Origin of the sequence: Bradyrhizobium sp. DOA9 (assembly GCF_000617845.2) — a bacterium.
In the GTDB taxonomy this organism is placed as follows: domain Bacteria; phylum Pseudomonadota; class Alphaproteobacteria; order Rhizobiales; family Xanthobacteraceae; genus Bradyrhizobium.
Genome location: NZ_DF820425.1, coordinates 851846 through 964593, shown reverse-complemented (window position 1 = coordinate 964593; position 112748 = coordinate 851846). Strand labels below are relative to the sequence as shown.

Below are 112748 nucleotides of genomic sequence, written 5' to 3'. Positions count from 1 at the left end.
CGAGCATCCGGTCGTGATCGTCGGCGCGGGCCCAGTCGGGCTGTCGCTCGCGATCGATCTTGCCCAGCGCGGCCAGCGCGTCGTGCTGCTGGATGATGCCGACCGCATCGGCGAGGGCTCGCGCGCGATCTGCTTCTCGAAACGCTCGCTGGAATATTGGGACCGGCTCGGCGTCGGCGACCGCATGGTCGAGAAGGGCGTGGTGTGGAGTGTGGGGCGGATATTCCATGGCGAGTCCCAGCTCTACCAGTTCAATCTCCTGCCGGAAGACGGCCACAAGCGGCCGGCCTTCATCAATCTCCAGCAATATTACGCCGAGGCCTACCTGGTCGATCGCATCAACGAGCTTCCGGAGGTCGACCTGCGCTGGCGCAACAAGGTGACGGCGCTCGAGCAGCGCAACGATTCCGCGCTGCTGACGATCGAGACGCCCGAGGGCGCCTATCGCCTCAATGCGCAATATGTCATTGCCTGCGACGGCGCGCGCTCCTCGCTGCGGCAGATGGTGGGCGCGGAATTCGCCGGCCAGGTGTTCGAGGACCAGTTCCTGATCGCGGACGTCAAGATGACCGCGGAATTTCCGACCGAGCGCTGGTTCTGGTTCGATCCGCCGTTCCATGCCGGGCGTTCGGCGCTCTTGCACCGGCAGCCCGACGACGTCTGGCGCATCGACCTCCAGCTCAACCGCTATGCCGATCCGGTCGTCGAGAAGAAGCCGGAAAACGTGCGGCCGCGGATCGCGCGCATGCTCGGCCACGAAAAGTTCGAGTTCGAGTGGATTTCGCTCTACAAGTTCCAGTGCCGGCGGATGGACCGCTTCATCCATGGCCGCGTGATCTTCGCCGGCGATTCCGCGCATCAGGTCTCGCCGTTCGGCGCGCGTGGCGCGAACTCGGGACTCGAAGACGCCGAGAATCTGTCCTGGAAGCTCGATCGCGTGCTGCGCGGCAAATCGCCTGCGAGCCTGCTGGAGAGCTACCATCTCGAGCGCAGCATGGCGGCCGACGAGAACATTCGCGAATCCACCCGCTCGACCGACTTCATGGCGCCGAACTCGCACCAGGAGGCGCGGCTGCGCAAGGCGGTGCTGTCGCTCGCCAAGGAGACCGAGTTCGGCAAGCGCATGGTCAATGGCGGCCGGCTGTCGGTGCCGTGCAGCTACGATACGCCGCTGTCGTCGCCCGATGCCGAGACCTGGGCCGGTGGGCCTCGTCCCGGCTGTTCCATGCTCGATGCGCCAATTGCCGAGCGGGGCTATCTGACGGATGCCTTCCGCAAGGGCGGAACAGACTTCACTGTGCTGTCGTTCAGCAATGGCGCGGCGCTTGATGCGCCCGACGGCGTCAAGACTATCCGCATCGGCGGAGAGGACGGACTGGACGATCGCTCCGGCCTCGTCGCCAGGCGCTACGATGCGGCGCCGGGCGCAGCCTATCTGCTGAGGCCCGATGGTTACGTCGCGGCGCGCTTCCGCCATCCGACGCGCGAGGCAATCGCGGCGGCGTTGTCCCGGGCCGAAGGGCTGAATTGAGGTTCCGCATGCCGCTCTCCACCAGCTCGAACTTCGCGCGCCCCGACGACGCCTTCCGCGCCATCGTCGAGGCGCATCGCGGCCTGACCGAGGAGCAGAGCGCCGATTTCGACGCGGCGCTGGTGCTGATCCTCGCCAACCATATCGGCGACATCGACGTGCTGCGCGAGGCGATCGGGCTCGCCAAGCGTCGCATGATCGACGGTCAGCAACAACAACAGCAGCAACAATAACCTGGTAAGGACGAATTGATGGCGAAGAACTTCGCATCCACCGGCGATCTCTCCGAGAAAAAGGTCACCTTTTCCGAGATCGGCACGGATCTCTATGCCTTCACCGCCGAGGGCGATCCCAACACGGCCGTGATCGTCGGCGACGATGGTTGCCTCGTGTTCGACGCGCAGGCAACGCCGGCGATGGCGAACAAGGTGATCGAGCGCGTCCGCACTGTCACCGACAAGCCGATCAAATATGTCGTGCTGTCGCACTATCACGCCGTGCGGGTGCTGGGCGCCTCCGCCTATCATGCGCAAGGCATCGTCGCCTCGCAGGAGACTCACCGGCTGATCGCCGAGCGCGGCCAGCAGGATTGGGATTCCGAATACGGCCGCTTTCCGCGGCTGTTCCAGGACGCGCAGAGCATTCCCGGCCTGACCTGGCCGACGCTGACTTTCGAAGGCGAGATGACGATCTATCTCGGCAAGCGCGAGGTGCGGCTGATGCAGCTCGGTGCCGGCCATACTTCGGGCGATATCGTCGCCTGGGTCCCCGATGCGGAAGTGATGTTCTCCGGCGACCTCATCGAATATCACTCCGCCTGCTATTGCGGCGATGCGCATTTGCGCGAATGGCCGATGACGCTGAACGAGATCCGCAACTTCAATCCGAAGGCGATCGCGCCGGGCCGCGGCGATGCGCTGAAGGGCACCGCCACGGTGCGCGAAGCCATCGCTATGACGCGCGACTTCGTCACCTCGCTCTATGGCGCCGCCGAGATCTCGGTCGCCAGGGGACGCAGCTTGAAGGAATCCATGGCGGCGACGCGCGAGGTGATGGATCCGAAATTCTCGAGCTTTGCCATCTACGAGCACTGCCTGCCGTTCAACGTGTCGCGCGCTTACGACGAAGCATCGGGTATCGACGACCCCGTGATCTGGACCGACAAGCGCGATCAGGAAATGTGGGCCGCCCTGCAAGGAGGAGGATAGTCATGAACATCAATACCTCGCCTGACCAGATCATCCGCAGCTCGGCCCAGGTGACGCCGGGCTACATGTCCGGCTTCGGCAATTCTTTCGAGACCGAGGCGCTGCCGGGCGCGCTGCCGATCGGGCGCAACTCGCCGCAGCGCTGCGCCTACGGGCTCTATGCCGAGCAGCTCTCCGGCTCGCCCTTCACCGCGCCGCGCGGCAGCAATGAGCGCTCCTGGCTCTACCGCATCCGCCCTTCCGTGAAGCATTCCGGCCGCTTCGAGAAGGTCGATGCCGGCCTGTGGCGGTCGGCGCCGTGCCATGAATACGACCTGCCGATCGCGCAGCTGCGCTGGGACCCGACGCCGCTGCCGAAGGAGGAGGTCACCTTCGTCCAGGGCGTGCAGACCATGACGACGGCGGGCGACGTCAACACGCAGGCCGGCATGGCCGCGCATGTCTACCTCATCACCAAATCGATGGTGGACCAGCATTTCTACGATGCCGACGGCGAGCTGATGTTCGTGCTCCAGCAGGGCAATCTGCGCCTTGTCACCGAGTTCGGCCGCATCGATGCCGAGCCCGGCGAGATCGTGGTGATCCCGCGCGGCGTCAAGTTCCGCGTCGAGATTCCGAACGGTCCGGCGCGCGGCTATCTCTGCGAGAATTACGGCGGCGCCTTCACCCTGCCGGAGCGCGGGCCGATCGGCGCCAATTGCCTCGCCAATGCGCGCGACTTCCTGACGCCGGTCGCAAGCTACGAGGACAAGGACACGCCGACCGAGCTCTACGTGAAATGGGGTGGCTCGCTGTTCAAGACCACGTTGCCGCATTCGCCGATCGACGTCGTCGCCTGGCACGGCAATTACGCGCCCTACAAGTATGATCTGCGTACCTTCTCCCCCGTCGGCGCGATCGGCTTCGACCATCCCGATCCCTCGATCTTCACGGTGCTGACCTCGCCATCGGAGACGGCAGGCACGGCGAACATCGATTTCGTGATCTTCCCCGAGCGCTGGATGGTCGCCGAAAACACCTTCCGTCCGCCCTGGTATCACATGAACATCATGAGCGAGTTCATGGGCCTGATCTACGGCGTCTACGATGCCAAGCCGCAAGGCTTCGTCCCCGGCGGCATCTCCTTGCACAATTGCATGCTGCCGCACGGCCCGGATCGCGACGCCTTCGAGCACGCCAGCAACGGCGAATTGAAGCCGGTGAAGCTGACCGGCACCATGGCCTTCATGTTCGAGACCCGCTATCCGCAGCGCGTCACCGCGCATGCCGCGGAGTCCTCGACGCTGCAGGACGATTATGCCGATTGCTGGAAGGGCCTCGAGAAGAGGTTCGATCCGAACAAGCCGTGATGCCTCTTACCCTCCCCTGGAGGGGGAGGGTCGCTACGCATGCAGCGAAGCGGAATGCGTAGCGGGGTGGGGTGACGGTCTCTCCGCAACGAACACTGCCCGTGTTGAGAGATCACCGCACCCCGTCTCATATTTCGCTGCGCTTGATATGAGCCGACCCTCCCCCTCCAGGGGAGGGTGACACCGTCACCGCCGTGCCACGGGAAACCAATGCCCCACCCCAACGACCCCAGCCTCCGCTCCTTCATCGAGGTCGATGCTTCGTCCGACTTCCCGATCCAGAACCTGCCCTATGGCGTGTTCTCGACCGCTTCCAATCCGACGCCGCGGGTTGGCGTCGCGATCGGCAATTACGTGCTCGATCTCTGGGAGCTGGAGCAGGATTCCCGGCTCGACGTCGGCCCGCTCGGCGTGTTCTCCGGCGCCTCGCTCAATCCCTTCATGGCGCTGGGACCGAAGGTCTGGACCAAGACCCGCGCACGCATCAGCGAGCTGTTGCGCGCGGATCATCCGGAGCTGCGCGACAATGAGGAGCTGCGCAGGCAGGCCCTGGTGCCGATGCGCGATGCCAAACTCCACATGCCCTTCGCCGTCTCCGGCTACACCGATTTCTATTCATCGAAGGAGCACGCCACCAATGTCGGCGTGATGTTTCGCGGCAAGGACAATGCGCTGCAGCCGAACTGGCTGCACATGCCGATCGCCTATAACGGCCGCGCCTCCACCGTCGTCGTCTCCGGCACCAGCGTGAAGCGGCCGCGCGGGCAGCTGAAGCCGCCGAGTGTCGACGTGCCGAGTTTTGCGCCGTGCAAGCGGCTCGATTTCGAGCTGGAGATGGGTGTCGTGATCGGTCAGCAATCGCCGATGGGCGGGATGCTCACCGAGGCCCAGGCCGAGGAGATGATCTTCGGCTTCGTGCTGCTCAACGACTGGAGCGCGCGCGACATCCAGCAATGGGAGTATGTGCCGCTCGGCCCGTTCCTGGCAAAAGCCTTCGCGACCTCGATCAGCCCGTGGGTGGTGACGCGCGAGGCGCTCGAGCCGTTCCGCCTGAACGGGCCCGAGCAGCAGCCGGTGCCGCTGGATTACCTCAAGCAGACCAGGCCGCAGAACTACGACGTCGAGCTCGACGTGTCCTTGCGCGCCGCCGGTGCCAATGCGCCCGCGAGCATCAGCCGCACCAATTTCAAATACATGTACTGGTCCTCGGTGCAGCAATTGATGCACCACGCCTCGAGCGGCTGCGCCATGAATGTCGGCGATCTCCTCGGCAGTGGCACCATCTCCGGCCCGGAGAAGAGCCAGCGCGGCAGCTTGCTCGAGATCAGCTGGAACGGCACCGAGCCGGTCGAGCTGCCCGGCGGCGCCAGGCGTTCGTTCCTGGAGGACGGCGACAGCCTCGTCATGCGCGGCTGGTGCCAGGGCAACGGCTATCGCGTGGGATTTGGCGAGGTCGAAGGGACGATCGTGGCGGCGGAATAGCCGAAGGCGCCACAACCTCCGTCATTGCGAGCGAAGCGAAGCAATCCAGAATCTTTCCGCGGCGGCAGTCTGGATTGCTTCGTCGCAAGGGCTCCTCGCAATGACGTGGAGAAAGCCTACCGCCTCTCCGGCGGGGTGTCCTTGACCCGCGCGCAATGCGCCGCGACATCCTCCACGCTGTACTTCAGATGCACCCGCTTGTCGGACGGGACCTGCTTGGCCGTGCACACGCCCGGCCGCCATTCCTGCGCCGGCCTGATCGGGCGCGGGGCGAAGCCGCCGCCGCAATTCGGGCAGACATTGAACAGCCTGGTCTCGACGCAGTCCGCACAGAACGTGCATTCATACGAGCAGATCCGCGCATTCGTCGCCTCGGGCGGCAGGTCGCAATCGCAATATTCGCAGTTCGGTCGCAGCTGGAGCGCCATGTCGAATCTCCGCAAGTAGAGCTGCGATCATCGCAGATCGGGCGCCGCTGGCGAATGCCGTACTTCCCTCGATTTCAGCCGGGCTTGATCTCCTTCAGCGGCAGCTTCGCGCTCTCCTTCAGCCTATCAAGCACGATTGAGGATCGCACATGCGCCACGCTCTGGTGCGGCATCAGCACGTCGTTGACGAGGTGGGAGAGGCCCTTGAGGTCGCGCAGCACGGCTTTCAGCACATAATCGGCGTCGCCCGTCAGCGAATAAGCCTCCTGGATCTCGTCAATCCGGTTCACCAGCGCGCGGAAGCGTTTCGAATTGTCCGGCGAGTGGGTCGCGAGCCCGACCTGGATGAAGGCGATGACGCCGAAGCCGAGCGCCTCGCTGGAGAGGTCGGCGTGGTAGCCCGCGATCACCTTCTCCTCCTCCAGCCGCATCCGCCGCCGCGAGCATTGCGAAGCCGAGAGGCCGGCGAGCTCGGCCAGCTCCTGGTTGGTGAGGCGGCCGTCGTCCTGCAGCGCGCCCAGGATCTTGAGGTCGAAGGCATCCACGGAGATCATGCGTGTTTTGTCCATTTGATGCACGGATCGTGCATACGATAGCCCAATCCTGCCCCGTTTGCACGCTCCTTGCGCGCCCCATGAAGGATAGTTCCTGCCAGTAGCAATCTGGGAGAACACCATGGGTCCGTTTCCGCACGATGCACCGCCGGCCACGATCAGTGCCGACAACCCGATGGGCACCGACGGCTTCGAGTTCGTCGAATACGCGCACCCTCATCCGCAGGAGCTGCACGCTCTGTTCAAGCTGATGGGCTATGCGCCCGTCGCGCGGCACAGAACCAAGAAGATCACGGTCTATCGTCAGGGCGACATCAACTATCTCGTCAACGAGGAGCCCGGCACCCACGGCACCGAGTTCGTCGCCGCGCACGGCCCCTGCGCGCCGTCGATGGCGTTCCGCGTCGTCGATGCCAAGGCGGCCTACGACCGCGCGATCGCGCTCGGTGCCGAGCCGGCCGATGTATCGTCGGCGCGCAAGACGCTCGACGTGCCCGCAATCAAGGGCATCGGCGGCAGCCTGCTTTATCTCGTCGACCGCTACGGCGCCAAGGGCTCGGCCTATGATGCCGAGTTCGAATGGCTGGGCGCGCGCGATCCCAAGCCGCATGGCGCCGGCCTGTTCTATCTCGACCATCTCACCCACAACGTCCATCGCGGCCGCATGAATGTCTGGGCCGGCTTCTATGAAAAACTGTTCAACTTCCGTCAGATCCGCTTCTTCGACATCGAGGGCCGCGCCTCCGGCCTGTTCTCGCGCGCGCTGACCAGCCCTGACGGCAAGATCCGCATTCCGATCAACGAGGACGCCGGCGATTCCGGCCAGATCGAGGAATACCTCAAGACCTATCGCGGCGAAGGCATCCAGCACATCGCCTGCGGCTGCCGCGACATCTACCGCACCATCGAGGACCTGCGCGATGCCGGCCTGCCGTTCATGCCGTCGCCGCCCGACACCTATTTCGAGAAGATCGACGCGCGCCTGCCCAGGCATGGCGAAGACCTCGCGCGGCTCAAGCAGAACGGCATCCTGATCGACGGCGAGGGCGTGGTCGATGGCGGCCAGACCAAGGTGCTGCTGCAGATCTTCTCGTCCAACGCGATCGGCCCGATCTTCTTCGAGTTCATCCAGCGCAAGGGGGACGATGGATTCGGTGAGGGCAATTTCAAGGCGCTGTTCGAATCGATCGAGGAGGATCAGATCCGGCGCGGGGTGCTGAAGGTGGGGAACGCGGCGTAGGCTGCCGTTCTCAGTGCCGCAGGTGGGCAAAGCGAAGCGTGCCCACGTCCTGCCTAATTGATGCGAAGACGTGGGCTCGGCGCTTCGCGCCTTTGCCCACCCTACGCGAGCTTTGCCGGCGTCAGATCTATCGCTTCCACGCCGCCATCACCGCCCCGATCTCCGCCGCCTCCGGCTCGCGCGCCGCCGACGGCGTGCGCGAGAAGCGCGGGGCCGGTGCCGGCTGCTTCACGCCGTGGCGCTCGATGAAGACGTTGCGGGCGACCATGTGCGGATGCTGTGTCGCCTCCGACATGGTCAGCACCGGCGCGAAGCAGATGTCGGTGCCTTCCATGATCCTGCACCAGTCCTCGCGCGTCTTGCTCTTGAATACCGCCTTCAGCTTCTCCTTCAGCGCCGGCCAGGCCTTGCGATCCATCTGCGCGTCGAAATCGGCGTCGGTGAGGCCGGCATGCTCGCGCAGCAGCGCGTAGAATTGCGGCTCGATCGAGCCGATCGAGACGAAGTGCCCGCAGGCGCATTCGTAGACGCCGTAGAAATGCGCGCCGCCGTCGAGGAAGTTCTGGTTGCGCTGCTCGGTCCAGCGGCCCATCGTGGTCATGTCGAAGAAGAACGACATCAGCGAGGCCGCGCCGTCGCACATGGCGGCGTCGACCACCTGGCCCTTGCCGGATTTCTGCGCTTCCAGCAGCGCTGCGAGCACGCCGACGACCAGATAGAGCGCGCCGCCGCCGAAATCGCCGACCAAATTGAGCGGCGGCACCGGCGCCTCCTTGGTGCCGATCGCGGCGAGCGCGCCGGTGATGGAGATGTAGTTGATGTCGTGACCGGCCGCATTGGCGAGCGGGCCTTCCTGGCCCCAGCCGGTCATGCGGCCATAGACCAGCTTCGGATTGCGCGCGAGCACGACGTCCGGGCCGAGCCCGAGCCGCTCCATCACGCCGGGGCGAAAACCTTCGACCAGCGCATCCGCGCTCGCGAGCAGGTCCAGCACTTGCGCGATCGCCGCCTTGTCCTTGAGGTCGAGCTCGATCACCTTGCGGCCGCGGCCGGCCACCGACTTCATGCTCTTCCTCGCGCCGACGCGGTCGAGCGTGACGACGTCGGCGCCCATGTCGGCCAGCATCATGCAGGCGAACGGGCCCGGCCCGATGCCGGCGAATTCGACGATGCGGAAGCCGGAGAGCGGGCCGGAGGTGCGGACAGTCGAGGTGGGGGCTGGTTTGTCGAGCACGTTGTTGCTTCCTCGGGTCGCGGGCGCATGCGCCTGATGCGGCAATCGCCCCTGACGTTTCTTCTGTTGAGCGAGTTAATCGGCCGATTAACTTTTCCTGCCTTCACGCCGACGAGGCAAGCTGTTTTCATGCCGCACGGCCAAAATAAAACGGCGCGCACCGAAGTGCGCGCCGCGGAAAATTTGTGTCGAGGCGCTATCAACGCGCAGCGGTGACCGCGCGTTGTGCCATCACCTTGATCAGATTGGCACGATACTCCGCCGTGCCGTGGATGTCGGCCAGCAATCCGCTCGCCGAGATGCTGACGCCGTCGATCGCCGACGGCGACCAGTTCGCCTTCAGCGCGGCTTCGATCGCGCCCACCCGCATCACGCCTGTTTGCGAGGCGCCGGTGGCGGCGACGCGAACCTCGCCCGACTTGGTCTGCGCCACGAACACGCCGGTCAGCGCGAAACGCGAGGCCGGATGCCGCATCTTCTCGTAGCCTGCCTTCGCCGGCACGGGGAACGACACGGCGGTGATGATCTCGCCGTCTTCCAGTGCCGTCGTGAACAGGCCCTGGAAGAAATCATCCGCCGCAATCGACCGCTTGTTGGTCTTCACGGTGGCGCCGAGCGCGAGCAGCGCCGCCGGGAAATCCGCGGCCGGATCATTGTTGGCGATCGAGCCGCCGATCGTGCCGCGATAACGCACGGCGGGGTCGCCCAGCACCGAGGTGAGATAGGCAATCGCGGGGATTGCCTTCTTCACATCGGCATTGGTCATGATGTCGTAATAGGTCGTCGCGGCCTTGATGGTCAGCGTGTCGCCCGACAGCTCGACGCCTTGCAGCTCCTTGATCCTGCCGAGGTCGATGACGTCAGAGGGACTGGCGAGGCGCTGCTTCATGACCGGAAGCAGCGTCTGGCCGCCGGCGAGGAATTTCGACTCGCTGCCCTTGGCGAACAGGCTGACGGCTTCGTCGACCGAGGAGGCACGATGATATGTGGTCTGGTACATGTTCGTTCCTCCCTCTTAAGCCGCGTGGATCGTGCGCCACACCCGGTCAGGGGTTGCGGGCATTTCCAGATTGTTCTTGCCGATCGCATCCGTGATCGCGTTGATCACGGCCGCCGATGCGCCGATCGCGCCGGCCTCACCGCAACCCTTGATGCCCAAGGGATTGCCCGGGCACAGCGTCGTGGTGTGGGACAGGTTGAACGACGGCACGTCGTCGGCGCGCGGCATGGCGTAATCCATGAACGAGGCCGTGACCGGCTGGCCGTTGGCATCGTAGATCGCGTGTTCCAGCAACGCCTGCCCGATGCCCTGCACGAGGCCGCCATGGACCTGGCCCTCGACGATCATCGGGTTGATCAACCGGCCGAAATCGTCGGCCGCGACGAAGTTGACGAAGGAGGTCTTGCCGGTGCCGGGATCGACCTCGAGCTCGCAAATATAGGCGCCGGCCGGGAAGGTGAAGTTGGTCGGGTCGTAGAAGGCGCTCTCCTTCAGGCCCGGCTCCATCCCGTCAGGCAGATTATGCGCGGTGTAGGCCGCGAGCGCGACCATCGGCAGGGCGATGGCCTTGTCGGTGCCCGTCACCTTGAACTCGCCGTTCTCGATGACGATGTCGGCTTCCGACGCCTCCAGCGCGTGCGCGGCGATCTTCTTGGCCTTGGATTCCATCTTCTCCATCGCCTTCAGGATCGCGGTGAGGCCGACGGCGGCCGAGCGCGAGCCGTAGGTGCCCATGCCGAACTGCACCTTGTCGGTGTCGCCATGGACGATCGAGACCTGGCTGATCGGAACGCCGAGGCGCTCCGCGACGAGCTGGCAGAACGTGGTCTCGTGACCCTGGCCGTGGCTGTGCGAACCCGTGAGGATCTCGATGGTGCCGACCGGGTTGACGCGCACTTCGGCCGATTCCCACAGGCCGACGCCGGCGCCCAGGCTGCCGACCGCCTTCGACGGCGCGATGCCGCAGGCCTCGATGTAGCAGGACACGCCGATGCCGCGCAGCTTGCCGTCGGCTTTCGCCTTGGCTTTGCGGGCAGGGAAGCCCGCATAGTCGATCGCCTTCATCGCCGCGTCGAGGGACGCGTTGAAGTCGCCGGTGTCGTAGGCCATGATCACGGGCGTCTGGTGCGGGAACTGGGTGATGAAATTGGTCCGGCGCAACTGGGCCGGATCGACGTTCAGCTGCCGCGCCGCCGTTTCCATCAACCGTTCGATCAGGTAGCTCGCCTCGGGTCGGCCCGCGCCGCGATAGGCGTCGACCGGCGTGGTGTTGGTGTAGACGCCGATCACCTCGGCATGGATCGCCGGGATGTTGTACTGGCCCGACAGCAGCGTCGCGTAGAGATAGGTCGGCACCGAGGACGAGAACAGCGACATGTAGGCGCCGAAATTGGCGTAGGTCTTCACCTTCAACCCGGTGATCTTGTTGTTGGCGTCGAAGGCCATCTCGGCATGGGTGACGTGATCGCGGCCATGCGCGTCGGTGAGGAAGGCCTCGGTGCGGTCGCCGGTCCACTTGACGGGACGGCCGACCTTCTTCGAGGCCCATAGCGCCACCATCTCCTCGGGATAGATGAAGATCTTGGAGCCGAAGCCGCCGCCGACGTCGGGCGCGATCACGCGCAGCTTGTGCTCGGGCGCGATGTTGTAGAACGCCGAGAGCACGAGACGCGCGACGTGCGGGTTCTGCGACGTCGTATAGAGGGTGAAGTGCTCCTCCGCGGTGTCGTAATCGGCGATCGCCGCGCGCGGCTCCATCGCATTCGGCGCGAGGCGGTTGTTGGTGACGTCGAGCTTCACCACATTGGCGGCTTTCGAGAAGGCGGCATTCACTGCGCCCTCGTCGCCAATCACCCAATCATAGACCTGGTTGCCGGGAGCCTCGGGATGAAGCTGCGGCGCGCCGGGCTTGATGGCGGCGCGCATGTCGGCGACCGCGGGAAGCTCCTCGTAGTCGACCACGACGGCTTCCGCCGCGTCGCGCGCCAGATTCTTGCTGTCGGCGATCACGACGGCAACCGCCTGTCCGACGAAGCGCACCGTTTCCGGCGCCATCGCCGGCCACGCGCCCATCTTCATCGGGCTGCCGTCCTTGGAGGTGATGGCCCAGCCGCAGATCAGGTTGCCGACCTTGTCGTCGACCAGCTGCTGTCCGGTCAGCACCGCGACCACGCCCGGCATCTTCAGCGCCGCGGACGAATCGATCTTCTTCACCTTGGCGTGCGCGTGCGGGCTGCGGATGAAATAAGCATGGGTCATGCCCGTCAACTTGATGTCGTCGACGTAACGGCCCTTGCCGGTAATGAAACGCTTGTCTTCCTTGCGCACCACGCGTGCGCCGATGCCTTCAACACCCATGTCTGGTCCTCCCCAGGAATTTCCTTGACCGCGCCGTCCAACGAGGGCTGCGACGGTGGTTCTTGTTTCGAGGCGCGCCGCTTACTCGGCCGCCTGCGAGACCTTCATGCGGCCGGCCGCATCCAGCACGGCCTTGACGATATTGTGATAGCCGGTGCAGCGGCAGATATTGCCTTCGAGCTCGGTGCGGACGGTCGCCTCGTCGAGCTGTCCACCATGGCGCTGCACGATGTCGATCGCCGACATGATCATGCCCGGCGTGCAATAGCCGCACTGCAGGCCGTGATTGTCGCGGAAGGCGGCCTGCATCGGGTGCAGCTCGTCGCCCTTGGCTATGCCCTCGATCGTGGTGACGTTGGCGCCGTCGGCCTGCCCTGCCAGCATGGTGCAGGATTTCACCGCACGGCCGTCCATGTGCACGACGCAGGCGCCGCATTGGCTGGTGTCGCAGCCGACATGGGTCCCGGTCAGGTTGAGGTGATCGCGCAGGAGCTGGACCAGCAGCGTGCGGTCCTCGACATCGACAGCAACGGCCTTGCCGTTGACTGTCAGTTTGACTGTAGACACTTGAAGTCCTCCCAAAGTGATTTTGATTGGTTCTAATTAGAGACAGCGCAAACGAAACTTTGCAACTGGGTTTTTGCTGGCCGCGGTCATGGAAGGGTCATCGTGACGACCGTCGACGATGCGCGATTCGGCCCCGATGCCGCGCGCCGTCGCCATCACGTGCTGCGACGTTGCGGAAGACACGCGGAAAAAAGTCGCCGCTGGCATCTCTCGATCGCGTGCCTGGCTGCCACCATAATAGGCGCCTGACCTGGTCGCGCGTGCCGTGGTCATTCCTGCCGCTTGCCCCTGGACTTCGGTTTGGTCGTGCGTCCTTCCTCCCTCGAATGCCTTGCTCGTTGTGGGAATAGGAGCATGCGCCCCCGCCTTTGTAATCGCGATCTTGGTAGTAGGACGAGGCGACTTAAGCCTTTGATTTTGCTTATGGCAATGCAGCGAAATCGTGCCCGGCGAGGCCGGCGGGCGAGCCGCGTCGGCCATGGCCGCCTAGTACTTCCTGGCGATTGAACGCGGCCGCGCGTCCTCCTAGTCGAGCCGTACAGTCAACAGCAACAAGGGTGGAAGCGATGCAGATGAACGACAGTCAGCGGATCCCCGCGTCGAAGGCGACGGTTTGGGCTGCGCTCAACGATCCTGATATTCTCAGGCGCTGCATTCCCGGCTGCCAATCGCTCGAGATGGCATCGCCGACCGAGATGACGGCGACCGTGGTGCTGAAGGTCGGGCCCGTGAAGGCGACGTTCAGCGGCAAGGTGACGCTGACCGATATCGATGCGCCCAACGGCTATCGCATCGTCGGCGAAGGCGCCGGCGGCGTCGCCGGCTTTGCCAAGGGCGGCGCGAAGGTCAGGCTGGAAGAGGAAGCGCCCGACGTCACCATCCTGCATTACGAGGCCGATGCGCAGATCGGCGGCAAGCTCGCACAGCTCGGCTCGCGATTGATCGATTCGACGTCGCGAAAACTCGCCGCGAACTTCTTCGAAAGTTTTGCCGGCGTGGTAGCGCCATCATCGTGATCGATGCGCGGCAGGGCTATTGCATTCGAGACTCTTTCCTGCAGCCATCCGTCGAGACGCCCGCTTTTGGGCGCCAGGATGAGGCCGGAGCGCGCGGCAGCAGTTTCAACGAGCGCTGGTGCTGACTAGCCTCATCCTGAGGGGCGTGTAAGCGCCGTCTCGAAGGACGAAGCGTGCGCGCAGGCCCAGCGCCGCAAGTATGCGCGACAGCCTGCGCCGCGCGCAGAGGATCCGGATTGCGGCGCGATGTTGCCCAAATCCGATGGCGCATTTCGAGCTGCGCAATAGGGGCAAGACGCGAGGCGGGACAACGAGATGAGCGGCGAAAGCCGCCGATGATTTGCACTACTACCTTCCGCCTATACTAAGCGCGAAACGGCGATGCTGTAATTTCGAACGATGGCTCGCAGGCGAACTGCCCATCAGAGCGCAACGCGCTCAGGCGCCCAACGAGGCGTGCACAACAACACCGCGGAGGGATACATGACCTTTGGAACGAAGGGCTTCTTGGCCGGCATCTCCATGATTGCGATGCTTGCCGCCGTTACACCGGGCGTTCGCGCCAACGAGACCGTGCTCAAGGCGCAATCCGATTCGAATCAATGGGCCGTTGCCGGCCACGATTACGGCAACACGCGCTTCAGCCCGCTCAAGCAGATCAACACCGAGAACGCCGGCAAGCTGACGCTCGCTTACTCCTTCTCGCTGGCGTCGCTGCGTTCGAACGAATCCTCGCCGATCGTCGTCGGCAACACGCTGTACGTTTCGAGCTCGTGGGGTCCGAAATACGTCTATGCGCTCGATGCGGCGACGGGGCAGCGAAAATGGACCTGGGAGCCCGAAATCCCTGAGGACGTGCTGCAATACGCCTGCTGCGACGTGAACAGCCGCGGCGTCTCCTATGCCGACGGCAAGATCTTCGTCGGCCGCCTCGACGGCAAGCTGACGGCGCTCGATGCCGCGACCGGCAAGTCGCTGTGGACGGCGAAGGTGGTCGACTACAAGCAGGGCTCGGTCATCACCTCGCCGCCGCTCGTCGTGCGCGACAAGGTCATCACCGGCTTCGGCGGCGGCGAATACGGCGTGCGCGGCGCGCTGCTGGCCTTCGACATCAACACCGGCAAGCAGGTGTGGCAGACCTACACCGTTCCTTCGCCGGACGAGCCCGGCGGCGATTCCTGGAAGGGCGACTCCGCCCAGCATGGCGGCGGCGCGGCCTGGCTGGTCGGCTCCTACGATCCGAAGACCGACACGGTCTATTGGGGCACCAGCAATCCCGGTCCGTGGAACACGGCGGTGCGTTCCACCGGCGACGGCAATTTCGGCAAGCTGACCAACCTCTACACGGCCTCGACGCTCGCGCTCGATCCCAACACCGGCAAGATCAAGTGGCACATCCAGACCACGCCGGCCGATGCCTGGGACTATGACGGCGTCAACGAAGCCGTGCTCGCGGATCTCAAGATCGGCGGCAGCACCGTTCCGACGCTGATGAAGGCGGACCGCAACGGCTTCTTCTTCGTCGCCAACCGTGAGACCGGCAAGGTGTTGTCGGCGGAGAAATACGTGTTCTCCAACTGGGCCAAGAAGTGGGACGTCGCCACGATGCGCGCGGTCGAGGATCCCGACAAGCGGCCCGGGCCGAATCATCCGGCCAAGGACATCTGCCCGAACCTGATCGGCGGCAAGAACTGGCAGCCGATGTCGTTCAACCCGCAGACCGGCCTCGTCTACATCCCGTCCAACAACGTCTGCATGGACTGGTCGGTCAGCGATGTCGCCTACAAGCGCGGCGTGTTCTATCTCGGCGCCGAATTCCCGACCAAGGAAGGCCCCGGCGGCTTCCTCGGCGAGCTCGTGGCCTGGGATCCGGTCGCGCAGAAGAAGGTCTGGTCGATCAAGGAAGACCTGCCCTTCAACGGCGGCACGCTGACCACCGGCGGCGGGCTCGTGTTTGCCGGCAACATCCGTGGCGACTTCCGCGCCATCGATGCGAAATCCGGCAAGGTGCTCTGGAGCAAGAATCTCGGCTCCGGCATCGGCGCGGGCCCGGTGACCTATCAGGTCGACGGCAAGCAATATGTCGCCATCGTGGTCGGCCGCACCGCTGCGCTGCCTGCGTTCCTGGGCGAGGTAGGAAAGAAGATGACGGCCGCAGCTCCCGAGGGCGGTTCGCTCTTCGTGTTCTCCGTCCAGTGACAACTCGCGCGCGTATCCTCGAGGTGACGGGATACGCGCGCGCTTTTTCCAGACTTGAGCTGCGGCATCGGGCGATGCCTGGTGCCGCCGCGCCTGGCTCAACAAACTCCGGCGCAACAAAGCCAACGCAAGGGAGACGAGGATGCGTCCGAATCATTCCGCCACCGGTGCGAGCCGACATCGCGCTATCGCAGGCCTGCTCGCATGTGCCACTGCTGTGCTGATGGTTCCGGCCTCGCCGCTGCAGGCCGAGGAAGCGCAGCCGTTCCGTCTCTGCGCCGATCCGACCAACCTGCCATTCTCGAGCGACAGCTCGTCGAAGCCCGGCTTCTATGTCGAGATCGGACAGGCCCTGGCGCAGGCGCTCGGCCGGCCGATCGCCTATGACTGGTACAAATCCTATTTCGGCAAGCGCACCGTGCGCGTCACGCTGCTCGGCAAGCAATGCGACGCCATGATCGGGCTGCCGCGGTCGGAGGATTTCATGGGCCCGGCCATGATCTTCTCCGACACCTTCGTGAAGGAGGGTTATGCCCTCGTGGCTGCCAAGGAATCTGCGAAGGGCGCGGCGATCGGCGGCATCGACGGCCTCAAGGGCAAGCGTGTCGCCGTGCAGTTCGCCAGCACGCCGCAAAACCTGCTCGCGAGCCGCGACGACATCCAGAAGGTGACGGTGCTGTCGCCCGAGGAGGGCATGCAGGCGCTCGACCAGGGCAGGGCCGACGTCGCCTTCATCTGGGGACCGGTCGCCGGCTGGCTGAACAAGACCAGCTACGACGGCCGCTACCAGATCGAGCTCACCGAGGGCGAAGGCCTGTCATGGGATGCCGCCATCGGCTTTGCCAAGACCTCGACCGAGCTGCGCGACCGCGTCAATGCCGTGTTGCCGCAGCTTCAGGGCAAGATCGGCGAGCTCGCCGTGAAGTACGGTCTGCCGAGCGGCACGCCGGTCCGCTTCGGCGCGGGGCCGGCGGCGGTGACGACGGGCACCGGAAGCGGAGCCGGCATCGCCCAGGTCGCCAATGTCGTGGCGACCGAGACCAAGGGCGATGCGGTCGCGCCGGGCAGCGAGGCCGTCGGCGCGGGCAAGGAGATCTTCAACGGAACCTGTGCGCATTGCCACGGTCCCGATGCGATCCAGAGCGAGCGGAAGATCGATCTGCGGCTGCTGCGTCACCGCTACGGCGACGATATGCGCGAGAAGTACTGGACCACCGTGCATGAGGGACGGCCGACCAAGGGCATGCCGGCCTGGAAGGAGGTCTACACCGATGACCAGATCGACAGCATCTATTCCTTCCTGCTGACGGTCCAGACCGAATCGAACGACTGAACGGTCTTGACCGAACCCGCTGGGGAGGATGTGGTAGCGTCCATCCGGCACCATCCCGGTGCCGGGCGGATGCCGGATGGTTCCGCCTCTTCCGCTGCGGCGGCGGATGCCCATACGGTGCAGCATTCGGCGATGCAGTCCTGTGAAGGCGCCATGACCAGCTTCCTGATCGTCGACGATCATCCGCTGTTTCGCGAGGCGCTCGGCAATGCGGTGCGGCTGGCCTTGCCGGAGGCGCGGATCTTCGAGGCGGTGTCGATCGAGGATGCCCTTCATATCCTGACGGCCGAGCAGGGCGAAGGCATCGACCTCGCGCTGCTGGACCTCTCGCTGCCGGATGCGACCGGCTTCTCCGGCTTTCAGCGCCTGCGCGAGGCCCATCCGCGCCTGCCCGTCGCCATCGTGTCGAGCGAGGAGGACCAGCGCGTCGTCCGCGAGGCGCTGGAGCTGGGAGCCGCCGGTTATCTGCCGAAGTCGCTGTCGAAGCGCGAGCTGGCGCAATCGATCGAAGGCGTGCTGAACGGATCGGTGTCGGTGCCGAAGGATTTCGTGGCGACGCCGCAGCGGCGGCGGGCCGAGGCCAGCAAGGCGCTCGAGGTCAAGCTGCGCGAGCTGACCCCGCAGCAGCTTCGCGTGCTCGAGCTGCTGCGGCGCGGCTATCCGAACCGGCAGATCGGCCAGGAGCTTCAGCTCGCCGAATCCACGGTGAAGGCGCATATCACCGAAATTCTGCGCAAGCTCGGCCTGTTCAGCCGCAACAAGGCGATCATCGAGATCGGCAAGGTGGAGCTGCCGGATCCCAAGGCCCGGCCTTATGCGCGGGCCGACCGCGGGCGGCCGCAATGAGGCGCAAGGTTCCGCTTGATCTGGATCAAGCCGGTCTGGTCCGGCTGGGACATCCTCGTCTCGGCGTCGATCCCGTCGATCATCTGGCCGATCAACCAGGAATGGCTCACACGTGATGCGGTTTCTGATCGTCGAAGACCATCCGTTGTTTCGCGAGGCTCTCGAGGGCGCGCTCCAGATGGTGGCGCCGGCCGCCGAGATCCTTCAGGCCACCTCGATCGACGGTGCGCTCGAGCAGGCCGCTGCGGCTGCCGAGCTCGACCTCATCCTGCTCGATCTGTCGATGCCGGGCACCACGGGCCTTTCCGGCATCATCCGCATCCGCAAGGCCTTTCCCAGGATTCCCGTCGTCATCGTATCAGGGCATCAGGATCCGCAGATCGTGGCCGGCGCCTTGTCGCTCGGCGTCTCCGGCTACATCCTCAAATCGTCCTCGAAGCAGGAGCTGGCGCAATCGATCGGCGAGGTTCTGCGCGGCGCGGTCTGTGTCCCTGCCGCCTATCGCGCTCTGGTCCGCCCGCAACGCGCTGTCGGCCCCGCGCAGGATCTGCTGAAACGCCTGCACGAGCTGACGCCGCAGCAATTGCGCGTGCTCGAAATGCTCAAGCGCGGCCTGCAGAACAAGCAGATCGCCTTCGAGCTGAACATCTCCGAGACCACGGTGAAGGTCCACGTCTCCGACATCCTGCGCAAGCTCAACGTGCTGAGCCGCACCAAGGCCATCGTCGAAATGTCCCGGATCGATTTCGCGACGCTGGCCGGCGAGGGCGCTCCGCCACGGCGCGAGCATGCTCCGCCGGATCAGCAGTGACTTGATTCACCGCTTTTGGCCATCCGGGGGCGTCACAGCCGGCAGGTAATTCACTGACACGTCAAAGCCATAGCATGCTGTAAGATGCTACCGGTACTGTGCATGGGGTTGTTTTCCGACTTTGGTTGCGCGCGTCAGCTCAGCAGGAACGACAGCAGCGCCCGCATCTCGGCCGGCTTGATCGGCTTCTTCAGCACTTCGAGGCCCTGCAGGCTCGCCTGCTTCGCCGCCTGTTCGGAATAGTCGGCGGTGATGATCATGGCGGGCGTGTCGAGCTTCAAATGCTCCCGCACGTCGGCGATGGCGGAGAGGCCGCTCTCGCCATGATCGAGATGGAGATCGGCGATCACGACGTCTGGCGCGCCGCCGAGCTCGCTGAGGCGCACGAGCGCGTCCGCACTCGACCGCGTGGTCGCGACGTCGCAGCCCCATCCCTCCAGCAGCGCGGCCATCGCCTCCGAGCCGTTCGGATCGTTCTCGATCAGCAGGATCTTGGCGCCTTCGAGCCCGCTGTAATCGTAGTGACGCGCGGCGGGCACGACCTCCTGCACCTCGTCGGCGACTTCAGTGAGGTCGGCCGGCTCCAGCTCCAGGGTGAAGGTCGATCCCCTGCCGAGCTGCGACGACAACCGCACCTCGTGCCCGAGCTCGCTGGCGAAGCGGCGGACGATCGAGAGGCCGAGCCCGAAGCCGGCCTGGTCGGCCGCCGTGGCGTCGCCGCGCTGGAATTCGCGGAAGATCGCCTCCTGCTGCGCCTGCGCGATGCCGGGCCCGGTGTCGGAGACCTGGACGCAGATCTGCCCGCTGCGATGCCGGCATCCCATCACCACGCCGCCGCTGCGGGTGTAGCGAATGGCATTGGCGAGCAGGTTCTGCAGGATCCGCCGCAGCATCATCGCATCCGACCTCACCGCCAGCTGTGAGGTGCGGATGCGCAAGGACAGGCCCTGCCGCGCGGTGACCGGCTCGAATTCGTTGCGGAGCTGCTCGAACAGGGGCGCCAGCGCGATCGCGCGCACGTCGGGCTTGAGCGCGCCGGCGTCGAGCTTGGCGATCTCCAGCAGCGAGCGCAGCAGGTCCTCCAGCATCACCAGCGAGCGGCTGGCCTGGTCGATCAGCACGCCCGCTTCCTGCGATTCCATCATCTCCGTCAGCGCGGACAGGGTCAGGCGCGCCGCATTGAGCGGCTGCAACAGGTCGTGGGTGACCGAGATCAGCACCGAGGATTTCAGCGAGCTTGCCGCCTCCGCCTGCTGCTTGGCGCGGTAGAGCCCCTCATTGGCGCGCTCGACCGAATGCAGCGCCTCGCGCAATTGGTGCGTCCGGTCGCGAACCTTGTGGTCGAGCGCGATGGCGGTTTCGAACAATGAAAAGGCGTTGAGCTGCTGGTCCATCGAGCGCTCGACGCGCGACATCAGCGCGGCATTTATCTTCCTCAGCTTGGCGGCCTCGCGCCTGAGCTGGTCGACCGCATCGGGTCCCTGCCACATGTCGGTCACGACGGCCGCCTTCCGATCGCAACCCCGGTAAAGGTCTGGTTCACATGCATGGAGCCGAACTGCTCGCCATAGGTGTGAAAGCCGACCACGCGGTTCTGCCGGTACAGCTCGGACATGTCGCGGGCGAGCTGATGCTGCTCGGCATCGAGGCGGCGGAACAGGCACTCGAAGCCGATATAGAGCGAGACGTCTCCGATCTGGTCGCGGATATCGGCGAACGTCTCGCGGGCCGCGCCGACCAGGCTGCGCGAGGTCGCCGCGGTCAGCACCATGCCCTCGTCGATGGCGCAGAAGAAGTGCAAGGAGCCGTCCGGCTCGACGCGCTGGATCGAGCGCGCGTAATAGGCGCCGCCGACGCGGACCAGGACCGGATGCGAGGCGAAGGAGAACGGATCGAGCTTGGCGTCCATGATGCCGACCACGCGCGAATATTCCTGCGCGGCAGGCTCGGCGTTCAGCTCGCGGACCGTTCGGTTTTCGATGTCCGCCTCGGTCACCACCATCTTCTGCGCCAGCGGCTCGAAATTGTCGCATTTGAAGACGCGGAACGGCAACGAGGTGTTGAGCAGGATCAGCAGGGCGGCATTAGTGTGCGCCTTGCCACCGAAGAACACGAACGTCTTCTCGAAGCGCAGCCCGTCGCCCGCGGACCCGCCGACGACCGGAATATCGTCCAGCGATGCATAGAGCGCGGACATCACCGCTTCTTCGCGGCGGCACAGGCCGTCGATCAGGACCAGGCCGAAGGGACTGCCGCGCTCGACCTGCGGCGTGGCCCGCAACAGCTCGTGACGAAGCTCGCCGCCGATCCTGCGGCCGTCCTCGACGCGGAAGCTGTCGAGGTTGAAGATCGGCCGTACCGCCGCGGAGAAGTCGGCGCGGCTGAATGCCAGCGCCACCACGCTGTTCTCGTCCCAACCGTCGGGGGCAAGCTCGCCCGCGGTGGTGCAGCCGCAGACCTCTGTGTCATCGAAATGACGGCTGATCTCGGCGATGAAGCGATCAGGGTCGTAGCTCGGAGAGAGGAACACAAGGATCAGCGCCAGCCCGTCGGACGGCAGCTGGGCCGCCAGCTCGGCCACGGCGTCATCGACGCTCGCGGCCTTCGACTTGGCCACGGCAACGCCCGACGCACCGCCAAACCGAAAATCGGTTTGCCCCACTCCGTTTCTCCCTCGAGGCTTGGTCTGGTGCCAAGTCCCTGACAAGTGCCTGATAAGTATTCGAGAGTAGGGCGTTTTGCAGGTCGCCGCAACACGGCACCCGCTCCCCGCGGGGCCCGGACGGATTTACCACCCCTTGAGGATTCTGCCCTAATTTTGCGCATGGTTCGGAGCGGGCTGCTTCCGGGCCGCAGAATGCTGCAAGAACATGGACTGGGGGTTGGGAATGTCCGGGCGTACCGCGTCGCCGTCGAAACGTGCACTATTTCCGACCCTCAGGTTCCGCGCAAAGATCATCCTCAGCTTCGCCGCCGTGCTGGTGATCTCCGCCGGCAGCATGGCCTTCGCCTATTTCGGCTTCGAGCGGGTCGCCTCCGGCGTCGGATCCTACCGCAGCAGCGTCTCGGAGGCCGATCTCGCCCGCAATATCGACCGCGAGCTGCTCGCCTATCGTTCGGCCGCCAAATATTTCGTCGTCACCGGCAAGGAAGACGACGCCAAGGCGGCGCTCGATTCCGAGGCCAGCCTGAAGAACGCCATCGACCAGGCCGTCAAGGCCGCCACCAAGCCGGCACGGCAGGAAAGCGTCGGCAAGCTCGCCAAGGAGTTTTCCAACTTCTCCGCCACCTTCGCCAAGGTGCTCCAGGCCAAGCGCGACAGCGCGCTGCTGGTGCAGAACCAGCTCCAGCGCAACGCCAACCTCCTGAAATACAAGCTCGACGATATCGGCAACAACGCCTCCGACGCCGAGGCGCAGGCCATTGAGTTCGGCACCAAGCAGGTCAACGCCCAGTTCCAGACCGCGAGCGCTGCAGCCACTCAGTTCGTGTTGACCTCCGATCAGGCGATCGCGAACAGCGCGCTGGCGCGGCTGAAATTCGTCGAGAACTCGCTCGGCGCGGTCTATTCCATGGACGACAAGGTCGTCGCCGGGCTGAAAGATGCAAAGGGGTTCCTCGGCGCCTATCGCGAGTCGCTGGAGAAGCTGATCGCCAACGCCAAGCTGGTCGATGACCTCGTCACCGAGATGAACGGCTCGGCCGGTGCGATCCAGCAGGGCGCCACCGTCATGAAGGTTGACCTCGTCGCCGAGCAGCAGCGGCTGGATTCGGAATCGGAGGCGACCATCGGGCGGACCGAGCAGCTGGTGCTGATGCTGGCCGTCGGCGGCACGCTGCTCGGCGCGGTCCTCGCCTTCCTGCTCGGCACCGGCATCTCGCGGCCGATGATCGCGATGTGCACGGCGATGCGCGAGCTCGCTTCGGGCAATTTCGACGTCGTGCTGCCCGGCCTGGGGCGCAAGGACGAGATCGGCGAGATGGCCGGCGCGGTCGAGGAGTTCAAGATCCAGGCCGTTGCCAAGGCCGAGCGCGACGCCGCCGCGAGCGAAGTGCAGAACCGCGAGCAGGCCGCAAGCCGCCGCGCCGAGCTGATCCGCTTTGCCGACGATTTCGAGAGCGCCGTCGGCGCCATCGTCTCCAACGTCTCGGCCTCCGCCGTGCAGCTGGAATCGGCGGCCTCCACCCTGACCCGCACCGCCGAGACCACCCAGAGCCTGTCGAGCCAGGTCGCCGGCGTCTCCGAGCAGGCCTCCTCCAACATGCAGTCGGTCGCGACCGCGACCGAAGAGCTGTCCGCCTCGGTCGAGGAGATCGGCCGCCAGGTGCGCGATTCCAGCCGCATCGCGGAGGCTGCCGTGATGCAGGCCAAGGAGACCGACGGCCGCATCGGCAAGCTGTCGCACGCCGCACAGCAGATCGGCGAGGTGGTCAAGCTGATCACGGCGATTGCCGAGCAGACCAATCTGCTCGCGCTCAACGCCACCATCGAGGCCGCCCGCGCCGGTGAGGCCGGCCGCGGCTTCGCGGTCGTGGCGAGCGAGGTGAAGTCGCTGGCGAGCCAGACCGCGAAGGCGACCGACGAGATCTCCTCGCATATCGCAGGGATGCAGGGAGCGACCGCCGAATCGGTTGCCGCGATCAAGGAGATCGGCGCGACCATCGGCCAGATCTCGTCGATCTCGACCTCGATTGCGAGCGCGGTGGAGCAGCAGGGCGCCGCCACGCAGGAGATCGCCCGCAGCGTCCAGACCGTGGCGCAGGGCACCCAGACCGCCGCCACCGACATCGGCCAGGTCAACCGCGGCGCCGCCGAGACCGGCTCGGCCTCGGAAGAGGTGCTGCACTCGGCCAAGACGCTGTCGAGCGAAAGCACCCGTCTCCGCGCCGAGCTCGACCGCTTCATGGGGAATATCAGGGCGGCGTAGGTAGGCGCGCCTTAACAAATCCCTACGTCACCTAACCGCCAGTTGCGGCGCCACAAATTTACCGCAGCTTATCCTTTGCCGGTTACCGTGCACATGAGTCGGGAAGCGGGCTGCTTCCGGGCTGCGCCTGGTTTTCCGCGAATGGAATGGGGTGGGGGAATGTCGGTCAAGTCCAAGTCGAGCCAACCAAAGTCGAGCCAATCGAAGTCGAACCAATCGAGGCTGCCAACGCTGCGTTTTCGCGCAAAGATCATCCTCGGCTTCGTGGCGGTGCTCGCCATCCTCGCCGTCAGCATGGCGTTTGCCTATTTCGGCTTCGAGCGGATCGCAGGCGCCGTGGCCTCCTACCGCACCAGCGTTGCGGAAGCGGACCTGGCGCGGACGGTCGATCGCGAGCTGGTCGCCTATCAGGGGCTGGCGCGGGCCTATACCCTGACCGGCGCGGCCGACGACGAGACTGCGGCCAAGGCCGCTGAGGCGAATCTGAAGAACGCGATCGCGAAGTCGATGGCTGCGACGACCGGTGCCGCTCGCCGTGAGCAGGTCGGTAAGCTCGATGTCGAATTCCAGAGCTTTACGAAAGTCTTCAGCGAGATCATCACGCTGACGCGCGAGAACAGCAAGATCGCGGCCGACGAGCTCAACAGTGTCGGCAATAAGATCCGTTTCAAGTTCGACGATCTCGCCGACACCGCGGCGCTGGCGGGCCTTTCCTCGGTGCAGACCACGGCCAAGGACATCACCTCGCAATATCTGGCGGTCTCCACCTCGGTCAGCGCCTTCGTCGCCAAGCCGGAGCCGAAGACCGCCGACGGCGTCATCGCCCGCATCAAGTTCCTCGAGACATTGCTGGTCTCCGTCTACGCGAACGACCAGAAGATCACGGATCGCGTCAAGGAGATCGGCGATCTCCTGAAGCAGTACCGCGCCTCGTTCGCAAAGCTGACCGAGAACGTGAAGGTCATCGTCAAGCTGAACGGCGAGATGACCAAGACGGCGGCGACCATCCTCAAGCTCTCGGCCGAGCTGCGGTCGGATCTCACCACCGACCAGCAACGCATCGAGGCGAGCGCCAATGCGACGATCGTAGACACCGAGCAGCTGATGCTGATGATGGCGCTCGGCGGGCTGGCCATCGGCATCGTGCTGGCCTTGTGGCTCGGCAACGGCATCTCGCGGCCGATGATCGCGATGTGCAAGGCAATGCGCGAGCTCGCTTCGGGCAATTTCGACGTCGTGCTGCCCGGCTTGGGGCGCAAGGACGAGATCGGCGAGATGGCCGGCGCGGTCGAGGAGTTCAAGATCCAGGCCGTTGCCAAGGCCGAGCGCGACGCCGCCGCGAGCGAAGTGCAGAACCGCGAGCAGGCCGCAAGCCGCCGCGCCGAGCTGATCCGCTTTGCCGACGATTTCGAGAGCGCGGTCGGCGCCATCGTCTCCAACGTCTCGGCCTCCGCCGTGCAGCTGGAATCGGCGGCCTCCACCCTGACCCGCACCGCCGAGACCACCCAGAGCCTGTCGAGCCAGGTCGCCGGCGTCTCCGAGCAGGCCTCCTCCAACATGCAGTCGGTCGCGACCGCGACCGAAGAGCTGTCCGCCTCGGTCGAGGAGATCGGCCGCCAGGTGCGCGATTCCAGCCGCATCGCGGAGGCTGCCGTGATGCAGGCCAAGGAGACCGACGGCCGCATCGGCAAGCTGTCGCACGCCGCACAGCAGATCGGCGAGGTGGTCAAGCTGATCACGGCGATTGCCGAGCAGACCAATCTGCTCGCGCTCAACGCCACCATCGAGGCCGCCCGCGCCGGTGAGGCCGGCCGCGGCTTCGCGGTCGTGGCGAGCGAGGTGAAGTCGCTGGCGAGCCAGACCGCGAAGGCGACCGACGAGATCTCCTCGCATATCGCAGGGATGCAGGGAGCGACCGCCGAATCGGTCGCCGCGATCAAGGAGATCGGCGCGACCATTGGCCAGATCTCGTCGATCTCGACCTCGATTGCGAGCGCGGTGGAGCAGCAGGGCGCCGCCACGCAGGAGATCGCCCGCAGCGTCCAGACCGTGGCGCAGGGCACCCAGACCGCCGCCACCGACATCGGCCAGGTCAACCGCGGCGCCGCCGAGACCGGCTCGGCCTCGGAAGAGGTGCTGCACTCGGCCAAGACGCTGTCGAGCGAAAGCACCCGCCTCCGCGCCGAGCTCGACCGCTTCATGGGGAATATCAGGGCGGCGTAGGTTCGGGGCATGGAGCCTTGCGCTATCCTCTCCCGCCGTCGTCCTGGACGACGGCGGAGTAAAGAGCACGACTCTCACTCCCTTCCGAACGCGCGCTTCAGCTCGACCTTCGCGCGCTCCAGTCGCGTGCGCTGCGTCTTCGGCAGCGTCTTGCCGGCGCGGTTGATGTAGAAGGTCAGCATCGACAGCGCCGAGCGATAGGCGCCGGCCTTGCGTCGCGAGCTGTGCTCGGCCGAGCGCTTCAACGAGGCCGCAATCCTCTTTGCGCTGGTCAGCTTGAACACCCCTTGCTTGAGGTCGAGCGCATCGCTCTCCTGTGTCACGCGCCGCGACCAGCGCCTTGTCGCGCGTTTCGTGCTCTTGGGCGCGGCCCCGCTACGCCGGGTGCTCGCCTTGCGTGGGCTGCTGTTTCGAGAATGTGTCGTCTTTCTGACCTGAGCCATGCGCCAACTCCTTGCGGCTCCAGCGGAAACGAGCGGTGCTCGCTGGCGTTCCCGCGGAACCCGGCCCCATCGCAAACGTTGTCGCAGGTGGCAGGCAGAATGCCGCACCCCCATGATCGGATCGACCCCGTCCACGTCGTGTGAACCGGGGCCGCTTCCATTGATCAGACGCAACAACCCGATGGAATTGCAGCAAAGCCCAGCGCTGAACTATGCACCGATAGTCCCGGCGGCGGCCGCGACCGACCGCATCATCGAGACCAGCATTCCTGCGCGGCTCGATGCGCTGCCGTGGAGCGGCTTTCACACGCGCGTCGTGCTCGCGCTGGGCATCACCTGGATTCTCGATGGCCTTGAGGTGACGCTTGCGGGTGCGCTCTCGGGGGCGCTGAAGCAGAGCTCGTCGTTGCATTTCACCAATCTCGATCTCGGCATCGCCAACTCAGCCTATCTCGCGGGCGCCGTGCTCGGTGCGCTCGGCTTCGGCTGGTTGACCGATCGCATCGGCCGCAAGAAGCTGTTCTTCATCACGCTCGCGCTCTATCTCTCGGCAACGGCCGCGACCGCGCTGTCGTGGGATGTCGCGAGCTATGCGCTGTTCCGCTTCCTCACCGGCGCCGGCATCGGCGGCGAGTACACCGCGATCAACTCGACGATCCAGGAACTGGTGCCGGCGCGCTATCGCGGCTGGACCGATCTCGTCATCAACGGCAGCTTCTGGATCGGCGCCGCGATGGGCGCGGTCGCTGCCATCGTGCTGCTCGATCCTGCAACGATCGGGCCCGATCTCGGCTGGCGCCTGGCCTATCTGATCGGCGCCGTCCTCGGCCTCGTCGTGCTCTTGATGCGGATGTGGATACCGGAAAGTCCGCGCTGGCTGATGATCCACGGCAGGCCGGACGAGGCCCACGCCATCGTCGACGGGATCGAACGTTCGGTGATCGGACACGGCCAGGACGCGGGCGAGGGGCGCTTCCCGAAGATCCGCCTGAGAATGCGCGATCACACGCCGATCGCCGAGGTGATCCACACGTTGTTCTCGGCCTACCGTCAGCGCGCGCTGGTCGGTCTCGCGCTGATGAGTGCGCAGGCGTTCTTCTACAACGCCATCTTCTTCACCTTCGCGCTGGTGCTGACCGATTTCTACGGCATCCGCTCCGATCACGTCGGCTGGTATTTGTTGCCATTCGCTGCCGGCAATTTCCTCGGGCCGCTGCTGCTCGGCCGACTGTTCGACACGCTCGGCCGCCGCATCATGATCATGTTCACCTACGGCGCATCGGGCGTGCTGCTGGCGCTGTCGGGCTATCTGTTCTCGATCGGCGTGCTGAGCGCGCAGGGGCAGACCATCGCCTGGATGGTGATCTTCTTCTTCGCCTCGCCCGCCGCGAGCGCGGCCTATCTCACCGTCAGCGAGACCTTTCCCCTCGAGGTCCGCGCGCTGGCGATCGCGGTGTTCTATGCGGTCGGCACCGGCATCGGCGGCGTGATCGGGCCGGCCCTGTTCGGCGCGCTGATCGACACGGGATCGCGCACCAGCGTGTTCGCCGGCTATCTGCTGGGGGCCGTCCTGATGATCGCGGCTGCGATCGTGGCGTGGCGCTATGCCGTCGCCGCCGAGCGCAAATCGCTCGAACATATCGCGCGGCCGCTCGCCTTTATGGAGTAGACTGATGAAATCGGAACTTGCGGAAATGGCGTTGGACCAGAAGCGCACCATGCCTGACGAGGACGAGACGCCTGAAACGGTGCCGGTGCCGCATGCGCTGGTGCCGCATCTCGATGAAATCGCCATTCTGCTCGACATCGACGGCACGCTGCTCGAGTTGATGCCGACGCCGCGCGAGGTGTGGGTGCCGCCGGGCCTGTCGGAGACACTGAAGCATCTGACCGAGCGTACCTCCGGGGCGCTGGCGCTGGTCAGCGGCCGCTCGCTCAACGACATTGACCTGATCTTCGCGCCCGACGTGTTTCGCGCGGTCGCCGGCCATGGCGCGGAGATGCGGCTGGCGGTGGACAATGAAGCGGATGCCGTGCACGCGCCGCCGCTCGACAAGGAGCTGAAGCGGCGTCTCGCTGCGATCGCAAAGCTTTCGCCCGGCATCCTGCTCGAGGACAAGGGCTATTCGCTCGCGCTGCATTATCGCCTCGCGCCGCATGCGGAGAAGGCGATCTACGAATCCGTCTCGCTGATCCGGGCCGATCTGCCCAATGCGCCGATCGAGGTGCTGCCCGGCAAGTTCGTCTGCGAGATCAAGCATTCCGGATTCACCAAGGCGAGCGGCGTGCGCGAATTGATGAAGCACGAGCCGTTCAAGGGGCGTCGTCCTATCTTCATCGGTGACGACGTCACCGATGAAACGGTGTTTGCCATCATGCCCGACATGGACGGGCTGGCGTTCTCGGTCGGTCGCCGCGCCATGGGTGTGAATGGCCATTTCGATGCGCCGGCGGATGTGCGTGCGTTCCTTGCCCACCTGCTCGATCCCAGGTGAAACCAAGGCAGCGCCATCTCGCAGACATAAAGGCTGGCATCGCTGCGCCATTGCGCGCCGCAACGCATGCTGCGCAACCGGACCGGAAACGCTGTTTTTCTACGCTGAAATTACCGGGTTCCGCGAGGGAAACCAGTTCCAACGCACACGCCCGATTTTGGTTTCAATTGGTTGAAACGATGATCAGGAACCATATTGATGAACGGCAGTTAAATGGGGCGGAATGAACAGGAGGGGACGACCTGTGAACTTGATTGTCGTTTCAAATCGCGTCGCCCGCGGCAAACCCAACGAGCCCATGACGGGCGGCCTTGCGGCGGCATTGCTTCCCGTGGTGGAACATTCTGGTGCGATCTGGGTCGGTTCCTCCGGCCGGGTCCGTGATGGCCATCAGAAGGAACCGTTCGCCGAGATCGAGGCGCTCGGGACAGGCGCGATTGCGACGCTGGATCTGCCGGCGGCGCATTACGGCGGCTATTACGAAGGCTTCGCCAATTCGGCGCTGTGGCCGGCGCTGCACTCGCGCAGCGATCTGATTCGCGTCTCGCGCGAGGACTATGTCAGCTATCGCGAGGTCAACGCCTTCATGGCGCGCGCCTTGATGCGTTTCCGCAAAGCCCGGACTGCGTTCTGGGTGCAGGACTATCATTTCCTTGCGCTCGGCGCCGAGCTGCGCGAGCTCGGCGTCGATGATCCCATCGGCTTCTTCCTGCATACGCCGTGGCCCGTCACTGCTGTGATGCAGGGCGTGCCCAACCATCGCGAGCTGATCACGGCGATGCTAGCTTACGATCTGCTCGGCTTCCAGACCGAGGAAGATCGGCAGAACTTCCTCTCTTATGTCGGCGGCGAACTCGGCCTCGCCATCGAGGACGGCATCGTGACCTCGCAACACGGTCGCACGCGCTGCGAAGTGTTCCCGATCGGCATCGATGCGGAGAAGTTCGCCGCCTATGCCGCGAAGTCGGCCGCGCATCCGGACGTGTCGCGGCTGCGCCGCAGCCTCAACGGCGAGCGCCTCGCGATCGGCGTCGACCGGCTCGATTACTCCAAGGGTCTCGTCAACCGCATCAGTGCATTCGACCGGCTCTGGACCGAGCAGCCGCAGTTCGCCCGCAGCATCTCGCTGCTCCAGATCGCCAACCCCTCGCGCGGGGGCATCGAGGCCTATGGCAATCTCCAGAACGAGGTCGCGCGGCTCGTCTCCGACGTCAACGGCCGCCACGGCGAGGTCGACTGGACGCCGATCCGGTATCTGAACAAAGGCTTCAGCCAGGCCGTGCTCGCGGGCCTCTATCGCACCGCGCAGATCGGCGTGGTGACGCCGCTGCACGATGGCATGAACCTCGTCGCCAAGGAATACGTGGCCGCACAAAACCCCGCCGATCCCGGCGTGCTGGTGCTGTCGAAGTTCGCCGGCGCCGCCAACGAGCTCGACGCCGCGCTGCTGGTCAATCCGCATGACATCGACGGCATGGCCCGCGCGATCGCGATCGCAGCCTCGATGCCGCTCACCGAGCGCAAGATGCGCTGGGACGCGATGATGAAGAAGCTGCGCGGCCACACCATCCAGCAATGGTCCGCCGATTTCGTCGCCGAGCTCGAGAAGTGCCGCACCGAGAAGGCCGCCGTCGCGCCGCTCGCAGCCCAGCCGCCGCAGGCGCTGCGCTGGCTGAAGTCGGCGATATCAGGCGTGCGGTTGATCTAGTTCGTCTCCTCTCCTCACAAGCGGGGCGAGGTGAGAACGACAGCCTCAGTAGCAATACGACACGCCGTCCAGGACCGCGCATTGCCGCTTGTTCGGTGCGTTCGGATCGTCCAGCGGCACCACGCCCTTGCCCTGACCGACGAACACGCCGGTCCCGACATGCACCGAGCTCTTGTTGCCGATGATCACGCTCTGATGCGGCGCCGAGCTCGAGCGCGTGCCGTCCGGCCAGAGGATGGCATTGCCCGAAAGCACCCCGCGGCGGCCATCGTCGCAGCTGACGTCGACGCCCTGCCGGGTGCAGGCTTGGGCAAGGGCGGGGGTGGCAAAGGCGGATCCGAGAGCCGAAATCAGGCTCAAGGCGGCGATGGTCTTGCAGATGGTCATGGCGTCCCCGGTCGGGTTTGGCGGCTTGCCATGAATCGTCGCGCCAGAGCCGCCCGCGGTTCAGGCGGCAGGCCAACCCAGGCAGGTGTGAAGCCGGATATAGTGCTGTAAATACAATAAGTTGCGGAAAATCGCCGGATTTGGCCCGCGATCCCTTGCAAAATCGCCGGCGCCCCTTCAAGAGAGGGCGCTCCGGAGAGATGGCCGAGTGGCTTAAGGCGCACGCTTGGAAAGCGTGTGTGCGGGAAACCGTACCGTGGGTTCGAATCCCACTCTCTCCGCCATCACGTCGTTTAGCATCGGTCCGTTGCCAAGCCGTTAGCAGCCGCATCACACGCGGCCGACGCGGCGAACGAACTGCCAAACCATCTGCTCGTCAACGAGCCATCATTGTCAATCCAGGGGATCGGTGGCAATTGCGGCAGGTAGGATGCATACGGCATGACTTTCGCAAGCGTCACTCGGCCCGGAAACCGTGTGAGGAACACCTTGTTCATTCCCCCGTCCAGTCCGCTGTAGATCGGGGCGGCCGGCAAATTGTCTTCAAGCAATCGCGCATATTCGAGCTCGTCGGCGCGCCTCTTCTCGAGCGCCCGCCGCGCGATGTCCGGATTGACGACGAAGGGGGGACATTTTTCGCTGGGGTTGAACACTGGCGACGGGGAATTCGGCGGAGCTTGCGCATCGAAGACATAGCGGCGGTCGCACACATCAACCCTTGGTTCGAGTCGCGTCGTCTCGAAATGATCGTTGCCGATCTTGAGCATTTTCCAGAAGGCCAGGTTGGGACTGTTTCGATGCCGCGCCAGATTTGCCGGCGTCAGGCGGAACGGATAGGCCTGGACCTGGAAGGACGGGCGGCCGCCGAGGAATGTGTCGCGCGCCAGCGCATAGATTTCGCTGATCTGTTCGTCGGTCATGGCATAGCAACCGCTCGACCAGCAGTCGCCGTGGATCATGAGGAAGCTGCCATTGCGCTTGTGCGCCTTGTCGAACGTGTTGGGGAAGCCGAGGTTGATCGAAAGATAGAAGTTGGAGTTGGGGTTCATCAACTCGGGTGTAATCGTGTAGAACCCTTCCGGAGCCTGTCGGTCGCCCTCGTACAATTTCGGCCCGAGATCGCCCGACCACCGGCAGATCGGATAGGTCTTGAGGATCTGGAAGCGGCCGTTCGCGTCCTGTTTCCAGACCTCGAGCTCGGCCTCCTCCTTGAAAAGACGCACGAGGATAGGTGAATATTTCGGCATCTTCTTCTGCTCGAGCAGCGCGAGCAGCTCATCAGGCAGTTCCCTCGTCGCCTTCGCCGGCAACGGCTTGCTGCTGTCGCCAAGACACATGACCGGCGTCAAGGCCGCGGCAAAAGCCGCCGCCAGCACAAGGGCACGTCGGATCATGGCGCGGATCACTGCTGTGCCTCCAGCCTTTCCGATCGCGCGCCGCTACGTCTCGAACCCGACGAACACCGTCGCTTCCTCGACGGACTTTCGCTCCGACACCACCGCATTCGCTGGAAAAGTTTCATCCGGCCAGCCCAGCGCGATGCTTTTCATGATGACCTGATCGTCGGCGATCCCTGCGTGCTCGCGCACCACGGGGGATTGCATGATGCCCTGGCTGTTGATGACGGCGCCGAGCCCGCGGGACCAGGCGGCATTGACCAGGGCGGTCGCCACCGCGCCGCAGTCGAAGGGCGTATCGTCGCTGCCGTCGAGCACGCGATCATAGGTGATGATCACGCAGACGGGCGCGTCGAACTGGCGGAAGCCGCGCAGCACCCAGTCCTGGCGCTTCTCCATGTTGTCGCGCTCGATCCCCATTGCGGAGAATAATTGCTTGGCGACGCCGACCTGCCTGTCGCGGTGCTTGCCCGCAAAGGCCTGGCCCGTGCGGAACTCGCGCGATTGCGGGATGCCCGCCAGCATCCGTTCGGTGTTGCCGGCGCGGATCCGATCCAGCGGTTCGCCGGTGATGACATAGAAATTCCAGGGCTGGGTGTTCATCGATGACGGCGCGCGCATCGCCAAACCAATGATTTCCGCAATCAGCTCCTTGGGAACCGGATCCGGCTTGTAGCCGCGGATGCTCCGGCGACCGAGGATGACGTCATCGAATTGCATTTGTGTGGAATTCCCCTGACAAGTTCTGGTCAGGATTTTCGCGGAAAATTCCTGATCTTTCAATGCGGATTGACGACGGCTTTCGCCGCGATCGCACTTCACCCCACCACCTTCCATCTCCCGTCCCCCGCCCGCTTCAGCGTAGGGTCACTCACCCGCACGTGCTCGGCGAGGAAGTCGATGAACGCGCGCACGCGCGCCGGCAGGGGCGCGGTGTGGCCGACATAGACGGCGTGGATGTCCTCGCGGTCGCCGGGATTGTAGCTTTGCAGCACCGGCACGAGGCGGCCGGATTCGATGTCGGGGCCGATGTGGAAGAGGGCGAGGCGGGCGAGGCCGACGCCGCCGAGGCAGAGGCGGCGGGCGGCTTCGCCGTCGCTGGCGCGCGCGACGGGTGGCGGCATAGCCTCCTCCGTGCGATCGCCGCGCTTGAACGGCCATCCACCGCGCATGCGCGGAAAAGTCCAGCCGATGCCGCGGTGCTCGGTGATATCCGCCGGCGTCTTCGGCGTGCCGCAGCGGGCGAGATAATCCGGCGTGCCGACCACGACCATGCGGCTGGTGCCGAGCTTTCGTGCGATCAGACGTGACGCACGCAACGGGCCGACGCGGATGGCGACGTCGGCGCGCTCCTGCATCAAATCGATCGTCGTGTCCGTCAGCACGAGGTCGAGCGTGACGTCGGGGTGCTCCTTCAGAAAGTGCGGGATCAGCGGCATCAGATGCAGCATGCCGAAAGGAACGTTGCTGTTCACCGTAAGGCGCCCGCGCGGCGTCGCGCCGGACGCGGCCTCGCGTTCGGCTTCCTCCATCTCGGCGAGGATCCGCACGGCGCGCTGATAGAACGCCTGGCCCTCCTCGGTCAGTGTCAGCTTGCGCGTTGTGCGGTTGACGAGGCGCGAGCCGAGCCGGGCCTCAAGGCGCGACATCAGCTTGCTGACGCCCGACGGCGTCAGGCGCAGCTTTCGTGCGGCCTGCGTGAACCCGCCGAGATCGACGACGCGGACGAAGACCTCCATCTCGGCGGAGCGGTTGGTGTCGAAGCGAGCCATGTTGAATTCACGTCATAAATGATTGGATTGCGGACATTCTAATGATTTCGCGTGGACGCCGCTATCTGCGTGGCTCGTCTCATCCATCGGAGCCACGCATGCCTCCTGCCGTCCTCGCGCTCACCGCCGGTGCCTTTGGCATTGGCACCACCGAATTCATCATCATGGGCCTGCTGCTGCAGGTCGCCGCTGACATGCACGTTTCGGTGCCGGTCGCGGGCCTGCTCATCTCTGGCTACGCGCTCGGCGTATTTGTGGGAGCGCCAGTCCTCACCCTGGCGACGCGCAAAATGCCGCGGAAAACCGTGCTGCTGGCGCTGATGGCGATCTTCACGATCGGCAATGCGGCTTGCGCGCTGGCGCCCACTTACGAATTGCTGATGGCCGCACGCGTGCTGACCTCGCTCGCCCACGGCACCTTCTTCGGTGTCGGCTCGGTGGTGGCCACCAGCCTCGTCGCCGAGGACAAGCGTGCCTCTGCGATCGCCACCATGTTCATCGGCCTCACGGTCGCGACGCTGCTGGGCGTGCCCTTCGGCGCCTGGTTCGGCCTGATGCTCGGCTGGCGCGCGGCGTTCTGGGCCGTGACCGTCATCGGGGTGATCGCCTTTGCCGTGGTTGCAGCCCTCGTGCCCGGCCATGTCGGCAATGGCGACAAGCCGGTCTCGCTTGCCGAGGAAGTATCGGTGCTCGGCCGCCCGCAGGTGCTGCTCGGTCTTGCCATGACCGTGTTCGGCTTTGCCGGCCTGTTCGTCGTCTTCACCTATATCCAGCCGATCCTGACGCGTTTCACCGGCTTTTCGGACGCCGCGGTCTCGCCGATCCTGCTGGTGTTCGGCATCGGGCTCGCGATCGGCAACGTCGCCGGCGGCAAGTTCGCCGACCGCGGCCTTGGCGGCGCGCTGATCGGCACGCTCGCCGCGCTCGCCATCGTGCTGCTTGGGCTCGCCGCCGTGCTGTCGGTCAAGATCGCGGCGATCGTGCTGATCCTGCTGCTCGGCATCGCGGCCTTTGCAACCGTCGCGCCGCTGCAACTGCGGGTGCTGGAAGCCGCCGGCCCCGGCGGCCGCACGCTCGCCTCCAGCCTCAACATCGCCGCGTTCAATCTCGGCAACGCGCTTGGCGCCTGGGCCGGCGGCGTCGCCATCGAGCGCGGGCTGGGCCTCTCGGCACTGCCGCTGGTTGCGGCCGGGATCACGGCCGTTGGTCTCGTACTGGCGCTGTGGAGTCTCCAGCTCGATCGCACGGCGACCGCAGTCGCGGCGTGCCCGGCGGAATAGGGGAGCGATCATGGAATACCGACATCTCGGCGCTTCCGGGCTCAAAATCCCCGTCCTCAGCTTCGGCACCGGCACGTTCGGCGGCCAGGGTCCGTTGTTCTCCGCCTGGGGGCGCAGCGGCGCCGATGAGGCCCGCAGGCTGGTCGATATCTGCCTCGATGCCGGCGTCAACCTGTTCGACAGCGCCGACGTCTATTCGAACGGCGCCTCCGAGGAGATCCTGGGTGCTGCGATCAAGGGGCGCCGCGACAAGGTGCTGATCTCGACCAAGATGAGCCTGCCGATGGGTGACGGTCCGCTCGATGCCGGCTCGTCGCGACAGCGGCTGCTGGCCTCGGTCGATGCGGCGCTGCGACGGCTCGGCACCGACCATATCGATCTGCTTCAGCTCCACGCCTTCGACGCATTCACGCCGATCGAGGAGGTGCTGTCCACGCTCGATACGCTCGTGCGCGCCGGCAAGCTGCGCTATGTCGGCGTCTCGAATTTTGCCGGCTGGCAGCTGATGAAGTCGCTCGCCATCGCCGACCGGCACGGTTGGCCGCGCTATGTCGCGCACCAGGTCTATTACTCGCTCGTCGGGCGCGACTATGAATGGGAGCTGATGCCGCTGGCGCGCGATCAGGGCGTCGGCGCACTGGTCTGGAGCCCGCTGGGCTGGGGCCGGCTCACCGGAAAGATCCGGCGTGGCCAGCCGCTGCCGCAAGGAAGCCGCCTGCATGCCACCGCACAGTTCGGTCCGCCCGTGGACGATGCGCGCCTCTACGCCGTCGTTGACGTGCTGGATGCGATTGCTGGGGAGACTGGTCGCACCGTGCCGCAGGTCGCGATTGCCTGGCTGCTCTCGCGTCCTACGGTCTCCTCCGTGATCATCGGGGCACGCGACGAGGCGCAGCTACGCGACAATCTCGGCGCCGCCGGCTGGTCGCTGAGCGCGGACCAGATCAAGCGGCTCGATGAGGTCAGTGCGGTGATGCCGCCTTATCCGTACTATCCCTACCGCGTCCAGGAGGGCTTTGCGCGGATCAATCCACCATTGGTGTAGGAGCTCGCTCATAGAAGGCTGCGAATTGCGACAGAGCGTCGCGACAATGCGCCATGCAGAAACGCGCCTGTACATGGTCGCGTGACCTCCATAACCTCCGCCGCGCAATTTTTAGGAGATGCGGCGTGGCGAAGAAGACGGCGACCAAGAAGAAAAGTGTGTTGAAGAAGACGGCGAAGGCTCCGAAGAAGATGGGCTCCGGCCGCAAGAGCGCCGTCGCCAAGCCGGCCAGAAAGGCCGCCGGCAAATCGGCGAAGCCGCGCCGTCCGAAGGGGCCGGCCTGGCAATGGTCGGCCGTGGAGACCGCGGCTGCGATCCGCTCCGGCGCCATCTCGGCGGTCGAGGCGGTCGAAGCGCATCTCGAACGGATGCGCACCGTCAATCCGAAGCTGAACGCGGTCGTCGTCGATCTCTCGGAGGAAGCACTCAAAGCGGCGCACGCGGCCGACAGGCAGCGCGCAAAGGGCGGCGATCTCGGTCTCCTGCACGGAGTACCCATCACCATCAAGGAAAATGTCGACTACGAGGGTCGGCCGAACTTCAACGGCGTTCCCGCCAACAAGGATCTGATCGCGCCATCGGATTCGCCCGTGGTGCGCAACCTGAAGAAGGCCGGCGCGATCGTCATCGGGCTAACCAATACGCCGGAATTCTCCTTCCGCGGCTTTACCGATAATCCCCTGCACGGGCTGACGCTCAACCCCTGGGATCCCGAGATCACCTGCGGCGGCTCCTCCGGGGGCGCGGGCTCGGCGGTCGCAGCGGGCATCGGCACCATCGCCCATGGCAACGACATCGGCGGCTCGCTGCGCTGGCCGGCGCATTGCAACGGCGTTGCCACCATCAAGCCGACGCAGGGCCGCATCCCCGCCTTCAATGCCAGCGCAACGGCGGAGCGGCCGATGCTGGCGCATCTGATGTCGGCGCAGGGGCCGCTCGCACGTCACGTCGCCGACGTTCGTCTCGCGCTGGAGGCCATGAGCCAGCGCGATCCGCGCGATCCCTGGTGGGTACCGGCACCGCTGATCGGTGCGAAGCCGAAGGGACCGATCAAGGTCGCGCTGGCCAAGATCCCCGAGGATATGGACGTCGATCCCTCCGTCACGGCGGCGCTGCGTCAGGCCGCGGATCATCTCGAGCGGTCCGGCTACCGCGTCAGCGAGGTCGAGGTGCCCGATATCGACGGGGTCTGGCAGACCTGGTGCGACATCATCACGAACGAGACCGTGATGATGCAGGAGGCCGCCATGCTGAAGATCGCCTCGGAGGATTTTCACAAGGCTTGGGGCGGCATGAAGGCCAAGGCCAACGTGCTCGATCTCAAGGGCTGGATGCAGGCGACCGCCGCGCGCAGCGGTCACATCCGCGCCTGGCAATTGTTTTTCGAGCAATATCCGGTGGTGCTGGCGCCGACCACGGTGAAGCCGACGCCGGGTCCGCGCGAGGACACCGTCAGCCCCGAACGCGTGCGCGAGATATTCTGGGGCGAGATCCGCTTCATCTCCGCCATCAACGTGCTGGGCCTGCCCGGCGCGGTGGTGCCGGTGGCGCTGCATGACGGCAAGCCGATCGGCGTGCAGCTGATTGCCGGCCGCTATCGCGAGGATCTCGCACTCGATGCCGCGGCCGCGATTGAGAAGCGCGTCGGCGTGCTCGCACATCGGCTGTGGGAAAAAATGGCGTAGCGGCGGGGACTTTCGCCCTCTCGCCTAGCGGGCCGCCTTGTGGGAGAGGTGGCTCGCCGCGCAGCGGCGAGACGGGTGAGGGGTGTCTCTCCGCGAGCTCAATAGAAAATGGTTTCGCGGAGAGAGACCTCTCATCCGGCGCTTCGCGCCACCTTCTCCCACAAGGGGAGAAGGAAGCTGAGCAAGGCGTGCAGTGAAACATTAATGCAGATTAACCCAAATTTCAGCCAATCCGCGAGCAAGCATTAGGGTTACTTCCTCGATCTCTAAGCGAATTATTGTCCGCTTTACCACCCGCCTCTAACACGAGGACGGCGGACAACGCACATGCCTCATTCCAGGCCAATAAGTGCGGCCCGCTCCACGCGGAGGTGGCACGATGCGCAACGAGACGATCGCTATTCACGCCGGCTACGAACCCGAAGCCACCACGCACGCGGTCGCCGTGCCGATCTACCAGACCGCGGCCTACGCCTTCGACAGCGCCGATCACGGCGCGGCCCTGTTCAATCTCGAGGCCGAAGGTTTCCGCTACAGCCGCATCGCCAATCCGACCAGCGCAGTGCTGGAGAAGCGCATCGCCCAGCTCGAAGGCGGCGTCGGCGCGCTGGCGGTCGCGACCGGGCAGGCGGCGCTGCATTTCGCCTTCGTCAATGTCGCCGACCACGGCGGCAACATCGTCTCCGTGCCGCAGCTCTACGGCACCACGCACACACTGCTCTCCCATATTCTGCCGCGGCAGGGCATCACCGGTCGCTTCGCCGATAGCGACGGACCGGATGCAGTTGCGAAGCTGATCGACGAGAACACTCGCGCGGTGTTCGCCGAGACAATTGGCAATCCCGCCGGCAATGTCTGCGACATCGAGGCGTTGGCCAAGGTCGCGCATGCGCACGGCGTGCCGCTGATCGTCGACAACACCGTCGCAACCCCGATCCTGCTCAAGCCGTTCGACTACGGCGCCGACATTGCCGTGCACTCGCTGACCAAGTTCCTGGGCGGTCACGGTACCACGCTCGGTGGCGCCATCGTCGATTCCGGAAACTTTCCCTGGGCGAAATATGCCGACCGTTTCCCGGCCTACAACAAGCCCGACGCCTCCTATCACGGTCTGGTCTATGCCGAGCGCTTCGGCCGCACTGCCTATATCGAGCGGGCGCGGAGCGTCTATCAGCGCACCATGGGCTCGGTGCTGTCGCCGTTCAACGCCTTCCTGCTGCTTCAGGGCATCGAGACCGTGGCGCTGCGCATGGAGCGCCATGTCGAGAACGCCCGCAAGGTCGCCGAATTCCTGCGCGTCGATCCGCGCGTGGCCTGGGTCAACTACACCGGTTTTCCGGACAGCCCCTATTATCCCCTGGTGCAGAAGTACCTGAACGGCAACGCCTCCTCGCTGTTCACCTTCGGCATCAAGGGCGGCATGGAGGCCGGCAAGACGTTCTACGATGCGCTGAAGCTGATCACGCGGCTCGTCAATATCGGCGACGCCAAATCGCTCGCCTGCCACCCGGCATCGACCACCCATCGCCAGATGTCGGCGGAGCAGCAGCGCGCCGCCGGCGTGCTGCCGGAGACCATTCGTCTGTCGATCGGCATCGAGCATGTCTCCGACATCATCGAGGATATCGACCAGGCGCTGGAAAAGGCCTGCCCGTTGGCGCGCCGCGAGGCTGCGGAGTAGGCGGCGCCGTCCATGACGATCTTGATCGACAAGGATCAGGTCATCGCGGGCCCTACGCTGGTGCCGGCCGCGCACGACCTCGCGCGCGATCCCGGCGCCGAGCTCACCATCGGCCTCGTCAACAACATGCCGGATGCCGCGTTGAAGGCGACCGAGCGGCAGTTCACGAAGCTGCTTCAGGCCGCAGCAGGCTCGCGCCGTATCCGTTTCCACTGCTTCTCGCTTCCCACCGTGAAGCGATCGCCGGAGGCGAAGTGGCATGTCGAGAGCGAGTATTCCGATCTTTCCGATCTCGAGCGCGGCAAATTCGACGGGCTGATCGTGACGGGCGCAGAGCCGATCGCGCCCGAGCTCGACCGGGAGCCGTACTGGCGCGACCTCACCAACCTGGTCGACTGGGCCAAGGCGAACACGCGTTCGACGATCTGGTCGTGCCTTGCCGCGCATGCCGCGGTGCTGCATCTCGACGGCATTGAACGGCGGCGGCTGCCGGCCAAATGCCACGGCATTTTCGCTTGCGACGTCGTGGCGGACGATTCCCTGACGCGCTCCGCGCCTGCGCCGCTCAAGGTCTCGCATTCACGTCTGAACGCGATCGCCGAGAGCGACCTCGTGCGGACCGGTTATCAGGTGCTGACGCGGTCGGAGGAGGCCGGCGTCGACGTCTTCGTTCGCCAATATGCCAGCCGCTTCGTGTTCTTCCAGGGCCACCCGGAATATGACGCACTGTCGCTCCAGCGCGAATATCTGCGTGACATCGGCCGCTATCTCGCGCGGGAGCGGGAGAACTATCCTCACCTGCCGGTGAGTTATTTTGACGCAGCAACAGAAGAGAAGCTGGCTCGCTTCGAGAGGAAGGCGGCACACCAGCGCCATCCGGCGCTCAGCAACGAGCTGCCCGCGCTGAACCTGCGTGCCGATATCGGCGCTGGCGACGCGGCGGCGGTGCTCTTCCGCAATTGGTTGCGCTATCTCGGCGCGGACGCCGACGCGACGATCTCGGTGCGCTAGCTGAAACGCTCTTTGTTCGGCGTTAGGATTACCCGGTCGTTAGGCTTGCTTCGATCTGCGTACGAATGTTTCAGTAGGGCAAGAAGACATCACGGGAAACGCAGTCGTGTGGTCGGCACTGAAGGGACGCGTGAGCAATCGGCTGGCCCGGCATTTCCGCGCCGCGCCGCATCGGCTGCCTGCGCATGCGCCGATGGTGAGCTTCACATTCGATGACGCCCCCGATAGCGCCGCAGGCGAGGGCGCCGAGCTTCTGGAGCGGCACGGCGGGCGCGGCACCTATTACCTCGCCGGCAGCCTGATCGGTCGGCCGTCGGAGTATTGGCATGGCTTGTCGGATGACGCGATCGTTCGACTTCACCGCGCCGGGCACGAGATTGCCTGCCACACCTTCTCGCATCGGAGCTCGGCCACGCTCGACGAAGCCGCGATGGCGCGCGAGATCGAACGAAACCGCAGTCATATCCACGGCATCGATGCCTCGATCCAGCCGCAGAATTTCGCCTATCCCTATGGCATCGCCTCGGTCTGGCGCAAGCCGCAGCTGGCAAGAGCCTTCCGCTCCGCGCGCGGCATCCTTCCCGGCGTCAACAGCGGCATCATCGACCTCCAATTTCTGCGCGCCTCGCCCTTGATCGATCGCGAGATCGACACGGCGGGGATCGATCGCTATTTCAACGATGCGGTCTTAAGCGGCGGCTGGCTGATCTTCTACGGCCACGACGTCACCGACAAACCGAGCCCCTATGGCTGCACGCCGCATCTGATGCGTCATGCGCTCGAAGCCGCCGCCAAGCGCAACATGCCGATCGTGACGGTCGCAGAAGCCCTGCAACGGATCGGGGCGTAGCCCTTTTTCACCTCTCCGCGCTTGGGAGAGGCAGTTGCGTTCGACCATTCGGCAGAGGTCGTCATGCCCGGGCTTGTCCCGGGCAGCAACGTTGTTGGTGCTACGTGGAGAGGCGTGGATGGCCGGGACAAGCCCGGCCGTGACGCTGTGGGTCCTGTCAGTGCCCAGCCCGATGATAACCCGGATCGCTTGCGAGGAGAGGGAGAAGATGGCCTTGCCACAGCCACACCAGCATGCGACTGGCCTTGTGACGAATCCCACGGCCTGATCCGCTCCGCCCATGTCCGCTCCCTCCACCGCTCCGCTGTCTGCGCCGGCCAACGGCCGCGATGCGCTGTCGGTGCTGCATTCCGTGTTCGGGCTGCCGGGTTTTCGCGGCGCCCAGGGCGAGATCATCCGGCATGTCACAGGTGGCGGCAATTGCCTCGTGCTGATGCCGACCGGCGGCGGCAAGTCGCTGTGCTATCAGCTTCCGTCCCTGCTGCGCGAGGGCTGCGGCATCGTGGTCTCGCCACTGATCGCGTTGATGCGCGATCAGGTCGCGGGCCTGCTGGAGGCCGGGGTCAATGCCGCCGCGCTGAACTCGTCGCTGACGCCGCAGCAGGCGTCCGACATCGAACGCCGCCTGCTCGCCGGCGATCTCGATCTGCTCTATGTCGCGCCGGAACGGCTGGTCACGCCGCGCTGCCTGTCGCTGCTGGCGCAGGCCAAGGTGGCGCTGTTCGCGATCGACGAGGCGCATTGCGTCTCGCAGTGGGGTCACGACTTCCGGCCCGAATATGTCGGCCTTTCCGTCATCGCCGAGCGCTTTCCCGATGTGCCGCGCATCGCGCTGACCGCGACCGCCGACGAGCTGACGCGCAAGGAGATCGTCGAGCGGCTTCAGCTGACGGGCGCGCCGCAGTTCGTCTCGAGCTTCGACCGGCCCAACATCCGCTACGAGATCGTCGACAAGCGCAATGCGGTGTCGCAGTTGAAGGACTTCATCCGAGAGCGCCATATGGGCGATGCCGGCGTTGTCTACTGCCTGTCGCGCAACCGCGTCGAGGAGGTCGCCGCCGCGCTTGCCGAGGCCGGCATTGCGGCGCTGCCCTACCACGCCGGGCTCGACGGAGCGGTGCGCTCGCGCAACCAGGACCGCTTCCTCAACGAGGACGGCATCGTCATCGTCGCGACCATCGCCTTCGGCATGGGCATCGACAAGCCCGACGTGCGCTTCGTCGCCCATCTCGACCTGCCCAAGAGCATCGAGGCCTACTACCAGGAGACGGGACGCGCCGGCCGTGACGGCAAGCCGTCGACGGCCTGGATGACTTACGGCCTTTCCGACATCGTGCAGCAGCGCCGCATGATCGACGAATCGGCCGGATCGGAGGATTTCAAGCGGGTCTCGATCGGCAAGCTCGATGCGCTGGTCGGCCTCGCCGAGACGCCGCATTGCCGCCGCCGCCGATTGCTCGCCTATTTCGGCGAGATCGTGATGGGCGAGAGCTGCGGCAACTGCGACAATTGCCTGACGCCGCCGAAGATGCGGGACGGCAAGGTGCTGGCGCAGAAGCTGTTGTCGTGCGTCTACCGCACCGGCCAGCGTTTCGGTGCCATGCATTTGATCGACGTGCTGGTCGGACGCCTGACCGAGAAGGTCACGCAGTTCGGTCACGACAAGCTGTCGGTGTTCGGCGTCGGACGCGAGCTCAACGAGAAGCAGTGGCGCACGGTGCTGCGTCAATTGGTGGCGATGGGTCATTTGCGCAGCGACAGCGAAGCCTATGGCGCGCTCAAGCTGACGGAGTCTTCGCGCGGGGTGCTGCGCGGCGAGACCGAGGTCTGGCTGCGCGAGGAAACGCCCGGCACGCGTGTTCGCGTCAGCCGCGCCAAGTCGCGACGCGGCGACCTCGCGCCCGGAGCGAGCGCGCCGCAAGGCGACGTCGATCCCGAATTGCGCGGGCGGCTGCGGGCCTGGCGGTCAGAGGTCGCGCGTGAACGCGGCGTGCCGGCCTATGTGGTGCTGCACGATGCAACGATCGACGGCATCGTCCGGGCCTGGCCGACGACGCTGGACGAGCTGCGCAACGTCCCCGGAATCGGCGACAAGAAGCTAGAGCATTACGGCGACGACCTGCTGCAGATCGTCAGGGCGCGGTAGGGCGCGCCCTATTCCCCAGTCGTCATCCCAGGGCGCGACTTCGTCGCGCCCCAGGGACGACAGAGGAGCTAGCCGTTCCGGAACGCGTAGCCGTAGCCGTTGAGCGCCGGGGCGCCGCCAAGATGGGCGTACAAAATCTTCGCGCCCTTCTCGAAATGGCCCTTTTTGGTCAGGTCGATCAAGCCTTGCATCGATTTACCCTCGTAGACAGGGTCGGTGATCATCGCTTCGAGACGCGCGGTGAGGCGGATGGCCTCCTTGGTCTCTTCCGAGGGCACGCCATAGGCTGGATAGGCGTAATCCTCGACCAACACGACGTCGTCGGCAACGATGTCCTTGCCGAGCTCGACGAGCTTTGCCGTGTTCTGCGCGATCGAGAGCACCTGCGCCTTGGTCTGGGCGGGCGTGCAGGAGGCGTCGATGCCGATCACCTTTCGTGCACGGCCGTCGGCGGCAAAGCCGACCAGCATGCCGGCATGGGTGGAGCCGGTGACGGTGCAGACGACGATGTAGTCGAACTTGAAGCCGAGCTCGGCTTCCTGCTTGCGCACCTCCTCGGCGAAGCCGACATAGCCGAGGCCCCCAAACTTATGCACGGAGGCGCCGGCGGGAATCGCATAGGGCTTGCCGCCCGCGGCCTTCACTTCCTCGATCGCCTGCTCCCAGCTCTTGCGGATGCCGATGTCGAAGCCGTCGTCGACCAGGCGCACGTCGGCGCCCATGATGCGCGAGAGCATGATGTTGCCGACGCGGTCATAGACGGCGTCCTCGTGCGGCACCCAGGCCTCCTGCACCAGGCGGCACTTCATGCCGAGCTTGGCCGCGACCGCCGCGATCATGCGGGTGTGGTTGGATTGCACGCCGCCGATCGAGACCAGCGTATCGGCATTGGAGGCGATCGCATCGGGGATGATGTATTCGAGCTTGCGCAGCTTGTTGCCGCCATAGGCGAGACCGGAATTGCAGTCCTCGCGCTTGGCATAGATCTCGACATTGCCGCCGAGATGTTTTGACAGCCGCTCCAGCTTCTCGATGGGCGTCGGGCCGAAGGTCAAAGGATAGCGCGGAAATTTGTCCAGCTTCATGGGTCATCCCGATTGGCGTTGGTGTTGGCAGCTGCCTAGCATCGCGTCGGAAAAATGTGCTCTCGAATATTGCGCCAATGCTGCGCAACTTCTTGCGGAAGAGGCGACATGCACTAATGTTCCTTCCAGAATAATACCAATTAATGAAAGCTTCTTTCATGGCCGCCCGACTGGACCGCACTGACCTTAAGATCCTGAGATTGCTTCAGAATAACGGCCGGCTCAGCAATGCCGAGCTGGCCGAAACGGTCGCCATCAGCCCCGCCACCTGCCATCGCCGCACCCAGCGCCTGTTCGAGGACGGCTTCATCCCCACCGTGCGCGCCATGGTCGCCCCGAAGAAGGTGGCCAAGGGCACCCTGGTGATGGTCGGCGTCGTGCTCGACCGCTCGACGCCGGAAAGCTTTGCCACCTTCGAGCAGGCGATCGCAAAACTGAAATTCGTGCTCGACTGCCACCTCGTCGCCGGCGATTTCGACTACTTCCTCAAGATCCGCGTCGGCGACATGGAGGATTTCAACCGCATCCACGGCGAGCAGCTGATCGCGCTCCCCGGCGTGCGCCAGACCCGGACCTTCTTCGTGATGAAGGAAGTCGTCGACAACGCGCCGCTGGAATTTTGAGCGGGCGTGCCGTTATTGGACGGTGATCGAATAGGTATCGACGTCGCGGCTGCCCCTGCCGGTGATCATCTCGATGGTGAAACTATCCGGGCCGCGATAGCCCGGATTCGATCGGTAATTGACCTCGAAGGCCTTGATCGGCCGTCCGGTGCATGGCGTACCGCCGCCGCGGGCGAAGCGGTTGATCTCGATGCGCGAGTCCACGGTGCGCGTCGTCAGCTTGCCGTGCTGCGGCTTGGTCAGCAGCTTCACCATGCCGCCATTGCCCTCGCAGTTCTTTCCCCACGAGCGGTAGTGATGCATTCTGACCGTTGTTCCGGACGGGACCGTCCGATCGAATTGCATCGCATGCGCCGGTCCGATCGTTGCCCAGAGCAGGCCCAGCATCGCGATCCAGGCTTCAAATTTCATTCCGTAAGCCCCAGCATCACGGCAATGTCAGCATATCGCAAGCGTTCTGCCAAGCCACTCGGCCGTCCCGGAAACTCACTTGCCTTGCGCGCGCACACGCGAGCCTCGCGGCTGGTCTTTCGAGCAGGAGCGTTATTCAGCGCACTTGATGCGCGATCCGCATCATGAGAGATTCGTATGATGCAGACATTCCCCTTCCGCCAGCACGATCCGGCCGGGCCAGCCTATCGGCGCGGCTGGGTCGACGACGCCGTGGCGGCGATCGAGGCCGACCAGTGCCGCACCGCCGACACGCACCTGATCCGGCTGATCGTGCCGGCGCTATCGGGCATCGACATCTACCTGAAGGATGAGTCCACGCATCCGACCGGCAGCCTGAAGCATCGGCTCGCGCGCTCGCTCTTTCTGTATGCGCTCTGCAACGGCCACATCCGCGCAGGCACGCCCGTGGTCGAGGCCTCCTCGGGATCGACCGCGGTGTCGGAAGCCTATTTCGCAGAGATGATCGGGGTGCCCTTCTACGCCGTGATGCCGCGTACGACCTCGGCGGAGAAGATCGCCGCGATCGAGCATTATGGCGGCAATTGCCATTTGATCGACGACGGCCGCGCGCTCTATGCGGAAGCAGCCGCGCTCGCCGGCCGGCTGAACGGCCATTACATGGACCAGTTCACCTTCGCCGAGCGCGCCACCGACTGGCGCGGCAACAACAACATCGCCGAGTCCATCTTCACGCAATTGGCGGGCGAGCCGCGGCCGATTCCGGACTGGATCGTGATGGGCGCCGGCACCGGCGGCACGTCGGCGACCATCGGACGTTATCTGCGCTATCGGCAATATCCGACGCGGCTGTGCGTCGCCGACGTCGAGCATTCCGCCTTCTTCGATTGCTTCCGCGCGCAGGACCGCTCGCGCGTCTGCGACCGCCCGTCGCTGATCGAGGGCGTCGGCCGTCCGCGCTGCGAGCCCTCCTTCGTGCCCGGCGTGGTCGACCGCATGATGAAGATCCCGGACGCGGCAACGATCGGGGCGATGAACGTGCTGTCGCGCCGGCTGCGCCGCCCGGTCGGCGGCTCCACCGGCACCAACTTCCTGGCGCTGTGCCGGCTCGCCTCGGAGATGCGCCAGGCCAACGTCACGGGATCGCTGGTGACGCTGATCTGCGATTCCGGCGAGCGCTACCGGCAGACCTATTATGAGCCGGAATGGCTGAAGGCGCGCGGTCTCGATCCCGCGCCGGCCGAAGCGGCGCTGTCGTCGTTCCTTGCGACAGGTGATCCGCTGATGCTCGAGGTCGACGACGTCGTCAATCCGCAAGTGCATAACGCGCTGAGCTAATACGGCCGGCACCAGTCAGGGACGATCCCTGCCTTTGGGCCAGCGCGGACCGCCTAGGCGCGTACAGTGGAGCAGATAAGGGCCCTGTTCGCGCCACGCATCGGTCTTGGCAACCTCTTGCCATCCGCATTTTTCGGGATCTCGCTCAAAGTGCTTTGGCTTCGTTTCAATGAAAGGGCCGGTCTCCATTTCGATCTTGTCGATCTTCCAATCGTAGACCAAGGCAGGTGCGCCCGGCTGATGCGCCTGGCTTTCAAAATAGAAGAATGGGTCTACTCCAATGGAGATTAGTCCTTCCAACCATTCGTCCAGGCGAACATTGTCAGGAGGCTTTCCGTCGCAATACATGAGAATGCCGGCGTCTAGTACCCACCAATCCTCTTGTGCGTGCACGACTTGGCCGACGACTTGGTATGAAGTCTCCACTATTCGCTCGACTGATGGAGCTTTGCGGTCAAATCGACCGCACTTCGAAAGCGGAACTATCGGGTAGAATTCGAGCGCGAATGACACGCTTGTCGCTTGCGCGAAATCGCCGTAGTTGCCGTCCTGAATAACCCAACTATCAAGTCCGACAATCAGATTGATCATTCGATGACATGCCAATAACAGACTACTGGGACATAGCATGGTTGTGCGGATATCTCTACACTACTTAAATCGCCCGGTCGTCACGGCAACTTCACTTGCCTCGCGTGTCCCTGCAGGCGACGGTTGCGTCTTCTCAACGAGGAGATCCCGCCGTGCGCCTTCCCATTCTCGATCCGAAAGACCTGAGTGCCGAACAGAAGCCGCTCTATGACGACATGCGGGCCGGCATGCAGGACCACTTCAAGGGTTTCGTGAACATGCGCGAGGACGGCGCGCTGCTCGGGCCCTGGAATCCCTGGCTCCGCGAGCCGCGCTTCGGCAAGCCGGTGTGGGAGCTGGTCAAGGCGATCGCCTCGAACCCGCTGCTGCCCGCGGCCGTACGCGAGGTCGCGATCCTCGTCACCGGCTCGCATTTCCGCTCCGGTTACGAGCTCTACGCTCATGTGCTGGTGGCCGAGCAGCGTGGTCTCTCCGACGAGAAGCTCGCGACCATCGTCGCCGGCCAGCGGCCGGTGGACCTCACCAGGCAGGAAGCCATCGCCTACGACATGGCTTCGGCGCTGGTCAGCGGCGGCGTGTTGCCGGAGCTGACCTGGCGTGCGGCCGTGAAGGAATTCGGCGAGCACGGCGCGGCCGAGCTGTCCTATCTCGTCGGCGTCTACTGCATGGTCTCGGTCACGCTTAACACCTTCGATGTGCCGGTGCCGGACTAAGCCTGACCCCTTCGACTACTCTGCCGCCTTGCTGGCGGGCGGCGCAGGCACGAAGGCGACGCAGCGATTGCGGCCCTCGGCCTTGGCCTGGTAGAGCGCGTGATCGGCCGCGGCCATCAGCGCATCGATGCCGGACATGCTGACGGTGGCCTCCGCGATGCCGATGCTCACGGTGACGCCGAACTGCGCCTGATGCGCGTTCAGCAGGATCGCCATCGCGCGTTTGCGGATTCGCTCGGCGACGAGCCAGGCGCGTGACAGGCTGGTCTCGGGCAGCAGAACCGCGAACTCCTCGCCGCCGAGGCGGCCGACGAGATCGGACTTGCGCTTGCCCTCGTTGCATGCGGCTGCGACGGCCTTGATCGCTTCGTCGCCGACCGCGTGACCATAGCGATCGTTCACCGACTTGAAATGGTCGATATCGAGCATCAGGACCGAGACCGAGCGGTAGTAGCGCTGGAAGCGACTCCATTCCGCATCGAGGGCCCCGAGGAAATGCCGACGATTGTAAAGCCCCGTGAGCGGATCGGTGGTCGCCAGTCGCTCCAGCATGGCGGCTTTGTTGGTGAGATCGGTGATGTCGACATAGGTCAGCATGCGGCCGCCGTTTGCCATTGTGGTGCAATGGGCCCTGATCCGCCGCCCGTCAGGCGTCTGAAGGTCACGCACGTGATCGCCGGCCTTGACCTCTGCGAGCCGCCTCGCCGGAAATCTCGTCAGTTCATTTGCGGGAATGTTCGGCGCACTCGCGCGTTGAGCCCGGCTCACCAGCGATGAATAGGCCGGTCGGCTTGCCGCCTCCTGCTCGCTCACTTCCCAAAACCGCCGCATCCGTCGATTCATGAAGCTGGCGTTGAGATCGTGATCGAGCAGCAGCACGCCGTCCTCGACATTCTCCAGCGCATCGCGCAGCAGCTTCAGCTCGTCGGAGGCGCGCACGATATCGGTGACGGGCGTATAGGTCAGCATTCGCCCGCCGTCCGGCAGCGGCGTACATTGCATGCGAACGACGTCGCCGCCGGAGCGACGCAGATCGAGCGGCGACGCGTCACCGGCCTGAACGTGACGGACCCGCCCGGCGACGTAGGCCTCGAGTTCGGCCGGTGGAATCTCGTAAGCGAGTGTATCGCGGCCATGATGCATCAGGGTCACGAAGGACGGATAGCTGTTGGCGACCTCGTCCGGCAACAACCACATCTGCCGGAATGCGCGATTGATCAACCTTGCGCGCAGATCTGCATCCAGCAGCACGATTCCGAGCGGTACGAAATCAAGCGCGGCGCGCAGCGCGAGCATCTGTCCGCGCATGAGCGCATCGGACGAGCGTCCGCGCTCCTCGCCGGCGGGATGCTCGACACTGTCCGGTTGCTCGATCGCGACGCCGACCTGGCGGTCCGAGCGCCAGATCACACGGCAGGTCAGCACGTCGCGCCCCGCGATCCTGAGCTGGAATTGCTCGGGCACGCCGAGGCCGCTCTCCATCTCCAGCGTCGCCGCCTCCTCGGTCAGCCGGCGCACGACGCAATCAATCGACGACTGGCCGAAATTGAAGAAAATCTTCCCAGAAAGCAACGTCCGTTCCGAAACCAGATGGGGCATCCGCAGCCTCCCAAACGAATACGATGCGAAAAGCCGGGGTAGTTTCGCGCAAGCTTCTTTGCGGCGGTGTAACGCAAGCGATGTTCCGGAATGAGGATTAACGATCGGTTGACGCCCGATGCTGAACGCTGTCCGGTCGGTCAAGAGCTCCCGCCGCACCTGACCAGGAGTTCCTTGCGAACGCAGTCAGTTGCGCACCGCATAGAGCGGCGTGCGCAACGTCAGCTGGTATGACGGCTTCGGCATCCAGGCGATCTGCGCGGTGATGCCGAACAGACGGTTGTCGTTGTCGTCCATGCGGTCGAGGTCGAGGCGCAGGGTCGGCTGGGTGAAGGACTCCGCTATCGTTCGGCCTGCGAACTGCGCGCCGCCGAAAGACTGTATGCCGAGGCGCCCGGTGAACTTCCAGTTGCTCGGCCATTGATAATAGCCGCCGGCATAAAGGATCGTGTTCGGCCGGATACTGGCGAACGGGCTGGCGATGGTGGTGTAGGTATATTGCATGCCGGCCAGCCAGCCCCGCGTCTCGTCCTCGTCGAGTGCGTAGTCGAATTCCACGATGTTGTTGAAGGAATTCGTCATGCCCTGCTCGTTGGGCACCGACTGCGTCAGGGTCGATTGCAGCGTGATGGTCGGGATCTTCCCGCCATTCTGCTGGTAGAGATCGGCCTGCACGCCGATGTTCCAGCTGGTGATGTCGAAGGACGACCAGCCGCCGCCGATGTCAATGGTAGATCCCGACACGCCGCCATAAAGCGAGACGCGGTCGCTGACGTCGACGGTCAGCGGCAGGTCGAGGCCGACGGCCTTTGCCGCCGGCAAGCCGTTCGGCAGCGTTGTACCGCGTTGCGTCGCCAGTGCTCCGAATGCGGCCGAGAGCGAGGTGTTGCCGAAGCCGAGCCCGAGCGTGCCCGCCGGGATCGTCGCATAGATGGTGCGAAGGTCGAGATAGATGTTCGGCACCGCCGGCTTCGTCGGCTTGTCCTCCTCATCGTCGGCCGCGAAGGCGGCGCCTGCCGGGATCGCCAGGCAAAGCAGTCCCGTCGCGGCAGCGCGCAAGGCCGGACGACGGGATTGGTTGCGAAGGGGCACGTGACGATCCGACGCGTGGCGATTTGATGGCGAAACCGCTGCTAGATGGAACGTGATCGCTTGCTTGGTCAAGCTCTATCCGCAAGCGATGGACGGCATGGATATGTGCGGTTACCCTGCCGTGATCGCACCGACACACTCGCCCGCCACAGTGCCGGCCGAACAATGGAGGACGACGCCATGAACACGTCACGCCGCATCCTGCTTACCGGTCTGGCGGGGCTCGCCGTTGCTCCGAGTGCTGCGGCGGCCGCTGCACCCAGGGCCGAGCCGGGCGAGGTGACGGTCGCGGAGGAGCGCTTCGCGCGCACGATTGCGGCAGCGCATGCGCCCGACCTTGCCTGCGCATGGCAGGCGGAGCGTTACGCCAATGCGCACTGGCCGGAATATGTCGCAGCAGCGCGCGCGGTGATCGGCGCGCGCGCGTGATCAAGCGCGCTCACCTCTTCACCGCCCGCCGAACCTGCTCGCCGATCTGCGACAGCACGAGCTGTGCCTGCGGCAGGATTGCGCCCATGGCGTGGAAGTTGTGGACCATGCCATCATGGCAAACATGCTCGACCGCGACCCCCGCGGCCAGCAGCTTGCGGGCATAGGCATTGCCCTCGTCGCGCATCGGGTCGTATTCGGCGGTGTGGATGATCGCGGTCGGCAGGCCTGTGAGCCGCGTTGCCCGTAAGGGAGAAACGCGGGGGTCGGCGGTGTCGATGCCGTCGGGCAGATAGTCGGAGAGATCGGCTTCGATCGTGACGCGGTCGATCAGATGGCCCTCGGCAAAGGCCTCGCGTGAAGGCGAGGTTTCCTCGAAATCCAGCACCGGGCAGATCAGGCACTGGGCGGCGATGGAGAGGCCGGCGGTCTGCGCCGCATTCTGGCACACGATCGCCGCCAGTGTGGCGCCGGCGGAATCGCCGCCGATCACAAGACGGTCGGCGTCGATGCCGAGCGATGCCGCCTCGCGTGCGACCCATTCGGTGGCGGCGATCGCGTCCTCGACCGCGGCGGGGAACCGGTGCTCCGGCGCGAGCCGGTAGTCGATCGACACGAGCCGGCATCCGGTGGCATGCGCCAGCGCTGCCGCGATGCGGTCGTGCGTGGCAATGCTGCCGGCGACGAGCCCGCCGCCATGAAAGAACACGAAGCCCGGTGTGGGCGCTTCAGTGCCTGCCGGCGTATAGAGGCGATAGGGCAGCTCGCCGCCCGGGCCGGTCAGCATGCCGTCGGAGGTCGTCACATCCGGCGCTTCGGCACGTGCGAACTGCATCAGCTTCGCCAGCGATTGCCGCCGCGCCTCCACGCTCGGCTGGCTCCGCGCCTGCGGCGCAGCCGCAGCCATCATGGTCAACAAACGCTTTGCGAGCGGATCGAGCGGCATGGGGCACTCCACATCGTGGTCAGTATTATAGCCGGTTTGCACTTTCTTACCCTCCCCTGGAGGGTGTCCAAATCCCGCAGCAAATCGTTTAGAAATTGGGACAATAGTGCCGGATGGTTCGAAAGGAGGCCAGTCATGGCCGAGATCAGGAAGCCCATCGACTACTCGCCGAGCTGGACCTTCTTCGAGGGCAAATGGCGCGAGGGCAACGTGCCGATCATGGGGCCGCGCACCCATGCGGCCTGGCTCGGCTCGATCGTGTTCGACGGCGCCCGCGCCTTCGAGGGCGTCGCGCCCGATCTCGACCGTCACGTCGCTCGCGCCAATCAATCTGCGATCAGTTTCGGCCTGAAGCCGGTGGTCGATACCGACACCTGGCTGACGCTCGCGAACGAAGGCATCGCGCGCTTTGCCGGAAATGCCGAGCTCTATATCCGTCCGATGTACTGGGCGCAGAACGGAAGCGGCGGCGGCGTGCTGTTCGACCCCGAGACCACCAATTGGTGCCTGTGCATCTACGAGGCGCCGATGCCAAAGCCCGTCGGCAACGCCATCACCCTGTCGCCGTTCCGCAGGCCGACGGCCGAATGCGCGCCGGTCGAAGCCAAGGCCGCCTGCCTCTACCCGAACAATTCGCGCGCGCTGGCCGAAGCTGCGTCGCGCGGCTTCCAGAACGCGCTGATGCTCGACATGCTCGGCAACGTCGCCGAGTTCGGCAATTCCAACGTGTTCATGGCCAGGGATGGCGTGGTCTTCACGCCGGTGCCGAACGGCACCTTTCTCAACGGCATCACGCGCCAGCGCGTCATCAGCCTGCTTCGCGCCGACGGCGTCACCGTGGTCGAGAAGACGCTGCGCTACGCCGACTTCCTGGCCGCCGACGAAATCTTCTCCACCGGCAATTTCGCCAAGGTCGCGCCCGTGATTCGCATCGACGAGCGCGAGCTGAAGCCGGGCCCGTTCTACGCCAAGGCGCGCAAGCTCTACTGGGACTTTGCGCATGCCGTGAAGATGGCGGCGTGATCGGGACTATCCGTCGTCATGCCCGGGCTTGTCCCGCCGTAGCGGCTTCGGCCGCGCAGGCGGGACAAGCCCGGCCATGACGAGAACTATTTCTGCCGCCGAAACCGGCTGAACTGAAATGCCTGCGTCGAACCCCACGGCGTCTGATGCGTCTCGCTCCGCGTCTCGACCAGTACAAAGTCCCGCCCGAGTTCTGCCGCAAGGCTCGCGCTGTCGTGGCGTTGCACCGGCAAGCCGCTGCATTTCTCGGGACCGTCGGGTGCAAACGTCGCAATGATGACGTGGCCGCCAGGCTTGACCGCCGACCGCAGGCGCTCCACGTAAGCCGCCCTGTCGCGCGGGTCGGTCAGGAAGTGAAACGCTGCGCGATCGTGCCAGACATCGTAGGTCCTGGCCGGACGCCACGTCGTGGCATCGGCAACGATCCAGTCGACCGTCGAAGCGGCCTGACCGATGCGCTTCTTCGCTGCCTCGAGCGCATTGGCAGAAAGATCCAGGACGGCGATGTCGCGATATCCGCCCTGCAACAGCGCATCGACAAGCCGCGATGCGCCGCCGCCGATATCGATGATGGCCAAGTCACGATCGGAGCCACGATCGGAGGCGGCTGCGCGAATCATCGCGAGCGAGATCGCGGGGCTATCCTGATACCAGCTGACCTCGGCCTCGCCCTTGGTGGCGTAGACCTGGTCCCAATGGGTGCTTCGGTCAGACATGGCTGCCCTCCCGCATACAGGGGCCGGCGCGAACGAAAGACTATTCGTCCTTCTTCGACATCCGCTCGAGGCGCTCCTGCATTTCCTTCATCTGCTGGCGCAGCTCGTCGATGTTGCTGTCCTTCGGCGCCTCGGCATTCGCATCGGGTTCCGGCTCGGGAGTGGTGGCCGTGCGGGGCGCAGCGAACGGCTTGAACATCGAGAAGGTCTGCTGGAACAACTCCATGTTGCGGCGGACTTGCTCCTCCAGCGGAGCAAAAGGAGTGCCGGACAGCGTGTTGGCGATCTGCTTGCGGAACTTCTCCTGCTCCTGGGTAAGGGTCGCAATCGACTGCTCCAGATATTTCGGCACCACCATCTGCATGCTGTCGCCATAGAAGCGGATCAGCTGGCGGAGGAAGGTGGTCGGCAAGAGGTTCTGGCCGGCCTTGTTCTCCTGCTCGAAGATGATCTGGGCGAGTACGGAGCGGGTGATGTCGTCGCCGGTCTTGGCGTCATAGACCAGGAAATCTTCGCCGTCCTTGACCATGGCGGCGAGGTCTTCCAGCGTCACATAGGTGCTCGTTCCGGTGTTATAGAGCCGGCGGTTCGCGTATTTCTTGATCGTGGTGGGTTGGTCTGATTTCGCCATGGGCTCTCACTTGCAAAACGCGGAGAACGGGAACCTGTCGGCAATGCCGCAGGGCGGGAAGAGTACGCAACGCAACAAAATAAGCATTTTCAAAGGGCTCACGCTACCGTTTTGTGCGGCACGGTTAATTGCAGAGCAAAATCCTGCTTGCGAAAACGCCAAGAACGCTATTTTGAATGCGCTGCGGCACGAATTCGGTGCTCGGCCGATTGACATGCCTCAACGACGTTAACAGGATGACTGACGAGACTGACGGGCCATTTGCAAAGCGCCCGCCTGCCCCTTTCTTCAGAAACTCAAGCCCCAGGAGATGCCCATGTCAGACGATGTCGTCATCGTCAGCGCCGCCCGCACCCCGGTCGGAAGCTTCAACGGAGCCTTCGCGACCCTTCCCGCCCATGACCTCGGCGCCGTCGCCATCAAGGCCGCGCTGGAGCGTGCCGGCATCGAGCCCGGCCGGGTCTCGGAAGTCATCATGGGTCAGATCCTGACCGCGGCCCAGGGCCAGAACCCGGCCCGCCAGGCTTCCATCGCCGCCGGTATTCCGGTGGAGAGCCCGGCCTGGGGTGTCAACCAGCTTTGCGGCTCGGGCCTACGTACGGTCGCGCTCGGTTACCAGGCACTGCTCAACGGCGATTCCGAAATCGTGGTCGCCGGCGGACAGGAATCCATGAGCATGGCCCCGCACGCCCAATATCTGCGCGGCGGCGTCAAGATGGGTGCCGTCGAGTTCGTCGACACCATGATCAAGGACGGTCTGTGGGATGCCTTCAACGGCTACCACATGGGCAACACCGCCGAGAACGTCGCGCGCCAGTGGCAGATCACCCGCGCCCAGCAGGACGAGTTCGCGGTCGCCTCGCAGCAGAAGGCTGAGGCGGCGCAGAAGGCCGGCAAGTTCAACGACGAGATCGTCCCCGTCACCATCAAGACTCGCAAGGGCGACGTCGTCGTCAGCGCCGACGAATATCCGCGTCACGGCGCAACGCTCGACGCGATGGCCAAGCTCCGTCCCGCTTTCGAGAAGGACGGCACGGTCACCGCGGGCTCGGCCTCGGGCATCAACGACGGCGCTGCCGCCGTGGTGCTGATGACCGCCAAGCAGGCCGCCAAGGAAGGCAAGAAGCCGCTCGCGCGCATCGTGTCCTGGGCACAGGCCGGCGTCGATCCGAAGATCATGGGCTCGGGCCCGATCCCGGCCTCGCGCGCCGCGCTGAAGAAAGCCGGCTGGAGCGTCGGCGATCTCGATTTGATCGAGGCCAACGAAGCCTTTGCGGCACAGGCCTGCGCGGTCAACAAGGACCTCGGCTGGGATACTTCCAAGGTCAACGTCAACGGCGGCGCGATCGCGATCGGTCATCCGGTCGGCGCGTCGGGCGCACGCGTGCTGGTGACGCTGCTGCACGAAATGCAGAAGCGCGATTCGAAGAAGGGCCTCGCCACGCTGTGCATCGGCGGCGGCATGGGGATCGCCATGTGTGTGGCGCGCGACTGACGACGACCTTGCACGCAGCTGACGCGTGCGCCGCACACGTCAGCGCGTGCGTTGCACGCGACTAAAAAGGCAGCGGTTGCAAATCAAATATTCTTCGCAACCCGTCAAGCCTCGACTAAAGACAAACGCCCGGCTCGATGCCGGGCGTTTTGTTCTTGATGTCCGTCAAACCACCCGCATAATCCCTAGTTAAAAAACGATCACGTCAGAAGCGTCCGAAGGGTCCAAGGAAGAGGGAAGGAATACGACATGGCACGTGTTGCATTGGTGACGGGTGGTACGCGGGGCATCGGTGCTGCGATCAGCAAGGCGCTGAAGGCCGCCGGCTACAAGGTTGCGGCGAGCTATGCCGGCAACGACGCGGCCGCGGACAAGTTCAAGGCCGAGACCGGCATCGCAGTCTACAAATGGGACGTCAGCAATTTCGACGCCTGCGCCGAGGGCGTGAAGAAGGTCGAGGCCGAGGTCGGCCCGGTCGACGTGCTGGTCAACAATGCCGGCATCACCAGGGACGGTGCCTTCCACAAGATGAGCCTCGAGCAATGGAACGCCGTGATCGGCACCAATCTCGGCTCGCTGTTCAACATGTCGCGCCAGGTGATCGAAGGCATGCGCGGGCGCAAGTTCGGCCGCATCATCAATATTTCCTCGATCAACGGCCAGAAGGGGCAGTTCGGACAGGTCAACTACTCCGCAGCGAAAGCCGGTGAGATCGGTTTCACCAAGGCCCTGGCGCTGGAGAACGCCAAGGGTGGCGTGACCGTGAACGCGATCTGCCCCGGCTACATCAACACCGAGATGGTGCAGGCAGTGCCGAAGGACGTGCTGGAGAAGGCGATCCTGCCCCTGATTCCGATCGGCCGTCTCGGCGAGCCCGAAGAGATCGCACGCGCCGTCGTGTTCCTCGCCGCTGATGAAGCCGGCGCCATCACCGGCTCGACGCTGTCGGTCAACGGCGGCCAGTACATGGTGTGATGCGATCGCATCACGCAGGCTGATATTGTCCACATCGTCGTGCCCGGGCTTGTCCCGGGCATCCGCGGCCTTACAACAGCCGTCGCCACGGAAGAACGTGGATGGCCGGGACAAGCCCGGCCATGACGGAAACATGGGCCGATGACTCCCCGCACTGCCACGCTGATCGGCTTGACCGCGATCCTGATGTGGTCGCTGCTGTCAGTGATGACGGTGGCGACCGGAAGGATCCCGGCGTTTCAGCTCGCCGCGATGACGTTTGCGATCGGGGGTCTCGTCGGTCTGCTGACCTGGATCGGGCGGACCGGGGCGGCGAAAAGCCTTAAGCAACCGCTCGCCGTCTGGGTCGTCGGCGTCGGCGGCCTGTTCGGCTATCACGCGCTGTACTTTCTCGCGCTGCGCTTTGCCCCGCCGGCCGAAGCCGGCCTGTTGAATTACCTGTGGCCGCTGTTGATCGTGCTGTTCTCGTCATTCCTGCCGGGCGAGCGGCTGGCGGCGCATCACATTATCGGCGCCGTGCTCGGCCTCGTCGGCACGGTGCTGCTGTTCGACGGCAACACCTCCGGCTTCGCCCCGGGGACCGTGCCGGGATTGATCGCAGCCTTCATCGCGGCGTTCGTCTGGGCGGCCTATTCGGTGCTGTCGCGCCGGCTGAAAGCGGTGCCGACGGATGCGGTCGCGGGCTTCTGTCTTGCCACGGCCGTCTTGGCCGCGCTGATGCACGGCCTGCTCGAGACCACGGTCTGGCCGGAGACTGGCTTGCAATGGCTTTCGGTCATCGCGCTTGGCATCGGCCCGGTCGGTGCCGCCTTCTACGCCTGGGACATCGGTATGAAGCGCGGCGACATCCGCGTGCTCGGCGCCGCGTCCTATGCGACGCCGCTGCTCTCGACGGGTTTCCTCATCGCCGCCGGTTTCGCCAAGGCCAGCGCCAACATCGCATTTGCCGCGATCCTCATTGCCGGGGGCGGCCTCATCGCGGCCAAAGACATGGTGCTGCGGAAGCGATGATTGAGTGGTGCTACGGCTCCCAGCCGGGCGGCGCGAGCTCGAAGCCCGCGAACTCGAAAGCGGGCGCCACGGTGCAGCCGACCAGTGTCCACTCGCCCGTGGTTTCCGCCGTCTGCCAGGCCAGTGCAGGCACGATCGCCTGCGGCCGCTCGCCACCGACGAGGTCGGCACCGAGCCGCACCTCGTGCTGCGAGCAGCCGTCATGGGCGATGCGCAGCGTCAAAGGGCTGCCGGCGTAATAGTGCCACGTCTCGACCGCGTCGACGCGATGCCAATGCGAACGCTCGCCGCGCGCGAGCAGGAAGTAGATCAGGGTCGAGCGCGAACGCCCGTTGGCGTCCGTGCTCTGGTCGCGAAACGTCTCGCGATAATGTCCGCCTTCCGGATGCGGGCGGAGTTCGAGGCGCGCGATGATCTCGGCTGCGGTCGTCATCGATCCTCGTCGGGGATGTGTTCTTCAGGACTTGTTCTTCAGGATTTGTTCTTGCGCTCGCGCAGCTCGCCGAACACCGCCGCGGGATCCGCGCCCTTCATGTGCAGCCTGGCCGCGACCGCCGGCTCGTCGGCGCGCAGGAACACGTTGGCGCGCTTCTCCTCGCCGAGCAGGGAGGGAATGGTCGGCTTGTTCTCGGCGCGGAGCTTCGTCACCTCCGCCGCGCGCGCCTGAAGCGCCGCGTTGTCGGGCTCGATGGTGAGCGCGAACTTGACGTTGGACGCCGTATATTCATGGCCGCAATAGAGCCTGAAGTCGTCGGGCAGGGCGCGCAGCTTCAGAAGCGAGTCCCACATCATCGGATAGGTGCCCTCGAACACGCGGCCGCAGCCAATCGAGAACAGCGTGTCGGCGGCGAACACCGTCTTCTCATTGTCGAACACGTAGGAGATGTGGTCGAGCGTATGGCCAGGCGTCTCGACGACACGCGCGAGCAGATTGCCGATCCTGACCACGTCGGCATTGGCGACGCGCTGGTCGACGTTCGCGATCTTGGTGGTCTTGTCGTGCGGCGCGACGACGCGGCAATTGTATTTCTGCTTGAGCTCGGCAACTCCGCCGACATGATCGCCATGATGATGGGTGATCAGGATGTCGGTGAGCTGCCAGCCCTCGCGCTCCAGGGCCTTGAGGATCGGGCCGGCCTCCGGCGCGTCGATCGAGGCCGTCGCTTTGGTTTCCGCATCGTGGATCAGATAACCGAAATTGTCGTTTAAACAGGTGAAAGTACGAATTTCGGCGGCCATGTCATCTCCATCGCGCTCAGCCCCGCCAGACAAATATGGCGTTAACGTTGCCCAGGCAATGCAATATTCCGCGCGCAGCGGCGCCCTCGCGCATGTTACATTGCCGTCATGACCATCGACGTCGTCGACCTCCGCGAGTTCTATTCCCGCCGCCTCGGCATCGTGGCGCGGCAAATGATCAATCGCGGCATCAGGGAGCGCTGGCCTAACGCCGACGGCCAGCGCGTGCTCGGCATCGGCTATCCCACACCCTATCTGGGCTTGTTCCGCGAGGACGCCGAGCGCTGCCTCGCCTTCATGCCGGCGGCCCAGGGGGTCCTGAAATGGCCGACGGGACGGCCCGCGCTGGCCTCGCTGGTGGACGAATTCTCATTGCCGCTTTCCGAGGCCGCGGTCGACCGCATTCTCCTGGTGCACGCGCTGGAGATGTCGGACGATCCGGCCGCGCTGCTGCGCGAGGTGTGGCGCGTGCTGTCGCCCTCGGGGCGCGTCATCGCCGTGATCCCGAACCGGCGAGGGGTGTGGACCCGCACCGACAGCACGCCGTTCGGTCACGGCCGGCCCTATTCGCGCTCGCAGATCACCGAGCTGTTCCGCCAGACCTGGTTCACGCCGACGGCCTGGGGCGAAGCACTGTTCATGCCGCCTTACGCCGGCGGCTGGGTGCTGAAATCGGCGCAGATGTGGGAGCGTGCCGGCGCCGCGCTGTCGCTGCCCTTTGCCGGCGTCCACATCGTGGAGGCGACCAAGCAGGTCTACCGCGCGATCCCCGCCAAGCGCGAGCGGGCGCGGCTGATTCCCTCACTCGCCAAGCCCGTGCTGGTGCCGTCCTCGACGACGGTAACGCGCAGCTGAAACAAATCGTCCCGGCGAGGCCGGGACGATCAAGTCAGAAAGTCAGAAGAGCTTACTCGCCCGGGGCGACCTCGTCGCTGGAAGCGACTGGAGCGGCCTCACGCTCCGGGCGCGGGCCATGCGGCCGGCGCCGCCGGCGCGGATAGCGCTCGCCGCCACCGCCACCCTCGAAGCCGCCCTGACTGCCGTTCACCTGCGGCTGCGCGCCGGTGATGAAGGAGGGCAGGCGGTCGACGCCGCCAGCATCGGCGATGACCGGTTGCGGCTGGTTGGCGGGTTGTGGCTGCGGCTGATATTGCGGCTGCGGACGGTGATCGCGTTCGCGGTGCTCGCGCGGCTGCTGGTTCTCGCGCTGATAGGGCGGCTGGTTGTCGCGCGGCTGGTGATCACGCTGGTGATGATCGCGCTGGCCGTCACGGTCGCGCATGAAGGGCTGCGACTGGGGCTGCGGGACGAAGCCGGGCTCCTGGCCGAAGGCCGAGAAATTCTCGCCGTCGTCCTCGCCGTCGTCGCTGCTGGCGATGGGCTCGTCGCCGCGCGGCTGCTGATTCTGGCGGAACTGCTCCTGGGCCGCCGCGATCAGGCGGAAATAATGCTCGGCGTGCTGATAATAGTTCTCGGCTGCAACGGGATCGCCGGAGGAGCGCGCATCACGCGCAAGCTGGAGATATTTTTCGGCGATGTGCGAAGCGGTACCGCGAATCTTGATGTCGGGTCCGTTGGACTCGTAGACCCGGGTCATCGGGTTCTGGCCGCGCCGGTTGTTGTTGTTATTGTTGTTGCGGTTGCGCATCCGCTGCTTGTTTTGACCGTTTCTCATGTCCTGCCTTTAATTCCAGCCCTAAAGGTTGCACGCTTTACTGATTGCTAGGAGTGACCTGGTGACAGCGGTTCACATGTCTCGCGCGCACCGCACGCAAGAGCGGATCCGACCCTGCCGATGTTCGTCGACCGTCGCGTTCAACAAAGACGCGTTCCCCACCCGCCAGCATCCATTGCCAGCGAACCCATTCATTTCGCCTGCCGAAACAAGCCCAGCTTTCTTGCGTAAGTCTTCAAGCGCAATATCAGGCTTTCGTTCACGTTGCGGTCGGAGAGAGCAGCGCAGCTCCACTGGCCATCGCGCTCAAAGGACCTGCGGCTTGGAACCTTCAAATCAGTAAAGCTCTCGCCCGAGAGCCCGGCTTTCGCCCGTAAGTCTACGGGGCCGGCACCGATGTGTTGACCGGAACGTAGTCGTTCCCACGGGATATTCCAAGAGCTTTTTGCGGGCCAATCCGGCTTTTATGGGGGCATTTTTCGAGCCGAAACGGCCCGCGAAATGCCCGCCAGGTCGGCCTTGGGTGGCCTGTCCAGCGACAACGCGGCGGCCCTCATCAAGGTTTCAATATTCTGGGCCTGGCCCCGTCCGGCCTCGACGACCAGGGCGCCGCCAGGGGCGAGGCGCTCGCTCGCCTGCGGGATCAGGGCGCGGTAGGCATCATATCCGTCGTTGCCGCCGTCGAGCGCCAAATGCGGGTCGTGCTCGCGCACCTCGACGCTCAATCTCGGAATTTCAGCCGAGGGAATATAGGGCGGATTCGAGACGATGAGGTCGAACGGGCCACGGAGCGCCGCGGCGTAGGAGCAGGCGACGAAGGCGGCGCGGTCGGCGAGGCCCAGCGCGGCGGCATTGCCCCTGGCAGTCCCGAGCGCGTTCTGGCTGAGATCGGTGCCGACGCCGAACGCATCCGGGATTTCGTGCAGCAGCGCGAGCAGGATCGCGCCGGAGCCGGTGCCGATGTCGGCGATGCGCGGCGGGCGAGAGGCCTTCCGCTCGCGAAGAATTTCGAGCGCGAGCTCGACCACGGTCTCGGTATCGGGGCGCGGCACCAGGGTTGCTTCCGACAGGCGGAACGGCAGGCCCCAGAATTCGCGCGTCCCGAGAATGCGCGCCACCGGCTCGCCGGCGATGCGGCGCTGTGCATGTTGCGCGAGCCTCGATGCTTCAGCCGCAGTGAGGGGACGGGCCGCCTGCGCGATCAGGCCGGTGAGGTCGAGGCCGAGTGCTGCGCCGATCAGGATGCGTGCGTCGAGTTCGGCTTCGTCGAGCCCTGCCGATCTCAGCTGCGCGGCCAGCGCGCGCCGCGCGCTCTCGATGGATTGCCCGGTGAAGGGGGTGCTCACGTCTCAGGCCGCCGCGCCTTGCGCAGCGAGCTGTGCGGCCTGGTACTCCGTCGTCAGTGCGTCGATCAATTCACCGAGCGCTTCACCCGCGATCACCTGGGGCAGCTTGTAGAGCGTGAGGTTGATGCGATGGTCGGTGACGCGCCCTTGCGGAAAATTGTAGGTGCGGATGCGCTCGGAGCGGTCGCCGGAGCCGACCTTCTCCTTGCGCTCGGCCGAGCGCGCCGCCTCGACGCGTTGCCGCTCGGCGTCGTAGATGCGCGAGCGCAGGATGTTCATGGCGGAGGCGCGGTTCTTGTGCTGCGAGCGGCTGTCCTGCATCATCACCACGATGCCGGTCGGGATGTGGGTGATGCGGATCGCCGATTCGGTCTTGTTGACGTGCTGGCCACCGGCGCCCCCTGCGCGCATGGTCTCGATGCGCAGGTCGTCGTTCTTGATGTCGACGTCGACGTCCTCGACCTCGGGCAGCACGGCGACCGTCGCGGCGGAGGTGTGGATGCGTCCCTGCGTCTCGGTGTCGGGCACGCGCTGCACGCGGTGCACGCCGGATTCGAATTTCAGCTTGGAGAACGCGCCGCGGCCCTGGATCTCGGCGATGATTTCCTTGTAGCCGCCGACGGTGCCTTCGCTCGCGGAGATCACCTCGACCTTCCAGCCCTGCAGGTTCGCGAAGCGCTCGTACATTCGGAACAGGTCGCCGGCAAACAGCGAAGCCTCGTCGCCGCCGGTGCCGGCGCGGATTTCCAGCATGACGTTGCGATCGTCCATGGCGTCCTTGGGCAGGAGCGCGACGCGGATCTTCTGGACCAGCTCATCGATCTTCGGCGCGAGCTCGTCGCGTTCGGCTTCCGCCATGCCGCGCATCTCGGCATCGGTGGCGGGATCGGCGATCAGCGCCTCGGTGTCGGCGAGCTCCTTGACGGCGGAGCGATAGGCCTTCACCGCCTCGATCAGCGGCGTGAGCTCGGCGAGCTCGCGCGTGATCTGCACGTAACGCTCGGAGGCGAGCTGTCCAAGCGATTCCGCCTCGAGAGAGGCATGATGTGCAAGGAGCACGTCCAGTTTGGCTTCGGGAAGTGACGACATCGGTTCAGTCTCAAAGGGCGGAAGAAGGCGAGGGCGGCGGAAAGCGGACGACAGGCCCGCTACAACGCAAGGCCCTCGGCCTCGGCAAATTCCGTCAGCTTCTGCCGGATCGAGACGCTGCCCGCGGGCGCATCCAGCAGAGGGCCCAGCATCGCTTCGGCCTTCTTGGCGTCGAGGTCGAGCACCATCGCCTTGACCGGGCCGAGCGCGGTCGCCGAGAGCGAAAGCGAGCGGTAGCCCAGCGCGATCAGCGCCAGCGCGCCGAGTGGCTTCGAGGCCATTTCGCCGCAGAGCGAGAGCGACTTCTGCGCCGCGTGCGCTTTGCGTGCGATGTCGCGCAGCGCGCGCAGGATCGGCGCCGACATGGTGTCGAAGCGCTCGGACACCTTGGCATTGCCGCGATCGACCGCGAACAGGAACTGGAAGAGATCGTTGGAGCCGACCGAGATGAAATCGACCTTCTTCAGCAGCTCGTCGAGCTGGTAAAGCAGGGCCGGCACCTCGACCATGGTGCCGATGTCGATTCGCTCGGGCAGCGTGTGGCCGTGCTGGCGCAGATAAGTCAGCTCGCGCTCGACCAGCGCCTTGGCCGAGTCGAACTCGGCGACCTCCGAGATCATCGGGAACATGATGCGCAGCGCGCGGCCGCCGCCGGCGCGCAGCAGCGCGCGGATCTGGCCGCGCAACAGGCCGGGACGGTCGAGCCCGAGCCGGATCGCGCGCCAGCCGAGCGCGGGGTTTTCCTCGATCACCGCTTCCATATAGGGTAGCGCCTTGTCGCCGCCGATATCGAGCGTGCGGAAGGTGACGGGCTTGGGTCCGGCGGCATCGAGCACGGTGCGATAGAGCGCGAGCTGGTCGCTGGTGCGCGGCAGGCTCTGACCGACCATGAATTGCAGCTCGGTCCGGAACAGGCCGATGCCGGCGCTGCCGGTGTCCTCGATATGCGGCAGGTCGATGGCAAGACCTGCGTTGATCATCAGCTCGATCTTCTGTCCGTCCCTGGTGACGCAGGGCCGGTCGCGCAGCGCGAGGTACTGCGCCTGGCGGCGGGCACGGAAGCGCACCCGCTCGGCGAAGGCGGCCTCGATCTCCTGCGACGGGCGCACATAGATCGAGCCCGAGGTGCCGTCGACGATGATGGCATCGCCGGGATCGGCGATGCCGGGCGCGTTCGGCACCTCGCCGACCGCAGGAATGCCCAGCGCCCGCGCCACGATCGAGACGTGCGAGTTGGCGGTGCCTTCCTCCAGCACGATCCCGCGCAGCCGCTTGCGGTCGTAGTCGAGCAGCGCCGCCGGGCCCATCGCGCGGGCGATCACGATGGCGTTGTCGGGCAGCTGCTCGCGGGAGGGCGCATGATCCTGGCCGACCAGCTGCCGCATCAGGCGGTAGCCGAGGTCTTCCAGGTCGTGCAGCCGGTCGCGCAAATAAGGGTCGGTCGAGCGCAGCATGCGCGCGCGGGTGTCCGACTGCACGCGCTCGACCGCGGCTTCCGCAGTGAGGCCGGTCGCGACCGCCTCGTGCAGCTTGTGCGACCAGCCCTGGTCGTTGGCGAACATGCGATAGGCTTCCAGCACCTCGCGATGCTCGCCGCCTTCGGCGACGTCGCCGCGCTCCAGCATGCGGTCGAGATCGGCACGCAGCTTCGCGAGCGCGGTATCGAGCCGCTTGATTTCCTTCGGCAGATCTTCGGCGATGTAGTCCTTGATGACGACGCGGGGCTCGTGCAGCACGACATGGCCGAGCGCGATGCCCTCCGACAGGATGGCGCCGACCTTCTGCGCCGAATGGCGCGCCGCCGGCTCCTGGCCCGGCTGAGCCAATGCCGAGAGCTCGCCCGAGGCGATCAGCTCGGCCAGCACCATCGCGGTCGTCTGCAGCGCCTCGAGCTCCTCCTCGACATAATTGCGCTTGGCGCGGTTCTGCACCACCAGCACGCCGAGCGTGTTGCCGGCGCGCAGGATCGGCACGCCGAGGAAGGAATGGTAGATTTCTTCGCCGGTCTCGGGCCGGAACGAGAAGGCCGGATGGCTCTGCGCGTCGCTCAAATTGAGCGGCGTCGCCTCGCTGGCGACCAGGCCGACCAGGCCCTCATGGGCACTGAGCACGGTATGGTGCACCGCCTCGCGGTTGAGGCCCTCGGTGGCGTAGAGCTCGAGCGTGTTGTCGATGCGCAGCACGTAGACCGAGCACACCTCGGCCACCATGTTGGCGGCGATCAGCACCACGATCTTGTCCAGCCGCTCCTGGGCCGAGACCTGCTCCGCCATGGTCTCGCGGAGCCGTCTCAACAAGACGCGGGGACCTCCCGACGCGCTCCGCATGAACCGTCAATCTCCTCCGTCTGCCCGGCCCGGCGGTATCGGCCGGCGGCTGGACCAAAATTCCAGAAAAACAACCAAATTGTTTGTCCGGCGCAGGCACAAGCCCAAAATCCACGGGAGATTTTGCGCTCGTACCGAATCAGCGCCGCCCGAACTGGGACACAGTCTGCGGCAGCCCACCCTGTCCGCCGTATAGCGAATTGAGGCTTGTTTTGCCAAGCAAAACGCCTGCCAAGCGCGAAGGTGTGTACACCTTCGCGTTTGCTGCGACCGCTAAGAGAAAATTAGCCTAGGCATGCTCCGGACAGTGCGAAGCGGTATTCCAGAAAGACCATCAGGCCTGATCGAGACCGTAGAGCGTGTGCAGGGTCCGCACCGCAAGCTCGGTATAGGCGGTGTCGATCAAGACCGAGAATTTGATCTCGGAGGTTGTAATGGCCCGGATGTTGATGTTCCGCCCCGCAAGGGCCGAGAACGCCTGGGCGGCGACGCCGGCATGGCTGCGCATGCCGCTGCCGATCACCGAGATCTTGGCAACGTCGGTGGCGGTATCGAGCCGGGCATAGCCGATCTTGGCCTTGGCGGCGGTAATCGTATCCTTGGCGCGGGTGTAGTCGGCGGCCGGCACCGTGAAGGTGAGGTCGGTGGTCTTGCCGTCCTCGGACACGTTCTGAACGATCATATCGACGTTGATGTTGGCATCAGCCAGCGGGCCGAAAATCGAGGCCGCAACGCCGGGCTTGTCCTCGATCTGGCGCACCGAGATCTGAGCCTCGTCCTTGGAGAAGGCGATACCGGTGACGACGTGGTTTTCCATGATCTCCTCCTCGCCGCAGATCAGCGTGCCGGGCGGCTGGTTGGCATGCGGGTCGATATCCTCGGGCTTGTCGAAGCTCGAGCGGACGAAAATCGGCATGTTATGGACCATGCCGAGTTCCACCGAGCGGACCTGGAGCACTTTGGCGCCCTGCGAGGCCAGTTCCAGCATGTCTTCGAACGCGATCTTGTCGAGCCTCTTGGCCTTCGGCACGATGCGCGGGTCGGTGGTGTAGACGCCGTCGACGTCGGTGTAGATGTCGCAGCGGTCGGCCTTGACGGCGGCGGCGATCGCCACGGCCGAGGTGTCGGAGCCGCCGCGGCCGAGCGTGGTGATGCGACCCGTCTCGGGGTTGATGCCCTGGAAGCCGGCGATGACCGCGACCTCCTTGCGCTCCCTGAAGCGCTTGATGATCTCGCTGCCGTCGATGTCCTCGATCCGGGCCGAGGCATGGGCGTCGCTGGTCTTGATCGGGATCTGCCAGCCCTGCCAGGAGCGGGCCTGGATGCCCATGCCCTGCAGCACGATGGCAAGCAGCCCGGACGTCACCTGTTCGCCCGAGGCGACCACGGCGTCATATTCGCGCGCGTCGTGCATCGGCGAGGCCTCGGTGCACCAGGCCACCAGCTCGTTGGTCTTGCCGGCCATCGCCGAGACGACCACGGCCACTTCGTGGCCGGCATCGACCTCACGCTTCACATGGCGTGCGACGTTGCGGATACGTTCGATATTAGCGACGGACGTGCCGCCGAATTTCATCACGAGGCGGCTCATGACGACGCGTGCATTCCTTCATAAGGATCAGTATGGTGACCCGCACTGGACGGGTGCCTCGCGGTCACCGACGCGCGTATACAGAGCGCCGGGGTCCGGGGCAAGCGGGTTCCTGCGGGGGCCGGGCGGGGTAGTGGGTTAACCGAGGTCATGGCGCGTTACATCGATGAGATCCTGCAGCCGGGCGAGCGGGTGCTGTATTCGACCAATGCGCACTGGATCTTCTACTTTCCAGCCATCGTGGCCTGGATCGTGGCGCTGGCCCTGCTGATCCTGTCGCGCCAGGCGGCCGTCGACTGGCTCGTTCTGTTTTGCCTCGGCGCCGCTGGTGTCGCGGCGCTGGCGGCCCTGTATTGGACCGTGAAGGGCTGGTTCCATCGCTTCACCACCGAGACCGACGTCACCAACCTCCGGGTCGTGCACAAGACCGGATTCATCAAGCGCCGCACCTTCGAGATGGCGCTGGACAAGGTCGAGAGCGTCGACGTCGACCAGACCATTCTTGGACGTATTCTGAACTACGGCGACGTGACGATTCGCGGCGTCGGCGAGGGGATCGAGACGATCAAGACCATCGCCTCGCCGCTCGCCTTCCGTAGTTCGATCACCACGCGGTAGGACCGCGCCCAACCATGAGCATGCAGCAAAATACCTCCCTCATCGCCCAGCCGGGCTCGACCGTCGACGCCGCCGAGATCGCCAAATTCTCCAAGCTCTCGGCGGAGTGGTGGGACCCGAAGGGCAAGATGGCGCCGCTGCACCGGATCAACCCGCTGCGGCTCGGCTACATTCGCGACGCCGCCTGCCGCAAGTTCGAGCGCAACGTGCGCAGCCTCAATTGCCTCGCCGGTCTCCGCGTGCTCGACATCGGCTGCGGCGCCGGCCTGCTCTGTGAGCCGCTGTCGCGTCTCGGAGCACAGGTCATCGGCATCGATCCCTCCGCGAGCAACATCGCAGCGGCGAAGCTGCATGCCGACAAGAGCCATCTGGCGATCGACTATCGTTGCACCACCGTTGAGGAGATCGACCCGCGCGAGCGCTTCGACATCGTGCTGGCGATGGAAGTGGTCGAGCACGTCACCGACGTCGGCGTGTTCCTGAAGCGCTGCGCCGCGATGCTGAAGCCGAACGGCCTCATGGTGGTCTCGACGCTGAACCGCAACTGGAAGAGTTTTGCGCTCGCCATCGTCGGCGCCGAATACGTCCTGCGCTGGCTGCCGCGCGGCACGCATGAGTGGAACAAGTTCGTCACGCCCGACGAGCTGACGAAATACCTGCTCGACAACCGCCTCGTCATCACCGAGCAGACCGGCGTCGTCTACTCGCCCTTCGCCGACAAATGGTCTCTGTCGTCGGACATGGACGTGAACTACATGGTGGTCGCGGAAACGATGGTGTGAGGCTATTGGTCGGCGCGAGCATCGCTCCTATGACGTGGGCGTGATTGACCTGCTTGAGCGCAAGCGGCAGGTTGACCGTCTCTTCCTCGCGCCCGCCATCCCATGTTCACCATCGCCAGCCTCTGGATTCCCTTCACCATCATTGCCGCGCTCGGGCAGGTCGCGCGCAATGCGATGCAGCGGTCGTTGACCAAGCCGCTGGGGACCTGGGGCGCGACCAATATCCGCTTCCTGTTCGGCTTTCCGTTCTCGCTGCTGTTCCTGGGGCTGGTGCTGGTCGCGACCGGCGATGATCTCGGCGCGCCGCCGACCGTGTTCTGGCCGTGGCTGCTCTTGGGCGCGCTCAGCCAGATCGTCGCCACCGGCCTGATGCTGCTCGCGATGAACGACCGATCCTTTGTCGTGACGACGGCCTATTTGAAGACCGAGGCGATCCAGACCGCGATCTTCGGCTTCGTCTTCCTCGGCGATCACCTGACCTGGCTGAAAGTGCTGGCGATCGTGATCGCCACCATCGGCGTCATCGTCACCGCGCTGCGACCCGGCGGCGAGAAGAGCTTTGCTGAGCTGAAGCCGACCATCACGGGCCTCGTTGCAGCAGCGGCCTTCGCGCTCTCCGCAGTCGGCTTTCGCGGCGCCATCATCAATGTGCCGAATGTCTCCTTCGTGACCGCGGCGTCAATCACGCTGGTGCTCGGCCTGTTCGTGCAGACGCTGGTGCTGACGATCTATCTGCTCTGGCGCGCTCCAAAGGTGCTGCAGGCGATCCTCGACTTGTGGAGGCCCTCGATGCTGGCAGGCTTCACAGGCGCCCTCGCCTCGCAATTCTGGTTCCTGGCGTTCGCGCTGACGGCGGCCGCCAATGTCCGAACGCTCGCTTTGGTCGAGGTGCTGTTCGCGCAAGGCGTGGCCTATTACTCGCTCAAGCAGCCGATCGCGCCGCGCGAGATTTTTGGGATTGCGCTGATTGTGGTTGGCGTGGCGGTGCTGGTGGGGGCCTAATTCCTGTCTTCCGGCAGGGTCGGCAGCGGTGAGACCTCTATACCTTCCTCGATCAGCGACTTCGCCTCTTCGGGCGAGGCTTCGCCGTAGATCGGGCGGTGCTCCTTGTCGCCGTAATGCATGGCGCGGGCTTCGTTGGCAAAGCGCTCGCCGACATTGTCGGCGTTCTTGACGATGTGGTCACGCAGCTCCTTGAGCTTGGCGCGCAGCTCGCGCTCCTGGGCCATCAGCAGCGAGGTCGGTCCTGACGGCGCAGCCTCCGGCGTGGTCGCGGCCACGGGCTCCGGCGGCGGGGTCGCGCGGCCGCGCCCCTTCTTGCCGACGATGCGCGGCGCCATGATGGCCTTGTCGACCTTGGCTGAACCGCAGATCGGGCAGGTCACGAGCTTCCGCCTCACCTGCGAATCATAGGCGGACGAGCTCTGGAACCAGCTCTCGAAGTCGTGGTCGCGGTCGCAACGTAGCGCGTAGCGGATCATGCCGATCCCCGCACGAGGTGCAAATGGTCCGGCCCCGCCTTGGGATCGGAGACGCCGAAGCGGCGGCCGTGCTGGAGCGAGGGAATCGCCCGGCGCGCGGTCTCGACCTTGGCCGGGTCGATCTTGGCCATGATGATGCCGGGCTCGACGTCGCCCTCGGCGAGGATCTCGCCCCAGGGGTCGATGATCAGCGAGTGACCATAGGTCTCGCGCTTGTTCTCGTGCAAGCCTGCCTGCGCGGCCGCGAAGATGAAGCAGCCGGTCTCGATCGCGCGGGCGCGCAGCAGCACGTGCCAATGCGCTTCGCCGGTCTTGCGGGTGAACGCCGACGGCACGGTGATGAAATAAGCGCCGCTTTCGGCCAGCGCGCGGTACAGCGCGGGGAAGCGCACGTCGTAGCAGATCGTCAAGCCGACGCGGCCCCAGGGCAGATCCGAGATCACGGCGGTCTCGCCCGGCTGGTAATTGGCGGATTCGCGATAACTCTCGCCGTCGGGCAGCTCGATGTCGAACATGTGGATCTTGTCGTAGCTCGCGAGCACATTGCCCTCGGGCCCGATCAGGAAGGAGCGGTTGACCGCCTTCTCCGGCGAGAAGCGCAGCGCCAGCGAGCCGACATGGAGGTGAATCTTCAGCTCCGCCGCGAGCGCCCGGTAGGCCTTCAGCGAGGCGTCGTCCTCTTCGCTCTGGAGATGCTCGAACAATGCCTTGCGGTTCAGCTGCATCATGTTGCTGACTTCCGGCGTCTGCACGTAATCGGCGCCATTGGCAGCCGCCTGCCGGATCAGCTTCGTGGCCTGCTCGAGGCTCGGCCCGGGCATCAGGCCGGTGCGCATCTGCACCATGGCGGCCGTGAACGTGCGGTTCTCGCTCATGACGTGGCCTTTACGCTTTCGAGCATGCCGTCGAGCTTGCCTTCGCGGTCGAGTGCATAGAGGTCGTCGCAGCCGCCGACATGGGTGCCGCCGATCCAGATCTGCGGGAAGGTCGAGCCCTCGCCGGCGCGGCCGTACATTTCCTGGCGCCAGGACGGGTTCTTGGCGACATCGAATTCGGTGAAGGTCGCCTTCTTGCGGGCCAACAGCGACTTCGCGGCGGAACAATAGCCGCAACCCGGCCGGGTGTAGATCTCGACAGCAGCAGTCATGTCGTCTGGCGCTCTCATGTCATGAATTCATTGAATTATATGGGACGTGGGCCGCTCTCGACAACCCGGGCAAAGACCAGCACGTCGACCTGGGCTGCCTTGGCGCGGAGCAGGGCCCGCGCGCAGGCGTCGAGCGTCGCCCCTGACGTCAGGACATCGTCGATCAGGACAACGCGGCGGCCCTGGACCTCGGCCTGCCGGTCGGGAGATACCTGGAATGCGCCCTGCACATTGGTGGCGCGCTGGGCCCGCGACAGGCCGATCTGCTGCTCGGTGGCACGAACCCGCCGCAGCACGTCGCCCCGCACCTTGACCCCGCTCTGCCGCTCGATCACACGGGCGAGCGCTCCGGACTGGTTGTAGCGGCGCCGCCAGGCCCGCCGCCAATGCAGGGGCACGGGCACCAGCATGTCGGCGCCGGTCAGCAACTCGCTGCCCGCGCGCGCCATCCAGCGGCCCATGGCAGGCGCCAGATCGGTGCGGTCCTGGTACTTCAGCGCATGCACCAGCGAGCGCGCGACGTCGTCATAGCGCACCGCCGCGCGGGCCCGCTGATAGGCCGGCGGGCTCGCGATCGCCTCCATCGACAGCATGTCGGGGCCGGGGTCATAAACGAAGGGAATGCCGAGCCGCGGGCAATAGGGCCGTTCGATGAATGACAGTCGGGCCCAGCACGCGGCGCAGACGCCCTCGCCATCGACCGGCTCGTGGCAGGATACGCACTGTGTCGGCAGTGCGATGTCGAGCGCCAGCCGCGGAAGATGCGCAAGCGCGTCGCGGCAGGCGCCAAAGGCGCCGCGCAGGTGGCTGGCAATGGAGCGTGATGCCTGGCCATCCATCGAGCTATGGCTCTTTCGGGAGCACAGGTCGGAAAAACGATCGCTCGTAACGGCGGAAGCAGCGCGTTTGTTTTGCGAAGGCGATCGCCTTCTGGACGTCAGGATCTTCGGCGCTGTCTTTCCGATATTGCTCGTACGCCGCGAAGCTCGGGAAGCTGAACATCGCCAGCGCGACGTCGCTCGCCCCTTCCGACGGCAGGAAATACCCGTGGTGAACGCCGCCGAATCTCGGCAGCAGTTCCAGCCACATTCTGCCATAGGCCTCGAATTCAGTGAGCTTGTCCGGAGGGACCTCGTATCGCAGGTAACAAGTGATCATCGTGCGATGCTCCAGCGTGCCACGAGCCCGGAAGGCTAGCGTTCTACCACAGCAGGCTCAAGCCCCGAGCGCCAGTCTCGTACCTCGGACGTGCCGAAGAGATTGCCAGAGCCGCCGGGATCGGCGTAACCAGCGGCATGGCTCAGAATTCCCAAACCCCGCCCGCTTTGTTCGATCGCGCCTTGCTGCATGCGCGGCAGCGGCGCGCGCAGGCGCTAGGTGCGGCGAATTTCCTGCTCGATCGTGTCGCCGAGGACATGTCCGACCGGCTGGCCGCGGTGATGCGTGAGTTTCACGCGCCTGCCGATCTCTGGACGCCCGGTGAGGGGCTTGCCGGACTGCGCGCACATCTGCCTTCCATCGAGCGGATTGTGCCCGACGCGGCCGGTGCGGAAAAGCTGCCCTTCGCGCCAGAAAGTCTCGATCTCGTCGTCTCGGCGCTGGCGCTGCAGTTCGTCAATGACCTGCCGGGCGTGCTCGCGCAAATCCGCCGGGCGCTGAAGCCGGACGGCCTGCTGCTTGCTGCCATGATCGGCGGCGACAGCTTGACCGAGCTGCGCCAGGCGTTTGCCGCGGCTGAAGCCGAATGCGAGGGCGGCGTGTCGCCGCGCGTGGCGCCGTTCGCCGACCTTCGCGACATCGGTGCGCTGTTGCAGCGCGCGGGCTTTGCGCTGCCGGTGACCGACGTCGACCGCGTCGTGGTGCGCTATGCCAATGCGTTCGCCTTGATGCAGGATCTGCGCCGCATGGGTTCGGCCAATGTGCTGATCGAGCGGCGGCGGACACCGACGCGCCGCTCGACGCTGCTGCGGATGGCCGAGATCTACGCCGAGCGCTTTGCCGATGCCGACGGCCGCATCCGCGCGACGTTCGACATCGTCTGGCTTTCGGGTTGGGCCCCGCATGCGAGCCAGCAGCAGCCGCTCAAGCCGGGATCGGCGAAAGCGAGCCTGGCAGAGGCGGTGAAGAAGGCGGGGAAGGAGTGACGCGGGGTACAGACTGCATCACATCAACAAATCGATCAGATGCGGGATCAGCGGAATGTCGGCGGGCGGCATCGGGTAGTCGCGCAGCTTGTTGGCGCGGACCCAGGCGAGGTTCTGGCCTTCGCGTGCGGCGACCATTCCCTCCCAACGCCGGCAGATGTAGAGCGGCATCAACAAATGGAAGGTCTCGTAGCCGTAGCTGGCGAAGGTGAGCGGTGCGAGGCACGGCTCGGCGACGTCGATGCCGAGCTCCTCATGCAGCTCGCGGATCAGGCTCTGCTCCGGACGCTCGCCCGGTTCACACTTGCCGCCGGGAAATTCCCAGAGGCCCGCCAGCGTCTTGCCCTCGGGACGCTGCGCGATCAGAACGCGTTTATCGGCATCGACCAGCGCGCAGGCCACCACCAGTGTCAGTTTGAGATCGGCCATGCGTGTCTGTCGCTCGCTGATGATCGTCCGCAACGGTTTGTTAACCTCGTTGCGGTCCAAGTTTCCAAGGTCTCCATAAGTCATATTTAATCCACGGCTCCTAGGGTGGGAACTCTTTAAACCACTCCAGGCCAATCCATGCGCGCTGTGCCTTCGGTTCTCTTCCGCCGGTTCGTCCACGACCGGCGCGGCAATATCGCGGTGATTTTCGCTCTCGCCTGCGTCCCCCTGATCAGCGCGGTCGGCTGCGCCATCGATTATTCGCGCGCGACGCTGACCCGGTCCAAGCTTCAGGCTGCCGCCGATGCGGCCAGCGTCGGCTCGATCGCCAAGGCCTCGCCGGCCTTCAAGGCTGCCGGAACCATGACTGGGGACGGCTCGATCTCGGTCGGCGTCACGGACGCCCAGAACATCTTCAATGCCAATCGCGCCAGTCAGTCCGGCTACACGCTGACTAGCCTCACGCCGACCGTGGTCAAGTCCGGCTCGACCGTCACCGCGACGGTTTCGTTCACCGCAACCATGAGCACTATGTTTCTCGGCGTGATCGGCAAGTCCGTGATGACCTTGAGTGGCACGTCGAAGGCGACGGCCAGCATGCCGCTCTATATCGATTTCTATCTGCTGCTGGACAATTCGCCGTCGATGGGCGTCGGTGCGACCCCGGCCGACGTGCAGAAGATGGTGGACAACACGTCGGACAAATGCGCATTCGCCTGCCACGACCTCAAGGACAAGAACAACTATTACGACCTTGCCAAGAAGCTTGGCGTGACCACCCGGATCGACGTGCTTCGGAGCGCCACCGAGTCCTTGATGGATACGGCAAACGCCACCGAGACCTATTCAAACCAGTTCAGAATGGCGATCTATGATTTCGGCGGCTCTGCAAGCTCGCTCGGCCTGCGCAGCCTGTTTTCGTTGTCGGCCTCTCTCTCCAGCGCCAAGACGGCGGCCGGCAAGATCGACTTGATGTCGGTGAACGGCCAGAACGAGAATAGCGATCAGGATACCCCATTCACCACGGTCTTTCCTGCGATCAACGGCGAGATCAGCTCCCCCGGAAGCGGCACGTCGTCCAGCCCGCTCAAATACCTGTTCTTCGTGTCCGACGGCGTGGCCGACGAGAGCAACACCGGATGCCTGAAACCGCTCTCGGGCAGCACGCGGTGCCAGTCGCCGCTCAATCCTGCGCTTTGCAAGACGATGAAGGATCGCGGCGTCAAGATCGCCGTGTTGTACACGACTTATCTCGCGCTGCCGACCAACTCCTGGTACATGAAATGGATCGATCCGTTCAATGCCGGTCCCTATGGCCCGTCGCCGAACAGCCAGATCGCACAGAACATGCAGAGCTGCGCTTCGCCGGGCCTGTATTTCGAGGTCAGCCCGACGCAAGGCATCGCGGAAGCCATGAACGCCCTGTTCAAGAAGGCGGTCGCAGACGCGCGGATCTCCGCGTGACGGCTTTGACGGCATTCCGGGTTCTCGCTTCGCGAGCCCCGGAATGACAAGCGCAGGACCTACGACCTGTAATCCCCGTTGATCGCCACATATTCCTTGGTGAGGTCGCAGGTCATGACCCGGTCGCGGCCCTTGCCGAGGCCGAGCGAGACCAGAATCGCGATCTCCGGCGCCTTCATCGCTTCCGACACCTGCGCTTCGTCATAATCGGGATCGCGCGCGCCGCGCTTGGCGACCCTGATGCCGTTGAAGGAGATCGAGAGCTTGTCGCGATCGGCCGGCTCGCCGGCCTTGCCGACGGCCATCACCACGCGGCCCCAATTGGCATCCTCGCCGGCGATCGCGGTCTTCACCAGCGGCGAGTTCGCGATCGACATCGCGATCTTGCGGGCGGAGGCCTTGGTCTTGGCGCCCTCGACGGTGATCTCGACCAGCTTGCGCGCGCCTTCGCCGTCGCGGGCGACCTGCTCGGCGAGATTGGCGAGCACCTGGTTGAAGGCCTTGACGAAGGCCTTCAGGCGCGGGTCGCTGGCACGGCTGATCTTCGGCGCACCGTGCTCGGCGGCGACACCGGTCGCAAACGCCAGCAACGTGTCGGAGGTCGAGGTGTCGCCGTCGATGGTCACGGCGTTGAACGTGTCCTCGACGCCGCTCTTGAGCAGCGCCTGGAGCGCGGCGGGCGCGATCGGCGCGTCGGTGAAGATGAAGGACAGCATCGTCGCCATGTCGGGCGCGATCATGCCGGCGCCCTTGGCCAAGCCGTTGATGGTGACCTTGGCCTTGCCGAGCTTGACGGTCGCGGTCGCGACCTTCGGGAAGGTGTCGGTGGTCATGATCGCCTTGGCCGCGGCGAGATAGTCGCCGGGCTCGGCGGCTTCGGCGAGGCGGCCGAGCACGCCGTCGAACTTGGTCGCGTCCAGCGGCTCGCCGATCACGCCGGTCGAGGCCAGGAAGATCTCAGCCTCGCTGCAGCCGACCGCCTTGGCCGCGATCTTCGCGGTGAGCGCGGTGGAGGCGCGGCCGGTCTTGCCGGTGAAGGCGTTGGCATTGCCGGAATTGACCACCAGCGCGCGCGCCTTGCCGCCCTTCAGCCTGGCGCGACACCATTCCACCGGGGCCGAGGGGCACTTCGACTTGGTGAAGACGCCGGCGACCGCGGTGCCCTTGTCCATCACCGCGAGCAGCACGTCGGTGCGGTTCTTGTAGCGGATGCCGGCTTCGGCCGTCGCAAGGCGGACGCCCGCGATCACAGGCATATCAGGGACGGTTTTGGGGGCGAGGGGGGAGACGGAGGAGGACATCGCGGGCGCCTTGATGGGGTCTGGACATGCAGATGGCCGGGGGAGCCCCGGCCATTGCGACGTTAGATACTCTTGGCGTCCGCGAAGTGACAGCGAATTCTCACTTCTTCGCCGGCGGCGCCATCTTGCTGTCGGCCGGCTTGGCCGCGTCGGCCGGCTTGGCGTCCGCCGCCGGCTGGTCCAGCCGCTCGACCTTGGCCTCGGTGCGCAGCTTGGCGACATACTCGGCCTGAGCCTTGCGGGTTACGTACTGCTCGATCTGGGGCTTGACCTGCTCGAAGTCGGGCGCCTTGCGGTTGCGCTTTTCCTCGACCTTGATGATGTGCCAGCCGAACTGCGACTTCACGGGATCGGAGATCTTGCCCGGCTCGAGCGTGAAGGCGACGGTCGAGAATTCCGGCACCATCTGCTCCTTGGTGAAGAAGCCGAGGTCGCCGCCGTCGGCCGAGCCGGGATCCTTGGATTTCTTCTTGGCGAGCTCGGCGAAATCGGCGCCCTTGTCGAGTTCGGCCTTCACCGCCTTGGCCTCGTCCTCGGTCTCGACCAGGATGTGGCGGGCGCGCACCTCCTGCTCGCCGGTGATCTGCTTGGCGGCCTCCTCATAGACCTTCTTCATGGCGTCCGGCGTGGTCGCGGCCTTGCCCTCGCTGGCGAGCAGGCTGTCCATCAGGAGCCGGTTGCGGGCGAAGGCCAGGCGCTTCTTGAACTCCTCGCCGTCGGCGATCTTCTTGTCTTCGGCAGCCTTGCTGACGATCTTCATGTCGATCAGGAAGGACAGGACGTTCTCGTCCTTGGTCGCCGGATCCATCTGGGCGAGGCTCGGCCCGAGTTCCTCCTCGGCCATGGTGACGTCGCTCTTCTTGATTTCCGCGCCATTGACCTTCGCCAGCACCGGATCATCGGCGGCCCGGAGCGGGCCCGCAAACGCCAGGGACAGCGCCAGAGCGAGGCTGCCAGCCAGGGCGGACGCATAGCGGTAGCGCTGGGTTACCGGGAACGAGGCGGTCATGGAAAATCCTTATGTTGAAGCAGGGGGCTGCTCGAGCGGGGCGGACACTCGCCCAATCAGGGGGGCTTGGCAACGCGAAAAGTCTGTCAAAATGATGAATTAGCCGCAATGCGCTCGCCGTTGACAAGGCCCTGACCGGGCCATATCTCTGCCCGGTCGCGACCATGGCGATGGCGTTTATTTTGCTGCGTTTTTGGCCGTTGAACCCAGACTTGCCCAATTCCCACCCATATGGCGGACGACCCCCGCAGTCCGGGCTCTGACGCCGCGAAGCGTCACGGTGAGTTGATAGGCAGGCGGGTGACAACTTCTTGGCTGCAACGCGGTTAAATCGCGAACACAGGAACTAGGCATGATCGGCGCGCTCGCCCGCAAGTTTTTCGGCTCCGCCAACGACCGGCGGGTGAAGGGATATCAGTCCCGCGTCAACGCGATCAACGCGCTGGAGCCGGAGGTCTCGAAACTCTCAGACGAGGCGCTCAAGGCCCGCACGGCGGAATTCAAGCAGCAGCTCGCCAACGGCAAGACGCTCGACGATCTCTTGGTCCCAGCTTTCGCCACGGTGCGCGAGGCCGCCAAGCGCACGCTCGGCCAGCGCCATTTCGACGTCCAGCTGATCGGCGGCATGGTGCTGCACGAGGGCGACATCGCCGAGATGAAGACCGGCGAAGGCAAGACGCTGGTGGCGACGCTTGCGGTGTATCTCAATGCGCTCGCCGGCAAGGGCGTCCACGTCGTCACCGTCAATGACTATCTCGCCCGCCGCGACTCCGGCTGGATGGGCCAGATCTACGGTTTCCTCGGCATGACCACCGGCGTGATCGTGCACGGCCTCGATGATGCCGAGCGCAAGGCGGCCTATGCCTGCGACATCACCTACGGCACCAACAACGAATACGGCTTCGACTATCTGCGCGACAACATGAAGTACCGGCTCGAGGACATGGTCCAGCGGCCGCACTTCTTCGCCATCGTCGACGAGGTCGACTCCATCCTGATCGACGAAGCGCGCACGCCGCTGATCATTTCCGGTCCGCTCGACGACCGCTCCGATTTCTACAACACCATCGACGGCTTCCTGCCCAAGCTCGACAAGACCGATTACGAGGTCGACGAGAAGCAGCGCACTGTGACGCTGACCGAAGGCGGCATGGAGAAGATCGAGACGCTGCTGCGCGATGCCGGCCAGCTCAAGGGCGAGTCGCTCTACGACGTCGAGAACGTCTCCGTCGTGCATCACATCAACCAGGCGCTGCGCGCCCACACGCTGTTCACGCGCGACAAGGACTACATCGTCCGCGACAACGAGGTCGTCATCATCGACGAGTTCACCGGCCGCATGATGCCCGGCCGCCGCTATTCGGAAGGCCTGCACCAGGCGCTGGAGGCCAAGGAGCACGTCCAGGTCCAGCCCGAGAACCAGACGCTGGCCTCGATCACCTTCCAGAACTACTTCCGCATGTACGAGAAGCTGGCGGGCATGACCGGCACCGCCGCGACCGAAGCGGACGAATTGTTCGACATCTACAAGCTCGAGGTTGTGGAGATTCCGACCAATCTGTCGATCGCGCGCCTCGACGAGGACGACGAGGTCTATCGCACCCAGCAGGAAAAATACCACGCGATCCTCGCCGAGATCGAGCGCGCCAATTCGCGCCTCCAGCCGGTGCTGGTCGGCACCGCCTCGATCGAGAAGTCGGAAGTGCTCGCCGAATTCCTCAAGAAGAACGGCTACAAGCAGATCGACTTCGGCAAGGAGGGTGCGCTCGACAAGCTCTATGCCGCCGCCCGCGCCGGCAAGCCGGCCAAGCTGTTCGCGGTGCTGAACGCGCGCTTCCACGAGCAGGAAGCCTATATCGTCGCCGAGGCCGGCGTGCCCGGCGCGATCACGATCGCCACCAACATGGCCGGCCGCGGCACCGACATCAAGCTCGGCGGCTCGCTGGAGATGCGCATCCAGCAGGAAACGACCGAGATCACCGACGAAGCGGAGAAGGCATCGAAGATCGAGCAGATCAAGGCCGACATCGAGCACTTCCGCGACATCGTGCTGAAGGCCGAGGAGACCGTCGAGGTCGAGCCGGCGAAGGGCTCCAAGCCCGCCAAGACCGTGAAGAAGCCCGGCGGCCTCTACATCATCGGCTCCGAGCGCCACGAATCCCGCCGCATCGACAACCAGCTCCGCGGCCGTTCCGGCCGTCAGGGCGATCCCGGCCGCTCTAAATTCTTCCTGTCGCTGGAAGACGACCTGATGCGCATCTTCGGCTCGGACCGTCTCGACAGCATGCTGCAGCGTCTCGGCCTGCAAGAGGGCGAGGCCATCATCCATCCCTGGATCAACAAGGCGCTCGAAAAGGCGCAGCAGAAGGTCGAGGCGCGCAACTTCGACATCCGCAAGAACCTCTTGAAGTTCGACAACGTCCAGAACGACCAGCGCAAGGTGATCTTCGATCAGCGCGTCGAGCTGATGAAGGACGAGAGCGTCGCCGAGACCGTCGCCGACATGCGCCACGCCTTCATCGACGACCTCGTCGCCAAGCACGTGCCCGAGCATGCCTATGCCGAGCAGTGGGACGTCGCGGGACTGAAGGACGAATTGAAGCGCGTGCTCGATCTCGACCTGCCGGTCGACGAATGGGCCAGGGAAGAGGGCATCGCCGACGAGGAGCTGCTCAACCGCATCGAGACCAAGGCCGACGAGCACATGGCGGCCAAGGTCGCGCAATGGGGTCCCGACGTGATGCGTTACGTCGAGAAGACCATCCTCCTGCAGACGCTGGACCATCTCTGGCGCGAGCACCTGATCATGCTCGACCATCTGCGCCAGGTCATCGGCCTGCGCGGCTACGGCCAGCGCGATCCGTTGCAGGAGTACAAGACCGAAGCCTTCAATCTCTTCCAGGAGATGAGCGCCCACCTGCGCGAGGCCGTCACGGCGCAGCTGATGCGCGTCGAGATCGTCCCGCCGGAGCAGGAAGCCCCGGTGCTGCCGCCGATGGAAGCGCACAAGTTCGACCCCAACACCGGCGAAGACGAAATGGCGCTTGCGAGCGTCACGCTCGGAGCGCAGGCCTCCGACGCGGCGCTGCGCGATCCCAAGAACCCCGCCAGCTGGGGCAAGGTCGGCCGCAACGAGGATTGCCCGTGCGGCTCAGGCAAGAAGTACAAGCACTGCCACGGCAGGTATGCGTAAGCCTCAGCGCGGCTGAGGCGCGAAGCTCGCGCCTCACGCGCCGCATCGTCGGCTGGTTGTGTCACTCTCAGCCGTGCGCCGCCCTCAATTCGAGCTGTCGATCAAGCTCTCCAGCAGCCGCTTCAATTCGCTCGTTGACTTGTCGCCGTAGCTCTCCAGGATGTGCTCCTCTTGGTCGACCGCGAGCGAGTTGAGCTTCTTGCACAGCACCTTGCCGCGGTCGGAGATGAACATCAGCACCTTGCGGCGGTCGTTCGGGTCCTGCACGCGATAGACCAGCGTGTCGGAGACCATGCGGTCGATCATCTTGGTCAGAGTCGGATGGTTGAGCAGCACGGCGTCCGCGAGCTCGCCCATCGAATGGCCCTCGCCATCCGACAGCACTTTCAGGATGCGCCATTGTTCCACCGGCACACCCTCCTTGCTCAACCGCAGTTCGAGCTGCCGGTTGATTTCCCGGTTGGCTTGCGCGAGCAGGTAGGCGAGGTGTTCGGTGATCGGGGAATTTTGTTTCGGCGGTTTTGCCACGGCTGAGACTTCGCCTTGACCCAAATGAGTGAATGTCTTGCAATCGATGCTGCATCTATATGCACTTCAATTCTTGAATATTCAATATTTTCAAAATAGGATCATTGCCCAACAAAAGGGCGGAAGCCGCGGCCGCCTGCTCAATGTGCTTTCAGGTCTGGTCTCAGACAGGAGTTGGCGTGCGCGCGACGGTGAACTTCCCGGCTCACGGCGGTCCGGCGTTACCGCCGTCCCTGCTGTTCAGGAATTTGTCGTCATCGGCGGCGGATTTCGACCTGTCTCCGGTCGATGCGCATTTCATGAGGCGGCGCGGCGCGCGCAACAAGCTGCGCATCGGCAATTTCCTCACCTTCACCGGCTCGCCCGGGATCTGGGGCCCGACCTCCACCAACAGCGCGATGCTGGCGGTGGCCGAGATCAACAAGCGCGGCGGCATTCTGGGCCGCGAGCTCGAGCTGTCGATCTACGATTCCGGCGGACCGATCGAGGAGGTGGTGCGCCGCGCCGAGCAGGCGATCGCCTTCGACGAGGTCGATCTCATTATGGGCTCGCATATCAGCGCGGTCCGCGTCGCGCTGCGCAAGGTCACCGGCAACCGCATTCCCTACATCTACACGCCCGTCTATGAGGGCGGCGAACGCACGCCGGGCGTGATGGCGATCGGCGAGACGCCGCGCTGGCAAAGCCGGCCCTCGATCCATTGGCTGGCGGAGGTCAAGAAGGCGGCGCGCTGGTACCTGATCGGCAGCGACTATGTCTGGCCCTGGCAGTCGCATCGCGCGGTCAAGCGCTACATCAAGGAAGCCGGCGGCCAGGTCGTCGGCGAGGAGTTCGTCCCCGTAGGCGAGGACAATCACGAGCCGCATTTGGCGCGCATCCGTGCCGCCAAGCCGGATGTGGTGCTGATCTCGCTGATCGGTACCGACAGCATCACCTTCAACCGCGCCTTCGCCGAAGCGGGCCTCGCCACCTCGACGCTGCGGCTTGCAGGTGCGATGGACGAAACCGTGCTGCTCGGCATCGGCGCCGACAATACCGAGAATCTGTTCTGCGCCTCCGGCTATTTCAACGGACTGGTCTCGCGCGCCAATGACGAGTTCCTCAGTGCCTATTATTCCATGTTCGGTGCCAACGCGCCGCCGGTCGGCTCCGTCGGTCAGTCGAACTATGAGGGGCTGCGCTTCCTGGAATCGGTCGCCAACCGCGCCGGATCATTGGCCTTTCGTCCGCTGCTGAAGGCCGCGCGCAACACCGTCTATTCGGCCGGCCGCGGTCCCGTGACGCTCCGCGATGGCCGCGCCGAGATGCCGATGTACCTCGCGGAAGCCGACGGTCTCGACTTCAGGATCATCAAGACGCTCTGAGCGACGGCTGCCGATACGCCGCAGCGGCCGTGCCGAAATAATACTTGAAAAGGAAAATATTTCCGTCTCTAGTAACGAAGTGAAGCCGGTTGCCCGTGTCCCTGAAGGCGCGAGCGAGAGGCTTTCCATCAGTGCCAGGGATCAAGAAGCCTTCAAGGAGAGCGCCGTGACAGTTGCCCTTCCCACGCCAGCCCAACTTCGCAGTGTCGCCGAGCAATGCGGCCTTTCGCTCACCGATGAGGACGTCGCCTCGTTCCGCGGTCTCATGCAGGGCTCGATCGAAGCCTACAATCTCGTTGCGGCGATGCCGGACGAACTGCCCGAAGTGAAATATCCGCGCACGCCGGGCTATCGGCCCTCGGCGGAGGAGAACCCGCGCAATGCCTGGTATCGCAAGTCGACCGTGAAGGGCGCCGCTGGCGGCAAGCTCAAGGGCAAGACGGTTGCGCTGAAGGACAACATCATGCTGGCCGGCGTGCCCATGACCAACGGCTCGTCGACGCTGGAAGGCTATGTGCCCGATTTCGACGCCACCATCGTCACGCGCATGCTGGATGCCGGCGCCGAGATCAAGGGCAAGGTGCATTGCGAGCATTTCTGCCTGTCCGGCGGCAGCCACACCGGCTCCTACGGGCCGGTGCACAATCCGCACAAGATGGGCTACTCCGCCGGCGGCTCGTCGTCGGGCTCGGGCGTCGTGGTCGCGCTCGGCGAGGTCGACATGGCGATCGGCGGCGACCAGGGCGGCTCGATCCGGATGCCGTCCTCGTTCTGCGGCGTCTACGGCATGAAGCCGACCTGGGGCCTCGTCCCCTACACCGGCATCATGCCGATCGAGATCTATGTCGATCACACCGGCCCGATGACGGCGACCGTCGCCGACAACGCGCTGCTGCTCGAAGTGCTCGCCGGCGACGACGGCTATGATCCCAGGATCAAGGCCCCAAAGGTCGAGGAATACACCAAGGCGCTCGGCCAGGGCGTCAAGGGCATGAAGATCGGCATCCTCAAGGAGGGCTTCGAGCAGCCGACCGCCGAGTCCGCGGTGAACGAAAGCGTGCGCGAGGCTGCAAAGCGCTTCAAGGATCTCGGCGCCACCGTCGAGACCGTCTCGATTCCGATGCACCTCATGGGCGGGACGATCTGGACTCCGATCGGCACCGAGGGCCTGACCCAGACCATGATGTTCGGCGACGGCTACGGCCTCAGCCGCGGCGACCTCTATTCGACCTCGCTGATGGATTTCCATCGCGGCTGGCGCCGGCAGGCAGACTCGCTGTCCGAGACCACGAAACTATTCATGCTGCTCGGCACCTACATCAACAACAATTTCGGCCCGCGCTTCTACGGCAAGGCCCTCAACATCTCGCGCCGGCTGACCGCGGCCTATGACAAGGCCTTTGCGGATTACGACCTGCTGCTGATGCCGACGACGCCGATGAAGGCGACCAAGCTGCCGGAGCCCGATGCCAGCCGCGAGGACTACGTCGCCCGCGCGCTCGAGATGATCTCCAATACCGCGCCGTTCGACATCACCCATCACCCCGCGATGTCGCTGCCCTGCGGCATGGTCGACGGCCTGCCGGTCGGCCTGATGCTGGTCGGCCGCATGTTCGAGGAGACCACCATCTACCGTGCCGCCCATGCCTTCGAGCAGATCGGCGACTGGAAGAAGATGTGAAGAAACTTTCGATTCAGACGAGCGGAACACCATCACATGGCTAACGCGTTCGTCGCGGCGTTCGAGATCCTGAGCTTCGGCGCGATCATCGTCCTGATCGTGCTGGGGCTCGGGATCATCGCCAGCATGATGGGCATCTTCAACTTCGCGCAAGGCGAGTTCGTCCTGCTCGGCGCCTACATCACCTATCTCGCTTATGCCAAGGGTTTGCCGATCTGGGCGGGCATGGTCGCGGCGCCTTTCGTGGTCGGCGCGCTCGGCTTCGTGCTGGAGGCGCTGATCATCCGACGGTTCTACGCAGCGCCAATCGTTGCCATGCTCGGCACCTATGCGCTCGGCCTGATCATCCGCGAAGCCGTCCGCGGCCTGATCGGCGGCTTCTATCTCACCGTGCCGGAGCCGATCGGCGGCTCGATCGACATCGGCGCCATGCACATCTCGGCGTGGCGCTTCACCATCATCGTCATCACGCTGCTGGTGATGGGTCTCTGCTATCTCTTGCTGTCGCGCACCAGCTTCGGCCTGCGCGTGCGGGCGACGCTGGAGAACCCGTCGCTGGCGCGCGCCTCGGGCATCTCCACGCCGCTGATCTACGGCGCGACGTTCGCTTTCGGTGCGGCGCTGGCCGGCCTTGCCGGCGCGCTGATCGTGCCGGTGTTCAGCCTGTTTGCCGATCTCGGCCTGCGCTTCCTGATCCAGGGCTTCGTCGCGGTCATGGTCGGCGGGGTCGGCTCCTTCATCGGCCCGGTCGCGGGCGCCGGTGTCATCGGCACGCTGAGCGCGGCGCTGCCCTGGGTGATGGCGCCCGTGGTCGCCGACGTCCTCGTCTTCGTCCTCGCCATCGTCTTCATCAAATTCCGTCCGCAAGGTCTCATCGCTGGAAAAGGGGTTTAATCACATGCTCGATCGTACTCAGCTCACGCGACGTCGTTTCCTGTCCAATTTCGCCTTTGCTTCCGGCGCGGTCGCAACCGGCGTCGGCAGCTGGGTGATCCCGGCGCCCTGGGCCAATGCGGCCGAGGCGCCGATCAAGGTTGGTATCGCCACCGACCTCACCGGCCCGATCGCCTATGCCGGCAACGCCGACGCCAATGTCGCGAAAATGGTGATCAAGGAGATCAACGCGGCCGGCGGCCTGCTCGGCCGTCCGCTCGAGCTCTACATCGAGGACACCGCCTCCAACGAATCCGTGGCGGTCGGCAACGTCCGCAAGCTGATCCAGCGCGACAAGGTCGACATGGTGCTCGGCGGCATCACCTCCTCGATGCGCAACGCGATCAAGGACCCGATCGTGGCGCGCGGCAAGACGCTCTACATCTATCCGCAGCTCTATGAAGGCAAGGAGTGCACGCCCTATCTGTTCTGCACCGGCCCGACGCCGGCGCAGCAATGCGACGAGTTCATCCCCTGGCTGATCAAGAACGGCGGAAAGAAGTTCGCGCTGCCCAGCGCCAATTATGTCTGGCCGCATACGCTGAACGTCTACGCCCGCAAGGTGATCGAATCCAATGGCGGCGAGGTCGTGTTCGAGGAATATTACCCGCTCGACCAGGTCGACTTCTCCGCGACCGTCAACCGCATCATCTCCAACAAGGTCGACGTTGTCTTCAATACCGTCATTCCGCCCGGCGTCGGCCCGTTCTTCAAGCAGCTCTATGAAGCGGGCTTCCTCAAGAACGGTGGGCGTCTCGCCTGCGTCTACTACGACGAGAACACGCTCAACATCAACCAGGCAGCCGAGATCGAGGGCCTTGCCAGCTGCCTCGACTATTTCAAGGTGCTGACCAAGGAGAACCCGTTCGACGCCAAGATCCAGGCGGCCTATGAGAAGGATTTCCCGGGCAACTTCCTGTTCGCCGCCGGCAGCGCGGCCACCGGCACCTATCGCGGCCTGAAGCTGTGGGAAGCCGCGGTCAAGGAAGCCGGCAAGATCGACCGCGACTCGGTCGCAGCCGCGCTCGACCATGCCAAGATCGCCGAAGGTCCCGGCGGACCGGCCGAGATGGTGCCCGGCAAGCGGCACTGCAAGATGAAGATGTACACCGCGGTCGCCAAGAGCGGCAATTACGAGATCGTCGGGCGCAGCAACGGCCTCGTCGATCCCAAGGAATGCTGATCTTCACCTCTCCCGCAGGGAGAGGTCGGATCGCATCGCAAGATGCGATCCGGGTGAGGGGATCGGGTCTCACCGTGCGCTGCGGCCCCTCACCCGGATTGCTGCGCAATCCGACCTCTCCCCGCTGGGGAGAGGTGAACCTCGCCGTGACTAACGCGGCTGACTCTCACGATGTTTAACTCGGAATGCTGAAGCCGATGAGTGTGGTAAGAGAGGCCATCGTCGCCGACGCGGACGACGAAGCGGACGGTGCGATGGCTGAGGGTGCAGCGGCGGAACGGGCCAATGACCGCGCCAAGGCAGGACCAAAAATCCTGCCCATCGTCGAGGGCCTCGTGCTTCTCGCGGCGCTGCTCGCGCCGCTGGTGCTGCAGGACTATCTCACGGTGTTCGCGACGCGCGTGATCATCCTGGCGCTGTTCGCGCTGTCGTTCGACCTGGTCTGGGGCTATGCCGGCATCATGAGCTTCGGCCAGGCCCTGTTCTTCGGCTCCGCCGGCTACGGCGTCGCGCTGCTCGCGCGCGACCTCAACGTCACCAACATCTTCCTGGTGCTGCCGGCGGGAACGCTGATCGGCCTCACCTTCGCGCTGCTGCTCGGCGGCTTCCTGCTGCTGGGACGGCATCCCTCCAGCGTGATCTTCGTCTCGCTCGGCACGTTGACCGGCTCCTACGCCGCCGATCGGCTCGCGCGTGGCTGGTATTATCTCGGCGGCCAGAACGGCATCCCCTCGATCGCGCCGATGTCGCTTGGGTCCTACGACTTCACGGAAGGGCCGGCGTTCTATTACCTCGTGCTCGGCATCCTCGTCGTGGTCTACCTGCTCTGCCGCTTCCTGGTGCGCTCGCAATTCGGCCTTGCGCTCGCAGGCCTGCGCGAGAACGAGCAGCGCATCGCCTTCTTCGGCTACAAGGCGCAGCACCTGAAGGCGATCATCTTCACCATCGGCGGTGCCGTCGCCGGTCTCGCCGGCAGCCTCTATGCCTTCCACGAAGGTTTCGTCTGGCCCAACATGGTCGGCGTCGTGGTTTCGACCCAGGTCGTGCTCTACGTCCTGTTCGGCGGCTCCGGCACGTTGATCGGCGCCGTCATCGGCGCGGTGATCGTCGAGGGCGTCAGCTTCTGGCTCTCGGACAATTACCGCGACATTTGGCCGATCATTTTGGGCCTTCTGCTGCTCCTCGTGATCCTGTTCCGTCCGCTTGGACTGATCAGCTTTGTGCTCGGCGAGCGCGAACGGGTCGGCAGCTTTGGCGCCAAGATCAAAGAGAACGTCAAGGAGACGCGCAATGCTCCTTGAGGCCGCCGGTATCAAGAAGGTCTTTGGCAAGCTCACCGCGCTCGACGGCGCGGCGCTCTCCGTCGGCGAGAACGAGTTTCACGGCCTGATCGGCCCCAACGGTTCGGGAAAAAGCACGCTGATGAAGTGCATCGCCGGCGCCGAAGTGCCGACGCAAGGAAAAGTCTCCTTCGTCAACACCGACATCACCGCATTCACGCCGACCGAGCGGGCGCGGGCCGGCATGAGCCTGAAATTCCAGATCACGTCCGTGCTGCCGTCGCTGACGCTCTACGACAACATCCTGCTCGCGCTGCAGGCGCAGTCCTCGCTGTTCGACCTCGTGTTCTCGCGCACGCGCGGTGCGTTGCACGACCAGGTCATGACCATGCTGACGCAATTCCGCCTCGCCGACCGCGCTTTTGATGCTGCCGCCGCGCTGTCGCACGGCCAGCAGCAATGGCTGGAGATCGCGATGGCACTCGCCGGCAAGCCGAAGCTGCTGCTGCTGGACGAACCCACCGGCGGCATGAGCCTGGAGGAGCGCCGCGTCACCGGCGAGCTGCTGCAGCCGATCAAGCAGCATTGCTCGCTGGTCATCGTCGAGCACGACCTCGATTTCATCCGCGACATCTGTGATCGCCTCACCGTGCTCGACCAGGGCAAGGTGCTGGCGTCTGGCACGGTGTCCGAGATCCAGGCCAACCAATCCGTCCAGGAGATCTATCTGCGCCGTGCCTGAATTTTTGGACATCAAGCATCTCGACGCGGGCTATGGCCGAAGCCAGGTCCTGTTCGACGTCAGCCTCGGCATTCCCTGGCGCGGCGGCGTCGCCGTGCTCGGCCGCAACGGCGCCGGCAAGACCACGCTCATGAAGACCATCGTCGGCGAGCTGCCGGCGTGGAAGGGCGAGGTCGCCTTCGACGGCCGCGACATCAGCCGCCGCGCCACCCAGGAGCGCGTCCGCGCCGGCATCGGCTACGTGCCGCAGGAGCATTCGGTGTTCGCGCGCCTGTCGGTGCGCGACAATCTCGCCGTCGGCTCGCTCGCGAGCAAGGACGCCTCCGCAATCGACCGCGTGCTCGCCATCTTCCCAAAACTCGGCCAGCGCCTCGACCAGCCCGCCGGCACGCTCTCCGGCGGCGAACGCAAGATGCTCGCGATCGGCCGCGCCATGCTGGGCGATCCAAAACTGCTGCTGCTGGACGAGCCGACCGAAGGCGTCTGGATCGGCGTCATCGAGGAGATCACCGAGCGCCTGATCGAGCTCGCCAAAACCATCGCCGTCATCATCGTCGAGCAGCACCTCGACCTCGCGCTCCGCGTCGCCGATTACGCCTATGTGCTCGACCGCGGCCGCGTCGCGCTGCAGGGCGAGGCCGGCGAGGTGCGGGGCAATCCGGAGCTGATGCGCTATCTGGCGCCGTAGGGATGCGCGTGACGCGCGACCCTCGCACGCCGACCTCAACTGTCGTGCTCCGCGAAAATGGGAATTGACAGCGGAGACTGCGGCGGCGTCGGATCCTCAATTCAATTGTCAAACAGCCGAACGTGACATCGCGATCCCGCGGCGTATCGCGCCCGGGTTTTGCTTCGCTTCTGACGCCCTTCGAGTCGGAAGGGCGCAGGGAAGGCCGGGTACCGGCTGGCACCCGCGAGCCCCTGTGCATGATGCGTAGAGTAGACGCTCACAGGGGAGACACAGGTGCAGCACGATAACCGGCCTTCCCTGCGCAGTGGTTTGACGGCTTATGTCGCGCTCTCCTCGGGGAGCGTTGCACTTTTGCCCCCGTCGCCTCGCCAGATCGCTGATGTCGGCCACCCGGTTGGGCACCCGCACCACCGCGAAAGACTTGACGCCAGCCTACGGGCGCCAGGACCACACGATTTTGCCGTACGCTGGCCCTGCTTGGCCTTTCGGCTTCGCAAGGGCACGGCAGCGCCGTCGTACCGCGCCCGCTGATCGCTCACGGGGACTACCCGCCCTGCGACCGCATCTGGCGCCAACGCCGCCCGCGTCCACCGCAACCCACCCCACGAACCGTGACGATCGCGACCCGCCCCTTCCGGAGGGATGAGATGGCGTGGAGGATAGGGTGTTTCGGGGGTTCGGGTAAAGAGAAATGTCAATTATCCGAGGCGATCTCATCCCAAGCGGCTGGGTGTATTGCCGAACGCTGAACCTTTCAGCTTACGCCTCATGCAGAGGTCGCGATTGAAATCGGCCCTTTCCCGCAATCGATCGGTTCGTCGGCACCTCACGCTCATGTGTTCGCAGCGACGTCATCCATTCATTGAATTACGGTCGTAATTTAATATTATGTCCGTAATGGCATTGAGCTGGACCGCTGTTGGGCGGCGGCGGATGCCGCCAAACAGCTCCTGGCGAGGATTTCATGGACGACACGACCACCGCCTCATCGCGGCAAGACGAAGATGTCAGCTCGCTTGGGCTCGCAGCCGCTGCAGCAGCGGTTCGCAACGGCGACATTACCTCGGAAGCCTACACCGCGGCGCTTTTGCAGCGCACCCGAGCGCTTGCCGAACTAAACGCCTTCATCACCATCGACGAGGCGGAGGTGCTGGAGGCCGCGAGAGCCGCAGACAAGGCGCGTGCGACCGCATCGACAGCCCCGCTTCTTGGCGTGCCGTTTGGGGTGAAGGACAGCTATTTGACGAAAGGGCTACCTACCAGCCTGGGGATCGAAGGTCTGGCTGATTTTGTTCCGGGCGAAGATGCTCACGCTGTACGGGCCATCAAGGGGGCGGGCGCGTTGATCTTCGGCAAGAACAACCTCGTTGAGATGTCTTACGGCTTGACCGGTCACAACGCGCGTTACGGTCAGGTGAAGAACCCGCACTCACGGGACCGCATGTCAGGCGGCTCCTCAAGCGGCTCCGCCGCATCCGTGGCTGCTGGGCTCGTTCCCGCATCCCTGGGCGGTGACACCGTTGGGTCCATCCGGGTGCCTGCATCGTTCTGTGGAGTCGTGGGCTTCAAGCCAACTACCGGGCGTTGGCCGCGCAACGGCGTTGCTCCCATCTCCCATACACTCGACACGACTGGCGTATTCGCCCGAAGCGTTGAGGACTGCATTCTGGTGGATCAGGTCGTGACCGGTGAACAAGATGTCGGACCCTTGGGCGGCGGCGACGGCCTGAGGGGAATCCGGCTGGCCTTCGCGCCGCGACAATTCTTGGATCTTGTTGACCCGGAGGTCGAGACCCGATTCCGCGCGGTGGTTCGGCGACTGCAGGACGCGGGCGCCGAGGTCGTTGAAGTTGACCTTGGCGACGACTTCAATTCTCTCGTCCAAACCGCCACATGGGGCATCTTCGCTCATGAGACGATGAGCACCATCTCGGAATTTCTTCGCCGCCATGAGATTCCGGCCACGTTCGAGGCCATCTACGCCGGCCTCAAGCCCGAACTTCGGCAGGCGTGGGCACAAATCGTCCTACCGAGCGGCCCAGGTGCTACCTCGGTAGAAGATTATCAGAAGGCGCTCAACGTGAGCCGGCCCGAAATTCAGCGCCGGCTCGACACGGCGTTCGTCTCTCATGGGGCCCTGGCCATTCTGCAACCGACCACGCCCTGCACGGCGCCTTCGATTGAGGAGCAGGCGACCGTCCAAATTGCGGGGCAGAACGTCAGCTACCTCGCTTTGGCGAACCATACCGTGTCGGCAAGCAGCGTGGGACTGCCGGGTATCAGCGTTCCTGTTGGCCTGTCTCGCGCGGGGCTGCCAATTGGGCTCGAGCTGGACGCCCCATTGGGAAGCGACCGGCGGCTCCTAAATCTTACCCGCGCAATCGAAGGCATCTTGGGTGCGAATTTCAGTGCGATCTAGCGTCGTGGCCGCCTCGCGCGACGAAGGGCCGACTGGCATATCGATGGAGTGGAGAGAAGATGCGTTTCGAGAAAGGACACAAGGCCGCGACGCGACGGCATATCATCGATGTCGCGTCGAAGTGCATACGCCGAGACGGTATTTCCGCCGCTGGGATTGCCGGGATCATGGGCGAGGCTGGGTTGACCAAGGGCGCATTCTCTCCGCACTTCGAGTCCAAGGACGCACTCGTTCGCGAGGCGCTTGAGAGCGCGCTCGCAGACCAACAAAATCGGCTCGATGACGATCAGTGCAGGGGCCCGAACCTTGAAGGTGCGATCCGCAGATATCTGAACCGCGAACATCTCAAAGACCCGGCCGGCGGCTGTCCTTCGGCGGCGTTGCTCCCAGAAATCGCCCGCCAGCCTTTGTCTACGCGGCGGGACTACGAGAAAGCGCTACGAAGCTACGTTTCGTCGCTGGCCGCACTCCTGCCGGATGCCGACGCTGCAGCGAGCCGCCGCCGCGCGACCGCCATCTTCGGCCTCATGGTGGGCACCCTCCAGTTCGCGCGGGCCGTCCCCGACATTGTCCAGGCGGAGCAAATCCTGGAAGGCGGAGTTGAGGCCGCATTGCACTTGGCGAGAGTTTGATCCTGCCAGACTGGGAAAGGACGGAGGCGCGGCTCCTCGCCGCCTACCTACTTCACCGCCGAGAACCGGCTGTCGAACGAGTTCGACTGCACCACCGGCGCGGCGCCTGATATCATCGGGGCATTGTCACCCGCGCCGTCGCTCACCGACGGCTTCAGCGCGGGCCGCGTCGCGGCGAGGCGGGTGTCGGGCTTCGGCGGCTCGGCCGGCTTGGCGGCTGCTACGGCCGGCTTCGGCGCATCCTTGGTCTTGTCCTGCCCCGGCACGAAGCGAGTCACGGCGGCCTTCAGTCGCGAGGCGGCCGTGGCCGGCGTCGTGGAGGTCTGGGCGGCCGGGGCCACGGACGCGGTGGCCTGCGGCGCGGGCGTTGCGGTCGCGGTGGTGTCGGCGGTGCCGAATCCCATCTTGCGGCCGAGATTGGAGAAGAAGCCGCCGCCTTCAGACTTCTCCGCGGGCGCCGCCGAAGCGACGCGGGTGTTCGCGGCAGGCGCGCTGACGGCGACCACGGGCTCTTCGCGCGGCGCCGGCGCGCTTGCCACCGCATCGAGGTTCGGCTTGGGCGGGTTGACGTGGCCGGGGATCGTGCCCGGCGCCTTGGCCATGGCGAGCATCTGCAGCGTGGTGCCTTCGGCGCCCTCGGACAGTCCGGTCGAGCCTTCCGGAATCTTCGCGGCGAACACCTTGTTCATGCCGCCGTCGATGCCGGTGTTCATGCGCGCCACCGGCGTGCCTTTGGCGACGAGCCTTGCGACCGCGGCCTCGTCCTGCTGCTGCTTCTCGCGGACGGCGCTGGCGATCTCCTCGGGGATCACATAGGCCGGGCACTTGGCCGAGGCGTCGAACACCGGGTCGCGCTTGGCGTCGGCCGGCCTCGCCGCGTCGAAAACGTACTTCTTCTCGCAGAAATCGACCTTCGGCTCCTGCCGCGTCACCTCGAAATGATCATAGCCTTCCTTGATCATCTTCCAGAACGGCATGTTCGGATTGTTCCGGTGCCTGGCCATGTTCACCGGCGTCATCTTGAACGGATAGGCCTGCAGCTGGAACGCCTTCTGGCCGCCGAAGAAGGATTCGCGGCCGAGCGAATAGATCTCCGCGATCTGCTCGTCCGTCATCGCGTAGCAGCCGCGCGACGAACAATCGCCGTGCACCATCAGCTGCGAGCCGGTGCGGCCCAGCGCCTTGTCGAAGGCGTTCGGATAGCCGGTGTTGAACGAGAGGTAATAGGACGATTGCGGATTCATCTGGCTCGGATTGATCGAGTAGAATCCCTCCGGCGCCTGGCGGTCGCCCTCGCGCACCTTGGGGCCGAGATCGCCCGACCAGCGGCAGATCGGATAGGTCTTGAGCAGCGCGAACTGGCCGTTGCGGGTCTGCTTCCAGACCTCGAGCTCGGCTTCCTGCTTGAACAGGCGGACCAGGATCGGCGATTGCAGATCCATGTCTTTCTCGGCCATCGCGGCGATCAGCTTGGGCGGCACCGGCTGATTGGCCTTGGCGTTGGTCGCGAGCGAGACCTGATCGGTGTCGCAGCCGGACAGCAGAACGCCGGCCGTCATCAGCGCAACCGAAGCCAAGAGCGCGCGAGCAAGCGAACGAGAAATCAAGATGGACCCCACACCGTGCCGGGCATTGCAGCGCGAACCCCAATTCTTTGAAGCGCAATCCGACCGGAAAACCACCCGCCGCGGCGGGCTCGTTCAGACCACGCTCCAGCGCTTATGCCCTGAAGCCATTGATTAAAATTCTAACCTCTGGGTCATCTGGTCGCAACCCGAGCGGGGATCACGAGGGCGTTGGCCCAGTGGCATGGTCAACGAAGACTAAATGGACGCGACTTGGGACGGAACTTGGGCCTTCCTTGGCTTTCGGGCCGATCCGGACTCAGATCGCCGATTTGGGCAAAAAAAGGGTTAAGGCGGGGTTACCGGCGGGCTCTTCACCTCCCCCGCTTGCGGGGGAGGCCGGGAGGGGGCTCGCGCCGCATTGGGAGCGTCGCGAGAGGAGAGACCCTCGCCCCAACCCTCGCCCGCAGGCGGGGGAGGGAGCGCACCGCCGTCGCGGCGCGAAATTAGCCTCAATCAGCCCAATTTCCGGCCGATATCGAGGAATTTCTGCCGCCGCATCTTGCGGATGGCGTCCCCGTCGAAGTTCCGGAGCTCGTCGAAGGCCTTGGCGATGGCCTCGCCGGTGGTGGCGATCATGGCGGCTGGGTCGCGGTGGGCGCCGCCGACCGGCTCCTTCAGGATGGCGTCGATCACGCCGAAGCGGAGCATGTCCTGGGCGGTGATCTTCATGTTGTTGGCGGCTTCCTGCGCCTTGGTGCCGTCGCGCCAGAGAATGGAGGACGCCGCCTCCGGCGAGATCACGCTGTAGATCGCGTGCTCGAGCATCAGCACCTTGTTGGCGGTGGTGATGGCGATGGCGCCGCCCGACATGCCCTCGCCGGTGATGATGGCGACGTTCGGCACGGTCAGCGCCAGGCACGCGTCCGTCGAGCGCGCGATCGCCTCGGCCTGGCCCCGCTCCTCCGCGCCGATGCCGGGATAGGCGCCGGCGGAATCGGCGAGCGACAGCACGGGCAGGCCGAAGCGTTCGGCCATCTCCATCAGCCGGACGCATTTGCGATAACCTTCCGGCCGCGCCATGCCGAAATTGTGCCGGATGCGGCTCTCGGTGGAATCGCCCTTTTCCTGGCCCATCACGCAGATCGGCTCGCCACGGAAGCGGCCGAAGCCGGCGACCAGCGCCTCGTCCTCGCCGAACTTGCGGTCGCCGGCGAGCGGGGTGAACTCGGTGATCAGGCCCTTGATGAAGTCGTTGAAATGCGGCCGCTGCGGATGCCGCGCGACAAGCGTCTTCTGCCACGGCGTCAGGTTCGCATAGAGATCGGCCAGCGCCTGTGCCGCCTTGTCCTCGATCCGCCCGACCTCGTCGCTGATGTCGGTGCCGGTGGCGGCGAGCGCGCGCAATTCGTCGACCTTGGAGTCGAGCTCGGCGACGGGCTTTTCGAAGTCGAGATAGCTGCGCATCTGGTCTTGCATCAACTCAATATAAGGGGACGGGGCGCGAGAAGCGAAGCGGGTTGCGGTGGTGGAAAGAAGTGTAGCGTCTTCAACGAGTTGGCTTGTGTGCTGGTGGCGGTCGGCCAAATCAGCCGTGAGGCCCCGGCTCTTTCCGCGGAGATCTGGCCGAAGTCAAGGCGGTTAGTTCACCTCTCCCGCTTGCTTGCGGGAGAGGTCGGCGCGGAGCGCCGGGTGAGGGCTTTTTCCTCTTGGGGAGTGTCCCTTCGCGGAAACACCCTCTCCCCAACCCTCTCCCGCAAGCGGGCGAGGGAGCGCACCTCCCGAGATCTTACTTCTCCCCCAGCGGATGCAGGTCGCGCACCAGGCTCTTCAGCCGCTCCTCGACCACATGGGTGTAGATCTGGGTCGTCGAGATATCGGTGTGGCCGAGCAGGGTCTGCACGATGCGCAGGTCCGCGCCGTTGTGCAGCAGATGGCTGGCAAAGGCGTGGCGCAGCACGTGCGGGGAGACCAGCCGGGCCTGCAAGCCGGACGCGACCGCGAGCTCCTTGAGGTCACGGGCAAAATGCTGGCGCGTCAGATGTCCGCTTTCGCCGAACGAGGGGAACAGCCATTTCGAGGCGGGGACACTGTTCTTCTTGTCGCCTTTCGCAGCTTCGGTCGCGGCGAGATAGTCCGCCATCGCCTGCCGCGAGGCCTCGTTGAGCGGCACCAGCCGCTCCTTGTTGCCCTTGCCGCGCACCACGATCATGCGGGCGTCGCGCTTGGCCGCCGAGCGCGGCAGTGCCACCAGCTCGGAGACGCGCAGGCCGGTGGCGTAGAGCACCTCGAGCAGGCAGTAGAGCCGGAGCGCCCGCAGCCGTTTCGAGGGCGAGGCATCTTCCGCCACGCTCAATTCCCTGGCGCGGCGGAGCATGCGGTCGACATCGGCGATCGACAGCACTTTCGGCAGGCCGCGGCCGCGCTTCGGGCCAGACAGGATCGCGGCGGGGTCATCGCCGCGGATGCGCTCGTTCAGCAGGAAACGGTAGAGGTGCCGCATCGCCGACAGCCGGCGGGCCACGCTGGTGGACTTGAAACCGCGGGTGTCGAGGTCGGCGAGATAGTCGCGCAGGACTTGCGTCTGCGCATCCACGAAGGTGTGGCCGGCCCGGCCGAGAAATTCCGAGAAATCGGTGAGGTCGCGGCGGTACGCATCGAGCGTGTTGGGGCCGGCGCCCTGTTCCGCCGCGAGCATGTCGAGGAACAGGCCGGTGAGCTTGGTGTCGGAAGGCTTGATGGGCATGCCCCGGAGCCTAGAGCCTATTTCTTGAGAAACTTGTCCGGCGGGATCGTCACCGTCATTTCCCGTGGCTTCGGATTGACGAAGTTGGCCAGCGCGAAGACCGCAGCATAGACGATGCCGGCGATCACGGCGACGACCGTCAGGAAGCGGAACAGGCTGGGCATCGGGAAAGGTCTCGGGGCGTGGCGAATTAACCAATGAAATCATCCAACATGTTCGCCGTTTCGTGGCAAGAGTCCTCTGGCGAGGGCCCCCATGGGGTCGTATAGGTGGCCAAACCATGCCGCATCTGGCGGCAGTTCGAGCGAGATCCAGTCGAGCGAGACGATGTCCGACGCCGCGTTGCCGCTTCCTGCTTCGCCCGAGGCCGACATCCTGTCGGCGCTCGGGACGCGCTCGATCGTGCTCGTCGGCATGATGGGGGTGGGCAAATCCACCATCGGCCGGCGGCTCGCGGCCCGGCTCAAGCTGCCCTTCGTCGACGCCGACACCGAGATCGAGGCGGCGGCCGGCATGACCATACCGGAAATCTTCGAGCGTTACGGGGAGGCGCATTTCCGAGAGGGCGAGACACGGGTGATCGCGCGGCTGCTCGACGATGGGCCCGTGGTGCTGGCAACCGGCGGCGGTGCCTATATGCGCGAGGAGACGCGGAGCCGCATCGCCGCCAAGGCGGTCTCGATCTGGCTCCGGGCGGACCACGACGTCATCATGCGCCGCGTCCGCCGCCGTGCCGATCGCCCGCTGCTCCAGACCGCCGATCCGGAAGGGACGGTGACGCGCCTGCTTACCGAGCGCGAGCCGGTCTATGGCAAAGCCGACCTCACCATCGCCTCGCGCGATGTGCCGCACGATCGGATCGTCGAGGAGTGCATCGAGACGCTGCGCGCCCATCTGTGCGGCGAGCAGTCCGCCCCATCACCTCAAGACGTTGCGAGTGCTGTTCGATGACTGCGCCGTTGAAGCATTCCGATCCCATCAAGGTCGACGTCGCGCTGGAGAATCGCGCCTACGACATCGTCATCGGCCGCGGCGTGCTGGCCTCGCTCGGCGAGCGCGTCGCCGCGCTGCGTCCCGGCGTGCGCACCGCGATCGTGACGGATCGCACCGTGGCAAAACACTGGCTCGAGCCGACGGAAGCGTCGCTTGCGGCGAGCGGCATTCCGACCTCGCGCATCGTCGTCGAGGAAGGCGAGATCTCGAAAACCTATGCTGGCCTGGAAAAGGTCAGCGAGGCCCTGATCGCCGCGCGAATCGAGCGCAACGATCTCGTCATCGCACTCGGCGGCGGCGTCGTCGGCGATCTCGCCGGCTTTGCCGCGGCCATCCTGCGCCGCGGCGTCGATTTCGTGCAGGTGCCAACCTCGCTGCTGGCGCAGGTCGATTCGTCCGTCGGCGGCAAGACCGGCATCAACTCGCCGCAGGGCAAGAACCTGCTGGGGGCCTTCCACCAGCCGGTGCTTGTTGTCGCCGACACCGCCGTGCTCGACACGCTGTCGCCGCGCCAGTTCCGGGCCGGCTATGCGGAGGTCGCCAAATACGGCGTGCTGGGTGATGAGGCCTTCTTCAGCTGGCTGGAGAAGAACCATGCCGACATCGCCAAGGGCGGATCGGCCCGCGAGCATGCGATCGCGACCTCCTGCCGGGCCAAGGCCGCCATCGTCGCGCGCGACGAGCGCGAAACCGGCGAGCGCGCGCTGCTCAACCTCGGCCACACTTTCGGCCACGCGCTGGAAGCTGCGACCGGCTTCTCCGACCGCCTGTTCCACGGCGAGGGCGTCGCCATCGGCATGACGTTGGCGGCGCAGTTCTCGGCGAAGCTCGGCATGATCGGCGAGGGCGAGGCGGCGCGCATCGAGCGTCACCTGATCGAGGCGGGCCTGCCGACACGCCTGCAGGACATCGCCGGCTTTGCCCAGGAAGGGCTTGCCGATGCCGACGCGCTGATGGCCTTGATGGCGCAGGACAAGAAGGTCAAGCGCGGCAAGCTCACCTTCATCCTGCTGGAGGCGGTGGGGCATGCGGTGATCGCGAAGGACGTCGAGCCGATGCCGGTGCGCGATTTCCTGAAAGAGAAGCTCGCGCAGTGATGGCGGGACTGTTCAAATCGTCCGCCCGCGAAACGGCGAGGAATGCCGGGGCGGTCGCGAGGCAGACATGAGTTCGATCACGATCAATCTTCTGCTCGCGGCCCTCCTGCTCGCCGCCAACGCGTTCTACGTGGCGGCGGAATTTGCGCTGGTGAAGAGCCGCGGCTTCCGCGTCAAGGCCATGGTCGAGCAGAACCGCTTCGGCGCACGCCTGCTGCAAACCATGATGGGAAACATCGAATCCTATCTCGCCTGCTGCCAGCTCGGCATCACCATGGCTTCCCTCGGTCTCGGCTGGATCGGTGAGCCGACCGTGTCTGCGCTGCTGAGCCCCGTGCTCAGCCCGCTCGGATTGTCGGAGGCCACGCTGCACTTCGTCTCGTTCGTGGCCGGTTTTCTGGTCTTCTCCTCGCTGCACATCATCATCGGCGAGCAGGTGCCGAAGACGCTCGCGATCAGGGAGCCGATGCCGGTGTCGCAGTGGATCGCCTATCCGCTGCATTTTTCCTATCTGGTGTTCTATCCGCTGAGCTGGTGCCTCAACACGGCCTCGAGCGCGATCCTGCGTCTGATGGGGGTGCAGGAGTTCTCGCAACACGAGATCCTGACGGATTCCGAGATCGAGGGACTGGTCGAGGAATCCGCGGTGCACGGCAAGATCGAGAGCGGCGAGGCCGAATACATTCACAACGTCTTCCGCCTCGGTGAGCTCACCGTGTCCGACGTGATGGTTCACCGCACCGCCATGGTGATGATCAATGCCGACCTGCCGCCGGAGGAGCTGGTGCGGGAGGTGCTGGCGACCGAATACACCCGCATTCCGCTGTGGCGCGACAAGTCGGAGAACATCATCGGCATTCTGCACGCCAAGGATCTGTTGCGGGCCATCCGCGCCTCGGAGGGCGATACCTCGCGCATCGACGTCTCCACCATCATGCTGCCGCCCTGGTTCGTGCCGGAGATGCGGCCGATCTCCCAACAGCTCAAGGCATTCCGCCGCCGCAAGACCCATTTCGCGCTCGTCGTCGACGAGTATGGCGAGGTCGAAGGCCTCGTGACGCTGGAAGACATTCTGGAAGAGATCGTCGGCGATATCTCCGACGAGCATGACGTGGTGGTGGCCGGCGTGCGCCGCCAGCCCGACGGCTCCGTCGTGGTCGACGGCTCGGTGCCGATCCGCGACCTCAACCGCGCGATGGACTGGCATCTGCCCGACGAAGAGGCAACCACGGTCGCCGGCCTCGTCATTCACGAGGCGCGCTCGATCCCCGACCGCGGCCAGAGCTTCACCTTTCACGGCTTCCGCTTCCGCGTCCTCCGCCGCGAGCGCAACCGCATCACCGCGCTCCGTATTTCACCGGTGACGCGCGAGGCGGAAATGGAAGAGGTGAAGCCGAGACGGGCCGGGACGTCGTTTTGATTTTTGCTTACCCTCCCCCTCCAGGGAAGGGTAAGAGAAGTCAACCTTCCCCCGGCGCCTGCGCATTGATCGCGAGCGCGTGCACGCTGCCGGCAAGTTCCGCGGAGAGCGCCGAATTTATCATGCGATGACGGTCGACCCGGCTCTTCCCTTTGAAGGCGGCAGACACGATATACACACGGAAGTGCGTCTCGCCGCCCGGCCCATGGCCGGAATGGCCCTCATGCAAATGTGACTCGTCGACGACTTGCAGGCTTTCGGGCGTGAAAGCTTCCCGCAACTTGTTGCTGATAGTGTCTTTCATAGCCATGTGTGCCATTCGGGTGCAGAGATCACGCCCCGTTAATTGCCGGGTTTGCGGCGAATTGCAATGTCAAGACTTGAAGGTTTTTGCATTGCGTAGTCAAAGTCAGCCATGCCGATCGATTCATCAAAATTCTTCGACTCCATCCGCGTGAAGCCGCGGGGCAAGCAGCCGGACGTGAAGCCGCGCGACACCGCGGTCAATTGCGAGTGGGCGGGCTGCGCCAACAAGGGCTCGCACCGCGCGCCGAAGGGCCGCGAGAACCAGCGCGAGTATTGGCACTTCTGTCTCGACCACGTGCGCCAGTACAACCAGAACTACAATTTCTTCTCCGGCATGAATGCCGAAGCCGTCGCGCGCTACCAGAAGGATGCGCTGACCGGTCACCGCCCGACCTGGAAGATGGGCGCCAATGGCGGCAAGAAGGGTGCGGAAGCCGAGATCGACATGGCGGCCGATCCTTTCAGCATGTTCTCCGAGATCAACGGCCGCGCCAGCTGGCGCAAGGGCCCGGAAGCTGCGCCCAAGGCCGAGACGCGCAAGGTGATGAACGCCGAGCGCAAGGCGCTGCAGGTCATGGGCCTCGGCCCCAGCGCCACGCTGGCCGACGTCAAGACCAAGTACAAGGCGCTGGTGAAGCAGCACCACCCCGACGCCAATGGCGGCGACCGCTCCACCGAGGATCGCCTGATCGAGATCATCAAGGCGTATAATTATCTGAAGACGGTGGTGCGCGAGGCGTAGGCGGCCTGGAATTTCTGGTGTCGCTCCGGCTTTTGCAGCGACGACAGTATCGTAGGGTGGGCAAAGCGAAGCGTGCCCACGCATTTTGTCGATCGAGAGAGATGGCGGGCACGGCGCAAGTGCGCCTTTGCCCACCTACGATTTCCGGACTCGCGGAGATATCCGCGCCACGTCACGCCTCCGGCAGCGCCCCGACATAGGACGAGCTCGGCCTGATCAACCGCCCGGTGCGCTGCTGCTCGCGCGCGTGTGCAGTCCAGCCTGCGCTGCGCGCGACGGCGAAGACCGGCGTGAATGCCTGCCGCGGAATCGCCAGCGCATCGAGCAGGATCGCGGTGAAGAACTCGACGTTCGTCTCCAGCGGCCGGTCCGGATTCTTCTTGCGCAACGCGGCGCGGATATAGGCCTCGACCTCGCCGGCAAACGGCAAGTCGGTGCCATTGGACGCCAGCGCCTCGACCGCGGTCTTGAGCACGTCGGCGCGCGGATCGCGGACGCGGTAGACGCGGTGACCAAAACCCATCATCCGCTCGCCGCGCGCCAGCGCCGCATCCACCCAGGGCTGGATGCGCTCGCGCGAGCCGATCGCGTCCAGCATTTCCAGCACCGGCTCCGGCGCGCCGCCGTGCAGCGGGCCGGTCAGCGCGCAATAGCCGGCGGTGACGGCCGCGAACAGGTCGGCCTGCGTCGAGGCCACCACGCGCGCGGTGAAGGTCGAGGCGTTCATGCCATGATCGCTGGCGGTGACGAGATAGGCGTCCAATGCCGTGACCTCGCGTGCGGCCGGCGCACGCCCGTGCAACATGCGCAGCGTGTCGGCGGCGTGGCTCACATTCGGATCGGGCGCGATCGGCTCGAGCCCCTTGGCACGCCGGACGAGGGCGCCCGCGATCACCGGAAATGCGCCGACGATCGTCGTCTCGTGCTCCAGCCCGGGCTCGGCGCGAAGTCCGGCGACGGCTGCCCGGAACCCGTCGATGATGCCCATGCCGCGGGTTGCCGGCAGCAAATCGTCCAGCCGCGCGAAGGCGCGCTCGCGCGCCGCGCCCAGCTGTGCGCGCACATTGGCTTCGGTGAGATTGGTCTTGCTGGCGCCGTTCCAGAGCCGGGCGGTGACGCCCTCGAAGCTCGAGATGGCGGCGAGCCGCCCGACATGTTCGCCGGCGATGATCAGCTCGCCGCGTTCGCCGTCGACATGGCTCAGCACGGTCTCGGCCGCGGGAACGCCGTCCAGCCCGATCTGGCTTTTGGTGAGGTGGATGTTCATGGCCCAATTCTCCTGTTCACGCAGGACAAGGTCAGGCCTCTCGACACATTGATCAATCTTGATTACATAAATCAATATGAAAAATTCCGTTGGGCTGTACCTCTCCGCCCGGGAAGCCGCCGCCGAGCTCGCGATCTCCCCGGCCACGCTCTACGCCTATGTCAGCCGCGGCCTGATCCGCTCCGAGCCGACGCCGGACTCGCGGAAAAACCGCTATCGCGCCGAGGATGTCCGCGCCCTGAAGGAGCGTCGCGTGCCGTCGCCGGAGCCACGCGGCCTCCGCAGCTTCGACGCCGACCTGCCGGTGATGGACACCGAGATCTCGACCATCACCGAGGAGGGCGCGATCTATCGCGGCGTCAATTGCGTCGATCTTTCCGAGAATGACACGCTGGAGCACACGGCGACGCTGCTCTGGGATGTCGCCGACGTCGATCCGTTTGCCCCCGACAACCAACCTGAGCTCTCCGAGGACATGCGCACGATCGCAGCGGCCGCGCGCCGGGCGGCGCCGATCGACCGCGCCATCGCCGTGCTGGCACTGGCCGCGAGCGCCGATCCCCGCGCCTTCACCCGCGCGCCCGATGGCCGCGCCATGGTCGGCGCACGCATCGTCCGCCTGCTGGTTGCGACCATGCTCAACGCGGAAGCATCAGTCGAGCCGCTGCATCAGCAGGTCGCGCGCGCGTGGGCGGCGGACAACAAGCACGCGCCTGATCTGATCCGCCGCGCGCTGGTGCTGCTCGCCGATCACGAGCTGAACGCCTCGACCTTCACCGCGCGTTGCGCCGCCTCGACCGGCCTCAACCTTTATGACTCGGTCATCGCCGGGCTCGCCGCGTTGAAAGGGCCGAAGCATGGCGGTGCCGGCGTTCTGGCTTCGCAGCTCGTCAAGACGCTGATTGATCGCGACGTCGCGCCTGTCGTGCGCGAGCGCGTCGCGCTCGGCGAGCGCTTTGCCGGCTTCGGCCACGGCGTCTACAAGCGCGGCGATCCCCGTGCGCAGTCGCTGCTGAACGCGTTGTCGCGCGCCGGCGCGCCGCGAAAATTCACCCGCGAGGTGCCCGAGCGGATCGCGGAAGCCACCGGCGAGTTCGTCAACATCGACTACGCGCTCGCCGTGCTCGTCCACGCGCTGCGCCTGCCGGCCGGCAGCGAGCTCGCGCTGTTCGCGATGGCCCGCAGCGTCGGCTGGATCGCCCACGCCAGCGAGCAATTGCAGTTCGGCAAGCTGATCAGGCCGCGGGCGAGGTATGTGGGGCCGGCGCCGGGGCGGCGAGCGGGGGCCGCGGAACCCAGAGCGTAGAATACTCTGCCGGTCCTGTTAGCTTAGGCTTCCGGCGAAGCGTTCGGCGAGCCTGTTTTTCTTGAATGCGTCGGCAACCCAGTCCACGAAGACTCTCGTCTTCGCGGGCACAAGCTCGCGCGATGCGTGGTAGATCGAGATCGCGCCTGCGTCACAGTACCAGCGTGGCACCAGGCGTAGCAGTGATCCGTTTTCGAGCGCGGGAAGAATGTCGGCGGTGGCAAGCATGGCAACGCCCAAGCCCAACAGTGCCGCCTCGCGCATCGCAGCGGGATCGTTGACCACGAACGACTCAGATAGTGGGGCTTGAACTTCCCGCCCCGAAACATCGCGCATCGACCTGTGCCGGATGCGTCCCGTCTGCAGCGAGCGCATGACGATGCCATCCAGTGCGACCAGCTCGTCCGGCTTGGTCGGTGATGTTCGCCCGGACATGTAGGCTGGGGACGCCACGGCGATGATGTGTGCTGGCGCAAGGGTGCGACTGACAAGACCGGGCAACAATTCGAGCCCTCCTCCGATCGCGGCGTCATAGCCTTCACCGACCAGATCGACCTGACGATTCTCGAAGTGCCACTCAGGGCGGACCTGCGGGTAGCGGGCCAGGAAGCCGGGAAGCAGCGGCAGGATATGGGCTGTGCCGAATGTCGGCGGCAGGCTTACCTTGAGAACGCCCGCCGGCTCCTTGCGTCCGGTCGATGCTCCGGCGATCGCGGCCTGCAGTCCCTCAAGATGATCGGCGATGGCGGTGCGAAACGTCTCGCCGGCCTCGGTGAGCGTCAGCCTCCGTGTCGAACGATGAAACAATCGGACGCCGAGATTGCGCTCCAGCATGGCGACGTTGCGGCTGACGGCTGCCGGAGTCAGCAAAAGGCGTCGGCCAGCCTCCGAGAAGCTGTTGCACTCAGCGCTGCGAATGAATGATTCCAGGTTGGCCAGTGTTTCCATGGGCTCATTTGCAAGTGATCGTTGAAAATCTTACGAGCGATATCCACCTAATCAAAGGACAATGTTTGGGTCATCCCTAGGCCAGCGATCGGCTCGTCTGATCCCAAACAGCTCAGAGCATTCCATGTCCACCATCGGCATCATCGGCGCAGGCAATATTGGCCGCGCAGTCGCTCAGGCGCTGGCGCGCAACGGCATCGCCGCGACCCTGTCCAACAGCCGCGGCCCGAACAGTCTCGGGACGACCGTGGCCGAGATCGGCCCGCTCGTGACCGCGGGCACCCGCGAGGAAGCCGCGGCCAAGGATATCGTCTTCGTCGCGGTCAACTGGTCGAAGCTGCCTGATGCGCTTGCCGGCCTGCCGCCATTCGGCGGGCGCATCGTCGTTGACGCCAACAATCCGATCGAGGCGCCGCTGTTCAAGCCGGCGGAACTCGGTGGTCGCGCCTCGTCCGAAGTTTTCGCCGATCTGGTGCCCGGTGCGCGGGTCGTGAAGGCGTTCAATCATCTCTTGGCGCAGCTTCTTGCAACGGACCCGGCGAGCGACGGCGGCAAGCGCGTGCTGTTCTACTCGGGCGACGACGCTGATGCGAAGGCAAGCGTCGGCGCGCTGATCGACCGGCTCGGATTTTTTGGCATCGATCTCGGTTCGCTCGCGGTCGGAGCCAGGCTGACCCAGTTTCCGGGAGGTCCGCTTCCGGCGCTGAACCTGGTCAAGTTCGGCTGATGGCTTCGAGGATGTTCTCCAACGAGATGAGAAAGGCTGCGAGATGACCACCAATGATATCGATTTCGACCAACTTCTACGGGCCAATTTGGAGCGCGTGTTCAACGAGCGGGACGAGGACAAGCGGCGGACCGCCATTGCCGAGTTGTTCGTTGAAGAGCCCGTCATGTACGAACCGACGAAGATCGTTCGCGGCCGCCTGGATATATCGCGGGTCGCCGGAGAGCTTCTGAAGCAGTTCGGACCGACCTTCAGATTCGTACCCGATGGGGTTGCGGTCGGGCATCATGGCTTGGCGCGTCTGGCCTGGCATGCCGGACCCGAGCAAGGCCCTGTTGCGGTGACGGGAGCCGACGTGGCCGAAGTCGAAGGTGGAAAAATCGCGCGGCTGTGGGTGTTGCTCAATCCGCAGTGAGAAAGTCGCTAGCCGAGCTCGGCCCGCGGCTTAGGCGCCGCGACATGACGGCCATTCCGCCGGCGATAGATCCACACCGCCACGCCCAGCACGATCGCAACGCCGACCACCGTCAGCATCCAGATATGCTTGCCGACATGGGCGTGATGATGCAGCCCGGCATATTCGTGCAGCGCCGACACTGCCAGCACGCCCGGCAGCACATGCGCGGGGGCCCAGGCCAGGATCGCCGGGATGTTCACCGCGTAGAATTTCGCGGGCGTCATGCCGAGCGCGCCGGCGGTCACGGGCACGAAGGCGCGGATCGGCGGCACGAAGCGGGCGAAGAACACGGCCCAGCTGCCGAAGCGATGGAAGAAGCTCTCGCTCTCCGCGACCACGCGCGGATAGTTGGTCAGCGGCCAGGTGTTGAGGATCTCGCGCTGCCGCCGGTGCCCGATCCAATAGGCCGAGCCGTCGCCGAGCAGTGCGCCGGCTGCGGCCGCGAGCAGCACCCATGGCAACTGCAATTCGCCGCCCGGCACCAGGGCGCTCAGCGCCAGGATAATGGTCGAGCCGGGGATCACCGATCCCACCACCGGAACGGCTTCGAGCAGCGCCGCCAGGAACAAGGTCTGGTAGGCCAGCCACGGATGGGCGGAAACGAAGGCGATCAGAGGATCGAGGAAGGATGTCACGTCGTCTCTGCGGCGGGCTGGAGCAAAGGGAAGTCAGACCCTACATAGGTAAGCACATGCGGCAAGAGTGCCATTTTGGACGGCAGCGAGGTTGGCCCGCCCGAAATTCGAGCGTGATTCGCAAGGCAGCCCTCCAAAAACTGCGTTCCTTGCTTATCTGAATGAAAAGACAACGGAACTTTGATTGGTGGGCGGGCTTCTGCCGGCTCGTTGTCTCTGATAGGTTGATTTTCAGCACCCAGCCGCAGCCAACGTGCGAATAACCGGTTTCGGGACCGCCCGGGACCTCGGAGGATTGATGACGACCGCCGCCCTGTCCAAAGTTGAGGAAGTTTCCGGCCTGCCCGACATGAAGGTGTCGGTGCGCCAGGTGTTCGGGATCGACAGCGATCTCGAAGTCCCGGCCTATTCCGAAGTCGATCCTCACGTGCCTGAAGTGGATTCCGATTACCGCTTCGACCGCGCCACCACGCTGGCCATTCTCGCGGGCTTTGCCAGGAACCGCCGTGTCATGGTGACCGGCTATCACGGTACCGGCAAATCCACCCATATCGAGCAGGTCGCGGCCCGCCTGAACTGGCCCTGCGTGCGCGTCAACCTCGACAGCCACATCAGCCGCATCGACCTCGTCGGCAAGGATTCCATCGTGGTCCGCGACGGCAAGCAGGTCACCGAATTCCGCGACGGCATCCTGCCCTGGGCGCTGCAGAACAACGTCGCGCTGGTGTTCGACGAATACGACGCCGGCCGCCCGGACGTGATGTTCGTGATCCAGCGCGTGCTGGAGGTCTCGGGCCGCCTGACGCTCTTGGACCAGAACAAGGTGATCAAGCCGCATCCGGCCTTCCGCCTGTTCGCGACCGCGAACACCGTCGGCCTCGGCGACACTTCGGGCCTCTATCACGGCACCCAGCAGATCAACCAGGGCCAGATGGACCGCTGGTCGATCGTCACCACGCTGAACTATCTCAGCCACGACGAGGAAGTGGAGATCGTGCTGGCCAAGGCCAAGCACTATCGCACCCAGGAAGGCCGCGACATCGTCAACAAGATGGTGCGCCTTGCCGATCTCACCCGCAACGCCTTCGCCAACGGCGATCTGTCGACGGTGATGAGCCCGCGCACGGTGATCACCTGGGCGGAGAACTCCGACATCTTCGGCGATATCGGCTTCGCCTTCCGCGTCACCTTCCTCAACAAGTGCGACGAGCTCGAACGGCCCCTGGTCGCCGAGTTCTATCAGCGCTGCTTCAATGCGGAGCTGCCGGAATCGGCAGTCAACGTGGCGCTCAGCTGATCCCATGCCAACCATCGCCGTCGAGCGCACCATTGGTACCACCAAGAAGGCTGTGCTCGCCGGCCTCGGCGCTTACAACGACGAGAAGTTTGGGAAGCAGAAGGTCAAGAGCATCGCGGTCTCGCTGAAGGACGGCCGCAAGATCGTCGGCGGCATCGTCGGCCACCTCTGGTCCACGGTTCTGTTCATCCAGTATTTCTGGATCGACCAGAAGCAGCGCGGCAAGGGGCACGGCACGAAGCTGATCGCGGCGATCGAGGACGAGGCAAGACGGCTCGGCGCGATCCGGGCCCATGTCGATACGATGAGCTTCCAGGCGCCGGGCTTCTATCGTTCTTGCGGGTACCAGGAATTCGGCACCATCGACGGCTATCCCGGCGGCGTGACGCGCCATTCGTTTACGAAGTCGCTATGAGCACATCATCATCCAACTCCAAATTCCGCAACAACAAGGAAGCGCCGACCGAGCCGTTCAAGCGCTCGGTCGCCTCCTGCCTGAAGGCGATCGCGAAGGCGCCCGAGCTCGATGTCTCCTTCGCCGCCGAGCGGCCGGGGCTGGCGCCCGGCAAGGCGCGGCTGCCGGAGCCGGCGCGCAAGATGACCAAGCGTGACGCCGCCATCGTGCGCGGCCACGCCGATTCCATCGCGCTCAAGATCGCCTGTCACGATCCCAAGGTTCATCGCAAGCTGATGCCCGGCAATCCGCAGGCGCGCGGCGTGTTCGAGGCGGTGGAGCAGGCCCGCGTCGAGGCGATCGGCGCGCGTCGCATGGCGGGCGTTGCCAAGAACCTCACCGCGATGCTCGACGACCATTTCCATCGCGGCAAGTTCGACGAGATCACCGACCGCGCCGACGCGCCGCTGGCCGACGCGCTGGCTATGCTGGTGCGCGAGCGCCTCACCGGCATGGCGCCGCCGACGGCGGCCAAGAAGATGGTCGACCTCTGGCGGCCGATCCTCGAAGACAAGATCGGCAAGCGGCTGGACCGGCTCGACGGCGTGCTCGAGGATCAGACCAAGTTCGGCGATGCCGTGCATGATCTCTTGTCGGCACTCGAGCTCGGCGACGAGCGCAACGCCGACAGCGAGGACAATGACGAGAACGAGGAGAACCAGGACGGCGACAACGACCAGTCCGGCGCCGAGGGCTCGCCCGATTCCGATGCCGCGCAGGAGATGAGCGCCGACCAGGCGCAGGCGACATCCGAGGAGATGAGCGAGAGCGCGATGGAAAGCGCGCAGGCCTCGACCTCCGATACCTTCGACGACGGCGAGCTCGGTGACGACGAGACGCCGGGCGAGGCGACGCGCCCGAACCAGCACGGCAGGAACGAGCCGCGCGGGCCGGAATATCACGCTTTCGCGCCGAAATTCGACGAGGTCATCGCCGCCGAGGATCTCTGCGACCACGACGAACTGGAGCGGCTGCGCGCCTATCTCGACAAGCAGCTCGCGCATCTGCAGGGCATCGTCGCCCGCCTCGCCAACCGGTTGCAGCGCCGCCTGATGGCGCAGCAGAACCGCGCCTGGGAGTTCGATCTCGAAGAGGGCATCCTCGACCCCGCGCGCCTGTCGCGCGTCGTCACCGATCCCTATCACCCGCTGTCCTTCATGCACGAGAAGGAGGCGACCTTCCGCGACACCGTGGTGACGCTGCTGCTCGACAATTCCGGCTCGATGCGCGGACGCCCGATCACGGTCGCCGCGACCTGCGCCGACATTCTCGCGCGCACGCTCGAGCGTTGCGGCGTCAAGGTCGAGATTCTCGGCTTCACCACGCGGGCCTGGAAGGGTGGGCAATCGCGCGAGGCCTGGCTTGCCGCCGGCAAGCCGGCCAATCCCGGCCGCCTCAACGATCTCCGTCACATCATCTACAAGTCGGCCGACGCTCCCTGGCGTCGTGCGCGCAAGAACCTCGGCCTGATGATGCGCGAGGGCCTGCTGAAGGAGAACATCGACGGCGAGGCGCTGGACTGGGCGCACAAGCGCCTGCTGGCGAGGGCCGAGCAGCGCAAGATCCTGATGATGATCTCGGACGGCGCGCCGGTCGACGATTCCACGCTGTCGGTCAATCCCGGCAATTATCTCGAGCGGCACCTGCGTCACATCATCGAGGAGATCGAGACCCGTTCGCCGGTCGAGCTGATCGCGATCGGCATCGGCCATGACGTGACGCGCTATTATCGCCGCGCGGTGACGATCGTGGACGCCGAGGAGCTCGGCGGCGCGATCACCGAGAAGCTCGCCGAGCTGTTCAGCGAGACCAACACGGCGCCGACGCAGGCGGCCGGTCGGCCGCGACGCAAACTGCATTCGTGAGCACGATTGCATCCCGCCGCAGCTTTCTCAGGCACGCCGCGGCGGGATTTTCCACATTCGCAGTCTCCAGGTTCGCGCAGGCGCAGGCCGCGACCGAGCCGCCACCGCGCCCGCTTCAGGTCGAGCACGCGGTCGCGGCGCCCGTCAGCGTCGAGGTCAACGCGCGCAGCATTCCCAATTTCGAGCCGCGCGATCGCACGCGCACGCGCTTCGGCTCGCTGGACTATCGCAGCGGCCTGGTGCTGACCTCGCCCTATCGCGGTTTCGGCGGCCTGTCAGGCCTCCGCTTCCTCGACGGCAAGGGCGAGCGTTTCCTCGCGATCTCCGACCAGGGCGGCTGGTTCACCGGCAGCATCCGCTATTCCGGCCACGACATGGTCGGCCTTGCCGACGTCGAGGCCGCGCCGCTGCTCGGCGCCGAAGGGCGGCCGATCACGGAAAAGCACCTCTGGTGGGACTCGGAATCGATCGCGCGCGACGGCAGCCTCGTCTATGTCGGGCTCGAGCGCGTCAACCAGATCCTGCGCTACGATTTTGCCAAGGGCGGCACAAGCGCCCGCGGCGAGGTGATCGCCGTCCCACCGGCCTTGCGCAAGCTGCCCTCCAACAAGGGGCTGGAGGCGATGGTGATCGTGCCCAAGGGCAAGGACCAGAACCTGCCGCTCGCGGGCACCCTGATCGCCTTCTCCGAGCGCGGGCTCGATGCCGACGGAAACCTCGTCGCCTTCCTGATCGGCGGTCCCTCGCCCGGCCAGTTCAGCGTGCGGCGTACCGAGAAATACGACATCAGCGATGCCGTGCTGCTGCCCTCCGGCGAACTGCTCATCCTCGAACGCAAATTCTCCTGGTTCACCGGCGTCAACATCCGCATCCGCGCCATCCCGCTGAAGGCAATCGCGCCCGGTGCGCTGGTCGATGGCCCCGCGCTGTTCGCCGCCGATCTCGGCCACGAGATCGACAACATGGAAGGCATCGACGCTCACGTCACGGCCGAGGGGGAGACGGTGCTGACCCTGATCTCCGACGACAATTTCTCGATGCTGCAGCGAACCCTGCTGCTGCAATTCACGCTGGCGGAGTAGGGTAGTCTTTCCCCCGTCATTGCGAGCGAAGCGAAGCAATCCAGAATCTTTCCGGAGCGGCAGACTGGATTGCTTCGCTGCGCTCGCAATGACGACGGGGAGTCTGGCGAGCGTCACACCGCCATTGCGGAAATGCACGCTGTGGGTACCCGCCATTCCCCCGCGTGCCTAGCAATCCGCGCGTCCCTCACTACACTGTTCTCGCATTGCCCCTCCACCCCCCGGAACTCCCCGCATGAGCGCCCTGTTTTCTCCAATCAAGCTGCGCGGCCTGACCTTGAAGAACCGCCTCGTGGTATCGCCGATGTGTCAATATTCGGCCGAGGACGGCGTCGCCACCGACTGGCACTTCACCCACATCAACAATCTCAGCCTGTCGGGCGCGGCGATGTTCTGCATCGAGGCGACGCATGTCGAGGCGATCGGCCGCATCACGCCGGGCTGTCTCGGGCTCTACAGCGACGCCTGCGAAGCCGCGCTGCATCCGATCCTGCATTCGGTGCGCAAGCATTCCTCCACGGCGATCGCAATGCAGCTCGCCCACGCCGGCCGCAAGGCCTCGAGCGCACGGCCCTGGGACGGCGGCCAGCTGATTCCGGAAGGGCAGGGCGGCTGGCAAACGGTCGGGCCGAGCGCCGTGCCGCACAAGGAGGGCGAGGCCGCCCCGC

The 112748-nt window shown here is 65.0% G+C and carries 105 protein-coding genes and 1 tRNA gene (2 of these 106 running past the window's edge); 60 read left to right on the top strand and 46 right to left on the bottom strand.

The genetic code is table 11. From position 1 onward, the window contains the following. The 5 genes from BDOA9_RS04450 to fahA all read left to right on the top strand — a co-directional run. A protein-coding gene (locus tag BDOA9_RS04450; RefSeq protein ID WP_025032750.1) for an FAD-dependent oxidoreductase crosses the window boundary here: on the top strand, positions 1-1531 show its 3' portion. It extends 86 nt beyond the left edge of the window; 1531 of the gene's 1617 nt are visible here — the last part of the coding sequence; the start codon falls outside the window, past its left edge; its stop codon occupies positions 1529-1531. A gap of 8 nt (positions 1532-1539) precedes the next feature. Then, the gene (locus BDOA9_RS04445; protein WP_025032749.1) at positions 1540-1764 is read left to right on the top strand and encodes a DUF2783 domain-containing protein; all 225 of its coding nucleotides are present in this window, start codon (positions 1540-1542) and stop codon (positions 1762-1764) included. An 18-nt stretch (positions 1765-1782) separates the two neighbouring features. Next, positions 1783-2739, top strand: coding sequence for an MBL fold metallo-hydrolase (locus BDOA9_RS04440; protein WP_025032748.1), 957 nt, complete (start codon positions 1783-1785; stop codon positions 2737-2739). Between the two features lie 2 nt (positions 2740-2741). Then, the gene (gene hmgA, locus BDOA9_RS04435) at positions 2742-4088 is read left to right on the top strand and encodes a homogentisate 1,2-dioxygenase (RefSeq protein WP_025032747.1); all 1347 of its coding nucleotides are present in this window, start codon (positions 2742-2744) and stop codon (positions 4086-4088) included. 210 nt (positions 4089-4298) lie between these two features. Then, complete coding sequence (gene fahA, locus BDOA9_RS04430) at positions 4299-5570, top strand: fumarylacetoacetase (RefSeq protein ID WP_025032746.1); 1272 nt, start codon at positions 4299-4301, stop codon at positions 5568-5570. A gap of 116 nt (positions 5571-5686) precedes the next feature. Here fahA and BDOA9_RS04425 read toward each other — a convergent pair whose 3' ends face one another. Together BDOA9_RS04425 and BDOA9_RS04420 are read right to left on the bottom strand one after the other, a co-directional pair. Then, on the bottom strand, positions 5687-5998 hold the full coding sequence (locus tag BDOA9_RS04425; RefSeq protein ID WP_025032745.1) for a DUF1272 domain-containing protein: 312 nt from the start codon (positions 5996-5998) through the stop codon (positions 5687-5689). Positions 5999-6072: 74 nt separating this feature from the next. Then, a complete protein-coding gene (locus tag BDOA9_RS04420; protein WP_025032744.1) occupies positions 6073-6552 on the bottom strand; it encodes an Lrp/AsnC family transcriptional regulator in 480 nt (159 codons plus the stop codon). Positions 6553-6673: 121 nt separating this feature from the next. Between BDOA9_RS04420 and hppD the strand changes: the two genes are divergently transcribed. Then, positions 6674-7792 carry a 4-hydroxyphenylpyruvate dioxygenase gene (gene hppD / locus BDOA9_RS04415; protein ID WP_025032743.1) on the top strand — a complete coding sequence of 373 codons (1119 nt, stop codon included), beginning with the start codon at positions 6674-6676 and terminating at the stop codon, positions 7790-7792. Positions 7793-7919: 127 nt separating this feature from the next. Here hppD and BDOA9_RS04410 read toward each other — a convergent pair whose 3' ends face one another. The 5 genes from BDOA9_RS04410 to BDOA9_RS37670 form a co-directional block, all read right to left on the bottom strand. Further along, positions 7920-9026 (bottom strand): CaiB/BaiF CoA transferase family protein, encoded by a 1107-nt coding sequence (locus BDOA9_RS04410; RefSeq protein WP_025032742.1) that lies wholly within the window; start codon positions 9024-9026, stop codon positions 7920-7922. A 199-nt stretch (positions 9027-9225) separates the two neighbouring features. After that, positions 9226-10026: an FAD binding domain-containing protein gene (locus BDOA9_RS04405; RefSeq protein ID WP_025032741.1), complete on the bottom strand. Its 801-nt coding sequence runs from the start codon at positions 10024-10026 to the stop codon at positions 9226-9228. 15 nt (positions 10027-10041) lie between these two features. Then, positions 10042-12384, bottom strand: coding sequence for a xanthine dehydrogenase family protein molybdopterin-binding subunit (locus tag BDOA9_RS04400; RefSeq protein WP_025032740.1), 2343 nt, complete (start codon positions 12382-12384; stop codon positions 10042-10044). An 81-nt stretch (positions 12385-12465) separates the two neighbouring features. Further along, positions 12466-12951, bottom strand: a complete 486-nt coding sequence (locus BDOA9_RS04395) for a (2Fe-2S)-binding protein (protein WP_025032739.1) — start codon at positions 12949-12951, stop codon at positions 12466-12468. A 36-nt stretch (positions 12952-12987) separates the two neighbouring features. After that, entirely contained in the window at positions 12988-13431 is a 444-nt protein-coding gene (locus BDOA9_RS37670; protein WP_152033121.1) for a hypothetical protein, read from the bottom strand. Positions 13432-13517: 86 nt separating this feature from the next. On the opposite strand from BDOA9_RS37670, the gene BDOA9_RS04390 reads away from it, so the two are divergent. The 5 genes from BDOA9_RS04390 (at position 13518) to BDOA9_RS04370 (ending at position 19156) form a co-directional block, all read left to right on the top strand. Further along, on the top strand, positions 13518-13967 hold the full coding sequence (locus BDOA9_RS04390) for an SRPBCC family protein (protein WP_025032738.1): 450 nt from the start codon (positions 13518-13520) through the stop codon (positions 13965-13967). Between the two features lie 483 nt (positions 13968-14450). Continuing rightward, the gene (locus BDOA9_RS04385) at positions 14451-16166 is read left to right on the top strand and encodes a PQQ-dependent methanol/ethanol family dehydrogenase (protein WP_042335692.1); all 1716 of its coding nucleotides are present in this window, start codon (positions 14451-14453) and stop codon (positions 16164-16166) included. 142 nt (positions 16167-16308) lie between these two features. After that, positions 16309-17499: a c-type cytochrome gene (locus BDOA9_RS04380; RefSeq protein ID WP_025032736.1), complete on the top strand. Its 1191-nt coding sequence runs from the start codon at positions 16309-16311 to the stop codon at positions 17497-17499. Between the two features lie 153 nt (positions 17500-17652). Continuing rightward, positions 17653-18345, top strand: a complete 693-nt coding sequence (locus BDOA9_RS04375) for a response regulator transcription factor (protein ID WP_025032735.1) — start codon at positions 17653-17655, stop codon at positions 18343-18345. 115 nt (positions 18346-18460) lie between these two features. After that, positions 18461-19156, top strand: coding sequence for a response regulator (locus BDOA9_RS04370; protein ID WP_042335485.1), 696 nt, complete (start codon positions 18461-18463; stop codon positions 19154-19156). Between the two features lie 134 nt (positions 19157-19290). On the opposite strand, the gene BDOA9_RS04365 is transcribed toward BDOA9_RS04370, so the two are convergent. Beyond that, positions 19291-20646: a hybrid sensor histidine kinase/response regulator gene (locus tag BDOA9_RS04365; protein WP_025032733.1), complete on the bottom strand. Its 1356-nt coding sequence runs from the start codon at positions 20644-20646 to the stop codon at positions 19291-19293. Positions 20647-20651: 5 nt separating this feature from the next. Next, entirely contained in the window at positions 20652-21818 is a 1167-nt protein-coding gene (locus BDOA9_RS04360) for an FIST N-terminal domain-containing protein (RefSeq protein WP_025032732.1), read from the bottom strand. Between the two features lie 226 nt (positions 21819-22044). On the opposite strand from BDOA9_RS04360, the gene BDOA9_RS04355 reads away from it, so the two are divergent. Continuing rightward, positions 22045-24084, top strand: a complete 2040-nt coding sequence (locus BDOA9_RS04355; protein ID WP_025032731.1) for a methyl-accepting chemotaxis protein — start codon at positions 22045-22047, stop codon at positions 24082-24084. Between the two features lie 141 nt (positions 24085-24225). Continuing rightward, positions 24226-26307 carry a HAMP domain-containing methyl-accepting chemotaxis protein gene (locus BDOA9_RS04350; RefSeq protein ID WP_082847785.1) on the top strand — a complete coding sequence of 694 codons (2082 nt, stop codon included), beginning with the start codon at positions 24226-24228 and terminating at the stop codon, positions 26305-26307. A gap of 74 nt (positions 26308-26381) precedes the next feature. Here BDOA9_RS04350 and BDOA9_RS04345 read toward each other — a convergent pair whose 3' ends face one another. After that, positions 26382-26750: a DUF3175 domain-containing protein gene (locus BDOA9_RS04345; protein WP_025032729.1), complete on the bottom strand. Its 369-nt coding sequence runs from the start codon at positions 26748-26750 to the stop codon at positions 26382-26384. 181 nt (positions 26751-26931) lie between these two features. Between BDOA9_RS04345 and BDOA9_RS04340 the strand changes: the two genes are divergently transcribed. The 3 genes from BDOA9_RS04340 to BDOA9_RS04330 all read left to right on the top strand — a co-directional run bounded on the left by BDOA9_RS04340 (position 26932) and on the right by BDOA9_RS04330 (position 30953). Beyond that, positions 26932-28419, top strand: a complete 1488-nt coding sequence (locus tag BDOA9_RS04340; RefSeq protein ID WP_025032728.1) for an MFS transporter — start codon at positions 26932-26934, stop codon at positions 28417-28419. 4 nt (positions 28420-28423) lie between these two features. Further along, entirely contained in the window at positions 28424-29245 is an 822-nt protein-coding gene (gene otsB, locus BDOA9_RS04335; protein WP_025032727.1) for a trehalose-phosphatase, read from the top strand. A 244-nt stretch (positions 29246-29489) separates the two neighbouring features. After that, positions 29490-30953 carry a trehalose-6-phosphate synthase gene (locus tag BDOA9_RS04330; protein WP_025032726.1) on the top strand — a complete coding sequence of 488 codons (1464 nt, stop codon included), beginning with the start codon at positions 29490-29492 and terminating at the stop codon, positions 30951-30953. 45 nt (positions 30954-30998) lie between these two features. Here the strand turns inward: BDOA9_RS04330 and BDOA9_RS04325 are convergent, their stop codons facing one another. Beyond that, the gene (locus tag BDOA9_RS04325; RefSeq protein WP_025032725.1) at positions 30999-31340 is read right to left on the bottom strand and encodes a hypothetical protein; all 342 of its coding nucleotides are present in this window, start codon (positions 31338-31340) and stop codon (positions 30999-31001) included. Positions 31341-31534: 194 nt separating this feature from the next. On the opposite strand from BDOA9_RS04325, the gene BDOA9_RS04320 reads away from it, so the two are divergent. Next, positions 31535-31624: transfer RNA gene (locus tag BDOA9_RS04320), tRNA-Ser, on the top strand. A gap of 9 nt (positions 31625-31633) precedes the next feature. Here the strand turns inward: BDOA9_RS04320 and BDOA9_RS04315 are convergent. From BDOA9_RS04315 to BDOA9_RS04305, 3 genes are all read right to left on the bottom strand, one after another. Further along, a complete protein-coding gene (locus BDOA9_RS04315) occupies positions 31634-32746 on the bottom strand; it encodes a L,D-transpeptidase family protein (RefSeq protein WP_025032724.1) in 1113 nt (370 codons plus the stop codon). Positions 32747-32779: 33 nt separating this feature from the next. Then, a complete protein-coding gene (locus BDOA9_RS04310) occupies positions 32780-33457 on the bottom strand; it encodes a nitroreductase (RefSeq protein WP_025032723.1) in 678 nt (225 codons plus the stop codon). A gap of 98 nt (positions 33458-33555) precedes the next feature. Next, positions 33556-34509: a LysR family transcriptional regulator gene (locus BDOA9_RS04305; RefSeq protein WP_025032722.1), complete on the bottom strand. Its 954-nt coding sequence runs from the start codon at positions 34507-34509 to the stop codon at positions 33556-33558. Between the two features lie 98 nt (positions 34510-34607). Between BDOA9_RS04305 and BDOA9_RS04300 the strand changes: the two genes are divergently transcribed. The 7 genes from BDOA9_RS04300 (at position 34608) to recQ (ending at position 44207) form a co-directional block, all read left to right on the top strand. Further along, a complete protein-coding gene (locus BDOA9_RS04300; RefSeq protein WP_025032721.1) occupies positions 34608-35789 on the top strand; it encodes an MFS transporter in 1182 nt (393 codons plus the stop codon). Positions 35790-35799: 10 nt separating this feature from the next. Next, complete coding sequence (locus tag BDOA9_RS04295) at positions 35800-36834, top strand: aldo/keto reductase (protein ID WP_025032720.1); 1035 nt, start codon at positions 35800-35802, stop codon at positions 36832-36834. 125 nt (positions 36835-36959) lie between these two features. After that, the gene (locus BDOA9_RS04290) at positions 36960-38519 is read left to right on the top strand and encodes an amidase family protein (protein ID WP_025032719.1); all 1560 of its coding nucleotides are present in this window, start codon (positions 36960-36962) and stop codon (positions 38517-38519) included. A 379-nt stretch (positions 38520-38898) separates the two neighbouring features. Beyond that, complete coding sequence (locus BDOA9_RS04285) at positions 38899-40200, top strand: O-acetylhomoserine aminocarboxypropyltransferase/cysteine synthase family protein (protein ID WP_025032718.1); 1302 nt, start codon at positions 38899-38901, stop codon at positions 40198-40200. 12 nt (positions 40201-40212) lie between these two features. Further along, positions 40213-41211 carry a homoserine O-succinyltransferase MetA gene (metA, locus tag BDOA9_RS04280; protein ID WP_025032717.1) on the top strand — a complete coding sequence of 333 codons (999 nt, stop codon included), beginning with the start codon at positions 40213-40215 and terminating at the stop codon, positions 41209-41211. Between the two features lie 106 nt (positions 41212-41317). Beyond that, positions 41318-42061 carry a polysaccharide deacetylase family protein gene (locus BDOA9_RS04275; RefSeq protein ID WP_025032716.1) on the top strand — a complete coding sequence of 248 codons (744 nt, stop codon included), beginning with the start codon at positions 41318-41320 and terminating at the stop codon, positions 42059-42061. A 280-nt stretch (positions 42062-42341) separates the two neighbouring features. Then, positions 42342-44207 (top strand): DNA helicase RecQ, encoded by a 1866-nt coding sequence (recQ, locus tag BDOA9_RS04270; protein WP_025032715.1) that lies wholly within the window; start codon positions 42342-42344, stop codon positions 44205-44207. 68 nt (positions 44208-44275) lie between these two features. Here recQ and BDOA9_RS04265 read toward each other — a convergent pair whose 3' ends face one another. Beyond that, on the bottom strand, positions 44276-45292 hold the full coding sequence (locus BDOA9_RS04265; RefSeq protein WP_025032714.1) for a 1-aminocyclopropane-1-carboxylate deaminase: 1017 nt from the start codon (positions 45290-45292) through the stop codon (positions 44276-44278). Positions 45293-45450: 158 nt separating this feature from the next. On the opposite strand from BDOA9_RS04265, the gene BDOA9_RS04260 reads away from it, so the two are divergent. Beyond that, entirely contained in the window at positions 45451-45915 is a 465-nt protein-coding gene (locus tag BDOA9_RS04260; protein ID WP_025032713.1) for an Lrp/AsnC family transcriptional regulator, read from the top strand. A gap of 12 nt (positions 45916-45927) precedes the next feature. Here the strand turns inward: BDOA9_RS04260 and BDOA9_RS04255 are convergent, their stop codons facing one another. Then, positions 45928-46326, bottom strand: a complete 399-nt coding sequence (locus tag BDOA9_RS04255; protein WP_025032712.1) for a hypothetical protein — start codon at positions 46324-46326, stop codon at positions 45928-45930. Positions 46327-46506: 180 nt separating this feature from the next. Between BDOA9_RS04255 and BDOA9_RS04250 the strand changes: the two genes are divergently transcribed. Beyond that, positions 46507-47664 carry a PLP-dependent cysteine synthase family protein gene (locus BDOA9_RS04250; protein WP_025032711.1) on the top strand — a complete coding sequence of 386 codons (1158 nt, stop codon included), beginning with the start codon at positions 46507-46509 and terminating at the stop codon, positions 47662-47664. A gap of 15 nt (positions 47665-47679) precedes the next feature. Here the strand turns inward: BDOA9_RS04250 and BDOA9_RS04245 are convergent, their stop codons facing one another. Next, positions 47680-48255 carry a hypothetical protein gene (locus tag BDOA9_RS04245; RefSeq protein ID WP_025032710.1) on the bottom strand — a complete coding sequence of 192 codons (576 nt, stop codon included), beginning with the start codon at positions 48253-48255 and terminating at the stop codon, positions 47680-47682. Positions 48256-48407: 152 nt separating this feature from the next. Here BDOA9_RS04245 and BDOA9_RS04240 point away from each other — a divergent pair, with 152 nt between their 5' ends. After that, positions 48408-48968, top strand: coding sequence for a carboxymuconolactone decarboxylase family protein (locus BDOA9_RS04240; protein WP_025032709.1), 561 nt, complete (start codon positions 48408-48410; stop codon positions 48966-48968). 15 nt (positions 48969-48983) lie between these two features. On the opposite strand, the gene BDOA9_RS04235 is transcribed toward BDOA9_RS04240, so the two are convergent. Beyond that, on the bottom strand, positions 48984-50567 hold the full coding sequence (locus BDOA9_RS04235) for a sensor domain-containing diguanylate cyclase (RefSeq protein WP_025032708.1): 1584 nt from the start codon (positions 50565-50567) through the stop codon (positions 48984-48986). A 186-nt stretch (positions 50568-50753) separates the two neighbouring features. Beyond that, entirely contained in the window at positions 50754-51626 is an 873-nt protein-coding gene (locus BDOA9_RS04230) for a hypothetical protein (RefSeq protein WP_025032707.1), read from the bottom strand. 213 nt (positions 51627-51839) lie between these two features. On the opposite strand from BDOA9_RS04230, the gene BDOA9_RS04225 reads away from it, so the two are divergent. Beyond that, complete coding sequence (locus BDOA9_RS04225) at positions 51840-52088, top strand: hypothetical protein (protein WP_025032706.1); 249 nt, start codon at positions 51840-51842, stop codon at positions 52086-52088. Between the two features lie 10 nt (positions 52089-52098). Here the strand turns inward: BDOA9_RS04225 and BDOA9_RS04220 are convergent, their stop codons facing one another. Then, positions 52099-53034 carry an alpha/beta hydrolase gene (locus BDOA9_RS04220; protein WP_025032705.1) on the bottom strand — a complete coding sequence of 312 codons (936 nt, stop codon included), beginning with the start codon at positions 53032-53034 and terminating at the stop codon, positions 52099-52101. Positions 53035-53169: 135 nt separating this feature from the next. On the opposite strand from BDOA9_RS04220, the gene BDOA9_RS04215 reads away from it, so the two are divergent. After that, complete coding sequence (locus BDOA9_RS04215; protein WP_025032704.1) at positions 53170-54057, top strand: branched-chain amino acid aminotransferase; 888 nt, start codon at positions 53170-53172, stop codon at positions 54055-54057. An 86-nt stretch (positions 54058-54143) separates the two neighbouring features. Here BDOA9_RS04215 and BDOA9_RS04210 read toward each other — a convergent pair whose 3' ends face one another. Together BDOA9_RS04210 and phaR are read right to left on the bottom strand one after the other, a co-directional pair. Beyond that, positions 54144-54773: a class I SAM-dependent methyltransferase gene (locus tag BDOA9_RS04210; protein ID WP_025032703.1), complete on the bottom strand. Its 630-nt coding sequence runs from the start codon at positions 54771-54773 to the stop codon at positions 54144-54146. 40 nt (positions 54774-54813) lie between these two features. After that, positions 54814-55404 carry a polyhydroxyalkanoate synthesis repressor PhaR gene (gene phaR / locus BDOA9_RS04205; RefSeq protein ID WP_025032702.1) on the bottom strand — a complete coding sequence of 197 codons (591 nt, stop codon included), beginning with the start codon at positions 55402-55404 and terminating at the stop codon, positions 54814-54816. 316 nt (positions 55405-55720) lie between these two features. Here phaR and BDOA9_RS04200 point away from each other — a divergent pair, with 316 nt between their 5' ends. The 3 genes from BDOA9_RS04200 (at position 55721) to yddG (ending at position 58885) form a co-directional block, all read left to right on the top strand. After that, positions 55721-56899, top strand: a complete 1179-nt coding sequence (locus BDOA9_RS04200; protein WP_025032701.1) for an acetyl-CoA C-acetyltransferase — start codon at positions 55721-55723, stop codon at positions 56897-56899. 249 nt (positions 56900-57148) lie between these two features. Beyond that, positions 57149-57874 (top strand): acetoacetyl-CoA reductase, encoded by a 726-nt coding sequence (gene phbB / locus BDOA9_RS04195; protein ID WP_025032700.1) that lies wholly within the window; start codon positions 57149-57151, stop codon positions 57872-57874. A gap of 141 nt (positions 57875-58015) precedes the next feature. Then, entirely contained in the window at positions 58016-58885 is an 870-nt protein-coding gene (gene yddG, locus BDOA9_RS04190) for an aromatic amino acid exporter YddG (protein ID WP_025032699.1), read from the top strand. Positions 58886-58895: 10 nt separating this feature from the next. Here yddG and BDOA9_RS04185 read toward each other — a convergent pair whose 3' ends face one another. Beyond that, positions 58896-59318 (bottom strand): cupin domain-containing protein, encoded by a 423-nt coding sequence (locus BDOA9_RS04185; RefSeq protein ID WP_025032698.1) that lies wholly within the window; start codon positions 59316-59318, stop codon positions 58896-58898. A 38-nt stretch (positions 59319-59356) separates the two neighbouring features. Further along, entirely contained in the window at positions 59357-60124 is a 768-nt protein-coding gene (gene gloB, locus BDOA9_RS04180) for a hydroxyacylglutathione hydrolase (protein ID WP_025032697.1), read from the bottom strand. A 108-nt stretch (positions 60125-60232) separates the two neighbouring features. On the opposite strand from gloB, the gene BDOA9_RS04175 reads away from it, so the two are divergent. Next, the gene (locus tag BDOA9_RS04175) at positions 60233-60979 is read left to right on the top strand and encodes a class I SAM-dependent methyltransferase (protein ID WP_025032696.1); all 747 of its coding nucleotides are present in this window, start codon (positions 60233-60235) and stop codon (positions 60977-60979) included. A 52-nt stretch (positions 60980-61031) separates the two neighbouring features. On the opposite strand, the gene BDOA9_RS04170 is transcribed toward BDOA9_RS04175, so the two are convergent. From BDOA9_RS04170 to BDOA9_RS04150, 5 genes are all read right to left on the bottom strand, one after another. Then, entirely contained in the window at positions 61032-61799 is a 768-nt protein-coding gene (locus BDOA9_RS04170) for a DUF4167 domain-containing protein (RefSeq protein WP_025032695.1), read from the bottom strand. Positions 61800-62263: 464 nt separating this feature from the next. After that, positions 62264-63145 carry a peptide chain release factor N(5)-glutamine methyltransferase gene (gene prmC / locus BDOA9_RS04165; RefSeq protein ID WP_025032694.1) on the bottom strand — a complete coding sequence of 294 codons (882 nt, stop codon included), beginning with the start codon at positions 63143-63145 and terminating at the stop codon, positions 62264-62266. 3 nt (positions 63146-63148) lie between these two features. Further along, positions 63149-64234 carry a peptide chain release factor 1 gene (gene prfA / locus BDOA9_RS04160; RefSeq protein ID WP_025032693.1) on the bottom strand — a complete coding sequence of 362 codons (1086 nt, stop codon included), beginning with the start codon at positions 64232-64234 and terminating at the stop codon, positions 63149-63151. A gap of 59 nt (positions 64235-64293) precedes the next feature. After that, positions 64294-66561, bottom strand: a complete 2268-nt coding sequence (ptsP, locus tag BDOA9_RS04155) for a phosphoenolpyruvate--protein phosphotransferase (protein ID WP_025032692.1) — start codon at positions 66559-66561, stop codon at positions 64294-64296. A gap of 334 nt (positions 66562-66895) precedes the next feature. Beyond that, positions 66896-68152, bottom strand: coding sequence for an aspartate kinase (locus BDOA9_RS04150; protein ID WP_025032691.1), 1257 nt, complete (start codon positions 68150-68152; stop codon positions 66896-66898). A 150-nt stretch (positions 68153-68302) separates the two neighbouring features. Here BDOA9_RS04150 and BDOA9_RS04145 point away from each other — a divergent pair, with 150 nt between their 5' ends. From BDOA9_RS04145 to BDOA9_RS04135, 3 genes are all read left to right on the top strand, one after another. Next, on the top strand, positions 68303-68770 hold the full coding sequence (locus tag BDOA9_RS04145) for a PH domain-containing protein (RefSeq protein ID WP_025032690.1): 468 nt from the start codon (positions 68303-68305) through the stop codon (positions 68768-68770). A gap of 14 nt (positions 68771-68784) precedes the next feature. Further along, entirely contained in the window at positions 68785-69552 is a 768-nt protein-coding gene (gene ubiG, locus BDOA9_RS04140; RefSeq protein WP_025032689.1) for a bifunctional 2-polyprenyl-6-hydroxyphenol methylase/3-demethylubiquinol 3-O-methyltransferase UbiG, read from the top strand. A 102-nt stretch (positions 69553-69654) separates the two neighbouring features. Then, on the top strand, positions 69655-70554 hold the full coding sequence (locus tag BDOA9_RS04135; RefSeq protein ID WP_025032688.1) for an EamA family transporter: 900 nt from the start codon (positions 69655-69657) through the stop codon (positions 70552-70554). On the opposite strand, the gene BDOA9_RS04130 is transcribed toward BDOA9_RS04135, so the two are convergent. From BDOA9_RS04130 to BDOA9_RS04110, 5 genes are read right to left on the bottom strand one after another with little or no spacing between them, the layout of a single operon-like run. After that, the gene (locus tag BDOA9_RS04130; RefSeq protein ID WP_025032687.1) at positions 70551-71033 is read right to left on the bottom strand and encodes a DUF1178 family protein; all 483 of its coding nucleotides are present in this window, start codon (positions 71031-71033) and stop codon (positions 70551-70553) included. The genes BDOA9_RS04135 and BDOA9_RS04130 overlap by 4 nt on opposite strands. Further along, positions 71030-71908 (bottom strand): carbon-nitrogen hydrolase family protein, encoded by an 879-nt coding sequence (locus tag BDOA9_RS04125; RefSeq protein WP_025032686.1) that lies wholly within the window; start codon positions 71906-71908, stop codon positions 71030-71032. The genes BDOA9_RS04130 and BDOA9_RS04125 overlap by 4 nt, the downstream gene beginning before the upstream one ends. Further along, positions 71905-72180, bottom strand: a complete 276-nt coding sequence (gene grxC / locus BDOA9_RS04120) for a glutaredoxin 3 (RefSeq protein WP_025032685.1) — start codon at positions 72178-72180, stop codon at positions 71905-71907. Before grxC ends, BDOA9_RS04125 begins: the two co-directional genes overlap by 4 nt. A 35-nt stretch (positions 72181-72215) precedes the next feature. Continuing rightward, the gene (locus tag BDOA9_RS04115) at positions 72216-73019 is read right to left on the bottom strand and encodes a ComF family protein (protein WP_025032684.1); all 804 of its coding nucleotides are present in this window, start codon (positions 73017-73019) and stop codon (positions 72216-72218) included. 4 nt (positions 73020-73023) lie between these two features. Next, on the bottom strand, positions 73024-73338 hold the full coding sequence (locus BDOA9_RS04110) for an NIPSNAP family protein (RefSeq protein WP_025032683.1): 315 nt from the start codon (positions 73336-73338) through the stop codon (positions 73024-73026). Between the two features lie 137 nt (positions 73339-73475). Here BDOA9_RS04110 and BDOA9_RS04105 point away from each other — a divergent pair, with 137 nt between their 5' ends. Then, entirely contained in the window at positions 73476-74324 is an 849-nt protein-coding gene (locus BDOA9_RS04105) for a methyltransferase domain-containing protein (protein ID WP_042335474.1), read from the top strand. Between the two features lie 18 nt (positions 74325-74342). Here the strand turns inward: BDOA9_RS04105 and BDOA9_RS04100 are convergent, their stop codons facing one another. Then, the gene (locus BDOA9_RS04100) at positions 74343-74753 is read right to left on the bottom strand and encodes a (deoxy)nucleoside triphosphate pyrophosphohydrolase (RefSeq protein WP_025032681.1); all 411 of its coding nucleotides are present in this window, start codon (positions 74751-74753) and stop codon (positions 74343-74345) included. Between the two features lie 138 nt (positions 74754-74891). Here BDOA9_RS04100 and BDOA9_RS04095 point away from each other — a divergent pair, with 138 nt between their 5' ends. Next, positions 74892-76217, top strand: coding sequence for a TadE/TadG family type IV pilus assembly protein (locus BDOA9_RS04095; protein WP_025032680.1), 1326 nt, complete (start codon positions 74892-74894; stop codon positions 76215-76217). Positions 76218-76276: 59 nt separating this feature from the next. Here BDOA9_RS04095 and argJ read toward each other — a convergent pair whose 3' ends face one another. Further along, a complete protein-coding gene (gene argJ, locus BDOA9_RS04090; protein ID WP_025032679.1) occupies positions 76277-77518 on the bottom strand; it encodes a bifunctional glutamate N-acetyltransferase/amino-acid acetyltransferase ArgJ in 1242 nt (413 codons plus the stop codon). Between the two features lie 100 nt (positions 77519-77618). After that, complete coding sequence (locus BDOA9_RS04085; protein ID WP_025032678.1) at positions 77619-78527, bottom strand: peptidylprolyl isomerase; 909 nt, start codon at positions 78525-78527, stop codon at positions 77619-77621. Between the two features lie 352 nt (positions 78528-78879). On the opposite strand from BDOA9_RS04085, the gene secA reads away from it, so the two are divergent. After that, the gene (gene secA / locus BDOA9_RS04080) at positions 78880-81720 is read left to right on the top strand and encodes a preprotein translocase subunit SecA (protein WP_025032677.1); all 2841 of its coding nucleotides are present in this window, start codon (positions 78880-78882) and stop codon (positions 81718-81720) included. Between the two features lie 84 nt (positions 81721-81804). On the opposite strand, the gene BDOA9_RS04075 is transcribed toward secA, so the two are convergent. After that, positions 81805-82248, bottom strand: coding sequence for a MarR family winged helix-turn-helix transcriptional regulator (locus tag BDOA9_RS04075; protein ID WP_025032676.1), 444 nt, complete (start codon positions 82246-82248; stop codon positions 81805-81807). A gap of 179 nt (positions 82249-82427) precedes the next feature. Here BDOA9_RS04075 and BDOA9_RS04070 point away from each other — a divergent pair, with 179 nt between their 5' ends. The 9 genes from BDOA9_RS04070 (at position 82428) to BDOA9_RS04030 (ending at position 93173) form a co-directional block, all read left to right on the top strand. After that, a complete protein-coding gene (locus BDOA9_RS04070; RefSeq protein ID WP_025032675.1) occupies positions 82428-83612 on the top strand; it encodes a substrate-binding domain-containing protein in 1185 nt (394 codons plus the stop codon). 166 nt (positions 83613-83778) lie between these two features. Then, on the top strand, positions 83779-85293 hold the full coding sequence (locus BDOA9_RS04065) for an amidase (protein WP_025032674.1): 1515 nt from the start codon (positions 83779-83781) through the stop codon (positions 85291-85293). A 36-nt stretch (positions 85294-85329) separates the two neighbouring features. Further along, positions 85330-86187 (top strand): branched-chain amino acid ABC transporter permease, encoded by an 858-nt coding sequence (locus BDOA9_RS04060; RefSeq protein WP_025032673.1) that lies wholly within the window; start codon positions 85330-85332, stop codon positions 86185-86187. A 4-nt stretch (positions 86188-86191) separates the two neighbouring features. Further along, the gene (locus tag BDOA9_RS04055; RefSeq protein WP_025032672.1) at positions 86192-87409 is read left to right on the top strand and encodes a substrate-binding protein; all 1218 of its coding nucleotides are present in this window, start codon (positions 86192-86194) and stop codon (positions 87407-87409) included. A gap of 185 nt (positions 87410-87594) precedes the next feature. Then, the gene (locus BDOA9_RS04050) at positions 87595-88710 is read left to right on the top strand and encodes a branched-chain amino acid ABC transporter permease (protein ID WP_025032671.1); all 1116 of its coding nucleotides are present in this window, start codon (positions 87595-87597) and stop codon (positions 88708-88710) included. Continuing rightward, a complete protein-coding gene (locus BDOA9_RS04045) occupies positions 88700-89431 on the top strand; it encodes an ABC transporter ATP-binding protein (protein ID WP_025032670.1) in 732 nt (243 codons plus the stop codon). The genes BDOA9_RS04050 and BDOA9_RS04045 overlap by 11 nt, the downstream gene beginning before the upstream one ends. Then, a complete protein-coding gene (locus BDOA9_RS04040; protein WP_025032669.1) occupies positions 89424-90119 on the top strand; it encodes a branched-chain amino acid ABC transporter ATP-binding protein in 696 nt (231 codons plus the stop codon). The genes BDOA9_RS04045 and BDOA9_RS04040 overlap by 8 nt, the downstream gene beginning before the upstream one ends. A gap of 967 nt (positions 90120-91086) precedes the next feature. Then, positions 91087-92541 (top strand): amidase family protein, encoded by a 1455-nt coding sequence (locus tag BDOA9_RS04035; RefSeq protein ID WP_025032668.1) that lies wholly within the window; start codon positions 91087-91089, stop codon positions 92539-92541. Between the two features lie 59 nt (positions 92542-92600). Continuing rightward, entirely contained in the window at positions 92601-93173 is a 573-nt protein-coding gene (locus BDOA9_RS04030; RefSeq protein ID WP_025032667.1) for a TetR/AcrR family transcriptional regulator, read from the top strand. Positions 93174-93220: 47 nt separating this feature from the next. On the opposite strand, the gene BDOA9_RS04025 is transcribed toward BDOA9_RS04030, so the two are convergent. The 4 genes from BDOA9_RS04025 to BDOA9_RS04010 all read right to left on the bottom strand — a co-directional run bounded on the left by BDOA9_RS04025 (position 93221) and on the right by BDOA9_RS04010 (position 97648). Further along, a complete protein-coding gene (locus BDOA9_RS04025; RefSeq protein ID WP_042335691.1) occupies positions 93221-94732 on the bottom strand; it encodes a L,D-transpeptidase family protein in 1512 nt (503 codons plus the stop codon). Positions 94733-95254: 522 nt separating this feature from the next. Beyond that, entirely contained in the window at positions 95255-96217 is a 963-nt protein-coding gene (locus BDOA9_RS04020) for an acetyl-CoA carboxylase carboxyltransferase subunit alpha (RefSeq protein WP_025032665.1), read from the bottom strand. 310 nt (positions 96218-96527) lie between these two features. Beyond that, positions 96528-97484: a site-specific tyrosine recombinase XerD gene (gene xerD / locus BDOA9_RS04015; RefSeq protein WP_025032664.1), complete on the bottom strand. Its 957-nt coding sequence runs from the start codon at positions 97482-97484 to the stop codon at positions 96528-96530. 17 nt (positions 97485-97501) lie between these two features. Then, positions 97502-97648: a hypothetical protein gene (locus BDOA9_RS04010; RefSeq protein WP_042335471.1), complete on the bottom strand. Its 147-nt coding sequence runs from the start codon at positions 97646-97648 to the stop codon at positions 97502-97504. A 163-nt stretch (positions 97649-97811) separates the two neighbouring features. Between BDOA9_RS04010 and BDOA9_RS04005 the strand changes: the two genes are divergently transcribed. From BDOA9_RS04005 to BDOA9_RS03995, 3 genes are all read left to right on the top strand, one after another. Next, a complete protein-coding gene (locus BDOA9_RS04005) occupies positions 97812-98435 on the top strand; it encodes a shikimate kinase (RefSeq protein ID WP_025032663.1) in 624 nt (207 codons plus the stop codon). Then, positions 98432-99574 (top strand): 3-dehydroquinate synthase, encoded by a 1143-nt coding sequence (gene aroB, locus BDOA9_RS04000; protein WP_025032662.1) that lies wholly within the window; start codon positions 98432-98434, stop codon positions 99572-99574. The genes BDOA9_RS04005 and aroB overlap by 4 nt, the downstream gene beginning before the upstream one ends. Positions 99575-99641: 67 nt before the next feature. Continuing rightward, complete coding sequence (locus tag BDOA9_RS03995; protein WP_025032661.1) at positions 99642-100994, top strand: hemolysin family protein; 1353 nt, start codon at positions 99642-99644, stop codon at positions 100992-100994. A gap of 40 nt (positions 100995-101034) precedes the next feature. Here the strand turns inward: BDOA9_RS03995 and BDOA9_RS03990 are convergent, their stop codons facing one another. Then, positions 101035-101313 carry a BolA family protein gene (locus BDOA9_RS03990; protein WP_082847784.1) on the bottom strand — a complete coding sequence of 93 codons (279 nt, stop codon included), beginning with the start codon at positions 101311-101313 and terminating at the stop codon, positions 101035-101037. Between the two features lie 96 nt (positions 101314-101409). Here BDOA9_RS03990 and BDOA9_RS03985 point away from each other — a divergent pair, with 96 nt between their 5' ends. After that, complete coding sequence (locus tag BDOA9_RS03985) at positions 101410-102042, top strand: J domain-containing protein (protein ID WP_025032659.1); 633 nt, start codon at positions 101410-101412, stop codon at positions 102040-102042. A gap of 172 nt (positions 102043-102214) precedes the next feature. On the opposite strand, the gene BDOA9_RS03980 is transcribed toward BDOA9_RS03985, so the two are convergent. After that, positions 102215-103309 (bottom strand): citrate synthase/methylcitrate synthase, encoded by a 1095-nt coding sequence (locus BDOA9_RS03980; RefSeq protein ID WP_025032658.1) that lies wholly within the window; start codon positions 103307-103309, stop codon positions 102215-102217. A 76-nt stretch (positions 103310-103385) separates the two neighbouring features. On the opposite strand from BDOA9_RS03980, the gene BDOA9_RS03975 reads away from it, so the two are divergent. Continuing rightward, positions 103386-104615 (top strand): citrate/2-methylcitrate synthase, encoded by a 1230-nt coding sequence (locus BDOA9_RS03975; RefSeq protein ID WP_025032657.1) that lies wholly within the window; start codon positions 103386-103388, stop codon positions 104613-104615. A gap of 18 nt (positions 104616-104633) precedes the next feature. Here BDOA9_RS03975 and BDOA9_RS03970 read toward each other — a convergent pair whose 3' ends face one another. Then, positions 104634-105563 carry a LysR family transcriptional regulator gene (locus tag BDOA9_RS03970; protein ID WP_025032656.1) on the bottom strand — a complete coding sequence of 310 codons (930 nt, stop codon included), beginning with the start codon at positions 105561-105563 and terminating at the stop codon, positions 104634-104636. A 124-nt stretch (positions 105564-105687) separates the two neighbouring features. Here BDOA9_RS03970 and BDOA9_RS03965 point away from each other — a divergent pair, with 124 nt between their 5' ends. Both BDOA9_RS03965 and BDOA9_RS03960 read left to right on the top strand, forming a co-directional pair. Next, the gene (locus BDOA9_RS03965) at positions 105688-106290 is read left to right on the top strand and encodes an NADPH-dependent F420 reductase (protein ID WP_025032655.1); all 603 of its coding nucleotides are present in this window, start codon (positions 105688-105690) and stop codon (positions 106288-106290) included. A 43-nt stretch (positions 106291-106333) separates the two neighbouring features. Then, the gene (locus tag BDOA9_RS03960; RefSeq protein WP_025032654.1) at positions 106334-106705 is read left to right on the top strand and encodes a nuclear transport factor 2 family protein; all 372 of its coding nucleotides are present in this window, start codon (positions 106334-106336) and stop codon (positions 106703-106705) included. Positions 106706-106713: 8 nt separating this feature from the next. On the opposite strand, the gene BDOA9_RS03955 is transcribed toward BDOA9_RS03960, so the two are convergent. Further along, positions 106714-107382: a DedA family protein gene (locus tag BDOA9_RS03955; protein WP_025032653.1), complete on the bottom strand. Its 669-nt coding sequence runs from the start codon at positions 107380-107382 to the stop codon at positions 106714-106716. A gap of 298 nt (positions 107383-107680) precedes the next feature. On the opposite strand from BDOA9_RS03955, the gene cobS reads away from it, so the two are divergent. The 5 genes from cobS to BDOA9_RS03930 form a co-directional block, all read left to right on the top strand. Beyond that, positions 107681-108679, top strand: a complete 999-nt coding sequence (gene cobS, locus BDOA9_RS03950) for a cobaltochelatase subunit CobS (RefSeq protein ID WP_025032652.1) — start codon at positions 107681-107683, stop codon at positions 108677-108679. 4 nt (positions 108680-108683) lie between these two features. Then, positions 108684-109094: a GNAT family N-acetyltransferase gene (locus BDOA9_RS03945; RefSeq protein ID WP_025032651.1), complete on the top strand. Its 411-nt coding sequence runs from the start codon at positions 108684-108686 to the stop codon at positions 109092-109094. Continuing rightward, a complete protein-coding gene (gene cobT, locus BDOA9_RS03940; protein WP_025032650.1) occupies positions 109091-110998 on the top strand; it encodes a cobaltochelatase subunit CobT in 1908 nt (635 codons plus the stop codon). Before BDOA9_RS03945 ends, cobT begins: the two co-directional genes overlap by 4 nt. Further along, positions 110995-112080, top strand: a complete 1086-nt coding sequence (locus BDOA9_RS03935) for an esterase-like activity of phytase family protein (RefSeq protein ID WP_025032649.1) — start codon at positions 110995-110997, stop codon at positions 112078-112080. Before cobT ends, BDOA9_RS03935 begins: the two co-directional genes overlap by 4 nt. Before the next feature lie 235 nt (positions 112081-112315). After that, positions 112316-112748, top strand: partial view of an NADH:flavin oxidoreductase/NADH oxidase gene (locus tag BDOA9_RS03930; protein WP_025032648.1) — the beginning only. It continues 680 nt past the right edge of the window; only the first 433 of its 1113 coding nucleotides appear in the window; its start codon is at positions 112316-112318; its stop codon lies off the right edge, out of view.

Bases quoted from the DNA above. Each gene is read 5' to 3' on its own strand.
- BDOA9_RS04420 (WP_025032744.1), bottom strand. From the start codon at position 6,552: ATGATCTCCGTGGATGCCTTCGACCTCAAGATCCTGGGCGCGCTGCAG.
- BDOA9_RS04235 (WP_025032708.1), bottom strand. From the start codon at position 50,567: ATGCCCCATCTGGTTTCGGAACGGACGTTGCTTTCTGGGAAGATTTTC.
- BDOA9_RS04200 (WP_025032701.1), top strand. From the start codon at position 55,721: ATGTCAGACGATGTCGTCATCGTCAGCGCCGCCCGCACCCCGGTCGGA.
- BDOA9_RS04125 (WP_025032686.1), bottom strand. From the start codon at position 71,908: ATGAGCGAGAACCGCACGTTCACGGCCGCCATGGTGCAGATGCGCACC.
- ptsP (WP_025032692.1), bottom strand. From the start codon at position 66,561: ATGCGGAGCGCGTCGGGAGGTCCCCGCGTCTTGTTGAGACGGCTCCGC.
- BDOA9_RS04295 (WP_025032720.1), top strand. From the start codon at position 35,800: ATGGAATACCGACATCTCGGCGCTTCCGGGCTCAAAATCCCCGTCCTC.
- BDOA9_RS04150 (WP_025032691.1), bottom strand. From the start codon at position 68,152: ATGAGCCGCCTCGTGATGAAATTCGGCGGCACGTCCGTCGCTAATATC.
- aroB (WP_025032662.1), top strand. From the start codon at position 98,432: ATGACTGCGCCGTTGAAGCATTCCGATCCCATCAAGGTCGACGTCGCG.
- BDOA9_RS04355 (WP_025032731.1), top strand. From the start codon at position 22,045: ATGTCCGGGCGTACCGCGTCGCCGTCGAAACGTGCACTATTTCCGACC.
- BDOA9_RS04405 (WP_025032741.1), bottom strand. From the start codon at position 10,026: ATGTACCAGACCACATATCATCGTGCCTCCTCGGTCGACGAAGCCGTC.
- BDOA9_RS04445 (WP_025032749.1), top strand. From the start codon at position 1,540: ATGCCGCTCTCCACCAGCTCGAACTTCGCGCGCCCCGACGACGCCTTC.
- BDOA9_RS04085 (WP_025032678.1), bottom strand. From the start codon at position 78,527: ATGACCGCCTCGTTCCCGGTAACCCAGCGCTACCGCTATGCGTCCGCC.
- xerD (WP_025032664.1), bottom strand. From the start codon at position 97,484: ATGCCCATCAAGCCTTCCGACACCAAGCTCACCGGCCTGTTCCTCGAC.
- yddG (WP_025032699.1), top strand. From the start codon at position 58,016: ATGACTCCCCGCACTGCCACGCTGATCGGCTTGACCGCGATCCTGATG.
- BDOA9_RS04100 (WP_025032681.1), bottom strand. From the start codon at position 74,753: ATGGCCGATCTCAAACTGACACTGGTGGTGGCCTGCGCGCTGGTCGAT.
- BDOA9_RS03980 (WP_025032658.1), bottom strand. From the start codon at position 103,309: ATGAACATCCACCTCACCAAAAGCCAGATCGGGCTGGACGGCGTTCCC.
- BDOA9_RS04095 (WP_025032680.1), top strand. From the start codon at position 74,892: ATGCGCGCTGTGCCTTCGGTTCTCTTCCGCCGGTTCGTCCACGACCGG.
- BDOA9_RS04325 (WP_025032725.1), bottom strand. From the start codon at position 31,340: ATGACCATCTGCAAGACCATCGCCGCCTTGAGCCTGATTTCGGCTCTC.
- BDOA9_RS04025 (WP_042335691.1), bottom strand. From the start codon at position 94,732: ATGACGGCCGGCGTTCTGCTGTCCGGCTGCGACACCGATCAGGTCTCG.
- BDOA9_RS04005 (WP_025032663.1), top strand. From the start codon at position 97,812: ATGTCCGACGCCGCGTTGCCGCTTCCTGCTTCGCCCGAGGCCGACATC.
- BDOA9_RS04440 (WP_025032748.1), top strand. From the start codon at position 1,783: ATGGCGAAGAACTTCGCATCCACCGGCGATCTCTCCGAGAAAAAGGTC.
- BDOA9_RS03990 (WP_082847784.1), bottom strand. From the start codon at position 101,313: ATGGCACACATGGCTATGAAAGACACTATCAGCAACAAGTTGCGGGAA.
- BDOA9_RS04175 (WP_025032696.1), top strand. From the start codon at position 60,233: ATGACCATCGACGTCGTCGACCTCCGCGAGTTCTATTCCCGCCGCCTC.
- BDOA9_RS37670 (WP_152033121.1), bottom strand. From the start codon at position 13,431: ATGGCCGACGCGGCTCGCCCGCCGGCCTCGCCGGGCACGATTTCGCTG.
- BDOA9_RS04220 (WP_025032705.1), bottom strand. From the start codon at position 53,034: ATGCCGCTCGATCCGCTCGCAAAGCGTTTGTTGACCATGATGGCTGCG.
- BDOA9_RS04045 (WP_025032670.1), top strand. From the start codon at position 88,700: ATGCTCCTTGAGGCCGCCGGTATCAAGAAGGTCTTTGGCAAGCTCACC.
- BDOA9_RS04145 (WP_025032690.1), top strand. From the start codon at position 68,303: ATGGCGCGTTACATCGATGAGATCCTGCAGCCGGGCGAGCGGGTGCTG.
- BDOA9_RS03965 (WP_025032655.1), top strand. From the start codon at position 105,688: ATGTCCACCATCGGCATCATCGGCGCAGGCAATATTGGCCGCGCAGTC.
- BDOA9_RS04035 (WP_025032668.1), top strand. From the start codon at position 91,087: ATGGACGACACGACCACCGCCTCATCGCGGCAAGACGAAGATGTCAGC.
- BDOA9_RS04215 (WP_025032704.1), top strand. From the start codon at position 53,170: ATGGCCGAGATCAGGAAGCCCATCGACTACTCGCCGAGCTGGACCTTC.
- BDOA9_RS04375 (WP_025032735.1), top strand. From the start codon at position 17,653: ATGACCAGCTTCCTGATCGTCGACGATCATCCGCTGTTTCGCGAGGCG.
- BDOA9_RS04370 (WP_042335485.1), top strand. From the start codon at position 18,461: ATGCGGTTTCTGATCGTCGAAGACCATCCGTTGTTTCGCGAGGCTCTC.
- BDOA9_RS04350 (WP_082847785.1), top strand. From the start codon at position 24,226: ATGGAATGGGGTGGGGGAATGTCGGTCAAGTCCAAGTCGAGCCAACCA.
- BDOA9_RS04345 (WP_025032729.1), bottom strand. From the start codon at position 26,750: ATGGCTCAGGTCAGAAAGACGACACATTCTCGAAACAGCAGCCCACGC.
- BDOA9_RS04030 (WP_025032667.1), top strand. From the start codon at position 92,601: ATGCGTTTCGAGAAAGGACACAAGGCCGCGACGCGACGGCATATCATC.
- hmgA (WP_025032747.1), top strand. From the start codon at position 2,742: ATGAACATCAATACCTCGCCTGACCAGATCATCCGCAGCTCGGCCCAG.
- BDOA9_RS04340 (WP_025032728.1), top strand. From the start codon at position 26,932: ATGGAATTGCAGCAAAGCCCAGCGCTGAACTATGCACCGATAGTCCCG.
- recQ (WP_025032715.1), top strand. From the start codon at position 42,342: ATGTCCGCTCCCTCCACCGCTCCGCTGTCTGCGCCGGCCAACGGCCGC.
- BDOA9_RS04170 (WP_025032695.1), bottom strand. From the start codon at position 61,799: ATGAGAAACGGTCAAAACAAGCAGCGGATGCGCAACCGCAACAACAAT.
- gloB (WP_025032697.1), bottom strand. From the start codon at position 60,124: ATGGCCGCCGAAATTCGTACTTTCACCTGTTTAAACGACAATTTCGGT.
- prfA (WP_025032693.1), bottom strand. From the start codon at position 64,234: ATGTCGTCACTTCCCGAAGCCAAACTGGACGTGCTCCTTGCACATCAT.
- BDOA9_RS04245 (WP_025032710.1), bottom strand. From the start codon at position 48,255: ATGATCAATCTGATTGTCGGACTTGATAGTTGGGTTATTCAGGACGGC.
- phbB (WP_025032700.1), top strand. From the start codon at position 57,149: ATGGCACGTGTTGCATTGGTGACGGGTGGTACGCGGGGCATCGGTGCT.
- ubiG (WP_025032689.1), top strand. From the start codon at position 68,785: ATGAGCATGCAGCAAAATACCTCCCTCATCGCCCAGCCGGGCTCGACC.
- BDOA9_RS04110 (WP_025032683.1), bottom strand. From the start codon at position 73,338: ATGATCACTTGTTACCTGCGATACGAGGTCCCTCCGGACAAGCTCACT.
- BDOA9_RS04060 (WP_025032673.1), top strand. From the start codon at position 85,330: ATGGCTAACGCGTTCGTCGCGGCGTTCGAGATCCTGAGCTTCGGCGCG.
- BDOA9_RS04385 (WP_042335692.1), top strand. From the start codon at position 14,451: ATGACCTTTGGAACGAAGGGCTTCTTGGCCGGCATCTCCATGATTGCG.
- metA (WP_025032717.1), top strand. From the start codon at position 40,213: ATGACGATCTTGATCGACAAGGATCAGGTCATCGCGGGCCCTACGCTG.
- argJ (WP_025032679.1), bottom strand. From the start codon at position 77,518: ATGTCCTCCTCCGTCTCCCCCCTCGCCCCCAAAACCGTCCCTGATATG.
- BDOA9_RS04055 (WP_025032672.1), top strand. From the start codon at position 86,192: ATGCTCGATCGTACTCAGCTCACGCGACGTCGTTTCCTGTCCAATTTC.
- BDOA9_RS04020 (WP_025032665.1), bottom strand. From the start codon at position 96,217: ATGCAAGACCAGATGCGCAGCTATCTCGACTTCGAAAAGCCCGTCGCC.
- BDOA9_RS04425 (WP_025032745.1), bottom strand. From the start codon at position 5,998: ATGGCGCTCCAGCTGCGACCGAACTGCGAATATTGCGATTGCGACCTG.
- BDOA9_RS04390 (WP_025032738.1), top strand. From the start codon at position 13,518: ATGCAGATGAACGACAGTCAGCGGATCCCCGCGTCGAAGGCGACGGTT.
- hppD (WP_025032743.1), top strand. From the start codon at position 6,674: ATGGGTCCGTTTCCGCACGATGCACCGCCGGCCACGATCAGTGCCGAC.
- BDOA9_RS04260 (WP_025032713.1), top strand. From the start codon at position 45,451: ATGGCCGCCCGACTGGACCGCACTGACCTTAAGATCCTGAGATTGCTT.
- BDOA9_RS04105 (WP_042335474.1), top strand. From the start codon at position 73,476: ATGGCTCAGAATTCCCAAACCCCGCCCGCTTTGTTCGATCGCGCCTTG.
- BDOA9_RS03970 (WP_025032656.1), bottom strand. From the start codon at position 105,563: ATGGAAACACTGGCCAACCTGGAATCATTCATTCGCAGCGCTGAGTGC.
- BDOA9_RS03985 (WP_025032659.1), top strand. From the start codon at position 101,410: ATGCCGATCGATTCATCAAAATTCTTCGACTCCATCCGCGTGAAGCCG.
- fahA (WP_025032746.1), top strand. From the start codon at position 4,299: ATGCCCCACCCCAACGACCCCAGCCTCCGCTCCTTCATCGAGGTCGAT.
- BDOA9_RS04115 (WP_025032684.1), bottom strand. From the start codon at position 73,019: ATGGATGGCCAGGCATCACGCTCCATTGCCAGCCACCTGCGCGGCGCC.
- grxC (WP_025032685.1), bottom strand. From the start codon at position 72,180: ATGACTGCTGCTGTCGAGATCTACACCCGGCCGGGTTGCGGCTATTGT.
- BDOA9_RS04400 (WP_025032740.1), bottom strand. From the start codon at position 12,384: ATGGGTGTTGAAGGCATCGGCGCACGCGTGGTGCGCAAGGAAGACAAG.
- BDOA9_RS04265 (WP_025032714.1), bottom strand. From the start codon at position 45,292: ATGAAGCTGGACAAATTTCCGCGCTATCCTTTGACCTTCGGCCCGACG.
- BDOA9_RS04010 (WP_042335471.1), bottom strand. From the start codon at position 97,648: ATGCCCAGCCTGTTCCGCTTCCTGACGGTCGTCGCCGTGATCGCCGGC.
- BDOA9_RS04225 (WP_025032706.1), top strand. From the start codon at position 51,840: ATGAACACGTCACGCCGCATCCTGCTTACCGGTCTGGCGGGGCTCGCC.
- secA (WP_025032677.1), top strand. From the start codon at position 78,880: ATGATCGGCGCGCTCGCCCGCAAGTTTTTCGGCTCCGCCAACGACCGG.
- BDOA9_RS04300 (WP_025032721.1), top strand. From the start codon at position 34,608: ATGCCTCCTGCCGTCCTCGCGCTCACCGCCGGTGCCTTTGGCATTGGC.
- BDOA9_RS04050 (WP_025032671.1), top strand. From the start codon at position 87,595: ATGCTGAAGCCGATGAGTGTGGTAAGAGAGGCCATCGTCGCCGACGCG.
- BDOA9_RS04255 (WP_025032712.1), bottom strand. From the start codon at position 46,326: ATGAAATTTGAAGCCTGGATCGCGATGCTGGGCCTGCTCTGGGCAACG.
- BDOA9_RS04210 (WP_025032703.1), bottom strand. From the start codon at position 54,773: ATGTCTGACCGAAGCACCCATTGGGACCAGGTCTACGCCACCAAGGGC.
- cobT (WP_025032650.1), top strand. From the start codon at position 109,091: ATGAGCACATCATCATCCAACTCCAAATTCCGCAACAACAAGGAAGCG.
- BDOA9_RS04305 (WP_025032722.1), bottom strand. From the start codon at position 34,509: ATGGCTCGCTTCGACACCAACCGCTCCGCCGAGATGGAGGTCTTCGTC.
- BDOA9_RS03960 (WP_025032654.1), top strand. From the start codon at position 106,334: ATGACCACCAATGATATCGATTTCGACCAACTTCTACGGGCCAATTTG.
- phaR (WP_025032702.1), bottom strand. From the start codon at position 55,404: ATGGCGAAATCAGACCAACCCACCACGATCAAGAAATACGCGAACCGC.
- BDOA9_RS04130 (WP_025032687.1), bottom strand. From the start codon at position 71,033: ATGATCCGCTACGCGCTACGTTGCGACCGCGACCACGACTTCGAGAGC.
- BDOA9_RS04365 (WP_025032733.1), bottom strand. From the start codon at position 20,646: ATGTGGCAGGGACCCGATGCGGTCGACCAGCTCAGGCGCGAGGCCGCC.
- BDOA9_RS03945 (WP_025032651.1), top strand. From the start codon at position 108,684: ATGCCAACCATCGCCGTCGAGCGCACCATTGGTACCACCAAGAAGGCT.
- BDOA9_RS03995 (WP_025032661.1), top strand. From the start codon at position 99,642: ATGAGTTCGATCACGATCAATCTTCTGCTCGCGGCCCTCCTGCTCGCC.
- BDOA9_RS04285 (WP_025032718.1), top strand. From the start codon at position 38,899: ATGCGCAACGAGACGATCGCTATTCACGCCGGCTACGAACCCGAAGCC.
- cobS (WP_025032652.1), top strand. From the start codon at position 107,681: ATGACGACCGCCGCCCTGTCCAAAGTTGAGGAAGTTTCCGGCCTGCCC.
- BDOA9_RS04185 (WP_025032698.1), bottom strand. From the start codon at position 59,318: ATGACGACCGCAGCCGAGATCATCGCGCGCCTCGAACTCCGCCCGCAT.
- BDOA9_RS03975 (WP_025032657.1), top strand. From the start codon at position 103,386: ATGAAAAATTCCGTTGGGCTGTACCTCTCCGCCCGGGAAGCCGCCGCC.
- BDOA9_RS04310 (WP_025032723.1), bottom strand. From the start codon at position 33,457: ATGCAATTCGATGACGTCATCCTCGGTCGCCGGAGCATCCGCGGCTAC.
- BDOA9_RS04250 (WP_025032711.1), top strand. From the start codon at position 46,507: ATGCAGACATTCCCCTTCCGCCAGCACGATCCGGCCGGGCCAGCCTAT.
- BDOA9_RS04135 (WP_025032688.1), top strand. From the start codon at position 69,655: ATGTTCACCATCGCCAGCCTCTGGATTCCCTTCACCATCATTGCCGCG.
- otsB (WP_025032727.1), top strand. From the start codon at position 28,424: ATGAAATCGGAACTTGCGGAAATGGCGTTGGACCAGAAGCGCACCATG.
- BDOA9_RS04380 (WP_025032736.1), top strand. From the start codon at position 16,309: ATGCGTCCGAATCATTCCGCCACCGGTGCGAGCCGACATCGCGCTATC.